General features: G+C 58.0%; 112 protein-coding genes and 5 tRNA genes (1 of these 117 running past the window's edge). 56 read left to right on the top strand and 61 right to left on the bottom strand.

Going from position 1 to position 110,735, the window contains the following annotated elements:
* From ldtD to ACJ8IN_RS17125, 3 genes are all read left to right on the top strand, one after another.
* Nucleotides 1–134, top strand: partial view of a L,D-transpeptidase gene (gene ldtD / locus ACJ8IN_RS17135; RefSeq protein WP_049233767.1) — the end only. 1,675 nt of this gene lie to the left of the window's left edge; only the last 134 of its 1,809 coding nucleotides appear in the window; its start codon lies off the left edge, out of view; its stop codon occupies nt 132–134.
* 180 nt (nt 135–314) lie between these two features.
* The gene (locus tag ACJ8IN_RS17130) at nt 315–863 is read left to right on the top strand and encodes a YcbK family protein (protein ID WP_033637866.1); all 549 of its coding nucleotides are present in this window, start codon (nt 315–317) and stop codon (nt 861–863) included.
* Nucleotides 864–927: 64 nt separating this feature from the next.
* The gene (locus ACJ8IN_RS17125; protein ID WP_308325577.1) at nt 928–1,572 is read left to right on the top strand and encodes an MBL fold metallo-hydrolase; all 645 of its coding nucleotides are present in this window, start codon (nt 928–930) and stop codon (nt 1,570–1,572) included.
* A 79-nt stretch (nt 1,573–1,651) separates the two neighbouring features.
* Here the strand turns inward: ACJ8IN_RS17125 and ACJ8IN_RS17120 are convergent, their stop codons facing one another.
* The 5 genes from ACJ8IN_RS17120 to ACJ8IN_RS17100 all read right to left on the bottom strand — a co-directional run bounded on the left by ACJ8IN_RS17120 (nt 1,652) and on the right by ACJ8IN_RS17100 (nt 9,273).
* Nucleotides 1,652–2,842, bottom strand: coding sequence for an amino acid aminotransferase (locus ACJ8IN_RS17120; RefSeq protein WP_164134103.1), 1,191 nt, complete (start codon nt 2,840–2,842; stop codon nt 1,652–1,654).
* 244 nt (nt 2,843–3,086) lie between these two features.
* Nucleotides 3,087–4,196, bottom strand: a complete 1,110-nt coding sequence (gene ompC, locus ACJ8IN_RS17115; protein WP_047568313.1) for a porin OmpC — start codon at nt 4,194–4,196, stop codon at nt 3,087–3,089.
* A gap of 301 nt (nt 4,197–4,497) precedes the next feature.
* The gene (gene asnS, locus ACJ8IN_RS17110) at nt 4,498–5,898 is read right to left on the bottom strand and encodes an asparagine--tRNA ligase (protein ID WP_033637870.1); all 1,401 of its coding nucleotides are present in this window, start codon (nt 5,896–5,898) and stop codon (nt 4,498–4,500) included.
* 213 nt (nt 5,899–6,111) lie between these two features.
* A complete protein-coding gene (pncB, locus tag ACJ8IN_RS17105; RefSeq protein WP_033646591.1) occupies nt 6,112–7,317 on the bottom strand; it encodes a nicotinate phosphoribosyltransferase in 1,206 nt (401 codons plus the stop codon).
* A 255-nt stretch (nt 7,318–7,572) separates the two neighbouring features.
* Nucleotides 7,573–9,273 (bottom strand): GGDEF domain-containing protein, encoded by a 1,701-nt coding sequence (locus ACJ8IN_RS17100; protein WP_197846665.1) that lies wholly within the window; start codon nt 9,271–9,273, stop codon nt 7,573–7,575.
* 336 nt (nt 9,274–9,609) lie between these two features.
* Between ACJ8IN_RS17100 and pepN the strand changes: the two genes are divergently transcribed.
* The gene (gene pepN / locus ACJ8IN_RS17095) at nt 9,610–12,228 is read left to right on the top strand and encodes an aminopeptidase N (protein ID WP_060421695.1); all 2,619 of its coding nucleotides are present in this window, start codon (nt 9,610–9,612) and stop codon (nt 12,226–12,228) included.
* Between the two features lie 56 nt (nt 12,229–12,284).
* On the opposite strand, the gene ssuB is transcribed toward pepN, so the two are convergent.
* Genes ssuB through ssuE form a run of 5 tightly spaced genes read right to left on the bottom strand, consistent with a single transcriptional unit; the run spans nt 12,285 to nt 16,598 of the window.
* On the bottom strand, nt 12,285–13,058 hold the full coding sequence (gene ssuB, locus ACJ8IN_RS17090; protein ID WP_033637874.1) for an aliphatic sulfonates ABC transporter ATP-binding protein: 774 nt from the start codon (nt 13,056–13,058) through the stop codon (nt 12,285–12,287).
* Complete coding sequence (ssuC, locus tag ACJ8IN_RS17085) at nt 13,055–13,849, bottom strand: aliphatic sulfonate ABC transporter permease SsuC (protein ID WP_033646585.1); 795 nt, start codon at nt 13,847–13,849, stop codon at nt 13,055–13,057. Before ssuC ends, ssuB begins: the two co-directional genes overlap by 4 nt.
* 11 nt (nt 13,850–13,860) lie before the next feature.
* Nucleotides 13,861–15,009: an FMNH2-dependent alkanesulfonate monooxygenase gene (ssuD, locus tag ACJ8IN_RS17080; protein WP_308325578.1), complete on the bottom strand. Its 1,149-nt coding sequence runs from the start codon at nt 15,007–15,009 to the stop codon at nt 13,861–13,863.
* A 20-nt stretch (nt 15,010–15,029) separates the two neighbouring features.
* Nucleotides 15,030–15,995: a sulfonate ABC transporter substrate-binding protein gene (locus tag ACJ8IN_RS17075; RefSeq protein ID WP_308325579.1), complete on the bottom strand. Its 966-nt coding sequence runs from the start codon at nt 15,993–15,995 to the stop codon at nt 15,030–15,032.
* Nucleotides 15,996–16,019: 24 nt separating this feature from the next.
* Nucleotides 16,020–16,598 (bottom strand): NADPH-dependent FMN reductase, encoded by a 579-nt coding sequence (gene ssuE, locus ACJ8IN_RS17070; protein ID WP_033654227.1) that lies wholly within the window; start codon nt 16,596–16,598, stop codon nt 16,020–16,022.
* Nucleotides 16,599–16,856: 258 nt separating this feature from the next.
* On the opposite strand from ssuE, the gene pyrD reads away from it, so the two are divergent.
* Nucleotides 16,857–17,867 (top strand): quinone-dependent dihydroorotate dehydrogenase, encoded by a 1,011-nt coding sequence (pyrD, locus tag ACJ8IN_RS17065; protein ID WP_019454516.1) that lies wholly within the window; start codon nt 16,857–16,859, stop codon nt 17,865–17,867.
* Nucleotides 17,868–18,043: 176 nt separating this feature from the next.
* Nucleotides 18,044–18,592 carry a cell division protein ZapC gene (locus ACJ8IN_RS17060; protein ID WP_033654226.1) on the top strand — a complete coding sequence of 183 codons (549 nt, stop codon included), beginning with the start codon at nt 18,044–18,046 and terminating at the stop codon, nt 18,590–18,592.
* Nucleotides 18,593–18,598: 6 nt separating this feature from the next.
* Here ACJ8IN_RS17060 and ACJ8IN_RS17055 read toward each other — a convergent pair whose 3' ends face one another.
* A complete protein-coding gene (locus tag ACJ8IN_RS17055; RefSeq protein WP_049235523.1) occupies nt 18,599–19,702 on the bottom strand; it encodes a YcbX family protein in 1,104 nt (367 codons plus the stop codon).
* A 103-nt stretch (nt 19,703–19,805) separates the two neighbouring features.
* Between ACJ8IN_RS17055 and rlmKL the strand changes: the two genes are divergently transcribed.
* The 6 genes from rlmKL (at nt 19,806) to rmf (ending at nt 27,862) form a co-directional block, all read left to right on the top strand.
* The gene (rlmKL, locus tag ACJ8IN_RS17050; RefSeq protein ID WP_089185444.1) at nt 19,806–21,932 is read left to right on the top strand and encodes a bifunctional 23S rRNA (guanine(2069)-N(7))-methyltransferase RlmK/23S rRNA (guanine(2445)-N(2))-methyltransferase RlmL; all 2,127 of its coding nucleotides are present in this window, start codon (nt 19,806–19,808) and stop codon (nt 21,930–21,932) included.
* Nucleotides 21,933–21,937: 5 nt separating this feature from the next.
* A complete protein-coding gene (locus ACJ8IN_RS17045; protein WP_103773264.1) occupies nt 21,938–23,842 on the top strand; it encodes an ABC transporter ATP-binding protein in 1,905 nt (634 codons plus the stop codon).
* A gap of 73 nt (nt 23,843–23,915) precedes the next feature.
* On the top strand, nt 23,916–25,232 hold the full coding sequence (gene pqiA / locus ACJ8IN_RS17040) for a membrane integrity-associated transporter subunit PqiA (protein ID WP_071883795.1): 1,317 nt from the start codon (nt 23,916–23,918) through the stop codon (nt 25,230–25,232).
* Nucleotides 25,219–26,865 carry an intermembrane transport protein PqiB gene (gene pqiB, locus ACJ8IN_RS17035; protein ID WP_308325580.1) on the top strand — a complete coding sequence of 549 codons (1,647 nt, stop codon included), beginning with the start codon at nt 25,219–25,221 and terminating at the stop codon, nt 26,863–26,865. The genes pqiA and pqiB overlap by 14 nt, the downstream gene beginning before the upstream one ends.
* Nucleotides 26,862–27,422 carry a membrane integrity-associated transporter subunit PqiC gene (gene pqiC / locus ACJ8IN_RS17030; RefSeq protein WP_039566678.1) on the top strand — a complete coding sequence of 187 codons (561 nt, stop codon included), beginning with the start codon at nt 26,862–26,864 and terminating at the stop codon, nt 27,420–27,422. The genes pqiB and pqiC overlap by 4 nt, the downstream gene beginning before the upstream one ends.
* A gap of 269 nt (nt 27,423–27,691) precedes the next feature.
* Complete coding sequence (rmf, locus tag ACJ8IN_RS17025) at nt 27,692–27,862, top strand: ribosome modulation factor (RefSeq protein ID WP_004928150.1); 171 nt, start codon at nt 27,692–27,694, stop codon at nt 27,860–27,862.
* A 63-nt stretch (nt 27,863–27,925) separates the two neighbouring features.
* Here rmf and fabF read toward each other — a convergent pair whose 3' ends face one another.
* The 4 genes from fabF to ACJ8IN_RS17005 all read right to left on the bottom strand — a co-directional run bounded on the left by fabF (nt 27,926) and on the right by ACJ8IN_RS17005 (nt 32,377).
* Nucleotides 27,926–29,203: a beta-ketoacyl-ACP synthase II gene (gene fabF, locus ACJ8IN_RS17020; RefSeq protein ID WP_308325581.1), complete on the bottom strand. Its 1,278-nt coding sequence runs from the start codon at nt 29,201–29,203 to the stop codon at nt 27,926–27,928.
* Complete coding sequence (locus ACJ8IN_RS17015) at nt 29,200–29,727, bottom strand: winged helix-turn-helix transcriptional regulator (RefSeq protein WP_033637890.1); 528 nt, start codon at nt 29,725–29,727, stop codon at nt 29,200–29,202. The genes fabF and ACJ8IN_RS17015 overlap by 4 nt, the downstream gene beginning before the upstream one ends.
* A 314-nt stretch (nt 29,728–30,041) precedes the next feature.
* The gene (fabA, locus tag ACJ8IN_RS17010; RefSeq protein ID WP_004928144.1) at nt 30,042–30,560 is read right to left on the bottom strand and encodes a bifunctional 3-hydroxydecanoyl-ACP dehydratase/trans-2-decenoyl-ACP isomerase; all 519 of its coding nucleotides are present in this window, start codon (nt 30,558–30,560) and stop codon (nt 30,042–30,044) included.
* 68 nt (nt 30,561–30,628) lie between these two features.
* Complete coding sequence (locus tag ACJ8IN_RS17005; RefSeq protein ID WP_033646573.1) at nt 30,629–32,377, bottom strand: AAA family ATPase; 1,749 nt, start codon at nt 32,375–32,377, stop codon at nt 30,629–30,631.
* 210 nt (nt 32,378–32,587) lie between these two features.
* On the opposite strand from ACJ8IN_RS17005, the gene matP reads away from it, so the two are divergent.
* Nucleotides 32,588–33,046, top strand: coding sequence for a macrodomain Ter protein MatP (gene matP / locus ACJ8IN_RS17000; protein WP_004928138.1), 459 nt, complete (start codon nt 32,588–32,590; stop codon nt 33,044–33,046).
* 87 nt (nt 33,047–33,133) lie between these two features.
* Here matP and ompA read toward each other — a convergent pair whose 3' ends face one another.
* The gene (gene ompA / locus ACJ8IN_RS16995) at nt 33,134–34,213 is read right to left on the bottom strand and encodes a porin OmpA (protein WP_047571655.1); all 1,080 of its coding nucleotides are present in this window, start codon (nt 34,211–34,213) and stop codon (nt 33,134–33,136) included.
* Nucleotides 34,214–34,570: 357 nt separating this feature from the next.
* Nucleotides 34,571–35,077 (bottom strand): SOS-induced cell division inhibitor SulA, encoded by a 507-nt coding sequence (gene sulA / locus ACJ8IN_RS16990; protein WP_033637894.1) that lies wholly within the window; start codon nt 35,075–35,077, stop codon nt 34,571–34,573.
* Between the two features lie 229 nt (nt 35,078–35,306).
* On the opposite strand from sulA, the gene ACJ8IN_RS16985 reads away from it, so the two are divergent.
* A complete protein-coding gene (locus ACJ8IN_RS16985; RefSeq protein ID WP_033646570.1) occupies nt 35,307–35,963 on the top strand; it encodes a TfoX/Sxy family DNA transformation protein in 657 nt (218 codons plus the stop codon).
* A 4-nt stretch (nt 35,964–35,967) separates the two neighbouring features.
* Here the strand turns inward: ACJ8IN_RS16985 and yccS are convergent, their stop codons facing one another.
* On the bottom strand, nt 35,968–38,103 hold the full coding sequence (gene yccS, locus ACJ8IN_RS16980) for a YccS family putative transporter (RefSeq protein ID WP_308364488.1): 2,136 nt from the start codon (nt 38,101–38,103) through the stop codon (nt 35,968–35,970).
* A gap of 26 nt (nt 38,104–38,129) precedes the next feature.
* Nucleotides 38,130–38,582 (bottom strand): YccF domain-containing protein, encoded by a 453-nt coding sequence (locus ACJ8IN_RS16975; RefSeq protein ID WP_033637896.1) that lies wholly within the window; start codon nt 38,580–38,582, stop codon nt 38,130–38,132.
* 166 nt (nt 38,583–38,748) lie between these two features.
* Between ACJ8IN_RS16975 and helD the strand changes: the two genes are divergently transcribed.
* Nucleotides 38,749–40,803, top strand: a complete 2,055-nt coding sequence (gene helD / locus ACJ8IN_RS16970; protein WP_060424908.1) for a DNA helicase IV — start codon at nt 38,749–38,751, stop codon at nt 40,801–40,803.
* 32 nt (nt 40,804–40,835) lie between these two features.
* On the opposite strand, the gene ACJ8IN_RS16965 is transcribed toward helD, so the two are convergent.
* Nucleotides 40,836–41,294 carry a methylglyoxal synthase gene (locus tag ACJ8IN_RS16965; RefSeq protein WP_015377363.1) on the bottom strand — a complete coding sequence of 153 codons (459 nt, stop codon included), beginning with the start codon at nt 41,292–41,294 and terminating at the stop codon, nt 40,836–40,838.
* Between the two features lie 123 nt (nt 41,295–41,417).
* Nucleotides 41,418–42,083 (bottom strand): DUF2057 family protein, encoded by a 666-nt coding sequence (locus tag ACJ8IN_RS16960; RefSeq protein ID WP_033637898.1) that lies wholly within the window; start codon nt 42,081–42,083, stop codon nt 41,418–41,420.
* Between the two features lie 255 nt (nt 42,084–42,338).
* Here ACJ8IN_RS16960 and ACJ8IN_RS16955 point away from each other — a divergent pair, with 255 nt between their 5' ends.
* A complete protein-coding gene (locus tag ACJ8IN_RS16955) occupies nt 42,339–42,752 on the top strand; it encodes a CoA-binding protein (protein WP_060429023.1) in 414 nt (137 codons plus the stop codon).
* A gap of 57 nt (nt 42,753–42,809) precedes the next feature.
* Here ACJ8IN_RS16955 and hspQ read toward each other — a convergent pair whose 3' ends face one another.
* Together hspQ and rlmI are read right to left on the bottom strand one after the other, a co-directional pair.
* Nucleotides 42,810–43,127: a heat shock protein HspQ gene (gene hspQ / locus ACJ8IN_RS16950; protein WP_033637900.1), complete on the bottom strand. Its 318-nt coding sequence runs from the start codon at nt 43,125–43,127 to the stop codon at nt 42,810–42,812.
* Nucleotides 43,128–43,187: 60 nt separating this feature from the next.
* Nucleotides 43,188–44,372 (bottom strand): 23S rRNA (cytosine(1962)-C(5))-methyltransferase RlmI, encoded by a 1,185-nt coding sequence (gene rlmI / locus ACJ8IN_RS16945; RefSeq protein ID WP_060420513.1) that lies wholly within the window; start codon nt 44,370–44,372, stop codon nt 43,188–43,190.
* Nucleotides 44,373–44,746: 374 nt separating this feature from the next.
* Here rlmI and ACJ8IN_RS16940 point away from each other — a divergent pair, with 374 nt between their 5' ends.
* From ACJ8IN_RS16940 to yccX, 3 genes are all read left to right on the top strand, one after another.
* Complete coding sequence (locus ACJ8IN_RS16940) at nt 44,747–45,145, top strand: hypothetical protein (protein ID WP_146224402.1); 399 nt, start codon at nt 44,747–44,749, stop codon at nt 45,143–45,145.
* 372 nt (nt 45,146–45,517) lie between these two features.
* The gene (locus ACJ8IN_RS16935; protein WP_442519510.1) at nt 45,518–46,480 is read left to right on the top strand and encodes an acyltransferase family protein; all 963 of its coding nucleotides are present in this window, start codon (nt 45,518–45,520) and stop codon (nt 46,478–46,480) included.
* A gap of 157 nt (nt 46,481–46,637) precedes the next feature.
* Complete coding sequence (yccX, locus tag ACJ8IN_RS16930) at nt 46,638–46,916, top strand: acylphosphatase (protein ID WP_033646563.1); 279 nt, start codon at nt 46,638–46,640, stop codon at nt 46,914–46,916.
* Between the two features lie 34 nt (nt 46,917–46,950).
* Here yccX and tusE read toward each other — a convergent pair whose 3' ends face one another.
* On the bottom strand, nt 46,951–47,280 hold the full coding sequence (tusE, locus tag ACJ8IN_RS16925) for a sulfurtransferase TusE (protein ID WP_004928095.1): 330 nt from the start codon (nt 47,278–47,280) through the stop codon (nt 46,951–46,953).
* A gap of 111 nt (nt 47,281–47,391) precedes the next feature.
* Entirely contained in the window at nt 47,392–48,051 is a 660-nt protein-coding gene (yccA, locus tag ACJ8IN_RS16920) for an FtsH protease modulator YccA (protein WP_060424906.1), read from the bottom strand.
* 230 nt (nt 48,052–48,281) lie between these two features.
* Here yccA and ACJ8IN_RS16915 point away from each other — a divergent pair.
* Both ACJ8IN_RS16915 and ACJ8IN_RS16910 read left to right on the top strand, forming a co-directional pair.
* A tRNA-Ser gene (locus ACJ8IN_RS16915) sits at nt 48,282–48,369 on the top strand.
* A gap of 227 nt (nt 48,370–48,596) precedes the next feature.
* Nucleotides 48,597–48,812, top strand: a complete 216-nt coding sequence (locus ACJ8IN_RS16910; RefSeq protein ID WP_016928277.1) for a hypothetical protein — start codon at nt 48,597–48,599, stop codon at nt 48,810–48,812.
* 93 nt (nt 48,813–48,905) lie between these two features.
* Here ACJ8IN_RS16910 and ACJ8IN_RS16905 read toward each other — a convergent pair whose 3' ends face one another.
* Both ACJ8IN_RS16905 and ACJ8IN_RS16900 read right to left on the bottom strand, forming a co-directional pair.
* The gene (locus tag ACJ8IN_RS16905) at nt 48,906–49,388 is read right to left on the bottom strand and encodes a hypothetical protein (protein ID WP_033654214.1); all 483 of its coding nucleotides are present in this window, start codon (nt 49,386–49,388) and stop codon (nt 48,906–48,908) included.
* Nucleotides 49,389–50,186: a winged helix-turn-helix domain-containing protein gene (locus ACJ8IN_RS16900; RefSeq protein ID WP_051917629.1), complete on the bottom strand. Its 798-nt coding sequence runs from the start codon at nt 50,184–50,186 to the stop codon at nt 49,389–49,391.
* Nucleotides 50,187–50,589: 403 nt separating this feature from the next.
* On the opposite strand from ACJ8IN_RS16900, the gene ACJ8IN_RS16895 reads away from it, so the two are divergent.
* The 5 genes from ACJ8IN_RS16895 to ACJ8IN_RS16875 all read left to right on the top strand — a co-directional run bounded on the left by ACJ8IN_RS16895 (nt 50,590) and on the right by ACJ8IN_RS16875 (nt 56,315).
* Entirely contained in the window at nt 50,590–51,201 is a 612-nt protein-coding gene (locus ACJ8IN_RS16895) for a response regulator transcription factor (protein ID WP_060424903.1), read from the top strand.
* Nucleotides 51,202–51,382: 181 nt separating this feature from the next.
* Nucleotides 51,383–51,967: a fimbrial protein gene (locus ACJ8IN_RS16890; protein ID WP_033637910.1), complete on the top strand. Its 585-nt coding sequence runs from the start codon at nt 51,383–51,385 to the stop codon at nt 51,965–51,967.
* A gap of 49 nt (nt 51,968–52,016) precedes the next feature.
* The gene (locus ACJ8IN_RS16885; protein ID WP_033637911.1) at nt 52,017–52,712 is read left to right on the top strand and encodes a fimbrial biogenesis chaperone; all 696 of its coding nucleotides are present in this window, start codon (nt 52,017–52,019) and stop codon (nt 52,710–52,712) included.
* Between the two features lie 15 nt (nt 52,713–52,727).
* Complete coding sequence (locus ACJ8IN_RS16880) at nt 52,728–55,220, top strand: fimbria/pilus outer membrane usher protein (protein ID WP_049195825.1); 2,493 nt, start codon at nt 52,728–52,730, stop codon at nt 55,218–55,220.
* 18 nt (nt 55,221–55,238) lie between these two features.
* Nucleotides 55,239–56,315: a fimbrial protein gene (locus ACJ8IN_RS16875; protein ID WP_047568167.1), complete on the top strand. Its 1,077-nt coding sequence runs from the start codon at nt 55,239–55,241 to the stop codon at nt 56,313–56,315.
* Between the two features lie 48 nt (nt 56,316–56,363).
* Here ACJ8IN_RS16875 and ACJ8IN_RS16870 read toward each other — a convergent pair whose 3' ends face one another.
* Nucleotides 56,364–56,624 carry a DUF1471 domain-containing protein gene (locus ACJ8IN_RS16870; protein WP_047568164.1) on the bottom strand — a complete coding sequence of 87 codons (261 nt, stop codon included), beginning with the start codon at nt 56,622–56,624 and terminating at the stop codon, nt 56,364–56,366.
* A 151-nt stretch (nt 56,625–56,775) separates the two neighbouring features.
* On the opposite strand from ACJ8IN_RS16870, the gene ACJ8IN_RS16865 reads away from it, so the two are divergent.
* Nucleotides 56,776–57,705: a LysR substrate-binding domain-containing protein gene (locus ACJ8IN_RS16865; protein WP_033646557.1), complete on the top strand. Its 930-nt coding sequence runs from the start codon at nt 56,776–56,778 to the stop codon at nt 57,703–57,705.
* A 7-nt stretch (nt 57,706–57,712) separates the two neighbouring features.
* Here the strand turns inward: ACJ8IN_RS16865 and soxR are convergent, their stop codons facing one another.
* On the bottom strand, nt 57,713–58,183 hold the full coding sequence (gene soxR / locus ACJ8IN_RS16860) for a redox-sensitive transcriptional activator SoxR (RefSeq protein WP_060429033.1): 471 nt from the start codon (nt 58,181–58,183) through the stop codon (nt 57,713–57,715).
* A 144-nt stretch (nt 58,184–58,327) separates the two neighbouring features.
* Here soxR and ACJ8IN_RS16855 point away from each other — a divergent pair, with 144 nt between their 5' ends.
* Genes ACJ8IN_RS16855 through ACJ8IN_RS16845 form a run of 3 tightly spaced genes read left to right on the top strand, consistent with a single transcriptional unit; the run spans nt 58,328 to nt 62,929 of the window.
* Complete coding sequence (locus ACJ8IN_RS16855) at nt 58,328–58,756, top strand: DoxX family protein (protein WP_308325584.1); 429 nt, start codon at nt 58,328–58,330, stop codon at nt 58,754–58,756.
* Nucleotides 58,753–59,838, top strand: coding sequence for an efflux RND transporter periplasmic adaptor subunit (locus tag ACJ8IN_RS16850; protein ID WP_033646555.1), 1,086 nt, complete (start codon nt 58,753–58,755; stop codon nt 59,836–59,838). The genes ACJ8IN_RS16855 and ACJ8IN_RS16850 overlap by 4 nt, the downstream gene beginning before the upstream one ends.
* Before the next feature lie 10 nt (nt 59,839–59,848).
* Entirely contained in the window at nt 59,849–62,929 is a 3,081-nt protein-coding gene (locus tag ACJ8IN_RS16845) for a MexW/MexI family multidrug efflux RND transporter permease subunit (RefSeq protein ID WP_060429888.1), read from the top strand.
* A 49-nt stretch (nt 62,930–62,978) separates the two neighbouring features.
* Here ACJ8IN_RS16845 and ACJ8IN_RS16840 read toward each other — a convergent pair whose 3' ends face one another.
* From ACJ8IN_RS16840 to ACJ8IN_RS16820, 5 genes are all read right to left on the bottom strand, one after another.
* Nucleotides 62,979–63,779, bottom strand: coding sequence for a DNA/RNA non-specific endonuclease (locus ACJ8IN_RS16840; RefSeq protein WP_015377376.1), 801 nt, complete (start codon nt 63,777–63,779; stop codon nt 62,979–62,981).
* 152 nt (nt 63,780–63,931) lie between these two features.
* The gene (locus ACJ8IN_RS16835) at nt 63,932–65,392 is read right to left on the bottom strand and encodes a TrkH family potassium uptake protein (RefSeq protein WP_060429039.1); all 1,461 of its coding nucleotides are present in this window, start codon (nt 65,390–65,392) and stop codon (nt 63,932–63,934) included.
* Between the two features lie 117 nt (nt 65,393–65,509).
* Nucleotides 65,510–65,824 carry a hypothetical protein gene (locus ACJ8IN_RS16830; protein ID WP_033646551.1) on the bottom strand — a complete coding sequence of 105 codons (315 nt, stop codon included), beginning with the start codon at nt 65,822–65,824 and terminating at the stop codon, nt 65,510–65,512.
* Nucleotides 65,825–66,060: 236 nt separating this feature from the next.
* On the bottom strand, nt 66,061–66,660 hold the full coding sequence (gene wrbA / locus ACJ8IN_RS16825; protein ID WP_033637924.1) for an NAD(P)H:quinone oxidoreductase: 600 nt from the start codon (nt 66,658–66,660) through the stop codon (nt 66,061–66,063).
* A 147-nt stretch (nt 66,661–66,807) separates the two neighbouring features.
* Nucleotides 66,808–67,383 carry a helix-turn-helix domain-containing protein gene (locus tag ACJ8IN_RS16820; RefSeq protein WP_033654204.1) on the bottom strand — a complete coding sequence of 192 codons (576 nt, stop codon included), beginning with the start codon at nt 67,381–67,383 and terminating at the stop codon, nt 66,808–66,810.
* A gap of 67 nt (nt 67,384–67,450) precedes the next feature.
* Between ACJ8IN_RS16820 and ACJ8IN_RS16815 the strand changes: the two genes are divergently transcribed.
* On the top strand, nt 67,451–68,374 hold the full coding sequence (locus ACJ8IN_RS16815; protein WP_033637926.1) for a DMT family transporter: 924 nt from the start codon (nt 67,451–67,453) through the stop codon (nt 68,372–68,374).
* Nucleotides 68,375–68,424: 50 nt separating this feature from the next.
* Here the strand turns inward: ACJ8IN_RS16815 and cycA are convergent, their stop codons facing one another.
* Nucleotides 68,425–69,825, bottom strand: coding sequence for a D-serine/D-alanine/glycine transporter (cycA, locus tag ACJ8IN_RS16810; protein ID WP_033637927.1), 1,401 nt, complete (start codon nt 69,823–69,825; stop codon nt 68,425–68,427).
* A gap of 349 nt (nt 69,826–70,174) precedes the next feature.
* Between cycA and ACJ8IN_RS16805 the strand changes: the two genes are divergently transcribed.
* Nucleotides 70,175–70,250 (top strand) — tRNA-Lys (locus ACJ8IN_RS16805).
* Nucleotides 70,251–70,470: 220 nt separating this feature from the next.
* Here ACJ8IN_RS16805 and ACJ8IN_RS16800 read toward each other — a convergent pair.
* Nucleotides 70,471–70,974, bottom strand: a complete 504-nt coding sequence (locus ACJ8IN_RS16800; protein WP_060424893.1) for a DedA family protein — start codon at nt 70,972–70,974, stop codon at nt 70,471–70,473.
* A 74-nt stretch (nt 70,975–71,048) separates the two neighbouring features.
* Nucleotides 71,049–72,362, bottom strand: a complete 1,314-nt coding sequence (locus tag ACJ8IN_RS16795; protein WP_039566656.1) for an MFS transporter — start codon at nt 72,360–72,362, stop codon at nt 71,049–71,051.
* A gap of 384 nt (nt 72,363–72,746) precedes the next feature.
* On the opposite strand from ACJ8IN_RS16795, the gene ACJ8IN_RS16790 reads away from it, so the two are divergent.
* Nucleotides 72,747–73,049, top strand: coding sequence for a putative quinol monooxygenase (locus tag ACJ8IN_RS16790; protein WP_033637930.1), 303 nt, complete (start codon nt 72,747–72,749; stop codon nt 73,047–73,049).
* Between the two features lie 111 nt (nt 73,050–73,160).
* Here the strand turns inward: ACJ8IN_RS16790 and ACJ8IN_RS16785 are convergent, their stop codons facing one another.
* From ACJ8IN_RS16785 to ACJ8IN_RS16755, 7 genes are all read right to left on the bottom strand, one after another.
* Complete coding sequence (locus ACJ8IN_RS16785; RefSeq protein ID WP_308325585.1) at nt 73,161–73,721, bottom strand: hypothetical protein; 561 nt, start codon at nt 73,719–73,721, stop codon at nt 73,161–73,163.
* A complete protein-coding gene (locus ACJ8IN_RS16780; protein ID WP_060438854.1) occupies nt 73,705–74,271 on the bottom strand; it encodes a GNAT family N-acetyltransferase in 567 nt (188 codons plus the stop codon). The genes ACJ8IN_RS16785 and ACJ8IN_RS16780 overlap by 17 nt, the downstream gene beginning before the upstream one ends.
* Before the next feature lie 123 nt (nt 74,272–74,394).
* Nucleotides 74,395–75,114, bottom strand: coding sequence for an enoyl-CoA hydratase-related protein (locus ACJ8IN_RS16775; RefSeq protein WP_033654198.1), 720 nt, complete (start codon nt 75,112–75,114; stop codon nt 74,395–74,397).
* The gene (locus tag ACJ8IN_RS16770) at nt 75,107–76,279 is read right to left on the bottom strand and encodes an MFS transporter (RefSeq protein WP_308325586.1); all 1,173 of its coding nucleotides are present in this window, start codon (nt 76,277–76,279) and stop codon (nt 75,107–75,109) included. The genes ACJ8IN_RS16775 and ACJ8IN_RS16770 overlap by 8 nt, the downstream gene beginning before the upstream one ends.
* Nucleotides 76,276–77,487 (bottom strand): 5-aminolevulinate synthase, encoded by a 1,212-nt coding sequence (gene hemA / locus ACJ8IN_RS16765; RefSeq protein WP_033637936.1) that lies wholly within the window; start codon nt 77,485–77,487, stop codon nt 76,276–76,278. Before hemA ends, ACJ8IN_RS16770 begins: the two co-directional genes overlap by 4 nt.
* A 15-nt stretch (nt 77,488–77,502) precedes the next feature.
* Complete coding sequence (locus ACJ8IN_RS16760; protein ID WP_308325587.1) at nt 77,503–78,714, bottom strand: acetyl-CoA C-acyltransferase; 1,212 nt, start codon at nt 78,712–78,714, stop codon at nt 77,503–77,505.
* Between the two features lie 9 nt (nt 78,715–78,723).
* Nucleotides 78,724–80,253, bottom strand: coding sequence for a 3-hydroxyacyl-CoA dehydrogenase NAD-binding domain-containing protein (locus ACJ8IN_RS16755; RefSeq protein WP_060424885.1), 1,530 nt, complete (start codon nt 80,251–80,253; stop codon nt 78,724–78,726).
* A gap of 335 nt (nt 80,254–80,588) precedes the next feature.
* On the opposite strand from ACJ8IN_RS16755, the gene ACJ8IN_RS16750 reads away from it, so the two are divergent.
* The 3 genes from ACJ8IN_RS16750 to ACJ8IN_RS16740 all read left to right on the top strand — a co-directional run bounded on the left by ACJ8IN_RS16750 (nt 80,589) and on the right by ACJ8IN_RS16740 (nt 82,773).
* On the top strand, nt 80,589–81,305 hold the full coding sequence (locus ACJ8IN_RS16750) for an autoinducer binding domain-containing protein (protein WP_308325588.1): 717 nt from the start codon (nt 80,589–80,591) through the stop codon (nt 81,303–81,305).
* Between the two features lie 181 nt (nt 81,306–81,486).
* Nucleotides 81,487–81,915, top strand: coding sequence for a universal stress protein (locus tag ACJ8IN_RS16745; RefSeq protein ID WP_033637941.1), 429 nt, complete (start codon nt 81,487–81,489; stop codon nt 81,913–81,915).
* Between the two features lie 177 nt (nt 81,916–82,092).
* Entirely contained in the window at nt 82,093–82,773 is a 681-nt protein-coding gene (locus ACJ8IN_RS16740; RefSeq protein WP_033637942.1) for a hypothetical protein, read from the top strand.
* A gap of 45 nt (nt 82,774–82,818) precedes the next feature.
* Here ACJ8IN_RS16740 and ACJ8IN_RS16735 read toward each other — a convergent pair whose 3' ends face one another.
* The 5 genes from ACJ8IN_RS16735 to ACJ8IN_RS16715 form a co-directional block, all read right to left on the bottom strand.
* Nucleotides 82,819–83,832, bottom strand: coding sequence for an Ldh family oxidoreductase (locus ACJ8IN_RS16735; RefSeq protein ID WP_033654194.1), 1,014 nt, complete (start codon nt 83,830–83,832; stop codon nt 82,819–82,821).
* A gap of 19 nt (nt 83,833–83,851) precedes the next feature.
* On the bottom strand, nt 83,852–85,417 hold the full coding sequence (locus tag ACJ8IN_RS16730) for an APC family permease (RefSeq protein WP_033646537.1): 1,566 nt from the start codon (nt 85,415–85,417) through the stop codon (nt 83,852–83,854).
* A gap of 44 nt (nt 85,418–85,461) precedes the next feature.
* On the bottom strand, nt 85,462–87,078 hold the full coding sequence (locus tag ACJ8IN_RS16725; RefSeq protein WP_060424881.1) for an aldehyde dehydrogenase (NADP(+)): 1,617 nt from the start codon (nt 87,076–87,078) through the stop codon (nt 85,462–85,464).
* Nucleotides 87,079–87,132: 54 nt separating this feature from the next.
* On the bottom strand, nt 87,133–88,053 hold the full coding sequence (locus ACJ8IN_RS16720; RefSeq protein WP_033654192.1) for a dihydrodipicolinate synthase family protein: 921 nt from the start codon (nt 88,051–88,053) through the stop codon (nt 87,133–87,135).
* A gap of 208 nt (nt 88,054–88,261) precedes the next feature.
* On the bottom strand, nt 88,262–89,116 hold the full coding sequence (locus ACJ8IN_RS16715; protein ID WP_033637947.1) for an AraC family transcriptional regulator: 855 nt from the start codon (nt 89,114–89,116) through the stop codon (nt 88,262–88,264).
* A 389-nt stretch (nt 89,117–89,505) separates the two neighbouring features.
* On the opposite strand from ACJ8IN_RS16715, the gene ACJ8IN_RS16710 reads away from it, so the two are divergent.
* The 4 genes from ACJ8IN_RS16710 to ACJ8IN_RS16695 are packed head-to-tail and all read left to right on the top strand — an operon-like array spanning nt 89,506 to nt 93,095.
* Nucleotides 89,506–90,453, top strand: coding sequence for a 4-hydroxyproline epimerase (locus ACJ8IN_RS16710; protein ID WP_033654191.1), 948 nt, complete (start codon nt 89,506–89,508; stop codon nt 90,451–90,453).
* On the top strand, nt 90,453–91,577 hold the full coding sequence (locus ACJ8IN_RS16705; protein WP_039566646.1) for an NAD(P)/FAD-dependent oxidoreductase: 1,125 nt from the start codon (nt 90,453–90,455) through the stop codon (nt 91,575–91,577). The genes ACJ8IN_RS16710 and ACJ8IN_RS16705 overlap by 1 nt, the downstream gene beginning before the upstream one ends.
* Entirely contained in the window at nt 91,574–91,834 is a 261-nt protein-coding gene (locus ACJ8IN_RS16700; protein ID WP_033637952.1) for a (2Fe-2S)-binding protein, read from the top strand. Before ACJ8IN_RS16705 ends, ACJ8IN_RS16700 begins: the two co-directional genes overlap by 4 nt.
* Complete coding sequence (locus tag ACJ8IN_RS16695; RefSeq protein ID WP_308325589.1) at nt 91,827–93,095, top strand: FAD/NAD(P)-binding oxidoreductase; 1,269 nt, start codon at nt 91,827–91,829, stop codon at nt 93,093–93,095. The genes ACJ8IN_RS16700 and ACJ8IN_RS16695 overlap by 8 nt, the downstream gene beginning before the upstream one ends.
* Nucleotides 93,096–93,136: 41 nt before the next feature.
* Here the strand turns inward: ACJ8IN_RS16695 and ACJ8IN_RS16690 are convergent, their stop codons facing one another.
* On the bottom strand, nt 93,137–93,496 hold the full coding sequence (locus tag ACJ8IN_RS16690; RefSeq protein ID WP_033637955.1) for a hypothetical protein: 360 nt from the start codon (nt 93,494–93,496) through the stop codon (nt 93,137–93,139).
* A gap of 544 nt (nt 93,497–94,040) precedes the next feature.
* On the opposite strand from ACJ8IN_RS16690, the gene ACJ8IN_RS16685 reads away from it, so the two are divergent.
* Entirely contained in the window at nt 94,041–94,355 is a 315-nt protein-coding gene (locus ACJ8IN_RS16685; RefSeq protein ID WP_033637956.1) for a hypothetical protein, read from the top strand.
* Between the two features lie 171 nt (nt 94,356–94,526).
* Nucleotides 94,527–94,958, top strand: a complete 432-nt coding sequence (locus ACJ8IN_RS16680; RefSeq protein WP_033654185.1) for a hypothetical protein — start codon at nt 94,527–94,529, stop codon at nt 94,956–94,958.
* 18 nt (nt 94,959–94,976) lie between these two features.
* Here ACJ8IN_RS16680 and ACJ8IN_RS16675 read toward each other — a convergent pair whose 3' ends face one another.
* Together ACJ8IN_RS16675 and ACJ8IN_RS16670 are read right to left on the bottom strand one after the other, a co-directional pair.
* Entirely contained in the window at nt 94,977–95,318 is a 342-nt protein-coding gene (locus tag ACJ8IN_RS16675; RefSeq protein ID WP_033637958.1) for a GlpM family protein, read from the bottom strand.
* A 121-nt stretch (nt 95,319–95,439) separates the two neighbouring features.
* Nucleotides 95,440–95,664: a DUF2594 family protein gene (locus ACJ8IN_RS16670; protein WP_004927950.1), complete on the bottom strand. Its 225-nt coding sequence runs from the start codon at nt 95,662–95,664 to the stop codon at nt 95,440–95,442.
* Nucleotides 95,665–96,367: 703 nt separating this feature from the next.
* Here ACJ8IN_RS16670 and uvrY point away from each other — a divergent pair.
* The 6 genes from uvrY to ACJ8IN_RS16640 all read left to right on the top strand — a co-directional run bounded on the left by uvrY (nt 96,368) and on the right by ACJ8IN_RS16640 (nt 100,520).
* Nucleotides 96,368–97,024, top strand: coding sequence for a UvrY/SirA/GacA family response regulator transcription factor (gene uvrY, locus ACJ8IN_RS16665; RefSeq protein WP_004927947.1), 657 nt, complete (start codon nt 96,368–96,370; stop codon nt 97,022–97,024).
* Nucleotides 97,017–98,849, top strand: coding sequence for an excinuclease ABC subunit UvrC (gene uvrC, locus ACJ8IN_RS16660; protein ID WP_442519509.1), 1,833 nt, complete (start codon nt 97,017–97,019; stop codon nt 98,847–98,849). Before uvrY ends, uvrC begins: the two co-directional genes overlap by 8 nt.
* A gap of 58 nt (nt 98,850–98,907) precedes the next feature.
* The gene (gene pgsA / locus ACJ8IN_RS16655) at nt 98,908–99,456 is read left to right on the top strand and encodes a CDP-diacylglycerol--glycerol-3-phosphate 3-phosphatidyltransferase (RefSeq protein ID WP_033637960.1); all 549 of its coding nucleotides are present in this window, start codon (nt 98,908–98,910) and stop codon (nt 99,454–99,456) included.
* Nucleotides 99,457–99,600: 144 nt separating this feature from the next.
* A tRNA-Gly gene (locus ACJ8IN_RS16650) sits at nt 99,601–99,676 on the top strand.
* Nucleotides 99,677–100,350: 674 nt separating this feature from the next.
* Nucleotides 100,351–100,424, top strand: a tRNA-Cys gene (locus ACJ8IN_RS16645).
* A gap of 10 nt (nt 100,425–100,434) precedes the next feature.
* Nucleotides 100,435–100,520 (top strand) — tRNA-Leu (locus ACJ8IN_RS16640).
* Nucleotides 100,521–100,663: 143 nt separating this feature from the next.
* Here ACJ8IN_RS16640 and ACJ8IN_RS16635 read toward each other — a convergent pair.
* From ACJ8IN_RS16635 to ACJ8IN_RS16600, 8 genes are read right to left on the bottom strand one after another with little or no spacing between them, the layout of a single operon-like run.
* Entirely contained in the window at nt 100,664–101,680 is a 1,017-nt protein-coding gene (locus ACJ8IN_RS16635) for a tyrosine-type recombinase/integrase (protein ID WP_308325590.1), read from the bottom strand.
* Entirely contained in the window at nt 101,681–101,905 is a 225-nt protein-coding gene (locus tag ACJ8IN_RS16630; protein ID WP_060424873.1) for a DUF4224 domain-containing protein, read from the bottom strand.
* On the bottom strand, nt 101,862–102,071 hold the full coding sequence (locus ACJ8IN_RS16625) for a hypothetical protein (protein ID WP_308325591.1): 210 nt from the start codon (nt 102,069–102,071) through the stop codon (nt 101,862–101,864). The genes ACJ8IN_RS16630 and ACJ8IN_RS16625 overlap by 44 nt, the downstream gene beginning before the upstream one ends.
* 50 nt (nt 102,072–102,121) lie before the next feature.
* Nucleotides 102,122–102,298 (bottom strand): hypothetical protein, encoded by a 177-nt coding sequence (locus tag ACJ8IN_RS16620; protein ID WP_019454493.1) that lies wholly within the window; start codon nt 102,296–102,298, stop codon nt 102,122–102,124.
* A gap of 41 nt (nt 102,299–102,339) precedes the next feature.
* Nucleotides 102,340–102,840, bottom strand: coding sequence for a siphovirus Gp157 family protein (locus ACJ8IN_RS16615; RefSeq protein WP_308325592.1), 501 nt, complete (start codon nt 102,838–102,840; stop codon nt 102,340–102,342).
* Nucleotides 102,837–104,999 (bottom strand): hypothetical protein, encoded by a 2,163-nt coding sequence (locus ACJ8IN_RS16610; RefSeq protein ID WP_308325593.1) that lies wholly within the window; start codon nt 104,997–104,999, stop codon nt 102,837–102,839. The genes ACJ8IN_RS16615 and ACJ8IN_RS16610 overlap by 4 nt, the downstream gene beginning before the upstream one ends.
* 50 nt (nt 105,000–105,049) lie before the next feature.
* Entirely contained in the window at nt 105,050–105,316 is a 267-nt protein-coding gene (locus tag ACJ8IN_RS16605) for a hypothetical protein (protein WP_230118403.1), read from the bottom strand.
* Between the two features lie 22 nt (nt 105,317–105,338).
* Nucleotides 105,339–105,653 carry a hypothetical protein gene (locus tag ACJ8IN_RS16600; RefSeq protein ID WP_308325594.1) on the bottom strand — a complete coding sequence of 105 codons (315 nt, stop codon included), beginning with the start codon at nt 105,651–105,653 and terminating at the stop codon, nt 105,339–105,341.
* A 148-nt stretch (nt 105,654–105,801) separates the two neighbouring features.
* Between ACJ8IN_RS16600 and ACJ8IN_RS16595 the strand changes: the two genes are divergently transcribed.
* On the top strand, nt 105,802–106,125 hold the full coding sequence (locus ACJ8IN_RS16595) for a hypothetical protein (RefSeq protein WP_308325595.1): 324 nt from the start codon (nt 105,802–105,804) through the stop codon (nt 106,123–106,125).
* Between the two features lie 16 nt (nt 106,126–106,141).
* On the opposite strand, the gene ACJ8IN_RS16590 is transcribed toward ACJ8IN_RS16595, so the two are convergent.
* A complete protein-coding gene (locus ACJ8IN_RS16590; RefSeq protein WP_079451881.1) occupies nt 106,142–106,543 on the bottom strand; it encodes a helix-turn-helix domain-containing protein in 402 nt (133 codons plus the stop codon).
* 78 nt (nt 106,544–106,621) lie between these two features.
* On the opposite strand from ACJ8IN_RS16590, the gene ACJ8IN_RS16585 reads away from it, so the two are divergent.
* The 7 genes from ACJ8IN_RS16585 to ACJ8IN_RS16555 all read left to right on the top strand — a co-directional run bounded on the left by ACJ8IN_RS16585 (nt 106,622) and on the right by ACJ8IN_RS16555 (nt 110,386).
* Entirely contained in the window at nt 106,622–106,822 is a 201-nt protein-coding gene (locus ACJ8IN_RS16585; protein ID WP_072269387.1) for a Cro/CI family transcriptional regulator, read from the top strand.
* A 61-nt stretch (nt 106,823–106,883) separates the two neighbouring features.
* Nucleotides 106,884–107,336, top strand: coding sequence for a toxin YdaT family protein (locus ACJ8IN_RS16580; protein ID WP_301481161.1), 453 nt, complete (start codon nt 106,884–106,886; stop codon nt 107,334–107,336).
* A 23-nt stretch (nt 107,337–107,359) separates the two neighbouring features.
* On the top strand, nt 107,360–107,578 hold the full coding sequence (locus ACJ8IN_RS16575; RefSeq protein ID WP_047568246.1) for a hypothetical protein: 219 nt from the start codon (nt 107,360–107,362) through the stop codon (nt 107,576–107,578).
* A gap of 2 nt (nt 107,579–107,580) precedes the next feature.
* Nucleotides 107,581–108,300: a helix-turn-helix domain-containing protein gene (locus ACJ8IN_RS16570; RefSeq protein ID WP_072270427.1), complete on the top strand. Its 720-nt coding sequence runs from the start codon at nt 107,581–107,583 to the stop codon at nt 108,298–108,300.
* Nucleotides 108,297–109,670, top strand: coding sequence for a replicative DNA helicase (locus ACJ8IN_RS16565; RefSeq protein WP_308325596.1), 1,374 nt, complete (start codon nt 108,297–108,299; stop codon nt 109,668–109,670). Before ACJ8IN_RS16570 ends, ACJ8IN_RS16565 begins: the two co-directional genes overlap by 4 nt.
* 44 nt (nt 109,671–109,714) lie before the next feature.
* Nucleotides 109,715–110,137: a hypothetical protein gene (locus tag ACJ8IN_RS16560; protein WP_060433367.1), complete on the top strand. Its 423-nt coding sequence runs from the start codon at nt 109,715–109,717 to the stop codon at nt 110,135–110,137.
* A gap of 3 nt (nt 110,138–110,140) precedes the next feature.
* Nucleotides 110,141–110,386, top strand: a complete 246-nt coding sequence (locus ACJ8IN_RS16555) for a hypothetical protein (protein WP_308325597.1) — start codon at nt 110,141–110,143, stop codon at nt 110,384–110,386.
* Nucleotides 110,387–110,735 lie beyond the last annotated feature (349 nt).

Below are 110,735 nucleotides of genomic sequence, written 5' to 3'. Positions count from 1 at the left end.
TAAAACTGTATTATCTGACCGCCTGGGTTTCGGATGACGGCCAACCGCAATTCCGTACAGATATTTACAATTATGATAATACGGTGCGATCGGGCGCACAAATTTTGGCTCAGGCCAAAAAATTAATGCAGTAAATGCAGTAATTATAAATAAATAACGGTCAGAATGTTTGGCTATACCGCAGGCCCTCGTAGCCGGGGGCCTGTAAACCTAGGCGTATCGCGGGTTGACTCAGCATACGCAGGCGGTTATGGTTCGGACAGTGCGCTGCTTTGTGCATTTATTTTGACATTCTTGCCGGGTTTAACAGAGTCATGGACAAAATTGATCATCACCGCCGTAAATGGCTGGCGCTAGGTGGCGCCGCTATGGGCATAGCGCTGCTTCCAGGGCAGGCGTTTGCCAGTATTTCCACCGCTCGACCGCGTATTTTAGTGTTGAATAACCTGAATACCGGTGAATCTATTAAAGCCGAGTTCTTTGACGGCAAAGGTTACAATAAAGAAGAGTTGGTGCGGCTAAATCATCTGTTCCGCGATTATCGCGCCAACAAGGTTAAATCGATCGATCCCCGCTTGTTTGATCACCTCTATCGTCTGCAGGGGCTGCTGGGCACCAGCAAGCCGGTGCAGCTGATCTCCGGATACCGTTCCGTAGACACCAACAACGAACTGCGTGCGCATAGCCGCGGCGTGGCCAAGCACAGCTACCACACCAAAGGCCAGGCGATGGATTTCCACATCGAAGGTATCCAATTGAGCAATATCCGCAAAGCGGCGTTAAAAATGCGCGCCGGTGGTGTAGGATATTACCCACGTAGCAACTTCGTACACATCGATACCGGCCCGGTTCGGACCTGGTAATCGCTGTGCCGTCAGTGAATAACGCCGCCCCTTGCGGAAGCGGCGTTATTGTCGTTGGAGCCTTATGAAATACCATCTTATTCCCGTTACCGCCTTTAGCCAGAACTGCAGTCTGATTTGGTGTGAAAACACGCAGCAGGCGGCGTTGGTCGATCCCGGCGGTGAAGCGGAAAAAATCAAAGCGGAAGTCGCGCGGCAGGGGGTGACGGTCACCCAGATTTTGCTGACGCACGGCCATTTGGATCATGTCGGCGCGGCGGCGGAGCTGGCGGACCATTATCAGGTGCCAATCTATGGCCCGGATAAAGAAGACGCGTTTTGGCTGGACGGTTTGCCGGCGCAGAGCCGGATGTTTGGGCTGGAAGAGTGCGCGCCGCTGACGCCGACCCGCTGGCTGTCGGAAGGCGATGAGATGCAGGTGGGCGAGATGACGCTCAAGGTGTTGCATTGCCCTGGGCACACGCCGGGCCACATCGTCTTTATCAATGAGCAGGCGCGTTTGGCGCTGGTGGGCGACGTGCTGTTTAACGGTGGCGTGGGGCGCAGCGACTTCCCGCGCGGTGACCATCAGGCGCTGATCGCCTCTATTCGCACCAAACTGCTGCCGTTGGGCGACGACATGCGCTTTATTCCCGGCCACGGCCCGATGTCGACCTTCGGCCACGAGCGCCAGACCAATCCGTTCCTGCGCGAAGAGCCGGCGGAGTGATAACGATTATTTCCCGGCAGAAATAATCAAGGGCGCATTGAGCGCCCTTTTTTACGATTTATGACCTGCGTCGATGCCTTTAGAGCACGGCGACGATGGCTTCACACAGCGGCGCCATGTTGTCCGGCGTCATGCCGGCCACGTTCACCCGGCCCGAGTTCACGGCATAGACGCCGAACTCTTCACGCAGACGCAGCACCTGTTCTTTGGTCAGGCCGCTGAACGAGAACATGCCGTTCTGTTGGATGATGAAGTTAAAGTCCTGCTGCGCGCCTTTCTCCTGCAGGGTGTTCACGAACAGCTGACGCATGCGGTGAATACGCTGGCGCATGTCGGTCAGCTCCTGCTCCCACATCGCGCGCAGCGCATCGTTGCCCAGAATGGTGGCGACAACCGCCGCGCCGTGTGACGGCGGGTTGGAGTAGTTGGCGCGAATGGCCGCTTTCACCTGGCTGAAGGCGCGATCGGCGGTTTCGGCATCGGCAGCCACAATGGTGCAAGCGCCGACGCGCTCATTGTACAGGCCGAAGTTTTTCGAGTAGGAGCTGGCAACGATCAGCTCTTGGTGTTTGGCGGCGAAAATACGCAGGCCCTGCGCATCTTCTTCCAGACCGTTGGCGAAGCCCTGGTAGGCGAAATCGAACAGCGGCAGCCAGCCATTGGCGACGGAAAGCTCAGCCAGCTGTGCCCACTGTTCCGCCGTTGGATCGATACCGGTCGGGTTATGGCAGCAGCCGTGGAACAGCACCACATCACCGGCCTGCGCCTGTTTCAGGCTGTTCAGCAGGCCGTCAAAGTCCAACGCGTGGTTGGCGGCGTCGTAGTAGGCGTACTCCAGCACTTCCAGGCCCACGGCGCTAAAGACGTTCTTGTGGTTTGGCCAGCTTGGGTTGCTGATCCAGATGCGCTTGGCGCTGGTCTGGTTGGCGATAAAGTCTGCCGCCACGCGCAGGCCGCCGGTGCCGCCGGGCGTCTGTGCGGTACGCGCGCGCCGCGCGGTAACGATCGGGCTCTCTTTGCCGAACAGCAGCTCTTGCGTGCAGCTGGCGAAAGCCGGGATGCCTTCAATGCCGAGATAGTTTTTGGTGGTCTCGTTTTCCAGCAGATACTGTTCAGCTTTTTTTACGCTGGTCAGCACCGGCGTTTTGCCGGTTTCGTCTTTATAAACGCCAATCCCTAAATTGATTTTATTCGGGCGGGCGTCGGCGCGGAAAATGTCGGTCAGGCCCAGGATCGGGTCGGCGGGTGCGGCGGTGATTTTTTCAAACATGTCAGGTGCTTCCAAATCTCGGAGTTAAGCAGACAGAAGCATCAGGGTAGCGCCAGTTATCGGCTTTGCCAACCGTTTGCGATAAAAACACCGCGATCTTGTGAACGGGAAGGATTCGACAGAAAAAATGATGGGGAAGGGGAAATCTGCAGGATAAAACGTTACCGGGAGACACAAATAAAAACAGGGCCGAAGCCCTGTTTTTTAACTTAGCCGACGGTAAACCGCCGTTAAGCGAGACAACTTAGAACTGGTACACCAGACCAACGGCTACGATATCGTCGGTAGCGGTGCCGGTTGCTTTGGTGAACTCGTTGTCATCCAGCAGGTTGATTTTGTAATCAACGTAGGTGGACATGTTTTTGTTGAAGTAGTAAGTGGTACCAACAGAAACATATTTAACCAGATCGGCATCGCCGCCGGCGAAGCTTGAACCGTGAGCGGTACGGCCAGCCAGGTTTTTGCCTTTAGACTGCAGGTAAGACACTTCTGGACGCAGACCGAAGTCGAATTGGTACTGTGCGGTCACTTCAAAGTTCTGAGTTTTGTTCGCAATGCCGCTATCGAAATCGCCATACGGAGTCATGTTGCGGGTTTCTGCGTACATCGCTGCCAGGTAGACGTTGTTGGCGTCGTATTTCGCGCCCACGGTCCAAGCGTCAGCCTTGTCGCCGCCAGCGGTTGACTGACGGGTCTGGGCATCTGTGCGGTCAGAGGACGCGTATGCAGCACCGAAGCTTACGCCTTCGCCGATGTCATACGTTGAAGACAGGCCCCAACCGTCGCCGTTTTGTTTCTTCAGCGCGCGGCCATCGTTTTCGTTCTTGCCCTGGTACTGAACGGCGAAGTTCAGACCGTCAACCAGACCGAAGAAGTTGTTGTTACGATAGGTCGCAACGCCGTTGGTACGGCCGGTCATGAAGTTGTCGGAGTAGGTGTAGGTATCGCCACCGAACTCTGGCAGCATATCGGTCCAGCCTTCCACGTCGTACAGTACGCCGTAGTTACGGCCGTAGTCGAAGGAGCCGTAGTCAGCGAATTTCAGACCGGCGAAGCCCAGACGGGTTTTGGTGCCTTCGGTGCCCTGAGATTCGGCGTGGTTGGACTGAACGTTGTATTCCCACTGGCCGTAACCGGTCAGTTGGTCAGTAATCTGGGTTTCACCTTTGAAGCCGAAACGAACATAGGTCTGATCGCCGTCATTGCCTTCGTCGTCGGAGAAGTAGTGCAGACCGTCAACTTTGCCGTACAGATCCAGCTTGTTGCCGTCTTTGTTGTAGATTTCAGCTGCGTTTGCTGCACCAGCAGCCAACAGAGCCGGGATAACCACTGCAAGAATGTTGCGCTTCATCATTATTACCCTCATTGGTGTTATTCGGACACCTTTGCCACTGCCGCCAATAATTCTTTGGGAACTATTGTTGATAGATTGGTGTCGTCCTGTGTCTGAACGCAGTGTTCCATTCACAGGCGGGTTAATCTAGGACGAAAATGATACCAATGTCCCAATCAGGTTGCAAAAGGAAAGTATGTGTAACTAAATGTAATTTTTCGGGAACTTTGTGATGTGCGTCAATATTAAAAAATGCGAAAGGCCAGCGAGGCTGGCCTTTGTTTTGTAACGAAATCGTTTAAAAAACGTTTGATCGTATGAATTAGAAGCTTGCGTTACGTGGTGTGCGTGGGAACGGGATCACATCGCGCACGTTTTGCACGCCGGTGACATAGGCGATTAAACGTTCAAAACCCAGGCCGAAACCGGAATGCGGCACGGTGCCGTAGCGGCGCAGATCGCGATACCACCAGTAGTCTTCTTTATTCAGGCCCATCTCTTCCAGACGTTGATCGAGCATGTCGAGGCGTTCTTCACGCTGCGAACCGCCGATGATTTCACCGATGCCCGGCGCCAGCACGTCCATGGCCGCGACGGTTTTACCGTCTTCGTTCATGCGCATATAGAACGCTTTGATGTCTTTCGGGTAGTTCTTCACCACCACCGGCGCCTGGAAGTGTTTCTCCGCCAGATAACGTTCATGTTCGGAAGAGAGATCGATGCCCCAGGAAACCGGGTTTTCGAAGGTTTGGCCAGAGGCCAGCAGGATCTCAATGGCGTCGGTGTAGTCCACCTGGGCGAAATCGGAAGAGACGAAGCGCTCCAGACGAGAGATTGCGTCTTTATCCACGCGCTCGGCGAAGAATTTCAGATCGTCTGCACGTTCATCCAGCACCGCCTGGAACACATACTTCAGCATGCTTTCGGCCAGGCCGGCGACATCGTCCAGCGTAGCGAAGGCCACTTCCGGTTCGATCATCCAGAACTCCGCCAGGTGGCGGCTGGTGTTGGAGTTTTCGGCACGGAAGGTTGGGCCGAAGGTGTATACCTTGGACAGCGCACAGGCGTAAGTTTCGCCGTTCAGCTGGCCGGAAACGGTGAGGAAGGCTTCCTTACCGAAGAAGTCCTGGCTGAAATCGACGGCGCCCTTGTCGGTGCGCGGCAGGTTTTCCAGATCCAGCGTGGACACGCGGAACATTTCGCCGGCGCCTTCGGTGTCGGAGGCGGTGATCAGCGGGGTAGAGACCCAGAAATAACCATTTTCATGGAAGAAGCGGTGGATTGCCTGTGCCAGGGTATGACGCACGCGCGCCACGGCGCCGATCAGATTGGTGCGCGGGCGCAGGTGGGCCACTTCGCGCAGGTATTCGATGCTGTGGCGTTTGGCCGCCATTGGGTAAGTATCCGGATCGTCTACCCAGCCGACCACGTTGATCGCGGTAGCCTGCAGCTCGAAGCTCTGGCCTTCGCCCGGTGAGGCGACGACCTTGCCGGTAACTTCAACTGAGCAACCGGTGGTCAGGTGCAGCACTTCATCCTGATAATTCGGCAGAGAATTATTAACGACGGCCTGTAACGGATCAAAGCAGGAACCGTCATAGACGGCCAGGAAGGAGATACCAGCTTTTGAATCTCTCCGGGTACGTACCCAGCCGCGTACGGTGACTTCACTGTCAACCGCAGCACGACCTTGCAGTACGTCGACTACAGGCACTACGCTCATAGATTTCTCTCTTTAATAATTTGGTTTAGAAATAGCTTACAACCCAAGAATATGGGGGTAATGGCTATGTTACTTGCCGCGGTGCAGAGCACAAGCAGAAATCATCGGATTGGCGCAACATTTATCGTGGCTGGCTGAAAAGAGGGCGGTCGGGATAAAAACAAAAAAGCCGACGCCTGAACCGGGCCGGCTTTCTCTCTATATATAGAAGGCTCAGCTGGCTTTCTTCACCAGCGGCAGATCGAAGGCCTTGCGCAGGGCCCTGACGAACGCCTGATCCTGGCAAATGGTTTTGCCGGGGCTGTCGGAGAGCTTGGCCACCGGCTTGCCTTTGCACTCGACCAGCTTGATCACGATATTCAGCGGTTTGACGCCGGGAATATCGCAGGTCAGGCGCGTGCCGATGCCGAAGCCGAGATTGATGCGCTGGTAGAAATGGCGATAGAGCGCCAGCGCTTTTTCCAGATCCAGGTTGTCCGAGAACACCAGCGTTTTGCTCATCGGATCGATGCCCAGCTTTTGATAATGGGCAATGGCCTTTTCACCCCACTCGACGGGATCGCCCGAATCGTGGCGCAGCCCCTGATAACGTTCGGCGAACTGCGGGCCGAAGTCGCGCAGGAAGGCATCCATGGTGATACAGTCGGTGAGCGCGATGCCAAGCTGATCCGGGTATTCATCCAACCAGGCTTGCAAGGCGGCGCGCTGGCTGTTGGCCAGCACCGGGCTTATTTGCTGATGCGCCTGGAACCACTCATGCGCCTGAGTGCCGACCGGCGCCAGGCCGAGCTGATGCGCCAGATCGTAATTGCTGGTGCCCGACAGGTACGGGAATTCGGTCTGCAAGGTGCTGACGATGGCCTGTTGCACGCCCTGAGAGAAACGGCGACGGGTGCCGAAGTCCATCAGCTTGAAGCGCGAAAGATCCAGATCGCCCGCCAGCGTCTTGAACTGAGCCAGCTTGGTTTGCAGATGCGCCACCGCCTGTTCCGGCGTTGCCAGCGGAGAGCGCCGACGGTGCACCACTTCGCTGATCACCGCCAGCAACGGCACTTCCCACATGATCACTTCACGCCAGGGGCCGGCGATGCGGATTTGCAGCTTGCCGTCGCGGTTGTCTATGGTGACCTGCTGCGGATCGTAGCGGAACGTTCGCAGCCAGCTCAGGTAATCCTGACGGAAGAAGGGCAGGCCCGAAAGATAAGCGAATTCGGCGTCGGTCAGCGCCAGCCGGCTCATCAACGCCACCTGCGCGCGGATCTCGTCGGCATATTCGCCCAGCAGTTCGTCGCCGCGGCAGCGGAATTCCGCCGCCACGCTGATCGCGGGATAGCGATGGAACACTGCTTGCTGCATATGAAGCTTATAAGCATCGGTATCAAGCAGTGATGTCAAAATCGGGGAAGCGTATTGAGTCATAGCGCGTTACAGCATCCTCGTCAGGCGCGTGTCCAAATCCGGATAATCATAAAAGTGGGGGTGGAGTATACCCGGATTATCCTGTTATTGAAGCTGCATCACACCATAAATCACCAAAGCGGGTCGAGGATTAAACGTGCCTTTATGGCGGCCTGATAGCGGCGGGGAGGAAAAAAAGCCAGATATGCCTGTAAGGTGAATGACTTAGCCTAATTAGTCATAAAAATTATAATGTTAATTATTTTAAACAGCGAATCAGATATAGCCGGCCTGGGTATGCACGCTGACCCGATCCTTGCCGTTCTTTTTGCAAAAATAGAGCGCTTCGTCCGCCTGTTTGATCGCCGCCTGTAGCGCGGTGAATGCGTTGACCGGCGCAATGCCGCAGCTGGTGGTGAAACGCACTTGCCGTCCATCGGCCAGATTTAGCGTCAGGCGATGAGTGCGGGCGCGCAATTGCTCCATGATGTCCCGCGCGTTGTCCAACGAACAGTTGCCCAGCAGCACCGCGAACTCTTCGCCGCCGTAGCGGCAGAAGATGTCGCTGGCGCGGAACGCGCGTTGCAGCAGGTGGCCGAATGCCACCAGCGCCCGGTCGCCCACGTCGTGGCCGTAGCTGTCGTTGAGCTGTTTGAAGTTGTCGATGTCGATCAGGCAAAAGGCCTGCGGGTAGCTGCCGTCGCCCAGCAGCTGACATTCAAGGAAGAATTTACGGCGGTTGTAAATATTGGTAAGCGGATCGAGGAAAGAAGAGGCCTCGAGCTCTTTAATCAGCAGTTGTTTCTCGCTTTCCAGCGAGACCTTGTCCAACTGGTATTGCCTGAGCTGCTGAATGGCGTCGCTGATGGCGATCAATTCCTGGCTGTAGAAGGCGTCGTTGCGATCGATATTTATCTCGCCGCGCGACAGCCGCACGATATTGTTGTGGGTCTTGGTCAGCCAGCGGTTGATGCTGGTGCAGAACACCAGCGCCGGCAAAATGAACAGCAACACCACCAGGCCGGCGAGTGCGATCATGCCGTAAATGGTCGTCTGGCTGTCGTAAATCTTGTGGCGCGACGCGAGGGTTTCCAGTTCGAAGCTGCGTTGATACAGCGCCTGCGACAGCCCGCTCACATCGTCGACATAGCGCGAAATAAGCGCGGTGGGGTAGGGCTGATGGGTATCGATAGCGGTGTACAGCCCATGGGTAATCTGCTGGAGGCGCTCAGCGGACACCTGGGTGAGCAATGCATTGACGATGTTGGTGATTTGCACATCGTCGTAGTTGATCTTCATGAAGATCAATCGGGTGCTCAGGGCGTTCAGCACGCCGGTCAGCTGAATGGACTTCAGGTAGGCGTCTTTGCGAACGAGCGGCCTGACGTTGACGTCGATAATCTGATCGCTCAATTCCGTCAGTGACATATTCAGCCGGTTATTGAGGCGGATGGCCTCGAGAAACATAAAAGAGTCGGTATCCACCATCCGGGTATCGTAGGTGTAGCGGTAATAGCTCTTACTGGTTTGCGAGATGTAATAGGCGCTGTTGATGTTGAACAGATTGGCGTTGGTGTTATTGACCTGCGAAAGCTGCAGGTTGTCATTATCCAGCAGCTGTTCCATCAGGCTGATCATCGACAGCGCGGCGATTTTTTGCCGAACCCCGAGCTGTCTGGCTACCTCATCGTCCAGATGTTCGCGGATGCGGGTAATTCTTTCGCGCGCCGCCCGATCGGCGGCCAAACATTGCGCTCGGGTGATTTGCGGATCGATCAGGCTCAAGCGTTTGAGGCGGTGCGCCTGCAAGGCAGCCTGAAAGGCTTCGGAGATTTCTTTGGCGCGATCAATTTTGTACAGATTGAGTTGGTTATCGCGGTAGTCGGTATGGGCTTCGAGCAGCTCATCGACAATGAACAGAGAGAAGGAAGTCATCAGGCACAGGGTAAAAAAATAGATTGCGTATTTAATTTTCATAGTGCGAGTCATCCTGGGCCTGATGCCGCAATTATACCACCATGCCACCTGCGTCGCCTCAACTATGCCGGCGCCCTCCGGTGGCGGTTTTTTAGCATTAAATGCTGATTTTTATTTAGCCATTGGTCACCTGCGCTATCGCCTGGCGGGCGATTTATGATTTGCCTCTGATTTCTCTCTCGTGGTCGCCCGGCGACTCTGGGCTTTTCGGCCAGCTGTGATACAGTTTATTCACAATTCAGGCCCACCGCGCGCCGCAGGGGAACACTCCGGCTGCGGTACGAAGCAGAAGAGCGGCCTGGCACCTATAACTCACCGAGACGTTTAAGGGTTTTTATGACACAACAGCCACAGGCAAAATACCGCCACGATTATCGCGCGCCCGATTACACCACGACCGATATCGATTTGGACTTCAGTCTGGACGCGGAAACCACGCGCGTGACCGCCGTCAGTAAAATCAAACGTCAGGGCGCGGCCGACGCACCGCTGGTGCTGGATGGCGAAGATCTGACGCTGGTGAGCATTCAGGTGGACGGCCAACCGTGGAGCGCCTACCGCCAGCAGGATAACCAGCTGATCATCGAAGCGTTGCCGGCACAATTCACTCTCACCATCGTCAACGACATTCACCCGGCGAAAAACACCGCGCTGGAAGGGCTGTACCTGTCCGGCGATGCGCTGTGCACGCAATGCGAAGCCGAAGGTTTCCACCACATTACCTATTATCAGGATCGCCCGGACGTGCTGGCGCGCTTTACCACCCGCATCGAGGCCGACAAGGCGCGCTATCCGTTCCTGCTGTCGAACGGCAACCGCATCGGCCAGGGCGAATTGGCCGATGGCCGCCACTGGGTGCAATGGCAGGATCCGTTCCCGAAACCTTGCTACCTGTTCGCGCTGGTGGCGGGAGACTTCGACGTGCTGCGCGACAGCTTCACCACCCGTTCCGGCCGTAAGGTCGCGCTGGAGCTGTTCGTCGATCGCGGCAACCTGGATCGCGCCGACTGGGCGATGACGTCGCTGAAGAACTCGATGAAGTGGGACGAGACCCGCTTCGGCCTGGAATACGATCTCGACATTTATATGATTGTGGCGGTCGATTTCTTCAATATGGGCGCGATGGAGAACAAAGGGTTAAACATCTTTAACTCCAAATACGTGCTGGCGAAGGCGGAAACCGCCACCGACAAGGATTACCTGAACATTGAAGCGGTGATCGGCCACGAATACTTCCACAACTGGACCGGTAACCGCGTAACCTGCCGCGACTGGTTCCAGCTCAGCCTGAAAGAGGGGCTGACGGTGTTCCGCGACCAGGAGTTCAGTTCCGATCTGGGATCGCGTTCGGTCAACCGCATCGACAACGTGCGCGTGATGCGCGGCGCGCAGTTCGCCGAAGACGCCAGCCCGATGGCACACGCCATCCGCCCGGACAAAGTGATCGAGATGAACAACTTCTACACCCTGACGGTGTATGAAAAGGGTTCCGAAGTGATCCGCATGATGCACACCTTGCTGGGGGAGGAGAACTTCCAGAAAGGGATGCAGCTCTATTTCGAACGCCACGACGGCAGCGCCGCCACCTGCGACGATTTCGTGCAGGCGATGGAGGACGCGTCCAACGTCGATCTGTCGCGCTTCCGCCGTTGGTATAGCCAGTCCGGCACGCCGCTGTTGACGGTGCGCGACGAGTACGACGCGGAAACCCAGCAGTATCGCCTGCATGTCAGCCAGCAAACCGCGCCGACCGCCGATCAGCCGGAGAAATTGCCGCTGCATATCCCGCTGGATATCGAACTGTACGACAGCGAAGGCAACGTCATTCCACTGCAAAAGGGCGGCCTGCCGGTCAATAACGTGCTGAACGTCACCGAAGCGGAGCAAACCTTCGTGTTCGACGGCGTGGCGCATAAGCCGGTGCCGTCGCTGCTGCGCGAATTCTCCGCGCCGGTGAAGCTGGACTATCCGTACAGCGATCAGCAGCTGACCTTCCTGATGCAGCACGCGCGCAATGAATTTGCGCGTTGGGATGCGGCGCAGAGCCTGCTGGCGACCTATATCAAGCTGAACGTGGCGCGGCACCAGCAGAAGCAGCCGCTGTCGCTGCCGCTGCACGTGGCCGATGCGTTCCGCGCAGTGCTGCTGGACGAAAAACTGGATCCGGCGCTGGCGGCGCAGATCCTGACGTTGCCGTCGGAGAACGAAATCGCCGAGCTGTTCGCCACCATCGATCCGGAAGCGATCGCCGCGGTGCATGAAGCGATCGTTCGCTGCCTGGCGCGGGAGCTGGCCGATGAGTGGCTGGCGGTATATCACGCCAACAAGACCGACGGCTACCGCGTGGAGCACGCCGAGATCGCCAAGCGCGCCTTGCGTAATGTGTGCCTGGGCTATCTGGCGTTCGGCGAAGATGTGGCGCTGGCGGACCAACTGGTAAGCGAACAGTATCGCCAGGCAGACAACATGACCGACTCGCTGGCGGCGCTGTCTGCTGCGGTCGCGGCCCAGCTGCCGTGCCGCGATGCGCTGCTGGCGGCGTTCGACGAGCGCTGGCATCAGGATGGCCTGGTGATGGATAAATGGTTCGTGCTGCAGGGCAGCAGCCCGGCGGCAGACGTGCTGAGCAAGGTGCGCGCGCTGCTGCAACACCGTTCGTTCAGCCTGAGCAACCCGAACCGCACCCGTTCGCTGATCGGCGGCTTCGCTTCCGGCAACCCGGCGGCGTTCCATGCCGCGGACGGCAGCGGCTATCAGTTCCTGGCGGAGATCCTCAGCGATCTCAACCAGCGCAACCCGCAGATCGCCGCGCGCCTGATTGAACCGCTGATTCGCCTGAAGCGTTACGACGCGGGCCGCCAGGCGCTGATGCGCAAGGCGCTGGAACAGCTGAAAGGATTGGAAAACCTGTCCGGCGATCTGTACGAGAAGATCAGCAAGGCGCTCGACGCCTGATCTTTTCGCGCTGGATAGATCAAGGGACGGCCTGCGCCGTCCCTTTTTTCATCCCTTCAATTCGCCGCCCGACGGCCGCTGGCCGCTGTGGCCGGCGGTGATAACACCCGCTCCAGCACTTCGGCCTCCAGTTCCGCCAGCCGGGCGGAACCTTTGCGGCGCGGCCGCGGCAGATCGAGAGTCAGATCCAGCCCGATGCGGCCCTCTTCAATCAGGATCACCCGATCCGCCAGCGCGATGGCTTCGCTGACGTCGTGCGTGACCAGCAGTACGGTAAAACCGTGCTGTTGCCACAGCGTTTCTATCAGCCCCTGCATCTCGATGCGCGTCAGGGCATCCAACGCCCCGAGCGGTTCGTCCAGCAGCAGCAGGCGAGGGCGGTGGATCAGCGCGCGCGCCAGGGCGACCCGCTGCTTTTGCCCGCCGGACAGCGCCGCCGGCCAGTCGCGGGCGCGATCCGCCAAGCCGACCGCGTCCAGCGCCTGCAGCGCCGCATCGCGCCACTGGCCGCGCAGCCCCAGGCCCACGTTGTCGATCACCGTTTTCCACGGCAGCAGGCGCGCATCCTGAAACATCAGCCGGGTATCCTCTTTAGCGGCGGCAAGCGGCGCGTTGCCGCTGAGCAGCGCGCCGCTGCTGGGCTGTTCCAGGCCGGCCAACAGGCGCAGCAGGGTGCTCTTGCCGCAGCCGCTGCGGCCGACCACCGCCACGAACTGCCCGGCGGAAATGCGCAGCTGAATATTGTCCAGCACGGTGCGGTTGCCGTAACCTTTGCCGATGGACTCCAGCGTCACCGGCGTGCCTTGCGCAAGGCGAGCGGGAAGGGTCATAGCGCTTCTCCCTGTTTCAGTTGATAGGCCGGATGCCAGCGCAACCAGACGCGCTCCAGCAGTTGCGCGCCCACGTCCGCCAGCTTGCCGAGCAGGGCGTACAGCACGATCGCCACCACCACCACGTCGGTTTGCAGGAATTCACGCGCGTTCATCGCCAGGTAGCCGATGCCCGAATTGGCCGAAATGGTTTCGGCGACGATCAGCGTCAGCCACATGAAGCCGAGAGCGAAACGCACGCCGACCATAATCGACGGCAGCGCGCCCGGCAGCACCACCTGCGTAAACAGGCGGAAACCGCTCAGGCCGTAGCTGCGGGCCATTTCCAACAGGCCGCGATCGATGTTCTTGATGCCGTGATAGGTATTGAGATAAATCGGGAATAGCGTACCGAGCGCCACCAGAAAGATCTTGGCGGATTCATCGATGCCGAACCACAGGATCACCAGCGGGATCAGCGCCAGGTGCGGCACGTTGCGGATCATTTGCACCGAGCTGTCCAGCAGGCGTTCGCCCCAGCGCGACAGCCCGGTAATAAAGCCGAGGATCAGCCCGATGCTACCGCCGATGGCAAAGCCGATCAGCGCGCGCTGGCTGCTGATGCTCAGGTGCTGCCACAGTTCGCCGCTTTGGCTCAGGCTCCAGAAGGCGGCCAGCACCGCGCTCGGCGCCGGCAAAATGCGGTTGGACAGCCAGCCGGTTTCGACGGCGATCTGCCAGAGGATCACCAGCGCCAGCGGCAGCGCCCAGGGGGCCAGCCGATACAGGATGCGTTGCGCGTTCTTTGCCATCGGGGCGCTCCTCAGCTCTGCGACACTTTTTGCGGAACATAAATGTTGGCCACCACTTCGCCCTGCGGGCGCACCGGCTGAAGGCGCGCGGGCGTTTCCTCCTGCGCCAGATCGAGGTGCGGGAACAGCAGTTCGCCGACGCGGTAGGCCTCTTCCAGATGCGGATAGCCGGAGAGAATAAAGGTGTCGATGCCCAGATCGGCATATTCCTGCATGCGCGCCGCGACCGTCGGGCCATCGCCCACCAGCGCGGTGCCGGCGCCGCCGCGCACCAGGCCGATGCCGGCCCACAGGTTCGGGCTGATCTCCAGGTTGTCCTTCTTGCCGCCGTGCAGCGCCGCCATGCGCCGTTGGCCGACGGAGTCGAAGCGCGCAAAGGCCTGCTGCGCGTCGGCGATGGTTTCCTCATCGAGATGCGCGATCAGCCGATCGGCGGCGCGCCAGGCCTCTTCGGTGGTTTCCCGCACGATGACATGCAGGCGGATACCGAAGCGTACCTGGCGGCCTTTCGCCGCCGCTTTGGCGCGCACCTCTTCGATTTTCTCTTTAACCTGCGGCGGCGGCTCTCCCCAGGTGAGATACATTTCTACCTGTTCGGCGGCCAGATCCTGCGCGGCGGCGGAGGATCCGCCGAAATAGAGCGGCGGGCGCGGCTGCTGCACCGGCGGGAACAGCAGTTTGGCGCCTTTCACCTGAATGTGCTTGCCGTCGAAATCGACGGTTTCGCCTTCCAGCACCCGGCGCCAGATGTGGGTGAACTCGGTTGAGGCTTCGTAGCGCTCTTCATGATTGAGATGCAACCCCTCCGCCGCCAGCTCTTCCGGATCGCCGCCGGTGACCAGATTGAACAGCGCGCGCCCGTTGGACAGGCGATCCAGCGTCGCCGCCTGGCGCGCCGCCAGCGTAGGGGAGATGATGCCCGGCCGCAGCGCGACCAAAAACTTCAGCCGCTGGGTGACCGGGATCAGCGAGGCGGCCACCAGCCAGGAGTCTTCGCACGAGCGGCCGGTGGGGATCAATACGCCGCCGAATCCCAGCCGATCCGCCGCCTGGGCGATCTGCTGCAAGTAACCGTGATCGACGCTGCGCGCCCCCTGTGCGCTGCCGAGATAGTGGCCATCGCCGTGGGTGGGTAAAAACCAGAAAACGTTCAGGCTCATCGTCAATGTTCTCCCATTGTTTATTGCGCGCTTGGGCGCCAGATGCGTTGCGAGATGTCGACCTTCACCGGCACCAGCCGGTTGGCGTAAAACAGGTCGGCGGTTTGCTGCTGCGCGGCGATCGTCTGCGCATCGAGCGGTGTGATGGCGGTCGGCGGGCGGTGATCCAGATAGCTGGCGATCACCGGTTCGGGCAGTCCCATGGCGTTGGCCAGCAGGGTCACGCTTTGCGCCCGGTCGCTGCGGGTGAGCGCATCGGCCTGGGTCAGCTCGGTCAGAACCTGGCTGATAAAGCTGCCGTTGGCTTCGGCGTAGGGGCGCGCCGCCAGATAGAAGGAACCGGTCTGATTCAGATCGGTGCCGTCGCCGAGCACCCGTACGCCGCCCTGCAGCAGCGCGGCGGAATAATAAGGATCCCAGATGGCCCAGGCATCCACGTTGCCCTGCTGGAAGGCGGCGCGCGCATCGGCGGGGGTCAGATAGGCAGGCTGGATATCCGTAAATTTCAGGCCGGCCTTTTGCAGCGATCGCAGCAGCAGGTTGTGCGAGCTGGATCCTTTCTGGAAAGCGACCTTATGGCCTTTCAGATCGGCGACGGTTTTGATCGGGCTGTTTTCCGGCACCAGGATCACCTCCGCCTTCGGTTTGGGCGGCTCGACGCCGACATACAGCAGGTCCGCGCCGGCGGCCTGCGCGAAGATCGGCGGAATATCGCCGGTGCTGCCCAGATCGATGCTGCCGACGTTCAAGGCCTCGAGCATTTGCGGGCCGGCGGGAAACTCGATCCAGCTGATGCGGGTGGCGGGGAAACGTTCCTCCAGCAGCCGGTGGCTCTTCGCCAGCACCAGGCTGACCGATCCTTTTTGGTAGCCGATGCGGAACTGCGCCGGATCCTGCGCGGCGGCGGCAGTGGCCCAAACCAACGACAGCAGGCCGGTGAGGGTAGCGGCGCTCAGCCAGCGCCGTAAAACGATGCGTTTTTTCATTCAGGCTCTCCTTTTCCAGGCGTTTCAGGCGGTCTGACGCGCCGCCAGCGGTGAGGCGACGCGCAGCGCGGGCGGTTTGCGGCGGCCAAGCGCCAGATAGAAACTGGCGAGCGCCTCTTCCAGCCGGGCGGCGACGGCGTCGGTGAGCGTGGCGCCTTCGCCGGCCAGTTGGATCTGGCTATCGTCGGCGAACACGCCATGCAGCACCTCTTGCGCTTTCAGCGCCGCCAGCACCGGTTTCAGCGCGTAGTCCACCGCCAGCATGTGGCCGATCGAACCGCCGGTCGCCAGCGGCAGCACCACCTTATGATCCAGCGCGCGTTCCGGCAGCAGATCCAGCAGGGTTTTCAGCGCGCCGGAGAACGACGCTTTATAAACCGGCGTGGAAATCAGCAGGCCGTCGGCCTGCGCCAGCTGCTCGGCAAACGCCTTGATCGCCGGGCTGTTGAAGTTGGCGTACAGCAGGTCTTCGGCATCGAAGTCGTGCAGGGTATAAGCCGTCACTTCCACCCCTTGCTGCCGCAGCCAGTTCTGACTCAGCGCGAGCAGCGCGGCGGAACGTGATGGGATGCGTGGGCTGCCGGCCAGTGATATAACGCGCATTGCCACTCCTTATAACTAAAAGTTAGGTTTAATTAGAAAATCAAAAATAAGTGTTTTAAACCTACCAGCAACCGGGCGCGTTTTTTAAATCTCATTTTTTGATTTCGATATGCGCAAAAGCGGATTGGCGCCGATTTGGCGGTGAAGCGGGAAAACGATTGCGTAAAAACGGCTTTTTTTGCCTTTAATCAATTCCAATTGGGCGGGGGATACCGGATAATACGCCCCCGGTTTGCAACCGGGAAATCAGGAGAGTCCATGTACTACCCCCTCATCAGGAAAGCGTTGTTCCAGCTCGATCCCGAGCGCGCGCACGAAGTGACCTTTCGTCAGCTCAGCCGTATTACCGGCACCCCATTAGCGTTTCTTGTCCGTCAGTCCGTGCCGACCAAACCGGTCAGCTGCATGGGGCTGTCGTTCAAAAACCCGCTGGGATTGGCCGCCGGTCTGGATAAAAACGGCGAATGCATCGATGCGTTCGGCGCGATGGGCTTCGGCCATGTGGAAGTCGGCACCGTGACGCCACGCCCGCAACCGGGCAACGACAAGCCGCGCTTGTTCCGCGTGGTTGAGGCGGAAGGCCTGATCAACCGCATGGGGTTCAATAACCATGGCGTGGACAATCTGGTTGAAAACGTTAAGAAATCCCATTTCGGCGGTATTCTTGGGATCAATATCGGCAAGAATAAAGACACCCCGGTCGAACAGGGTAAAGACGATTATTTGATCTGCATGGATAAAGTTTATCCGTATGCCGGTTATATCGCGATTAACATCTCTTCACCGAATACCCCGGGGTTACGATCCTTACAGTATGGCGAAGCGCTGGACGATCTTTTGGCTGCGATTAAAAATAAGCAGCAGGAATTACATGCGCGCCATCACAAATATGTGCCGGTGGCGGTAAAGATCGCGCCGGATCTTTCAGAAGAAGAATTGATCCAAATTGCCGATAGCCTGGTGCGGCATAATATCGATGGCGTGATCGCCACCAATACCACCTTGGATCGAAAATTGATCCAGGGGTTAAATTACTGCGAACAAGCGGGCGGGTTAAGTGGGCGTCCGTTGCAATCACGCAGCACGGAAGTTATCCGTCGTCTTTCCACCGAACTTCAAGGGCGCCTGCCGATTATCGGCGTGGGCGGCATCGATTCGCTGACGGCGGCGCGCGAAAAAATGGAGGCCGGCGCGAGCCTGCTGCAAATTTATTCCGGATTTATCTATCACGGCCCGCGTTTGATTAAAGATATCGTTACCCATATCTAATATTTTTCCTCTCATTTTATTCCGGGGGTTTATTTCTGCCCCCGGCTCGTCTATATTTTGTTCGTTAGCATAAATATCGTTCGCGGAATTATCCGATGTTTAAGCTATTTTATCGGTGATAAAATCGCCTTTTAGGGTGAGTGCGGCGTTGGCATAGGCAGCGAGAAGGATACGAAATGAAGATAAAACCTGACGATAATTGGCGTTGGTATTTTGATGCCGAACACGATCGGCTAATGCTGGATTTAGCTAATGGTATGATCTTCCGTTCACGTTTCCCGGCCAAAATGTTAACGCCGGACGCCTTCGCTGAATGCGCTTTTTGCGTGGATGACGCCGCCCTTTATTTCACCTATGAAGAACAGTGCAAGCAGATCAAACTCAGCCATGAGCAGCGCGCCGAGCTGGTGTTGAATGCGCTGGTCGCCTACCGCTTCCTGAAACCGCTGATGCCGAAGAGCTGGCATTTCTCGCAGCAGCATTACCCGCTGCAGCCGAAAAACGGCGAGCTGGCGGCGGTGAAGGTAATGGAAAGCGGCGTGGAAGCGCGCTTGCTGGTGGTAGAGGCCGGGGATAACGCCAGCCTGTGCCTGCTGGCGCAAAATCAACTGACGGTCGCCGGCCGCACCATGGTATTGGGCGACGCCATCAAGGTGATGCACGATCGGCTGAAACCCTGCGCGCAGGATGAAAGCGCCGCCCCGGCTTACGACAGGGCGGTATAAGGCGGATTATGCCAACGTCAAATCACTTTTTGGGATACAGCTGCAGCACAGGATGGTGCCGTTGTCGCCCAGCGCGCTTTTCTTCAGCGGCGCGACCTCACCGCTCAACAACGTAATGCGGCAGCTGCCGCAAATCCCGGCGCGGCAGGAGTAAGGCACGCGAATGCCTTGCTGTTCCAGCTGTTCGAGCAAGATCTGCTGGTTGTTGCCGGTAAACACCTTTCCTTCATATTCGATAGTGACGCTGTGCTCGCTGTCTTGCGGCGCCTGCACGCTCTCCACCACTTTGCCGGCGCCATAAGGGCGCGGCGGCTTGGTCGACAGCACTTCCACCGTATCGCCCACGCGGATGATGCCGCTGCTGCGCGCGATCATGTTCTGGCCGAAATCGATATCGCCGTTGTCGGCGGAGCGGAATTTTTGCAGCGTACTCAGCGGTTCGCCGCTCGGGTGCTTGCGGCCGCGCTCGGTGCTGACGGTGGTGAGCACGCAGCGGCTGCAGGGTTTCACCAGATCGAACATCACATCGCCGACGCGGATCACCTGCCAACCGTCCTCGGCCCAGGCGGCTGCGCCGCTCACCACCAGATTGGGGCGGAACTGCTCCAGCTTGATGCTGCCGGGGCAACGCCGCTGCAGATCGTTGAACGAAGCCTGGTTAATCAGCAGATAAGGATAGCCATCGGCAAAGGTCAGCGGGATTTCAGGGTGTTTTTTCACCCGGCGGGTCAACTCCGGCCCCAGCCAGCGCAGCTGAACGTCGCGCTGGAAATAGCCGCTCAGCCAGCGGTTGATCTCATCCGGCGCGATCAGCGCGGTGAAATGGTTGCCCCACACCTCGGTCGGCTGCGGCGCGGCGGCGAAGTCGCTGAAGCGAATGGCGGCGCTTTCGCCGTCCGGCGCGGTCAGGAATAGCCCGTCCGGCAGCAGCGCCGGCGTGAACAGCACCATCTGCGGGTATTGGCGCGCGGTAATAAAGGTGCCATCCGGCTCGGTGATCATAAAGTTGCGGTCGAAGGCCAGACCGCTGCTGCCGACCTGGGCGTAAGAAAGCTGCAGACCGCGCAGTGATTTAACCGGATGGACGTAGAGTCTGGAAAGCGTGATCACCCTTATCTCCGTGCGATTATTAAATAGAAGGGAGCAACTTTATGACAAGCGGTGCGGATTAGCTATAATGCGCAACAATTTTCTTTTTGGTGATAAGCACGATATGAACTCTCTGTTTGCCAGCACGGCGCGTGGATTGGAAGAACTGTTAAAAAGCGAGCTGGAAGCGCTTGGCGCTCACGACTGCAAAGTGGTGCAGGGTGGGGTACATTTTCAGGGTGACGATCGTCTTCTGTACCAAAGCCTGCTGTGGAGCCGCCTGGCTTCGCGCATTCTGTTGCCGCTGAACGAATTCCGCGTGCACAGCGATCTGGATCTGTACCTCGGGGTGCAGGCGATCGACTGGCCGAGCATTTTTGGCGTGGATAAAACCTTTGCCGTGCATTTCAGCGGCGTGAACGAAGAGATCCGCAACAGCCAGTATGGCGCGCTGAAGGTGAAAGACGCCATCGTCGACAGCTTTACCCGCAAACTCGACCAACGCCCGACGGTCGCCAAGCAGCAGCCGGATATTCGCGTTAACGTCTTCCTGCAACGCGATATGGCCAGCGTGGCCCTCGATCTGAGCGGTGAAGGCCTGCATCAGCGCGGCTACCGCGATCTCACCGGCCAGGCGCCGCTGAAGGAAAACCTGGCGGCCGCCATTGTGCTGCGTTCAGGCTGGCAGCCGGGCACGCCGATGCTCGATCCGATGTGCGGCTCCGGCACGCTGTTGATCGAAGCGGCAATGATCGCCGCCGATCGCGCGCCGGGCCTGCACCGCCAGCACTGGGGCTTCAGCGCCTGGAACGGCCACAACGCCGAACTGTGGCGTGAAGTCACCGCCGAAGCGCAGGTGCGCGCACGCCGCGGCCTGCAGGAAACCGCCTCTCGCTTCTTCGGTTCCGATATCGATCGCCGGGTGATTGAAATGGCGCGCGGCAACGCCCGCCGCGCCGGCGTCGCCGAGCTGATCACCTTCAACGTCGGCGACGTGGCGCGGTTGACCAATCCGCTGCCGGAAGGCCCGCACGGCACCGTGATCAGCAACCCGCCGTACGGTGAGCGTCTGGAAAGCGAACCGGCGCTGATCGCGCTGCACAACATGCTGGGGCGCGTGATGAAAAGCGCCTTCGGTGGTTGGCAACTGTCGCTGTTCAGCGCCTCGCCGGAGCTGTTGAGCTGCCTGCAGCTGCGCGCCGAGCGCCAGTTCAAGGCGAAGAACGGCCCGCTGGAGTGCGTGCAGAAAAACTATCAGCTGGCGGCGAACCCGGCCGGCGCCACTACCGGCGGCGTGCAGGTGGCGGAAGATTTCGCCAACCGTCTGCGCAAAAACTTGAAGAAGCTCGACAAGTGGGCGAAACAGCAGGGCATTGAATGCTACCGCCTGTACGATGCCGATCTGCCAGAATACAACGTCGCGGTGGATCGTTACGGCAGCAAGGTGGTGGTGCAGGAGTATGCGCCGCCGAAAACCGTCGATGCGCAGAAAGCGCGTCAGCGCCTGTTCGATGTGATCAACGCGACGCTGGCGGTGCTGGAATTGCCATCGAATCAGCTGATCCTGAAAACTCGCGAGCGGCAGAAGGGCAAGAATCAGTACGAGAAGCTGGCGCAGAAGGGCGAGTTCCTGCTGGTGGAAGAGTATAACGCCAAGCTGTGGGTTAACCTGACCGACTATCTCGATACCGGCCTGTTCCTCGATCACCGCATCGCGCGCCGCATGCTGGGCGAGATGAGCGGCGGCAAGGACTTCCTCAACCTGTTTGCCTATACCGGCACCGCCAGCGTGCACGCCGGGCTGGGCGGCGCGCGCAGCACCACCACGGTGGACATGTCGCGCACCTACCTGGAATGGGCGGAGAAGAACCTGCGCGCCAACGGCCTGACCGGCCGTCAGCATCGGCTGATCCAGGCCGACTGCCTGTCGTGGCTGAGCAACGCCAACGAACAGTTCGACGTGATCTTCATCGATCCGCCGACGTTCTCCAACTCCAAGCGGATGGAGAACACTTTTGACGTGCAGCGCGATCATCTGGCGCTGATGAAAGATTTGAAACGGTTGCTGCGCCGCAACGGGACCATCATGTTCTCGAACAACAAGCGCGGTTTCCAAATGGATATGGCAGGGCTGAGCGCGCTGGGCCTGGAGGCGAAAGAGATCACCGCCAAGACGCTGTCGCAGGACTTTGCCCGTAACCGTCAGATCCACAACTGCTGGCTGGTGACTCACGCCGGCGAAGGAAAATAATTACTATGTCGTTAATCAGCATGTCCGGCGCCTGGCTCTCTTTCAGCGATGCGCCGCTTTTAGACAACACCGAAATTCATATCGAAGACAACGAGCGCGTGTGTCTGGTCGGGCGCAACGGCGCCGGCAAATCCACGCTGCTGAAGATCCTCGGCAAAGAGATCCCGCTGGACGACGGCCGGGTGATCTACGAGCAGGATCTGATCGTGGCGCGCCTGCAACAGGATCCGCCGCGCAATATCGGCGGCAGCGTGTTCGACTTCGTGGCCGAAGGCGTCGCGGAGCAGGCGGAACACCTGAAGGCGTACCATGCGATTTCCCATCTGGTGGAGAGCGACCCGAGCGAGAAAAATCTGGCGCGCATGGCGCAAATCATGGAGATCCTCGATCACCAGGGGCTGTGGCAGCTCGACAGCCGCATCAGCGAAGTGCTGCTGCAGCTGGGGCTGAACGGCGACGCCGAGCTTTCCTCGCTGTCGGGCGGCTGGCTGCGTAAAGCGGCGCTGGGCCGCGCGCTGGTGAGCTCGCCGCGCGTGCTGTTGCTCGACGAACCGACCAACCACCTGGATATCGAAACCATCGACTGGCTGGAAGGCTTCCTGAAAGAGTTCGACGGCAGCATCGTCTTCATCTCGCACGACCGTTCGTTTATCCGCAACATGGCGACGCGTATCGTCGATCTGGATCGCGGCAAGCTGGTTTCCTGGCCGGGCAACTACGATCTGTATCTGCAGAGCAAAGAAGAAGCGCTGCGGGTGGAAGAGCTGCAAAACGCCGAGTTCGATCGCAAGCTGGCGCAGGAAGAGGTCTGGATCCGTCAGGGCATCAAGGCGCGCCGTACCCGTAACGAAGGCCGCGTGCGTGCGCTGAAGGCGCTGCGCGTCGAGCGTTCAGAGCGCCGCGAAGTGATGGGCACCGCCAAGATGCAGGTGGAAGAGGCGACCCGCTCCGGCAAAATCGTGTTCGAGCTGGAAAACGTCAATTATCAGGTGGGCGAAAAAGTGCTGGTGCGCGATTTTTCCGCCCAGGTACAGCGCGGCGACAAGATTGCGCTGGTGGGGCCGAACGGCTGCGGCAAAACCACGCTGCTGAAACTGATGCTCGGTCAGCTGAAAGCCGACAGCGGCCGCGTGCACTGCGGCACCAAGCTGGAAGTGGCCTACTTCGATCAGCACCGCGCGGATCTCGATCCGGAGCGCACGGTGATGGACAACCTGGCGGAAGGCAAACAGGAAGTGATGGTCAACGGTCGCCCTCGCCACGTATTGGGCTACCTGCAGGACTTCCTGTTCCACCCGAAACGCGCGATGACGCCGGTGAAGGCGCTGTCGGGCGGTGAGCGTAACCGCCTGCTGTTGGCTAAGCTGTTTCTGAAACCGAGCAATCTGCTAATCCTCGATGAACCAACCAACGATCTCGACGTCGAAACGCTGGAGCTGCTGGAAGAGCTGATCGACGGCTATCAGGGCACCGTGCTGCTGGTCAGCCACGATCGTCAGTTCGTCGACAACTCGGTGACCGAGTGTTGGATCTTTGAAGGCAACGGCGTGATCAACGCCTTCGTCGGCGGTTACTACGATGCGCATCATCAGCGCGCCACGGCGAAACCGATTCGTCAGGCGGCACCGAGCGCGAGCAAACCGGCGGCGGAGAAAAAGGCCGAGCAGCCGAAGAAAGCGGCGGCCAAGCTGAGTTACAACCTGCTGCGCGAACTGGAACAGTTGCCGCAGCGGCTCGAACAGCTGGAGGCGGAGATCGAAGCGCTGCAGGCGCAGATGAGCGACGCCGACTTCTTCACGCGGCCGCACAGCGAAACGCAACAAGTGCTGACGGCGCTGGCTAACGCCGAGCAGGCGCTCGAGCAGGCCTTCGCCCGCTGGGAAGAGCTGGAAGCGATGAAAAACGGCTGACCGTTGCGATACCGCCCGCGCGCTGCTGCGGGCGGTATCGACGTGCCGGTGAGCAACGTTATTTAGGAGGAATATGGTGTGTTCCCACAACAATCATCAGCAGCATAGTCATTCCGCACCTTCGGCGGAGCACCAGGATAACCTGATGCTGTGCCCGCAGTGCGACATGCTGGTGGCGCTGCCGCCGCTGGCCTATGGCAGCAAAGCGGTATGCCCGCGCTGCAAAACCACGCTCAGCGCCCGCTGGGACGAGCCGCGCAAGCGGCCGATCGGTTACGCCCTCAGCGCCCTGTTCATGCTGGTGCTGGCCAACATTTTCCCGTTTATCAATATGCGCGTCGCCGGCATCGGCAATGAAATCCGGCTGATTCAAATTCCGGAAGTCATGGTGGCGGAAGACTACGCCAGCATGGCCACGCTGTTTATGGTGTTCGTGCAGCTGATCCCGGCGTTTTGCATGGTGGCGATCATTCTGCTGTGTGCCAAAGTGCGTTTGCCGCTGGGGCTGAAAGAGTGGATGGCCCGGGTGCTGTTCCAGTTCAAGACCTGGTGCATGGTGGAAATTTTCCTCGCCGGGGTGCTGGTCAGCTTCGTCAAGCTGATGGCCTACGGCGATATCGGCATCGGCAGCAGCTTCGTGCCTTATTGCCTGTTCTGCCTGCTGCAGGTGCGCGCCTTCCAGTGCGTGGATCGGCGCTGGCTGTGGCAGGACATCGAACCGGCGCCGCGTCTCGATCGCCCGCTGACGGTGGGGCGCACCGGTATGCGGCAGGGCGTGCGCTCTTGCGCCTGCTGCACGGCGATCCTGCCGGCCAATCAGGTGCGCTGCCCGCGCTGCCACACCAACGGCTACGTGCGTCGCCGCCACAGCCTGCAGTGGACGCTGGCGCTGCTGGTGACCTCCGTCATGCTGTACATTCCGGCCAACCTGATGCCGATCATGGTGACCGAGGCGCTGGGCAACAAAATGAACTCCACCATCATGGCGGGGGTGATCCTGCTGTGGGGCGACGGCTCTTATCCGGTGGCGCTGGTGATTTTCATCGCCAGTATCATGGTGCCGTCGCTGAAAATGCTGGCGATCGGCTGGCTGTGCTGGGATGCGAACGGCAGGAAGAAACCGCGCGCCGACAGCGAGCGCATGCATCTGATTTATGAAGTGGTCGAATTCGTTGGCCGCTGGTCAATGATCGACGTGTTTGTGATCGCCGTATTGTCGGCGCTGGTGCGAATGGGGCAGTTGATGAGCATTTACCCCGCGACGGGCGCCGTGCTGTTCGCGCTGGTGGTGATCCTCACCATGTTCGCCGCCATGACATTTGATCCCCGGCTGACCTGGGATCGCGCAAGTGAAACAATCAACAAGGAGCCGCAAGGTGACGGAAAATAATCATAGCGTCGCGGACGTCGAGAAGATCAAGCGCTGGTCGCCGGTGTGGATCATTCCCATCGTGACCGCGCTGATCGGCGCCTGGATCCTGTTTTACCACTTCAGCCATCAGGGGCCGGTAGTGACGCTGGTTACCACGACGGCGGAAGGGCTGGAAGCGGGTAAAACCAAAATCAAAAGCCGCAGCGTGGACGTCGGCGTGGTGGAAACCGTCACGCTGAGCGAGGATCTGAGTAAGGTGATGGTGCAGGCGCGCCTTAATTCCGGCATGGAGAAATTGCTGCGCCAGGACTCCGCCTTCTGGGTGGTGAAACCGCAGATCGGCCGTGAAGGCGTCTCCGGGCTGGGCACGCTGCTCTCCGGCGCCTATATCGAACTGCAGCCGGGCAACAAGGGCAAAGACGGCAAAGACAACTATCAGCTGCTCGACGCGCCGCCGCTGGCCTCACCGGATGCCAAAGGGCTGCGCATCGTGCTGGACAGCGAAAAATCGGGCCAGCTCAACGCCGGCGATCCGGTGCTGTTCCGCGGCTACCGCGTCGGCTCGGTGGAAACCAGCTATTTCGATCCTAAAACGCGCGCCATGCGCTATCAGCTGTTCATTACCGCGCCTTACGATCAGCTGGTCACCACCAACGTGCGTTTCTGGAAAGACAGCGGCGTGGCGTTCGACATGTCGGCGCAGGGCATGCGGGTGGAGATGGGGTCGCTGACCACCCTGTTCAGCGGCGGCGTCAGTTTTGACGTGCCGGAGGGCTGGGATCGCGGCGAACAGGCGAAAGAGAAGGCGGAGTACCAGCTGTTCGACAACCAGCGCAGCACGCAGGATTCGCTGTATACCGTGCATAAGGACTACCTGCTGTTCTTCTCCGATTCGGTGCGCGGCCTGCAGCCGGGCGCCCCGGTCGAGTTCCGCGGCATTCGTCTGGGCACGGTGGCGCAGGTGCCGTTCTACAAAGAGGGCATGGCGCAGCGCCTGGACAACGATTACCGCATTCCGGTGTTGATCCGCATCGAGCCGGATCGCTTCCAGAAAGAGCTGGGCGGCAATTTCGATATCGAAGGGCATTTGAAAGACGCCGAGTCCCGCGGCATGCGTGCCTCGATGAAGTCCGCCAACCTGCTGACCGGTTCGCTGTACATCGATCTCGACTTCTATCCGCAGGAGAAACCATGGAAAGGGCCGCGCGAGCTGTTCGGTTATCCGCTGATGCCGACCACCAGCGGCGGGCTGGCGCAGATCCAGCAGAAACTGATGCAGACGTTGGATAAGATTAATGCGATGCCGATCAATCCGATGATCAACGAAGCGACCAAGACGCTGGCGGAAAGTCAGAAAACCATGAAGTCGACGCAGCAGACCATGAAGTCGCTGAACGACATCATCGCCAGCAAAGAGATGCAGGCGCTGCCGCAGGACATGCAGAAAACCCTGCTGGAGCTGAACCGCAGCATGAAAGGGTTCCAGCCTGGTTCGCCGGCTTACAACAAGATGGTGGGCGATATGCAGCGCCTCGACCAGGTGTTGCGTGAGCTGCAACCGGTGCTGCGTACCCTGAATGAGAAGAGCAACGCGCTGGTGTTTGAAGCCGCCGGCAGCACTGACCCTCAGCCGAAGAAGGCCACGAAATGATGAAATGGATCCCGGTAGCCCTGGCGCTGTTGCTCAGCGCCTGCAGCAGTTCGCCACAGAAGACCTACTATCAGTTGCCGGCGCTGGGTGCGCCGGCCGCGGCCAGCAGCAGCGGTGCCTCCACGCGCCAGCTGTGGCTGGAGCACGTGAGCGTGGCGGATTATCTGGCGCAGAGCGGCGTGGTGTATCAGACCAACGACGTGCAGTATGTGATAGCGCAGAACAATCTGTGGGCCAGCCCGCTCGACCAGCAGCTGCAGCAAACGCTGGTCACCAACCTGAGCAGCGCGCTGCCGGGCTGGGTGGTCTCTTCGCAGCCGATGAGCAGCGATCAGGATGTGCTCAACGTCACCGTCAGCGGCTTCCACGGCCGCTTTGACGGCAAGGCGATCGTTCGCGGCGAGTGGGTGCTGAACCGCCAGGGGCGCTTGATCAAACGGCCTTTCAGCCTGGAATTGAAACAGGGCGAGGACGGCTATGATGCCCTGGTGCGCACCCTGGCGCAGGGCTGGCAGCAGGAAGCTCAGGCTATCGCAGCACAGATGGGCGGCATTTAGTCATAATTTGGTCTAAAATCGTCTAATCTCTGTCAGCGTGAAAATTCGTTTTTTTCGCTGGCAGGGATTTCTATTTAATTTCAAACGGTTAAGCCCTTCCTCGGCAGATCAGCCACTTAGCACTTTCCTCGGGCGTAGCTCACAAATATGACATTGGCGTGAATTTTGCGCATTGATCTTCTCTTCTTTTAGCGCTATTGATTACTCGTGGCTGCGCAAAAAGCAGCCATTGTTTTCTTTCCACCAGACCAAAATGAGGGAAACGAGGCATGAAGAGACAGAAACGCGATCGTCTGGAAAGGGCGCATTCGAGAGGGTATCAGGCAGGTATTTTAGGGCGTTCCAGGGAACATTGTCCCTACCAATCATCGGTGGACGCCCGGTCTCAATGGCTGGGAGGTTGGCGAGAAGCCATGGAAGACAGGGCTGTGACCGCTTAAGCGGCTCCCTGTCAAATAAAAGGAATAACCTCCGCCTTTGGCGGAGGTTTTTGTTTGTGCCGTTTATTTGTCCTGCCAGCGTTTCAGTAAAATACTCGCATTCACGCCGCCAAAGCCGAAGCCGTTTGATAAGGCGTAGGTCATGTCCATCGATTCAGCCCGTTTCGCGACCAGATGCAAGCCTACCGCCGCCGGATCGGGATTGTCCAGATTCAGCGTTGCAGGAGCTATCTGATCGCGCAGAGCCAGGGCGGTAAAGATGGTTTCCAGCCCGCCGGCGGCGCCGAGCAGGTGCCCGGTCGCTGATTTCGTCGAGGTCACGGCGACAGTCCCGGCAGTGCCAAACAGGTGCTTGATGGCATTGATTTCGCCTAAATCGCCTACGGGTGTCGAAGTCGCGTGCGCGTTTAAATGCTGAACCTCTTCTGGGGCGACATTCGCCTGCTTCAACGCGATTTTCATCGCCCGATAGGCGCCGTTGCCGTCTTCAGCGCCGGAGGTCATGTGGTAGGCGTCGGCGCTGGTGCCATAGCCGACGATTTCCGCGAGCGGCGTAGCGCCGCGCGCCCGCGCATGCTCCAGCGTTTCAATCACCAGCATGCCGGCGCCTTCCCCCATGACAAAACCGTCCCGGGCGCTGTCGAAAGGCCGAGAGGCCTGTCGCGCCAACTCGGCCGGTGCGGTGGACATGGCGCGCGCGGCGGCGAATCCGCCCAGGCTTACGGTGTCGATAGCCGCTTCGGTACCGCCGCACAGGGCGATATCGGCCTCATCATTGCGGATCATACGCACCGCGTCGCCAATGGCCTGCACGCCGGCCGCACAGGCGGTGACCGGTGCGCCAATCGGGCCTTTGAAGTGATGCTTGATGGAAACGTGACCGGCCGCCAGATTGACCAGGAAAGAGGGGATGGTGAATGGCGACAGGCGCTTGGCACCGCGGCTGTCCGTAGTGCGCACCGCCTGGGCAATGGCCGGGAAGCCGCCAATGCCCGAGGCGATGACGGTGGCGGTTCGCTCTTGTTTTTCCTCCGTATCGGCTATCCAGCCGGCCTGACGAACGGCTTCATCCGCCGCCGCCATGGCAAACAGAATAAAGCGATCCATTTTCTTTTGGTCCTTGGGGGCCACGGACGCGTCGGGGTTGAATCCCGCCTCGGCATCTTGCGCCAGTTCGGGGACTTGCCCCCCGACCTTGACCGGCAAATCTGCAACGATCTCGTCAGGCAAAGCCCGAATGCCGGACTCTCCTTTTAATAAACGTTGCCAGATGGTCTCCACGCCGCACCCTAACGGTGAAACGGCGCCCATGCCGGTAATAACGATACGACGATTGCTCATGACTGCTCCTTGGTGAGTTCGGATAAATCGGCGAGGCGCCGCTGCCGCATCAGTTCGGCGCGTTGACGTATGCCGTCATTTGCCGCAGGCCCCGGTGCCAACGTAATAAACTGCGGCGGCACCTGCTGTTGGGTCTCGACGTTGATCAACTGGACCTGGATCGGCCGATCGGTGCGGCCGTCGACTAACAAGGCGCTAATGTCACCGTCGATCAAATGGCGATTGCCCCATTGTGAGAGAGCGGCCAGTACGGGAAGAAAATCGTTGCCGCGTTCGGTGAGCAGATATTGATAGCGAACCGGCCGCGTTTGATAACGTTGCTTATGCAGAATGCCGTGGGCCACTAAATCCTTCAGGCGTCGGGCCAGGAGAGTGGGTGAAATCCCCAGACTTTGTTGGAATTCGTCGAACTTGGACAACCCCTGAAAGGCATCACGCAGGATCAGGATGCTCCACCATTCTCCGACGCGATCTAATGAACGTGCGACGGGGCAAGGTGTATCGCTAAAGCGGGTTTTTTGCATATCGCCTCTTTGTGGGTACATTTATTGTAGTTACATGATGGTTATACTAGGCGATTTTGAGGGGCAAGAAAATGACCGGATGCAAAAAACCGCTATCGCGTCGGTGCGGGCTGCGGGGAGGAGCCTCGCTCAACTGGCCTGCGTTCGGGTAGGAATAGGGTGGAGACAGGGGGGAAAAAACGTTTCGGCAGCGGGCAATTAAAGGAGGTGAGTAGTCTTTAAACGAGAAGAGAAAGAAATGCCATCACGCTGGGCGTGATGGCATGCGAAGAGGATTAGAAAACAAGACGATGGCCGCCTTCTCCTCAGCGTGATCAGAACGCTGTGGTGTCCTTGAACAGGCCCACTTTCAGATCGGTGGCGGTATAGATCACTTCGCCGTCAACCAGCACTTCGCCATCGGCGACGCCCATGATCAGCTTGCGGGTGATGACGCGTTTGAAGTTAATGCGGTAGGTCACTTTCTTCGCGGTTGGCAGCACCTGGCCGGTAAACTTGACTTCACCGACGCCCAGCGCGCGGCCTTTGCCTTCGCCACCCAGCCAACCGAGGTAGAAACCGACCAGCTGCCACATCGCATCCAGGCCCAGGCAGCCTGGCATGACCGGATCGCCGATAAAGTGGCAACCGAAGAACCATAGGTCCGGATTAATATCCAGCTCCGCTTCCACATAACCTTTGTTGTGAGTCCCGCCGTCTTCGGTCATCTTGACCACGCGGTCCATCATCAACATGTTACCTGCCGGCAACGGTGGGCCACCGGCGCCGAACAGCTCGCCACGGCCGGATGCTTCGAGGTCTTCTTTCGTATAGGAATCGCGTTTATCTACCATGTTCTCAGTAAGCCTTATTTTAATGAAGGACGCAGGTTAGCTAACACGTGTACGCTGAACAAGTCCGATCAGCCGTGGTTGAACCAGTTGAGCCAGCGCAGCGGCCACGGACGACGGCGTTCCTGCAGGCTCACCTGCGCAATCCGTTCCTGAATGGCCGCCAACAAGTTCGGCTGTTGTTCGTCAGAGTAGAGGCAACCTGTGAGCAAAGGCAAGGCTTCCGCCGCGCTCTCTACCGCCCACAGATGGAATTGCCCTTCGCGTACCGCGTCGACGACATCCTGGCGCAGGCACAGGTGGCGCACGTTGGTCGCGGGCAATACGACGCCCTGTTTGCCCGTCAGGCCGCGGCGCAAACAAACCTCGAAGAAACCTTCGATCTTTTCGTTAACGCCACCTATCGGCTGTACGTTGCCGAATTGGTCGACGGAGCCGGTGACGGCGATCTGCTGGGTGATCGGTTGCTGTGACAGGGCGCTGATCAACGCGCACAGTTCAGCCAGCGAGGCGCTGTCGCCGTCTACTTCACCGTAAGATTGCTCAAAGACGATGGAAGCGGAGAAGGGTAACTGCTGATCCAGATCCAGCTCGGCGATCAAAAACGCCTGCATGATCATCATGCCTTTAGCGTGCAGGTTGCCGCCCAGTTCGGCTTTGCGCTCGACGTCGGTGAATTCGCCGTCGCCGAGATGCACAACGCAACTGATGCGCGACGGTTCGCCAAAACTGCGTGGATGGCCGGGATAATCCAGGACTGACAGGCCGTTGATTTGCCCGATCACTTCACCCTCGGTCTCAATCAGAATCTGGCCCAGCTCGATTTCATCCTGCATACGTTCGGCCAGATAGCTTTCACGCCATTCGCGGGCATTTAACGCCGCTTCGAACGCTTTGGCCGTAATGCGATCTTCTTCGGCATACAGTGCGGCTTCGGACAGCTGCTGGCCAAGCCAAACCGGCGAGAGTGGCAGGATGCCCTGGTCGCCGCTGTAACGCACGGCCTGAACGATCAGCGGCGCCCAGGCGTCGCTCGCCAGCATCGGCAACTGCTGGTCGGCAATCACGCCGTTGACGTAGCCGCACCACTGCGCCATATCATCAACTTCAGTCAGCTGCAGATCGTCTTCGAATTCACCGTAGACCGCTTGTTCACTCAGTTCCGGCTCGATATCGTGAAAATCGGCCAGGCCGTGGCGATCGCCGACCACAATCAGCCGCAGCTCCAGCGGCATTGGCGGAATGGCTACCGGCAGCGGGCGGGTTTCGTCTGGCGAAACCCAATGGAACTGACGTTGGCCGATCATTTGCTTCAGCCGCAGCCATAGCAACGGCTGAGCCAACAGGGCGCGGGCCGACAGAATCAAAATGCCGCCGTTGGCCTGGTGCACCAGACCCGGCTGCAGGGTGATGTCGCCATTGTGGATCCGTACGCAGCCAAACAGTTGCTCCGGCTCAACCCACTCCTGGAACAGGCAAGCGCCGCCGGCGGCAAAAGGTTCATCGCCACGGCTGGCCGGCTCTACGCTGACTTTGCCATCCTGAATGACATAGTGGCTGCCGCGGCATGCCGTGTTTTTCGGCAGCAGTGGCGTGACGGCGTGAGCGATCAGTTCCAGATACTCTCGTGTTTCTTGCGCTTTCAACAGCATGAAACGCGGTGGCGATTGGGGGTGGCAAAATAGCGTCAGGGCATTTTCCAGCCGAGGCTGAATGGCGGAAAAGGGCACGGGTGCCAACTGAGCGGCGGTATCAAATATCGCCTGATAAGGCGTTACGTCCGGCAATAAAGATTGCCATTCAAGTCGGTTATTGGTCAAAGTGTTAGATGCAATCGTTAAAAAGGGAAAGGGCGATTATACAAGAATAACGGCGGCTTGATACATGCGGAGTGCCAGTTGGCATCAGGGAGTTTGACATCGCGCGGTGACTGTGCAAAAAACAGTCTAAAAGACGGCTTAATTGCCGGGGAAATTTGGCGCAAAGCTGTTATGCTTATTTGAAGTTACGCGGTCACTGAAGAGCTCAAGATGAAATATCAGCAACTGGAAAATCTGGAGAGCGGTTGGAAATGGAAGTACCTGGTGAAGAAGCATCGGGAAGGGGAACTCATTACCCGCTACATTGAAAACAGCGCTGCTCAGGAGGCGGTTAACGAGCTGCTGAAGCTGGAAAATGAGCCGGTAAAGGTACTTGCATGGATTGCCGCTCACATGAATCCGGAACTGGATAACCGGATGAAACAAACGATCCGCGCCCGCCGTAAACGTCATTTTAACGCAGAACATCAGCATACGCGTAAAAAATCTATCGATCTGGAGTTTTTGGTTTGGCAACGATTGGCTGCCCTGGCGCGCCGACGTGGCGTTACGCTGTCGGAAACCGTCGTGCAGCTTATCGAAGACGCTGAACGCAAAGAAAAGTATGCGAACCAGATGTCGTCGTTGAAAGAAGACTTGAAGGCGATTCTTGGCAAAGATCCCAAGTAAGTGCGTGAGCGCGCCTGTGTTGCGCTTGGTTTCAACAATAGGATGAAAAAAACCCCGCTATGCGGGGTTTTTATTAGGCGAGTAAACTTAGCCCTGAGGCTGAGTTACAACGTCTTTGATACCTTTAACTTCGATCTCTACGCGACGATCTGGTGCCAGGCAAGCGATCTGAGCTTTGGTAGCGCGGCCAGATTTGTAGCCACAGGTGTTGCCAGTAACTGCATCTGCTTCACCCATACCACGTGCAGAGATTTTGTCTGACGGGATGCCTTTGGAGACCAGGTAGTCAACAACGCTCTGTGCACGTTGTTCGGACAGTTTCTGGTTGTACTGGTCAGAACCAACGGCGTCGGTGTAACCCAGAACAACTACGGAACCGTCTTTAGGATCCATGGAGCTCAGCTGGCTGTACAGCTGATCCAGAGCCTGTTGGCCTTCTGCTTTCAGAGTAGACTTGTTGAAGTTGAACAGCACGTCAGACTTCAGAGTGAAACGCTTGGTTTCAACAACTGGAGCTGGAGCCGGAGCTGGTGCTGGAGCAACTACGTCATCCTGACCGAAGCGGTAAGAAACGCCCAGGCTCAGCATGGTGTTGTCTGGACGCGCGCCAACGGTACCTGCGTCACCGATGTTGCTTACGAACTGGTAATCCAGGCGAGTAGCCCAGTTTTTGGTCAGTGCGTATTCAACACCAACAGCAGCCAGCGGAGAAACGCCGGTGTCGTGGTCGCTCAGACGCTGACCAGTACGGCCGTAGTTAGCTTTGGAATCTGCACGCCATACCATACCACCCAGACGAGTGTAGATGTCCAGATCGTCAGCAATTGGGTAGCTCAGTTTAGCGGCCAGTTGAACGCCCTGCGCTTTGAAAGCACCGTTGTTCACGCTGCCTTTGTAAGGCATGCGGCCGAGCCAGTCATAGCCCAGTTCGAAGCCCAGGTATTGGTTTGCCTGGTAACCCAGGAACGCGCCGGCACCCAGCTGATCTTTGTGGGTAGGGCCGTTGCCGATACCGTTCTGGTAACCGTTGCCGTAGAAACCAGTGTCATGGTACTGGGACCAGCCCAGTTTAGCACCGGTGTACCAAGTGTTATCTTTTGGAGCGGCTTGCGCTACGGTAGCGAAACCTGCCAGTGCCACTGCTAATGCGATAGCTGTCTTTTTCATTTTGCGCCTCGTTATCATCCAAATAGGCAATGAGCTTTAAAGCTGTTTTAAGCCCTTGGTTAAATTCCTTCGCCAAGGTTTAAGCCCTCGTTTGTTACTCGCCAGTTTTTCTGACGTTATAGAGCAACCTTGGCGATGTAAAGTCTACAACGTGGCGCGAAAGTTACAAGTGTGATGTGATAAGGCTCTAAAAAAAAACGCGGAATCGTACATATTTGCTAACATTCTTAGCCTAAAAAAACGGCGATTCCTTGGGCGTTTTTACTTGCCAAACCGCAGCCGGACTAGCTTTGTGCCTTCCACCGCAAAGGTTCCGCTTATGGGGTGCGAAAATGATGGGAAAAATCCTAAATTTACTTAATGATACAAAGAAGAGTGAATTTTTAGGGTGGAACAGTGTCCGTGAGTCGGGTTAATGTCACGTTGAGGGCGCATGATAAACCCATAGGCATTACCCAATTCTGCCGCACGTCTTAATCTTAGACGATCCTCCTCCGTTAGCTCGGGCAACCAGCCAAGAACCACGCTGTAATTTCCCGTTTGCAGCGCTTTTTCCATCGCCTCGACCGTATTCACCGGGCTGATTTGGCTCAATTGCACCATCTTATCTATAGGCAGGCCGGATTGCTGCAGCCATTGCTTGCTTAATTTTTGCTGCGGTGTCAGCCACAGAAGCCAGCGAGACTGCTTGCCCAGTTGCAGCAGCAGGGGCAACAGCAATTGAGCCACTGCGGGCTGGCGCTCGTTGTAAACAAGTTCACTGATCAAGCCATTCTCTTTGCCGACATCCGTGTTCTTCTCAGCATTGCGCGCTGTAAAAGAGCCTTGGCTGAAATGAGGTTGGTAGAGTGATTGAGTACGCATAAAGTTCCCGCCCATCGTGTTACTGTATGTTTATACAGTATCCCTGATTTGGGATAAGATCAACCCAAATTTTCGTAGCGGCTCGCATAATTGCGATCATTTTTTGTACCGGTGTTTTTTGTGATTGGCATGCGGGTGGATAGTGCGTATTTTCCTAATTAGTTGTTCACGTTACTCTTTTCATTGATAAGAGAAATAATACGACCGGAACCTAAAAAGGAGAAACGCTATGAAAAGGATGTCGATACGAAGGATCGCACAGGCTAAAAATTGCTTCGCGGCGCTGGGCGCCATCACCACGCGGTCACAGTTTGGCGGCTACGGCCTGCTGGCCGAGGGGGTAATGTTTGCAGTGATAGCGGAAGGAGAGTTGTACCTGCGGGCTACGGCGAGCATGGAACCGGCTTTTCGCGCCAGAGGGATGGTCAATATGGTCTATTCCAAGCGTGGAGTGCCCATCACTTTGCGTTATTACTGGGTTGACGAGTCGCTGTGGCGGGAACGCAACGAGCTGGTGGGGCTGGCCTGGCAGGCCGTCAGGGAAGCGCGTCGAGAGCAGCGGCTTAAGGCCGGCGATCACGGTCGATTGAAGGCGTTGCCGAATATCGATGTCAACATGGAGCGCCTGCTATGGCGAGCGGGTATCCGCAACGCCTATGACCTGCGGCTGCAAGGCGCTAAACGCAGCTATCTCCGCCTGCTGCAACAGCAGACCAATCTGGGGCTGCGCGTGCTGCTGTCGCTGGGCGGCGCGATAGCCGGTTATCATCAGGCGGCGTTGCCGGCCGAATTGCGCAACGAACTGGTGCGCTGGTTCGATCATACGATGGCGATGCGCCGCCATGGGCATGAGCCAGTGGTTCAGGGCCCATCGAGCGAGCCCTGAATAATTAGATTGCCTTATTGATTTGGGCGTGGAGTGCGGTGAGCTCCGGCAGCAGTTCGAGCATCAACCCCACCTGTTGCAACACCAACTGCTCTTTGCTTTCAGGTTCCGGAACGGCTCTGCGAATGCGCTCCGCCAGCTGTTCCAGCGCTTGCGCAATGCGCTGGCTGTTCCGTTCTTCCTGATGCAAGGCGCCGTCCACGTAACACACGGCATCATTGAGCAGATCGAGGGTGACAGGGGTATTCAGCCGCTCGCGGTGCGCCCCCAACGCCGAGATATAACTCAGGAGAGTGTGGTTGAGGCAAAGCAGGCGGAAGGCGGCTTCCTGCAATTCCTTGTCGGCCTTGGGATCGGCGGACATGTTGGAGATGACCGAAGCCAGTTCGGCATCGCTGTTGTGGGCATCTCGCCGCGCAATGCGGTAGGCGAGGCCGTTATCTTTACCCTGGTGGTATTGCACCAGAATGGCGTCCAGATAACGGCAGTTGGCATTCAGGGTTTTATCCACCACCGCCGGCAGTTGGCGGAATTTCCAGTCCGGCCAGATAAAGCTGACCGCCGCCCAGGCGATGGCGCAGCCCAACAAGGTGTCGTAAACGCGCGGGGCGGCTACTTCGAATCCTTCACCCAACAGGTTAAAGCATAACAAGACCAGTAGCGTGATGAACATGGTGGCGTGGGCATACTGGACGGTGCGGAAAGCGAAAAATAGAACGCCGGTGATGACGATCAACACCAGCTGTCCTTCCAGTGAAGGCACGAAATAGAGGATCGGCAGGCCGATCAGGATACCGGCCAGGGTGCCGATGATGCGCAGCGCCAGGCGTCGGCGGGTAGCGTTGTAGTTCGGTTGACAGACGAACAGGCTGGTCAACAGGATCCAGTAACCGTGCTGCATGCCGGTGAACTGGATGAAAGCGTAACCCACGCACAGCACCACCGACATGCGGATCGCGTGGCGGAACAGGGCCGATTGCGGCGTCAAATGGCGGCTGATGCGCAGGCGGATGTCGCTCCAGCCGGTTAAGCGATCGTCGGCCAGGCTGTTCTCTTCCGCTTGCCCGCTTGCCAGCGTCTGCTCTGACTCAATATTGGCCAGCTGCGCATCGATCGCATGCAGGTTTTTCAGCAGGTGCGCCAGCGCCTTGGTTTGTTCTGAATTGCCCTGGGTTTCGGCGATGCGCGCCAAGGCCTCCTGAATGCGGCTGAAGGCCGGCTCAAAACGCGGGTTGTGCTGGTATTTTTGCCGCAGCAGGATCGATTGTGCCAGTTGGCGGCAGGCGCGCGCCTGCATGCTCAGCAAACGCTGGAAGCGGAATAAAATATCGCTGTGGCGGAATTGCCGGCTGAGCGCGTGATACTGAACGTGGGAAGAGCTGGCGCGTTCGTGGATATCCTGCGCGACAAAATAGTAGTGCAAGGTACGGCGGGTGCCGCGCTGGCCGCGATCGCCTTTCAGGCGCGTCAGCAGCGAGGCTTTGGTCTGGTTAAGCAACGCGACCAACGCGCTGTTGGCCATCGCAACATCCATCCATGGCAGGTCGGCGTCGCGTTCGGCGTCGGGATCGAACAGGTTGGCTTTGGCATCCAGATAGTTGGCCAGTTGATCGTAGCAGCGCGCCAGGTTCTCTTGCAGTGGCCGGATAGGGAACAGCAGGTGGCCCGCCAGCGTCAGCAGGTTGTACCACAGCGCACCGATCACCAGCAGCAGCGGTTGATGATACCAGGCATCGTACATGGCGGTGCCGAGCATAGTGTAAACCGCGATCAGCAGTGCGCCGAAGGCGATGGTGGCGTAACGTTGCCCCAAGGCGCCCAGAAGGATAAAACCGCAGGTCGACGTGGTTAAGCCAAGGGCGAACAACCAGGGATAGGGGAACAGCAGCTCGATTGAAGCTGAGGCGACAAAGAAGCACACCAGCGTGATCAGCAGGTTGCGTAACCTGCCGGCCAGGCGGTCATCCAAGTCGGTCAGGGCCGCTGCCACCACGCCCAGCGTCAGCGGGATGGTCAGCTTGGGAATGCCCAGCCACCAGGGAACGGCGGTGGTGCCGATCAGCGCAATAAGGATGCGCAGGTGATACAGCAGATTGCTGTTATAGGTGTAACGACGTACTGCGGGTGCAAAAGAGCGCACGAAAAACTCCTCAAACGGAGAAAAAATTAACGCTGATGATAGTGGCGGCGAGCATTCTCAATACGCGCTTGCTGAGCCATTTCTACCGAGACGACGCGGCGCCCCACCGGCCACAGCGCGATGGCGGCAATTTTGAAATTGGCGATGCCGACCGGAATGCCGATGATCGAAACGCACTGCACGATACCGGCGGCGATGTGTGACAGGCACAGCCACCAGCCGAACAGCACTAGCCAGATAACGTTGAGCAGTGAGCCGCCGGCGGAGAGCAGCGCATTGCTTTTTTCCGGGTAGAGCTCATCGACGTGGATTGCCTCATTGCCGAACGGCACCAGCGACAGCTTGGTGATTTCCCAGCAGGAGCGGGTGAGCGGCAGCGTGATGACCAGCAGCACGCTGAACACCGTGGCGATGAGCCAACCCAGCGTGGTGAAGAAACCGCCCAACACAAAATTAAGAATATTCAGTACAGTACGCATAGACGTCATTCTGCTCTAATGTTGGCCAAACCGCGATGCGGGCGTATTCACGATAAAAACGCAAAATCTATTCTACCCTTTTTTTAGCGCTAGAGTGCCACTGCTTATCGCAGGTAAACTGGCAGATATCCGTTATTTAATCTCAACATAGTCATGGCGCGACGATATGGAACTTAAAGCGACATCGCTGGGGAAACACCTGGCTCAGCACCCTTATAACCGCGTGCGGTTGCTGCACGCCGGCGTTGAGGTGAGCGGGGAAAAACATGAATACCTGATCCCCTTCAATCAACTGATTCAGGTCAGGTGCAAGCGCGGCATCGTCTGGGGCGAGCTGGAATTTGAATTGCCGGACGAAAAAGTGGTGCGACTGCACGGCACCGAGTGGCAGGAAACGCAGCGTTTTTATCACTATCTGCAGCAGGCGTGGCAGCAGTGGAGCGCCGAAATGAGTGAGGTCAGTGCCGGCGTGTTGCAACAGCAGGTGGCACAGATTCAGCGCATTGAGCAGCAAGATAAATGGTTCAAAAAGTCTGAGCTGGGCAAGCTGCAGCAGCAAATCCGTGAAGCCTTCTCCGCGCTGCCAATGCCGGTGGCGCGCCTGGAGGAATTCGATAACTGCCGGGCTGATTACCATCTGTGTCTGCAATGGCTGCAGCAGGGGCAACGCAGTGTCGACCAACGCAACCGGCAGTGGACCGATCGCATGCTGGAGCAACATCACGACTTCTTCCAGACCGTCGAGAGTTCACCGCTCAATGACTCTCAGAGCCGTGCGGTGGTTAACGGCGAGGATTCCGTCCTGGTATTGGCGGGGGCCGGCAGCGGCAAGACGTCGGTGCTGGTGGCGCGCGCCGGCTGGCTGCTGCGCCGTCAGGAGGCGGAGCCGGGCCAAATCTTGCTGTTGGCGTTCGGCCGTCAGGCTGCGAGTGAGATGAATGATCGCATCAAAGAACGTTTGGGCGATGTCGGTATTCAGGCCAAAACATTCCATGCATTGGCGCTGCAGATCATTCAACAAGGCAGCCGCAAAGCCCCGGCCATCAGCCGGTTGGAAACCGATGCCAGCGCGCGCAAAGCGTTGCTGATTGCCCATTGGCGCGAGCAATGTGCAGAGAAAAAAACCCAGGCGAAGGGGTGGCGTCAATGGTTGACCGAGGAGCTGGAATGGGACGTGCCGGAAGGCGACTTCTGGCAGGATAAACGCCTGGCGGACCGGCTGGCGGGCCGGTTGGAACGCTGGCTGGGGCTGATGCGCATGCACGGCGGCAGCCAGGCGGAAATGATTGAGCAGGCGGATGAAGAAATCCGCGATCTGTTTTCGAAACGCATTCGGCTGATGGCGCCACTGTTGAAAGCCTGGAAAAGCGCCTTGAAAGAGGAAGGAGCGGTGGACTTCTCCGGCCTTATTCATCAGGCGGTTAACATTCTCGACAAGGGGCGCTTCGTCAGCCCGTGGAAACATATTCTGGTCGATGAGTTTCAGGATATCTCGCCGCAGCGTGCGCTGTTGCTGGCGGCGCTGCGTCGGCAGAACAAGCAGACCTGCCTGTTTGCGGTGGGGGATGACTGGCAGGCGATTTATCGCTTCAGCGGCGCAGAGTTGACGTTAACCACGGCTTTTGCCACCCACTTCGGCGAAGGGGCGCAGTGCGCGCTGGACACCACTTATCGCTTCAACGAACGTATCGGCGAGGTGGCCAACCGGTTCGTGCAGCAGAACCCGCACCAGCTGAAAAAACCGCTCAACAGCCTGAGCAAGGGCAATAAAAAATCGGTGGCGATCCTGCCGCACGAGCAGCTGGAGCCCTTGCTGGATAAATTGAGCGGCTACGCCAAGCCGGATGAGCGCATCCTGGTGCTGGCGCGCTACCATCATCTGAAACCGGAAGCGCTGGCGAAGGCGGCCACCCGCTGGCCCAAGCTGGATCTGGAATTTATGACCATCCACGCCAGCAAGGGGCAGCAGGCGGAATACGTCATCATCGCCGGTTTGCATGATGGGCGTGACGGCTTCCCCGCCGTGGCGCGCGAGTCGGTGTTGGAAGAGGTGCTGCTGCCGCAGCCGGAGGATTTCCCGGATGCCGAAGAGCGCCGTCTGCTGTATGTCGCGTTGACGCGCGCTAAACATCAGGTGTGGCTGTTGCAGGATCGTGAACGTCCTTCGGTGTTCGTTGAACACCTGCAAGATCTTGGCGTACCGGTGCAGAAAAAACCGTAAGCCTGGGCCTGGCGGCTGCCAGGCCGCGAGGACTATTTCAGGCGGTCTTGCAGGTAGCGCTGATAGTCGGGGATGGCGATCTCCACCTCGCTTTTGAACAGCGGAGAGTCGATCAGAAAGTCGGCGGTCGAGCGGTTGGTGGCCACCGGAATATTCCATACGGTCGCCAGCCGCAGCAGCGCCTTCACGTCCGGATCGTGCGGCACCGCGTTCAGCGGATCCCAGAAGAAGATCAGCATGTCTATCTTGCCTTCCGCAATCAGTGCGCCAACCTGCTGATCGCCGCCCATCGGGCCACTCAGCATGCTGGTGACGGGAATGCCGCTGGCGCGCTGGATCAGATTACCGGTAGTGCCGGTGGCGTACAGCTGGTGCTGCGCCAGAATGGTCTTGTGGCTTTCTACCCACTCCAGCAGGGCCTGTTTGCGGTGATCGTGCGCCACCAGCGCAATGTGTTTGCGCGCGGCGATAGTGCGGGTGGTCAATTCCATCTCGGTGTCCTTCGCTAATCGGGGAATGTGCGACAGATTACTGAAACTGTTTTTCACTGCCTAGCGTTTGCGCTTGAAAATGCGAAGAAAAGACGCCTTTACGGGGAAAGGCGCCGGGAGGGATCAGCGAATCGGTTGTTTATTGGCCCAGCGCAGAAAACGCTTCTGTGTTTCCTTGTCGGCCTGTTGAAACCAGTATTGCAGCATTTGTTCCGACACGTTTTCACCTTTCAACGTCACCGTCGGGGCGTTTATCGGCGCGCCGGCCAACGCGAGGGCTGAGGCATTGCCCGCGTTCGCCTGAACAAAGCTCGGAACGGAGGCCGGGCGGTTCTGGCGGTTGTAATCGGTCATCACCTTTTCCAAATCGGTATTGAAGGTGACGCTGTCGGGATGCAGCACATCATGCCGGAACGGCAGGGCGTTGCCGTCTTTATCGACCACCAGATAATTCAACGTTCTGTCAAAGCGTTGCGCATCACGATCGTTCTCGATGCGTGGCAGTTCGATCGCCACCTGGCTGATCTTTTGCGTATTGAAGGTGGCAACCAGCGGCAAGGAAGCATAGGCCTGCGTATGCTGGCCGGAACGTACGGTTTTGGTCACTTTAAACAGCAACTGGTGCTGCCCGCCATCCAGTTCAAGGCTGTCGGCGCCTTTTAACAACGAACCTGTCATTTTCTTGCCGTCGACCACCAGCAGGTCGATGTCCGGGGAGAGTTTCAGGGTCGTAGCCGCGGCAGGCATGCTGATGCTGAGCAACGCCGCAACCACCAGACCAAATTTCATCATTATCTCCTTATAAAGTGGCGTAACGCTAAGTGTTGAACACGGCATAGGTTGTGTCAAAATTTTTCAATCTGGTATTTTGTTTACATTTTTACATATTTTATCGCGATTAGACATGACCATGCGCAGCTGAACCGCGACAGCCTATGACCATAAGATTGCGGTGAAGTTTCCCTTGCGTTGCGTTTAACCGAACGAATGCCGATCGGTTACACTCGAAATGGAAAGTGACGCAGTGATAAACGGGAGTTGAAGATGCAAGATCAAGAGATTGTTGAGCTGTTGCAACAGGTGAAAACTATCGCGCTGGTCGGTGCCAGCGATAACCCATCGCGGCCCAGCTATGGGGTGATGGCGTATCTGTTGGCGCAAGGGTATCAGGTGATCCCGGTCAGCCCAAAACTGGCGGGGCAGACGCTGCTGGGGCAGCAGGTTTACCCTACGCTGGCCGCTATCCCGCAGCCGGTGGATATGGTTGACGTGTTTCGCAATTCAGAAGCGGCTTACGGCGTGGCGCAAGAGACGATAGCGATCGGCGCCAGGGCGCTCTGGCTGCAGATAGGGGTGATTAACGAGCAGGCGGCAGCGCTGGCGCAACAGGCCGGGTTGCGTGTGGTGATGGATCGCTGTCCGAAAATCGAAATCCCGCGCTTAGGGTTGGAGCGCTAAATAAAAAGGGCCAGGCGCGATGCCGGGCCCTCTCGGGTTTCTCAGGTCTTGGCGCGGTCAATTGCGCAAGCGTGGCGCCTGTAGCTGGTGACGGATGGATTCCGCCAGTTCATCCAGCGATGGTTGCTCGGGGTGTGCCTCCTGGGCTTCGCTATCCAGCTGCGCTTCCGCCAGATAGGTGTGTACCGGTTGGCCTTCCTCGTCTTCCATCACCACGTGGTACCAAGGGGCTGAACGCAGTTCATCGTTCGCCGCTATTTCGTCAGCTTTGGGTTGTTCCAAAGAGTATTCCGGGTCGATATCGATCACGACGCCCAAATACCCCAGCAGTTTATGCCTAACCTGTTGTCCGATACCGAATTTGCTGGCAATCATGATGACCTCCTGAGAAACAATGCCTTGCTCATATATGGGGGCAGGGCAGCGCATTTCAAGTTACATCACCCGACAAGCGAATCCTTTCAGATACAGCCCCTCAGGGTATGTGGCGATCACCGGGTGATCGGCAGCCTGTCGGAACTGCTCTATAAATTGTACATCACGTCCGGCATCTACAGCGGCGTCGGCCAAAATTTTCTGGAACAGGTCGGTCGGCATCAGGCCGGAGCAGGAGAAGCTGAGCAGAATGCCGCCCGGATTCAGCAGCTGCAGCGCCAGCATGTTGATGTCTTTGTAGCCGCGGCAGGCGCTGGCCAACTGATTCTTGTTCTCGACGAATTTCGGCGGATCCATGATGATCAGATCGAATTTTTCGCCTTGAGTGCGGTAGTTGCGCAGCAGCTGGAACACGTCATCGCGAACGAACTCCGCTTTGTTCAGATCCAGCTTATTGAGCTCGACGTTCTGTTTGGCGATATCCAGCGCCGCCTGCGAGGTATCCACGCTGATCACCTGCGCGCAACCGCCCATCAAAGCGGAAACGGCGAAGGCGCCGGTGTAGGAGAAGCAGTTCAGCACCCGACGGCCGGCGGAGTAATTGCGCGCCGCCAGGCGGCTGTCGCGCTGGTCGAGGTAGAAACCAGTTTTGTGCCCCTGCTGAATGTCCACCAGCAGCTTCATGCCGTGTTCGGTGATCGGCAGCAGTTCCGGCGGCAGATCGCCAAATACCGGGCCCTGTGCCAGCGGCAGGCCTTCTTTTTTACGTACCGCAACGTCGGAACGATCGTAGATCGAGCATTCCGGGTAGCAATGCTGCAGGGCGGAAAGCAGGGCCGGGCGCTGGTATTCGGCACCGGCGGACAGCAGCTGCAGCACCAGGAAATTCTGGAAGCGATCGATAGTGATGCCCGGCAGGCCGTCGGACTCGCCGGCGATCAGGCGGTATCCGTCCAGACCGTCGCGCTGTGCGACCCAATCGCGCCAGCTTTGCGCTTGCTGCAGGCGGCGAATGAAGAAATCGATGTTAATCTCTTCATCTTGCTGGAAGGTCCAGACGCGTGCGCGGATCTGCGACTCGGGCGAATAGGCGCCGCGTGCCAGCCACTTACCCTGGCTGTCGAGGATATCGATGGTTTCACCGGAGTGGGCTTTGCCCTCAACGCGTTGAACGGCGCCGGAGAACACCCAAGGGTGGCGACGGAGTAAGGACTTTTCACGTCCTTTGGCGAGATATAAGCGCATGGTTAAACTACTTTTTATTCAATGGGTTAATTGGCTGGATTAAGCGTTTGCCAAAATAAGTTCGTCATCATAGCTGAATCTGACAGCGTTCACTACCGCGTTGGCTCGGATTGTATCGCGTTATCTCTGCGGGCGTCGCACCGAAGAGAGAGAAAGTGCAGCCTTCAAACTGAAGAAATGGCAGCTTAAATGGGTGTATGATAGCGAAGCAGAGATGACGGTGCGTTGATTATCGTGTGAAGGTGCTTCGTTGCCTATAGCCATCAGTATTCGGCAGGAGGGGGTAGAGAAAGTAAGGCTGAAGAGTTATATTTTTATTCGCGTTAAAAAAGATTTTGGATGTTTTTACAATATAACGTAAAGGGAATGTACCGGTGAGATTTTTTTTATTTTTCATTTTTTTGATTTCGGCTAACATAGCATTCGCTAACGAGTGGGTTTTTATTGAAGATGAAAATGCTATAAGTGATGGGGTATTAAAGGTTTCTGTCCAGGGTGGACATTATAAGATTTCATTCCCTCCCTCTGCCAACCCTAATTCAGGTTCTGTGTCGATTAATGGTGAGCGATTTTACGGCAACCGCTCTTTTGGATTCGACGGTAATCAAGCGGACAGAATGATTGAAATGCTCTTAAAGGTAAAGAGTGCTCAGGTCGAATACGATGATCGTTTTAAAACGAAAGTCGTTCGCAAGTCGATTGATTTTTCAGATGTTACAACACCCATTGAAAACTTGAAAAATAAAAACCATTATCATCTCTCCCATAAGTGATGATAGGGCAGACGTCTGTAACTTGAAAGCGGAATAGCGCTGTCACGTGGCAGCTCGACGTCAGGTGCGAACAACGATGACAGGGTGACGGCACTTTCTTGTGAGTAAGCAATCTCATCGTTCAAGAACGTGGATTGAAAATCACCATTTTTTAATCGACTGATTGTTAGTGTTTTTTTTGCACGATTGTGAGTGATTGGCTACAGGTTTCCGTTTGTCTCACGAAGGGAAATCTATCTGCTGGTTGATGGAGTTGTAAGTGATTTGTAGGTTTTTTGTGAGTTTTAGGGTTTTTCTCATTGGCAAAAATCTTAACTTAATCTGTTATTGAGCACCTGATGTTTATTATGCAGATATTAGGATTTTTCTTAAATGTCTAAAGAAAGAAGCTTGTCGTTTGATTTTTTGAAAGGGTTGCTTATCTTGCTCGTCATCGTGGGACATTTATTGCCAGGCAGCGCTGATGTCGGTTTGCGTGGGGCAATATATTATTTCCATATGCCGCTTTTTCTAGGGGTGACGGGCTACTTTGTTCGGCGTTATTTTCTTGATGGCGGCGTGATTAGCGTGCTGAAAAAGTATCAGTGGCGCATGATAATTCCTTATATGTTGGCGTTCGTTGTTTACAGCGTTTATTCTCTTTACTCCTCAGAGGAGGTAGGTTTAAAGCAGTTCATCGGTCTATTTCTTTACCCCTACTATCATCTTTGGTATATCCCAGCAGTGATCATATTCGTGTTATATACTATGGTCATTTACAAGAGTAATTTCTTAATTGGTTTCTTTCTGTTCACTTCCGCTGTGTTATCTATTGTCTGGTACTGTTACGCCGACACGCTGGAAAACCAATATGCCTGGCTGAAATTCATTGGTGATAAGCGTTTCTATTATTACTACTCCTTCTTTTTATTAGGTTTCCTGGTCGGGGATAAGAATTTTCACGGTAACCCGCTGGCGTTGTTCGCTATCGCGTTGGTCGTAGGCATATTAGGGTACTATGAACCGAACGGGGCACTGCTGGATGCCGCCTCATGGTTTGCATTTAATGCTGCGCTGTTGCTGTTGATGGTGAGTTTGTGTAAACGCCTGAAGCTGAGAATTGAGGGCGTTGTGGTCAAAATGGGGCAGGTATCTCTACCTATTTATCTTTGGCATGTGTTACCCATTTTGCTTGTCGGAGCAATGGTCGATAAGGATACGTTAGGTTTTTATCTCAGCGTAACGGCCATTATTTTCGCTCTGGTCATCATATTTATCCGCTTGCGTGGCAAAAGCAGATTTATCGACTCTTTCTTTTACGGAGAAAGGGCCAACTGGCTACCCGCCGAAAAATAGCAAGTCTGTCCCGGCCGAGGGAGCTCGGCCGTCTACTTTTTACGTAAGCCTCTATTATAGAAATTGTTGTCCTCTGGCTCCTTGCCTCTTTATCTTTTGATTGAGTTTCTATACTCAATACATACTTATTCTTTAGACAAGATAACAGGGGGCGATTATGACACAAGTTTGCATTGCTGCGTATGTGTATGGCGTGGTGCAGGGGGTTGGGTTTCGCTATTCCACCCAGCGGCAGGCCGAGGCGTTGGGGGTGACAGGCTATGCGCGCAATCTCGATGACGGCAGTGTTCAGGTGGTGGCCTGCGGCACACAGGCGCAGGTGGACAAGCTGTTGGAGTGGTTGAAACAGGGCGGCCCGCGCAGCGCGCGCGTCGAACGTGTGCTGGTGGAGCCGCAGGGCCTGGCTGATTACAGCGGGTTTGGCATTCGTTATTAAACGCTCGCCTGCAGCGGCGCTGCGGGCAGAGCGGTCAAATGCATTTTACCGGTTTCGGCAATCCGGCGATTTTGGTGGCTTGTTTGGCCGGCCCTTTCGGGAACAGGCGATACAGATAGCGGCTGTTGCCTTTTTCTTCGCCGTATTTCTGCGCCATCGCTTTGACCAGCATGCGGATAGCCGGTGAGGTATTAAATTCCTGATAGAAGTCGCGCACGAAGCGCACCACTTCCCAGTGTGCTTCGGTGAGCACGATCTCTTCCTGCGCGGCCAGCAGCGGCGCCAGCCCTTCATGCCAGTCGGCGCTGTTTTTCAGATAACCCTGCGCGTCAGTGTCGATAACCTGACCTTCAAACTCCAACATACTGCCTCGATAACGGATAATTCGGAACGGCCGCCAGTTTAGCAAATTTTTTCAGCCGCAAAAAACAAAGCCCCGCCGGAGCGGGGCCTGGAAAGCTGGTGTAACGTGCGATCAGTTGCTGCGGGCGAAGCCCAGAATGCTCAACAGGCTGATGAACATGTTGTAGAGCGACACGTACAGGTTAACGGTGGCGCGAATGTAGTTGGTCTCGCCGCCGTGAATGATGTTGCTGGTTTCCCACAGGATCGCGCCGGCGGAGAACAGGATGAACAGCGCGCTGATGGCCAGGTGCAGGGCAGGGATCTGCAGGAACAGGTTGGCGATCACCGCCACCAGCAGTACCACAAAACCTGCCATCATCATGCCGGACAGGAATGACATGTCTTTACGGGTGGTCAGCACATACGCCGAGCAGCAGAAGAACACCGCTGCGGTGCCGCCCAGCGCCAGCATGATCAGATCGCCCGCGCCGGCGTTCAGGAACGAGCTGAGAATGGGGCCGAGGGCATACCCCATGAAACCGGTCAGCGCAAACGCCGCCAGAATGCCTGCCGGGCTGTTGGCCAGTTTATGGGTCAGGAACATCAGGCCGTAGAAACCAACCAGCATCAGCAGCAAGCCCGGCGCCGGCAGCCCCAGCATCGTGCTGGCGGTCGCGGTCAGCGCCGAGAAAGCCAGCGTCAGGGATAACAGGAAATAGGTGTTGCGCAGGACTTTATGCGTGCTGAGCAGCGAGTCGCGCGAAGAAGATGAGACGACAATGCGGTCCATAATGCTCTCTCTTATCAAGCCATCACAAAATAATCCCGATGATAGGCAGCGCAAGCGCTTGATTAAAGTTTGTTTACCAATCTTTACCCTTAGTTATCATTGTTGCAACAGCAGGGAGGAGCGGACGCGCGTTTGTTCGCCGTTTGCTGCGTCTTCGCCGATTTTTCGCGCGGTTGAACGCGCCCGGGCTTTACAAGCGAATGAGGTCTGTTTATAGTGCGCGTCGTTGCGGAGGGGTGGCCGAGTGGCTGAAGGCAACGGTCTTGAAAACCGTCGACGGGAAACCGTTCCAGAGTTCGAATCTCTGCTCCTCCGCCATACATTCTGACCCCGTGCTCACTGAGCACGGGGTTTTTGTTTTTGCGTGCGCAGAAACCGAGGCGCTTTTGCAGGAAACGCGATCGGCTATTGATAAGGGCCACGCATCGGTGAGATTATGCGGTCATCAAGGTTGGCTGCTCGGATGCCTGCTGCTGTCAGGCACCGCCGGGGTGATAAACAACGCTGCCTTATCGATTTCGCTTAATGCTCTTATGGAGACAGAGATGAACTGGTATCAAGTCGCCCTATGGACCATGATCTTTCTGAAGTCCGGCGCTTTCCTGGTATTCGTGTGGTGGTGGATGTTCAAACGCGCGACCAAACCTTATGTGCGCCCGCAAGACGTCGTGGTGGACGATACGCCGTATGATGAGAACCTCACCATGGAAGAGGTGATGAAAAACCATGGCATCGTCCGTACGGATATGTCGGTAAAATAGCCCTTCCTCCCCAATCGGTATCTGGGGCGTGTTTGCCATAAGCGCGCCCCGTTGCGATCCTTCGCTGTCTCTCTATGGCATTCTGTTCTCAGGTTAACGGCATAGCGTTACCGGGAAAAGCACGCCATGAACGATGTACGCATCCTGCCGAGCTTTACGCATCGAAAAAACGCCGTTCTTAATGCCGAGAGAGATCATGGGGATTTCCTGGGTCAGCTCATCCGGCGCGTTGTCGTCGGGCGTTTTACTGATTTCTCGGTGGGTGGTCATGTAAAACCCGTGATCTAACCTCTTTATATCAAAGTTTATTTTCCTATCCAGGCTGTAGGTTTTTCCTCTCACGGTGATGTCCCCACGCTGCACGATCATGGCATGATGTTCGTCATAGATGAATAAACTACCCGTCACTTTTAATTCCAGGTCATCGCCTGAAGCTAATCGTTTTTTAGTGATCGTATCGGCCTGGCAATTCATATGCACAGGCGCGGCGGGGGTTAAAATGCGAAACAGCACAATGAAGAGAATCACTGCCAAAAATCCGATAGTCAGCATTTTGGGATTGAGCAATGCGGCCATTTATTTTCCGTTGAGAATTTTGTAGGTAACACACTGGGTATATCGATCTTGTGAGCCGAGATAACACACACCGAGGAAGGTGTTATAAGTCAACGTGTGTTTTACGGAGGAAAAATAGATGTCCGCTTTACTGGCTATACAATCCACACCGCTCTCTTCTAGCGCCTGGTTGACCATGCGCTTTTCCAGTTCGTCATCAATATGCTTGTCTGCATCCAGAGAATACAAGGTGCAGCGGTCTTTTTTCCCTAACGAGATTAAATTTTCTCTGGGTTGATCAGGCGGTTCAACAGGATAGAACGCCGCGACGAACAACAGCGGAATAAATGCGCCGCAGATAGCGGCAATAGCGCGAATATTTACCTGTTTCTGCGGCGGCGTGTTATGTGATTCGGCAACCGACGGGAAAGACGAAAGCGGCACTGAGGCGGAAGAAGGGGGAGTTTCGTTAACGGTTGCCTGCGGTGATGGGTAAATATCAATCATGGCGGTAAAGCAAAAACCGACTTTCGCCAGGGTCTTTATCGGGGAGGTTTCTCTCCCCAGCAGTTTGAACGCTTTCCTTATTTCACTGACGGCCACATTGAGGCTGATCGATGAGCCTGAAAAACCATACTCTTCCCATACCTTTTTTATCAATACCTCACGTTTCAATGGGATATTCGGATGAGTCAGCATTTCAATTAACAGGCGCGAGGCCGGATTGGATATCCGTATCGATGACTCATCGTTATCAATGAGTTGGAGACGACACGCATTTGCGTCATAGATCACGCAGAGGTCGATAATATATTTCATGTATTCAGGTTTTTATAATGGTATGGGCTTCCAGGTCGCGGCTAGTATTTAGTGAAACTTCGGTCAGGTCAAGGTTCTGGGTGGGAAACATAAATAATTCAGGGTGTTTTTTATTTCTTCGACGAACAGAATGCATGGTGCATTGCTCTTTTTATTATGCTTGGCAGAGTTAAATTCTGAAAATATATAATTTATTAGATTATAATAATTAAAATTTACGTTAATAAAAATAATGTTCCTGTTGTTAATGATTTGATGCAGAATTATCTTAGTGTTTTACGGCGCCTGCTTATGTGCCGGGCGCTTATTGATGGCTCCCAAACGGCAATGCGATTTTTCCAAGAAAACGGCAGGTATTTAGTGCAAGGCATCGCCGTTTTCTTTAGCCATGGATGGAGGAAGTATGCTCAGTATCGGTATCGTATCTGAAAACATCTTTTTCAGAGAGGCGATGAAAAGGATATTGGCGCCAAGGATTTTTCATAAGGATCACGTTATTGCTTACTACGACGATCTGCCTTTGGCCATGGGGCGAAATTGCCACGATATTCTAATCGTCGATGATGCGATAAAAAGCCTGTTGCGTTTCAGCATGGCGGCAGCGTTATTGTCTGCTATTCATGGCGTGAAAATTTTTTTGACGACAGAAGAGAAGCGTCGTCTGTTATTTCGTTCTGTCACGCGTGATGTGGTGGTGCTCGATAAAAGAGTGCGAGTTCCCGACATGAATAAGGAATTGTCTTTGCTGCAGGCTAATATTGCGCAGCATTCTGCATTAAATGGAAACGTTGAGGGTGGGGCGGCCCGCAATACGAAAAGTTGCCTGACTGAAAGTGAAGTGGAAACGCTTCATTTGCTTTCTTTCGGCTATACGGTGACCCAGGTATCCCGAATGCTTGATAAAAGCGTAAAAACGGTCAGCACGCAGAAATGCAGTGCATTACGCAAAATGGGATTGAAGAATCGGGTGCACAATTTATTGGACATTTCATCCGGTTTCTCGGCGGTTATCTAGGAGTTCGTTATTTTGTCGCTTTTATTATCGGCTGATGAATAACGCTATGGCTTGATTTTATAAAAACAGGAATGTGTTCACCCTTTTGCCTCTGTATTACGGGGAGGGATTGTTTCATCCCGCCAGCAGCGGCTGCTTTTTATTTATTCTCTCAAACCAAACTGTTATGGAGTTTTATCTCATGATGAAGAAAATGCTTTCTGTTGCAATCATGGCGGCCGCGGTCGCTGCGCCGGTGGCTTTTGCTGAAGACAATTCCGCCGGTGGCGTGATTAACTTTACCGGCGCCATTACCGACACCACCTGTACGATTAACGGCGGCAAGAGCGCGGATTTCACCGTAGCACTGAGCCCGATCTCGGTGACCGATGCGGGTAACACCGTCGGGCCAATCACCAAGAACAAGAAGTCCTTCTCGTTGACCTTCTCCGGCTGTTCGCCGGCGGCCGGTACCGCGGGCACCCCGCTGAAAATCTACTTCTCCTCCGCGGATAACATCTCCACCGACGGCAAATATTTGCTGAACAACTCGGTCAACGAGAACGACGCTTCCGTCGCGAAGAACGTAGGCTTCTCTCTGGCGGAAACCGGTTCTTCCACCCCGATCCAACTGAACGTGCCTTATGTCACCGACATCATGGGCGACAAAGAGGCGCCGGATTCAGAAACCCTGACGCTGGACGCGTACTACTACAAAACCAACGCCGAAGCGGCAAAAGTGGGCGCTCTGAGCTCCAACGTGACTTACACCATTTCTTACCTGTAATCGCGCTGACAGCCAGGCCCTTGATAGGGCCTGGCCACCCGGGGGAACGATGAAAAAATACATGATGATAGCGGCGCTGTTGCTGGGTTCCGTTGGCGCGCAGGCCAATGTGGTGGTTAACGGCACGCGGGTGATCTACCCGGCAAACAACAAGGACGTGATTGTCCAATTGCTGAATAACGGTACCGACCCCTCGCTGGTTCAGGCCTGGATCGACGACGGCGATATCAATTCCACCCCGGAAACCGCCAATGTGCCGTTTTTGCTGTCGCCGCCGGTGGTGAAAGTGAACGGCAACAGCGGGCAGCAGCTGCGTATTCAGAAAGTTGGCGCCGCGTTGGCGGCGGATCGTGAATCGGTGTTCTACCTCAACGTGCTGGATATCCCGCCGACGCCGGAAAACCTGCAGGGCACCAATACGCTGCAGCTGGCGATCAAGTCGCGCATCAAACTGTTCTACCGCCCGCAGGCGTTAACCCGCGGCGTGGAAAATGCGTTGGAAGAACTGACACTGCAAGCCAATGGCAAAGGCTTCAACGTCATCAATAAAAGCCCGTATTTCATTACGGTAGCGAATATAGGCCAGGGTGCGGACAAGCATCTGCTGGTTGATTCGCTGATGGTCGCGCCGTTTTCCACCCAGTTTGCCGCCAGCAAACGAGCGGTCAGCAAAAACGCCCGTTATGACCTGATGTATATCGACGATCTGGGGGCTTACAAGTCTAAAGCCATCACCGCACACTAACCTGAAAGAACAACAATGAAGCTGAATAAAAAAGTCCTCTCGCTGCTGACCGCCTCTTCATTCTTGTTGCCGGATACGGCCTGGGCGGTGACGTTCGATACGTCGCTGTTGGCCGGCGAATCGCGCGATTCCGATCTCTCGCGTTTTTACCTCAATAATGACATGCCTGCCGGCCGGCAGGAGATCGATGTGTATGTCAACCATGACTGGAAAGGGCGCTATGCGCTGCTGTTTGGCACCCAACGCGACGATATCCAAATCGACTACCAGGATGCGCAGCGGCTGGGCATCGATCTGAGTCAATTGCCGACGCCTCAGGCGCCCCAGACGACGCTGTCGATCGCCACGCTGGTGCAGGGCGGCCGGTTCGATATGGACGTCGGCGCGCTGAGCCTGCGGCTGACGGTGCCGCAGGCGCGGGTCAACCGATCGGAGGCGGGATACGTGGATCCAGCCTTCTGGAATCGCGGCATCTCCGCATTGACGCTGGCCTACAACGCGACGTACTACCACGCCGAGGCGCGCGGCGACGGCAATCGCAGCAACAACGACGATTTTTATACCGGGCTGGAATCCGGGATCAATCTGGCCGGTTGGCAATTTCGCGACAGCAGCAGCTTTCGCCACGGCAGCGGGCGGGGGAGCCACTGGCAGAACAACACGCGCTACCTGCAGCGCGGCTTCGCCGACATCAAATCCAACCTGACCGCCGGCGATTTTTATTCGCCGGGGGATCTGTTCGACTCGGTGCGCATCCGCGGGGTGGCGCTGGCGTCGGACATCAGCATGCGCCCCAACTCGCAGCAGGGCTTTTCACCGATCGTGCGGGGCGTGGCGCAAACCAACGCCCTGGTGAAAGTGGTGCAGAACGGCAACGTGATCTACCAGGAAAACGTGCCGCCGGGCGCCTTTACCCTCGACAGCATTCAGCCGACCGGCTCGGCGGGCGATCTGTGGGTAACGGTCAAAGAGGCGGATGGACGTGAACAGTCGTTCAGCGTGCCGTTTTCCGCCGTACCCAACATGTTGAAACAGGGCGTCAGCCAATACAGCGTGCTGGCCGGCAAGGTGAACGAAAGCAATACCGATTACGATCCCGGCTTTGTGCAGGGCACCCTGCAGTACGGTTTCAACAACCTGGTAACCGGCTATGCCGGCAGCATTTTGAGCGACGACTATCAGGCCTGGCTGCTCGGCAGCGGCTGGAACCTGCCGATAGGGGCGGTGTCCATCGACCTGACGCATGCCGATACCCGCCTGAAAAACCGCCGTGAAAGCGGGCAGAGCTTCCGTATCGCCTACAGTAAATTTCTCGATGCCACCGCGACCAACTTCACGCTGGCGGCCTACCGTTACTCCACCCGCGGTTACTACAGCTTTACCGACGCCATTTACTCTAATGACGGTTACCGCCAGCTGGAACGGCAGTTTGACCGCTGGCGCGACGAGGAGGGTTTGTCCGAACTGGATATGAACACCTGGGATGCGCTGCGGTCCGCCCGGCCGAAAAATACCTTTACGCTTAACCTGAACCAGCGTCTTAACGAAGGGTGGGGCACGCTGTTCTTCTCCGGCTCCCAGCGCGATTACTGGACGGCCAACGCGAAAAGCCGCGAATACCAGTTGGGGTACTCCAACAATCTGGGGCGCGTCAGCTACTCCGTTTCCGCCAGCCGGGTGCGCAACAGCCAGCGTGAGGAAGAGACGCGTTATTACCTGTCGTTCAGCCTGCCGCTGTCGGTGTTCGACAACAACGCCTACCTCAGCACCGGCCTGTCGGCGACGGACTCTCACTATCAGCAGAGCACGGTCAGCCTGAGCGGCAACGCGCTGGAGTCCAACCGTCTGAGCTACTCGCTGAACGGCAGCAATCGCAGCGGCGGCGACAACATGGCCGGTGTCAATGCGGCCTACCGCACCCGTGTCTCGACGCTTGGCGTCTCCTACAGCGAAGGCAACGATTATCGCCAGAGCGGCCTCAGCGCGCGCGGCAGCCTGGTGGCGATCCCCTGGCATGTGCTGGCGTCGAACGAAATCGGCAACACCATGACGGTGGTCGAGGCGCCGCAGGCCGAAGGGCTGATGGTCAACGGTGATGAAAGCATCGTGACCAACGCCCAGGGCCTGGCGCTGGTGCCCTATGCCACGCCATACCGGCAAAACTCGGTCACGCTGTCGGATACCGGCCACAGCAGCGGGGCGGAAATCAGCGGCAACGTCGCCAACCACGTGCCTTACTACGGCGCGGTCAGCTACCTGAAATTCGAAACCGATCAACGTCAGCCATTCCAGCTGCGGGCGCAGCGCGCCGATGGTGCACCGCTGCCGTTCGGCGCCGAAGTGCTGGATGAAAACGGCCGGTCGATAGGCTTTGTCGGCCAGGCCAGCGTGCTGTACCTGCGCGTCGAACAGCCGCCAACGGCGTTGACGGTGCAACTGCGCGACGGCCGTTGCCGCATAGCCAAACCGACTCTGGCGCTCGACGCGTCGCCCGGCGTTTGCCGCTAATACAGGATAACCGAACCTATGATCAGGCTGATTTTTTTGCTGCTGCTGTCCGGGCTGTTCAGCGGCTATAGCTATGCTTCCTGCTATGGTCGGGGCATTGAGTACGCCCCTGCGCTATTTGTCGATCTTTCTGACAAACTGAGTGCCGCTAACCCGGTCTGGGAATATCAGGCGTCTACCCAATACAGTGGGACTTTCCGCTGTTCAGGCAGCAAATTCGAATTTTCCTATACGCCGGTGTTGTCACCGAAAGATAAATATGCCACCTATATCGGTTTCAATGACGGAAAGCAGTGGATACGCGCGGAAATCACCAATGACATCAAGAATATTACGTTAAGAGGGGCGGGAAGCCATTTGGCCAGCGAACTGAATACGATGATGACGGTGCGGTTTTCGCTGGTGCAAAAACCCAAAGACGGGCTGTGGGTTAATGGCGATAGCTATCCGTTTGAAGACGTGCTGTTCGTCAGTGATATGAGCGGTATGTCATTGGGAGAGATCCTGGGCTGGCCGTTCAAAATGTTGGGTAAACTTCTGTCGTGGATCGCGAGCGGTTTTCGAAAATGGCCTTATGACGATCGTGATATGTACGGTCAACCGATGACGGTGAGGTACGCGCCGAAAACCACCACCTGCCGTTTCGACAACGCTGGCCTGACGGTCAGATTGCCCAAAATGGGCGTGGCGCAGGTGCTGAATAACAACCAACCCGGCTACACGCCGTTCTCGCTGAACATCAGCTGTCAGAACATGCAGCAGGAAGGCATTGCCGATCGCGCCGTCGAGATGTTCCTGTCCAGTAATAACCTGCTGGCCTCCGACGCCAGCGTGCTGACCAATGCCAACGCGGGCGGCGCGCAAGGGGTGGGGCTGCGCCTGGTCAAACGCGATATGCCGAGCTCGCCGGTGGTGGTGTCGCCCTCCAATGTCGATCGCGGCAGCGCCACCTCACTGTTTCACGTCGCCGGCGGCGGCAGCCTGAACAGTCACTTCATCATCGGCATGGGCGCTTATTATTATCCTTATCAGCGCGATGGCGTGACGCAGGGTGAAATCAACACCTCGGCCACGCTGAACATTATTTATCCCTGATGAATAGGTTGATGCAAAAAAACCGGCAGCTGCCGCTGCCGGGGTTGGTTATTGATAAGTCATTGCGCTGGCGTGCAACTTGTTATTGCCTACGATCGCGATGATTTTGTAGTAACGGGCACCAGTCTTGGCGGTTTTGTCTGCCAACATCTTTTCCGCATCGCTCAGATTCGCGGCACCGCTAACGGTAATCACCTGGCGCGGCGTCAGGGCGTCCGCCTGTTGATTATTGATTTGCGTTGCCGCGACTGTTGCGCCTGAAAAGACAAAAGCGCCTAGCAGCATCGTTTTCAACATGACGTTCTTCATGATGTTCTCCCCAAGCGTAATACGCTTGTTATTTGCTATGGTTGAATGTTTTTGTTTCGTTATGCTAAAGGATAAGCAGCGGGGTGCCGGCGCGGTAGTGCCTGAAAGCGTAATGCATCGTTTCCAAACTGGAAACGATAAGGAGGGGGGCATGCAGGATTTGAACGATCTTCAACTGTTTGCTTTGGTGGTGCGACATGGTGGCTTCGCCGCAGCCGAGCGGGCGAGCGGCGAAGCCAAATCCAAACTCAGCAAACGCGTGGCTCGTCTGGAGGCGAGTTACGGTGCGCGGTTAATCGAACGTTCGACGCGCAGTTTCCGCGTCACGGATATTGGCCGCGATGTGTATCGGCAGTGTGAGGCGATTATCGAGCGGTTGGAGGCGACCGATGCCATTGTCGCCCGTGCGCGCGACGAAGTGAGCGGCTGCCTGCGCATCAGTTCGCCGCCCGGTTTGATGCAGTATTATAATTCCCATCTGCTGTTGGGGTTTATGGCGCGTTACCCGGACGTGCGCGTACAACTGTTGATCCATGAGCGCCATGTGGATCTGATCAACGAAAAGATCGATGTGGCGTTTCGTATTACGAGTCATTTCGACCAGGATCAATCATTGATTAAACGCGATCTTGGCGTACGGCAACGCATTTTGGTCGCCGGCGCGCAGCTGGTGGAGAAAGCCGGCGGCTTGCCGCAGTCGTTCGAACAGCTGGCCAGCTTGCCGACGTTGTCGATGGGGGAGTGGCTGGACCGCGATCGATGGGAGTTCGAGGATAATGCAGGCAATCAACGTACTTTCGTACACGTCCCCCGGCTGTGTTGCGGGGATTACAGCACGTTGCATAGTGCGGCGATTGCCGGGATGGGCGTCGCGTTTTTGCCGATCCATTTGTGTGCCAACGAATTGCGAACGGGTCAACTGCTGCGTCTGCTGCCGCAGTGGCGTGCGCCGAGCAGCATTGTTCATCTGGTGTTCACCAGCGGCAAAGGCCTGTTGCCGCCGGTGCGGGCGTTTATCGATCACAGCGTCGCGGTATTCGCCGAAGCCAATCGCCGCCTCTCAATGATGCCGGTTGCCTAGCCGCTTGTCACGGCCCATCCAGGTGTTCGAAAATATGTGCGCCGGCTCCTTGCCGCCCCAATATATCATTCGGGTTGCGCAGCGGGCAGTCGGCGAGCGACAGGCAGCCGCAGCCGATGCAGCCATCGAGATGGTCGCGCAGCACCGTCAGCCGTTGAATACGCTCATCCAGCGTTTTGCGCCAGGCGGAGGACAGCACTCCCCATTGTTCTGAGGTCAGCTTGCTGCCGATGGGGAAACGGCTCAGCGCGGCGCGGATCTCTTCCAGCGGAATGCCCGCGCGCTGTGCGATCTTGATCACCGCGATATAGCGCAATACCACCGAAGGATAACGCCGCTGATTGCCGGCGTTGCGCGTCGCCTGAATCAGCCCTTTACTCTCGTAGAAGTGCAGCGCGGATATCGCCACGCCGCTGCGTTTCGCCACTTCTCCGACGGTCAATAGCCGATTGGCGTCAATCGGTTCATTTCTTGCCATTTTATCTTCCTCAACTTGACCTCAAGTTAACCTGAGGTTTTATAGTTCAGCCTGCCGGGCTTGGCAACCGGCATCTCTCGAGACCTGCCCCCGTCTTATTGGGGAGAAGGATGGCTTTGGCTGTAAAATCAGGAAGAAACCGTTATGCAACGCTTTATCAACACCGCTCTGGACAGTTATTGGTTTTGGCTGCTCGCACGTCTGTGCTTGATGGTGATTTTCATCTCGTCGGGGCTCGCCAAGCTGTTCGACATCGAAGGGAGCCTGGCGGAGATGCGCGCCGCCGGTTTGCATCCGGCCTGGCTGTTCAACCTGGCGTCGGCGGCGGTGCTGCTGACAGGTTCGGTATTGATCCTGCTGAACCGGTGGGTGTGGCTGGGCGCCGGCATGCTGTCGGTGTTTCTGATCCTGACTATCGCGATCGTCCACACCTTCTGGAATATGTCCGCTCCCAATATGCAGATTTCTCTCTACTTCGCGCTGGAACACATCACGGTGATCGGCGGGCTGTGGGTGACGGCCATCGCCAGCCGTTTGCGTCAACGTCTGGCCAACACGCGTGAGGCTGCATGATGAAACGATATCTCATTATCGCGGCGCTGCTGGCGGTGCTCGTCGTCGCTGCGGTAGCGATGCGTTCCACCGCGCGGCAAAGCGAAGGCGCGCCGGCCTATCCGCCGGTGAAAGTGGCGCTGGCGCCCGCACTGCGTGAACAGGCGGCGCGCAGCTACGCCGGCGTGGGCGAGCTGGAGGCGGCCAGCCAGGTGGAGGTAGCGGCGGAAACCAGCGGCCGCATCACGCGTATCCTGTTCGAATCCGGCCAAACGGTGCGGCAGGGGCAGTTGCTGGTGCAGCTCAACGATGCAGTCGAACAGGCTGAGCTGGTGCGTCTGCAGGCGCAATTGCGCAACGCCGATCTGCTGCTGGGACGCATGCGAAAACTGATGAACCTCAACGCCACTGCGCGGCAACAGTTGGACGATGCGCTGGCCGAGCGGGATATGGCGCTTGGCGCGGTGCGGGAAACGCAGGCCAAAATTGCGCAGAAGGCGATCCGTGCGCCGTTTTCCGGCGTCATCGGCATTCGCCGCGTGCATGAAGGGCAATATCTTAACGCCGCCGAGGCGGTGGCGAACCTGGTGGACGCCGATACGCTGCGCGTCAACTTTTCGCTGGACGAACAAAGCAGCGCCGGGTTGGCGCCAGGCCAGGCGGTGTCGGTGCAGGTTGGGGCGTATCCCGATCGCGCTTTCCCCGCCGTCATTACCGCTATCGACCCGATGATCGGCAAATCTCGCACCGTGCAGGTGCAGGCGACGTTGACCAACCGTGAGGGATTGCTGAAGGCCGGCATGTACGCCGGCATTCGCGTCACGCAGCAGCAGCGCGTGGCGGTGCTGACGGTGCCGGAAACGGCGCTGACCTACACGGCCTACGGCGATACCGTGTTTCTGGCCCAGCAGGGTGAAAAGGGCATGACGGTCAAGCGCGTTTCGGTCACCGTGGGTGAGCGCAACGACGGGCGCGTCGAGATCGTCAATGGCCTGCAGGAAGGCGATCGGGTGGTGACTTCGGGCCAGCTCAAACTGAGCGACGGCATGGCGGCCGAGCCGGTGGCGCAGGATACCCTGAACGCCGCCCAGGCCGGTTCCTGAGGAGAGACCGATGACATTTACCGATCTGTTCGTGCGCCGGCCGGTGCTGGCGCTGGTGGTCAGCACCCTGATCCTGCTGTTCGGCGCGCTGGCGCTCAGCAAGTTGCCGATCCGCCAATACCCGCTGCTGGAAAACTCGACCATCACCATCAGCACCGACTATCCCGGCGCGTCGTCCGAGCTGATGCAGGGCTTTGTCACGCAGCCGATCGCCCAGGCGGTGTCCTCCGTCGAGGGCGTTGACTACCTTTCTTCCTCGTCGGTGCAGGGGCGCAGCGTGGTGACGGTGCGCATGGCGCTGAACCGCGACTCCACCCAGGCGCTGACCGAAGTGATGGCCAAGGTCAATCAGGTGCGCTACAAGCTGCCGGAGCAGGCTTACGATCCGGTGATTGAGCGCTCCGCCGGTGAGGCCACCGCCGTGGCCTATGTCGGCTTTTCCAGTAAAACGCTGTCCACGCCGGCGCTGAGCGAATACCTGACGCGGGTGGTGGAGCCGATGTTCACCACCATCGACGGCGTCGCCAAGGTGGAAGTGTTCGGCGGGCAAAAAATGGCGATGCGCCTGTGGCTGGACAGCGATCGGCTGGCCGGCCGCGGCCTGACCGCCGCCGACGTGGCCGACGCGGTGCGGCGCAACAACTACCAGGCGGCGCCGGGCAAGGTGAAAGGGCAGTATGTGGTTGCCAACGTGCGGGTGAATACCGATCTCACCAGCGTTGAGGAATTTCGCAATCTGGTGGTGCGCAACGACGGCAATGGCCTGGTGCGTTTAAAAGACGTCGGCACCGTGGAGCTGGGCGCCGCGGCCACGGAAACCAGCGCCCTGATGGATGGCGAACCGGCGGTGTTCCTCGGCGTCTTCCCTACGCCGACCGGCAACCCGCTGGTGATTGTCGACGGCATTCGCCACCTGATGCCGGCGATCGACAAGATGCAGCCGCCGGGCGTGAAGATGGCGCTGGCGTTCGAAACCGCGCGCTTTATTCAGGCCTCGATCGATGAAGTGGTGCATACCCTGCTCGAAGCGCTGGTGATCGTGGTGGCGGTGATCTACCTGTGTCTGGGGTCGCTGCGCACCGTGTTGATCCCGGTGGTGACCATTCCGCTGTCGATCCTTGGCGCTGCCGGGCTGATGTTGGCCTTCGGCTTCAGCGTCAATTTGCTGACGCTGCTGGCGATGGTCCTGGCGATCGGCCTGGTGGTGGACGACGCCATCGTGGTGGTGGAGAACGTGCATCGTCATATCGAAGAGGGGAAAACGCCGCTGGCGGCGGCGATGATCGGCGCGCGCGAGGTGGCGGGGCCGGTGATCGCCATGACCCTGACGCTGGCGGCGGTCTATGCGCCGATCGGCCTGATGGGCGGGCTGACCGGCGCGCTGTTTCGCGAGTTTGCGTTGACGCTGGCCGGGGCGGTAGTGGTGTCCGGCGTGGTGGCGCTGACGCTGTCGCCGGTGATGAGCTCGCTCCTGCTGCCGGCCAAACAGAGCGAAGGGCGCGTGGCGCACGCCGCCGAGTGGTTCTTCGGCGGTCTGACGCGGCGCTATGCGCGCGCGCTGGATTTTTCGTTGCGCCACCGTTGGTTGACCGGCGCGCTGGCGTTGCTGGTGATGATCAGCCTGCCGCTATTGTACCTGATGCCGCAGCGCGAGCTGGCGCCGACCGAGGATCAGGCCATCGTACTGACCGCCATCAAGGCGCCGCAGCACGCCAACCTGAACTATGTCGAACGCTTTGCCTACAAGCTGGACGAGGTTTACAACCGCATGCCGGAAACCGAAAGCCGCTGGATCATCAACGGCAGCGACGGCACGGCGTCCGGCATCGGCGGCATCAACCTGACGCTGTGGCAGGCGCGTCAGCGCTCGGCGTCGGCGGTGCAGGCCGATCTGCAGCGGGCGGTGAACGACGTCGAAGGCACCAGCATTTTCGCCTTCCAGCTGCCCGCTTTGCCGGGCTCCACCGGCGGGCTGCCGGTGCAGATGGTGCTGCGCACGCCGCAGGACTACCCGCAGCTGTATCGCACCCTGGAAGAGGTGAAGCAGAACGCCAGAAACAGCGGCCTGTTTATGGTGGTGGACAGCGATCTGGACTACAACAACCCGCTGGCGGAGGTGCATATCGATCGCGCCAAGGCCAACAGTCTGGGGATCCGCATGAGCGACATCGGCGAATCGCTGGCGGTGCTGGTGGGGGAAAACTACCTCAACCGCTTCGGCATGGACGGCCGCGCCTATGACGTGATCCCGCAGAGCCTGCGCGAACAGCGGCTGACGCCGCAGGCGCTGGCACGACAGTACGTCCGCACGCAGGACAATACGCTGGTGCCGCTCTCCACCGTGGTGTCGGTGGCCGTTAAGGTCGAGCCGAACAAGCTGACCCAGTTCAACCAGCAGAACGCCGCCACCCTGCAGGCCATTCCCGCGCCCGGCGTTTCGATGGGCGAAGCGGTGGCCTTCCTCGAACGGCAGGCCAATGCGCTGCCGGCCGAGTTTAGCCACGACTGGCAGGGGGATTCGCGCCAATATACCCAGGAAGGCAGCGCGCTGGCATTCGCGTTCCTGGCGGCGTTGGTGATCATCTATCTGGTGCTGGCGGCGCAGTACGAGAGCCTGAAAGATCCGCTGATCATCCTCATCACCGTGCCGCTGTCGATCTGCGGCGCCTTGCTGCCGCTGGCGCTGGGCTACGCCACGATGAACATCTATACCCAGGTCGGGCTGGTGACCCTGATCGGGCTGATCAGCAAGCACGGCATTTTGATGGTGGAGTTCGCCAACGAGTTGCAGATGCATCAGGGGCTGACGCGGCGCGCCGCGATTTTGCAGGCGGCGCAAATTCGCCTGCGGCCGGTGTTGATGACCACCGGGGCGATGGTGTTCGGCTTGATTCCGCTGCTGTTCGCCAGCGGCGCCGGTGCCGCCAGCCGCTTCGGTCTGGGGCTGGTGATCGTGTCCGGCATGCTGGTGGGCACGCTGTTTACCCTGTTTGTGTTGCCGACGGTGTATACGCTGCTGGCGCGCGATCACGCGGTGGCGTCGCCCCGGCAGCGTGAACTGGCCGCGGCGCAAAAGGCGCTGGCGGAATAAACCGCCGGCGCCCGTATGAAAAATAAACCCGCCGCGGCGGGTTTTTTCGTCAGTTTTTGCAGCCCATCAATTCCGGCAGTACGCCGGGCTTGCTCTTCAGCGAGGCCTGCACGTCGTCCGGCAGACCGGCCCAGATGATCAGACCGGTGCGTTTCTCGATCTCGTCCACCGTCACGCGGAATTGGCAAAAATCGGCGCCCTTCGGCGTATTCTGATCGAACAGGAAAGCGGCATAGTGGTTCACCGCCGGGCTGTTGTTGATGAAAATCACTTTCCAGTAGGCGCTGGGGATGGTGTGCGCTTTCTGGGTGCCCGGCAGTTTGCCCATATCGCGCTCATACAGCGGCCCGGTCACGGTATAGACCGAGGAGATATCGGCGCGATCGATCAGCTTGCGTTCCTGATCTTCCAGCCGCGCCCAGGCGCCCTGGTTCAGATCGGACTTTTGCGGCGTGATGTTGGACAGGTAGTTCAGCGACTCCCAGTCGGAAACGCCCGCCAGCGAGGCCAGCGGCGCCTGATGACCGCGATCGACCTTCAACGCCGCATTGGCACCGGTGTAATCGGCGGGCGCCAAAGTGTCCGCCGGGTTGAGCGCCGGATCGGTTTTCCAGTTGCGCGTCTTGCCGCTGGCCGGCGTGTCTTTGGTGATGTGATAGGCCACCCAGTTGGCGAACTTGGTGGTGCTGTTGTTGTTCAACGTATAAGCGTGACGCACGATCGATACGTTGCTGCTGCCGCCGGTCGGGCAGCCGACCGCGCAGTTGTCGATGGATTCGAGCGTGTCGGCCGACGCCTGCGCGGCGAACAGCAGGGCGGCCAGGGCCAACATCTTGTTGTTAAAACGCATATTCATATCCTCAATAAGTTAAAATATACTGTATATATTTACAGTGAATTAAACTTATCGCAGTGAAACGAATACAACAATGCAACACATTCATGTTATGAATGTGTTGGCGTTGGCAGAGCGGAACGGCGCCCTGTACGCCGCTCGGACTATCAAAAACGCCAAAACGTGCGTGAACAGAGGATCAACATCGGATAGATCTCGAGGCGGCCGAGCAGCATGGCGGCGCACATCAGCCATTTCGCCGCGTCGTTCAGCGTGCCGAAACCGGCGGCGGTTTCTCCGTACCCCAGCCCCATATTGTTGATGCAGGCGGCGACGGTGGCGAAAGCGGTGACCAGATCATAGCCCATCAAGTTCAGCAGCCAGATAAACAGACAGGTGAACAGCACGTAAAGGAAGAAGAAGCTCCAGACGGAGCGCAGCGTCCGATCCTGGATCGGCGCATTGCCGACCTTGATGGTGTACATGGCGTTGGGATGCACCAGCTGGTTGATCTCGAGCCGGCTTTGTTTGTACATGATCAGAAAGCGCAGCGCTTTAATGCCGCCGCAGGTGGAGCCGACGCAGCCGCCGAAGAAACTCGCCGCCAGCAGCAGCATGATGGTGTGGGACGGGATCCGGGTGTAATCGGCGATGGCCAGGCCGTTGTCGGTCATCATCGAACTGGTGAGGAAAAAGCCGTGCACGAAGGCGTCTTTGACGCCGTACATGCCCGAGCGGTACAGCTCGATACACACGATCGCCACGACGATGGCCAGAATCAACAGGAAAAAGCGCAGCTCGGGGCTGCGGTACAGCGGTTTCAGGCTGCGACGGCCGACGGCAATGAAATAGAGCGTGAAGTTCACCGCCGCCAGAATAGAGAAAATGCCGCCGACCATTTCCACCGCCGAACTGTCGTAGTACCCCAGGCTTTCGTTACGGGTGGAAAATCCGCCGAGCGACACGGTGGAAATGCCGTGGCACAGCGCATCGAACCACGGCATGCCCGCCAGACGAAAGGCGACGGTACAGGCCAACCCCAGCCCAAGGTAGATCAACCACAGGTTTTTCGAGGTATCGGCCAGGCGTGGCGTCAGGCGTTCCTCCTTGAACGGGCCGGGCATTTCCGACTGGTAAAGTTTGGCGCCGCCGATGCCCAGCAGCGGCAGCACGGCCACGGCCAACACGATAACCCCGAGGCCGCCGATAAAATTGAGCTGGGAACGGTAATAGAGGAACGATTTGGGCACGTTCGAGACGTCATTCAGCACCGAGGCGCCGGTGGTGGTGATGCCGGAGACCCCCTCAAACATCGCGTCGACCAGCCGGACGTTCAGCGTGTCATCCAGCCACAGCGGCAGGGCGCTGATCGCGGAAAACAGCAGCCAAAACATCACGATGATTAGAAAGCCGTCCTGGGTGCGCAGCTGCACTTTCGACTGCCGGGTGCTGAACCAGCCCAATCCGCCTAGCGTGGCGGCCACCACCAGGGTATAGAAAAATGAGAAGGCGCTTTTTTCTTTATACAACAGCCCCATCAGCAGGGGCGGGATCATTGAAAGGCTGTAAAGAAGGACCAAAAAGCTGCAAAGATGAATAACGACCAGGATCTGTTTGGTTCTGACCATACTGTTGCTCGGAATGCCTGCCGACAATGCGTCAATTTATTGAAGTGTATCAAGCATAAAGCAGGCGATATAAAAATAACGTAAAAATTCATATCGCCTAATAAGTATGGCGGGGCGTTATTCCAGCAGGTTGTTGACCGTACGGCGCACATAGTGCGTCATCTGCGCCAGATCGTCCGGCGACACCGGGCCGCCGCCGGCGCGCACCACCTGCTGTTCGATCTGGGTAATCTCCTGCTCGACCTTGTTGGCGATCTGCACTTTGACTATTTTGTCCACCGAAGACAGCAGCACCTTCAAGACCACTTTCAGCGCGATGTTCTCGCAGAACGAGTCGTAGTGATGAACCGGCGGCGGCGGGGCCGGAGCCGGCTCGGGCGCGCGCGGAGCCAGAGCCTTGAAGCTGTCTACATTTTCAATAATAAGATCCATGTCTCTTATTAGTTCATCAAAATCTTTAGACACTGACTTATTCCCTTCGCTGTGCGCAAAAAACAGAACGCCCGTCCTCGGGCTGAAAGCGGATGAGCGACGGGCAGAACGAATTCGGGCCTGGCCTTCAGACGCTGAATGGCCGGGGGAGGGGCATTCTAACCTTGCGGCGGGTCGGCAACAAGATGGGGCCGTGCGAATGCGCGGCCCTTTGAATCACAGGCGCAGGAGGGGGCTTAACTTTTCAGCTTGGCGGTGATTTTTGCCACGTGCTCGCCCTGATAGCGGGCAATGGTCAGCTCTTCGTTGCTCGGCTGGCGCGAGCCGTCGGCGCCGGCGATGGTGGTGGCGCCATACGGGGTGCCGCCGCGCACCTGCGAAACGTCAAACAGCTCCGGCGTCGCATAGCCGATCGGCACGATGATGAAACCGTGGTGCGCCAGCGTGGTCCAGGTGGAACTGATGGTGTGTTCCTGGCCGCCGCCGGTGCCGGTGGAGGAGAAGACGCTGCCTACCTTGCCGTACAGCGCGCCGGAAGCCCACAGACCGCCGGTCTGATCGAGGAAGGTGCGCATCTGCCCGGCCATATTGCCGAAGCGGGTCGGCGTGCCGAAGATAATGCCGTCATAGTCCGCCAGCTCTTGCGGGGTGGCGACCGGCGCCTGTTGATGTTGTTTGCCCCCGGCTTTGGCGAAGGCCTCCGGCGTCATGGTTTCCGGCACGCGTTTAATCGTCACGTCCACGCCGTTAACCCGATTCGCGCCTTCGGCCACCGCCTGCGCCAGGCTTTCGATATGGCCGTACATTGAGTAATAAAGCACCAACACTTTCGTCATGTTCCTTACTCCCGCTCAGATGATTAACAAAAACCCTTGATAAGCATAGAAGCGAATGACGAACTTGGTTTTGTTGAATGGCGGATTCAGGGCAAGCGCCGTAGCTTGTGCGCCAGCCGCTGTTCCTGCCAGCGTGCCGGCGGGCGGTCAGAAGGCGACGTTGCGGATAAAGCGCAGGGGCAGGTTGCCGTGGTTGGCGTAAGCGTAGCGTTGATCGCTGTTGAAGGTTTGTGCGGCGCCGGCGCTGAGCGTCAGCGTGCCTTGTTCCAGCTCCAGCGTCAGGGTACCGGCAATCACGTAGATCATTTCGCTCCAGCCTTCGGCGTCCGGGGCAGAGTCATAGCGCTCGCCCGGCATCAGCGTCCATTCCCACAGCTCGGCCCGTTGCCGCGCCGGCACGCTGGCGGCGAACAGCGCCTGGCTGCCCGGCTGCGCGCCTTGCCAGGCCAACTCGCCCACCAGATGGCTGCCGCGCGCTTCCGGCGCCTGGATCAGATCGGTGAAAGAAATCGCCAGGGCGGCGGCGATCTTGTCGAGCACCGCCAGGCTGACGTTGCGATCGCCGGCCTCGATGCCCGCCAGCATGCGGCGGCTGACGCCGGAAAGCTCGGCCAGCGCCATCTGGCTCAGGCCCGCCCGTTGGCGGTAGCCGCGCAGATTGCTGCTCAGGTATTGCAGCACCTTGGGGGGATCGGTTTTTGCGTTATGCGCCGTATTGCTCATCGCCGGACTTTATCTCATACTGGCAGGATCTGTGCATTATATTGCACTCAGCAGGAAGGGCAAGTCGGTGTCAGCAGCAAAAAAATCCTTTATTTCCGCCGTGGTTCCGCAAATCAGGTTGCCGGAAGCGGTGTTGATTTTCATCACCATGATCTGGGGCGGCACCTTTTTGGCGGTGCATCACGCGATGCAGGTCAGCGGGCCGTTCTTTTTCGTCGGCCTGCGTTTCGCCACCGCCACGCTGGCGCTGACGCTGTTTTCGCTGCGCGTGCTGCGCGGCCTGACCCGGTATGAACTGAAGGCGGGCGTGCTGATCGGGCTGGCGATCATGTTCGGTTACAGCATGCAAACCGTCGGCCTGCAGACCATCACCAGCAGCCAATCGGCGTTTATCACCGCCATGTACGTGCCGATCGTGCCTCTGTTGCAATGGCTGGTGCTGGGGCGCTTCCCCGGCATCATGTCGTGGATCGGCATTCTGCTGGCCTTCACCGGCCTGATGCTGCTGGCGGCGCCGAGCAGCACCGACATGACGCTGAGCCTCGGTGAAATTCTGACGCTGGCCGGCACCCTGGGCATGGCGGCAGAGATCATTCTGATCGGCGCCTTCGCCGGCAAGGTCAATATCCGCCGAGTGACCATTGTGCAGCTGGCGACCGCCTCGCTGGCCTCCTTTTTGATGATGGCGCCGACCGGCGAGTCGCCGCCGCCGTATTCGGATTACCTGCTGTACAGCGCCATTGGGCTGGGGCTGGCCAGCGCCTTGATTCAGCTGACCATGAACTGGGCGCAGCGCAGCGTTTCGCCGACGCGCGCCACGGTGATTTACGCCGGCGAACCGGTCTGGGCGGGCATCGTCGGGCGGTTGGCCGGCGAGCGTTTACCGGGCGTGGCGTTATTGGGGGGCGCGTTGATTGTAATCGGGGTGGTGGTCAGCGAGCTGCGCGTGCGGCGCAGGGATAAAGCGGCGGTGGCGACGGAAGCGGATTAGCGCAGAGACATAGAAAGCAGGAAGGGGCGGAGATATCCGCCCCTTTTGCATCACGCGGTTTTCTTCTTGCGCAGGAACACGTAAGACAGGCCGAGCACGATGAACCACAGCGGGGTGACGATCAGCGCCTGGCGGGTGTCTTCGCGCAGCGACAGCAGCACCAGCACGAACACGAAGAACGCCATGCACACCCAGCACATCAGCTTGCCGGCCGGCATCTTGTAGATCGATTTCTGGTGCAGCGCCGGGCGCTGTTTACGGTAGACCAGGTACGAGCACAGGATGATGGTCCAGACGAACATGAACAGAATCGCCGATACGGTGGTCACCAGGGTGAAGACCGTCATCACGTTCGGGATCAGGTAAATCAGCACCACGCCGCCCAGCAGGCAGATGCAGGAGAAGGTAAGGCCGTTGGCCGGCACCGCGCGCTTGGACAGGTTGGCGAACGATTTCGGCGCGTCGCCTTCCTGCGCCAGCCCGAACAGCATGCGGCTGGTGGAGAATACGCCGCTGTTGGCGGAAGAGGCGGCTGAGGTCAGCACCACAAAGTTGATCACGCTGGCCGCAGCCGGCAGGCCGATCAGCACGAACAGCTCAACAAACGGGCTCTTGTCCGGCACCACGGAGCTCCACGGCGTCACCGACATGATGACGATCAGGGCGAACACGTAGAACATGATGATGCGGATCGGAATCGAGTTGATGGCGCGCGGCAGCGATTTCTCCGGATCCTTGGTTTCCGCGGCGGTGGTGCCCACCAGCTCAATGCCGACGAAGGCGAATACCGCAATCTGGAAGCCGGCGAAGAAGCCACTGATGCCTTTCGGGAACATGCCGCCGTCATTCCACAAATGGGTGAATGAGGCCACGGTGCCGGTCGGCGATTGGAACTGCATGGCGATCATCACCAGCCCGGCGACGATCAGCCCGACGATGGCGACGATTTTGATCATCGCAAACCAGAACTCCATTTCACCGAACATTTTCACCGTCGCCAGGTTAAGGCCGAGCAGCAACAGCACGCACAGCAGCGAAGCGATCCACTGCGACAGCTCGGGGAACCAGAACTGGGCGTAGGCGGTGATCGCCACGACGTCGGCGATGCCGGTGACCACCCAGCAGAACCAGTAGGTCCAGCCGGTGAAGAAACCGGCCCACGGGCCGAGCAGGTCCGCGGCGAAATCGCTGAACGATTTGTATTCCAGGTTGGACAGCAGCAGCTCGCCCATGGCGCGCATCACGAAGAACAGCATAAAGCCGATGATCATGTACACGAAGATGATCGAAGGGCCGGCCAGACTGATGGTTTTACCGGAGCCCATAAACAGACCGGTGCCGATGGCGCCGCCGATGGCGATCAGTTGAATATGTCGGTTAGTGAGGTTTCGCCGTAGATGATCTTCTGAAGCGGGCGTCGCGTCAGTCGCTATTTTAGAGTGATCTACCATCTGATGATGTCCTGTTTTACCTGTCATTAGTGAAGTCGCGAGCTCTGAAGTGGCTCTTTTTTATACATTTATCCGGTTGGTCCGGCTTTAGTAAGGTAGTGCAATAACGCCACCTTTGTGCAACATGTTTACAACATTTATGCGCGGGATAAAAGTCGATCAATCTTTACACGGAGGAGGCAAATCGGACGTTCAGGGAGCGGAAGATTACTCTTCAAAACGTGGGATTAATAGACCTTATGCGGCTTATCTCGTTGATTAAACAAAGGGTTGTAAAGTTCGCATGAGAAAAAGTAATGGGTGTGAGCGTTCGACAGCGGCGGCGGCGAGGAAGACAGTTTAGCGCGTTGAGTTGTTCGATCAGTCGCTAGAGCCGTTGACTCTTAATCAATGGGGCGCAGGTTTGAACCCTGTACGACCCGCCAACCAAATCAGCGTGTTACGCTCGGACTTTTCTCTGTTTGTTTCCTCATTGCGCCGTTTTAAGCGTGCATTCTGCAAAAAAATTCGCATTTTTCGACTGATGTTCAGAAAGGTGATCTGGCGCAAACTGCGATGTTGCACCGCAGTTTATACGGCAAGAGAGGCTGTGCGCTGGCGCAACGTCGGCGCATGGGCCGAACATTTGCCCAAGAATCTTTCAGGTCAAGGTACGGGGAATACATGCGCAGCCGACATCAAGATCAGCGCCCAGGCGGCAGCCGAGAGCGCGGCGGTGGCATAGACGCGCCCCAGCGGCAGTTTCAGCATGCCGGCCATCAGCGGTACGGTATAGCGCATCACCGCCAGAAAACGCGAGGCGAACAGCAGCGGCAGCCCTCTCTTTTGCAAGGCGCGCTGGGCTTTGCGCAGCGGCGCGTGAAAGCGTGCCGGCAGCCGGCGGCCAAGATCGCGGCGGCATAGCAGCGCGCCGCAGTGGAACGACAAGATCGATCCCAGCGCGGCGCCGAGGGCGATGGCCGCCCAAACGGCGCCGAGGGGCAGCGCGTGCTTGCCGGCAACAATGCCCATCAGCAGCGTGACCGAAGCGGGCGGCAGGATGGAGGAAACGAAGATCACGGATTTACCCAGCGCAAACAGGAAAATCAGCAGCAGCAACATCTCCGGCTCCGGACTGTATTTGGCGATAATGTGCGTCAATTCATCCATTTAACACCTGCGGGCGAGGGGACTGAGTGCCAGTGTCCCATCCGCAGGTTCAATAAGGGTTAAATAACGCGCCGCTATCCGGCAATCTCTGCGTCTTGCTTGCTCACCTCGGCGCGCCGGTTTCTGAGCGCCCACAACAGCGCGGCGCACAGCAGCGAGAAAGCGGCCAGCACCAGCGGCCCGGCATGCGGGCTGTGAAAACGCTGTTCCGCCTCGGTGCGGATTAGCGGGGCTAAAAAGCTGAACGCGGCGCCGAGCGTAGTGCAAAAGCCGATGCCGGCCGCCAGCGCCGGGCCGGTGAGCACCTGAGCGGGAAACGTCCAGAAAATCGGCTGTACCGCCAGGAAACTGACTGCGCAACAGCTCAGGGCGACGATAGCGAGCAAAGGGCCGGCATAGGAAGAGACCACCAATCCCAGCGCCGCCGCGATCATGCAGCCGACGGCGATCGGTAATCTTCTGGCGGTGTTTCTGTCGGCAAAGCGCGGCAGGAAATAGACGCCCAGCGCGGAGAACGCCCAGGGAATGGCGGCCACCAGCGAGGCTTTGAAGCCGAGATGGGTGCCCATCAGCGAGGCGACCTGCGACGGCAGGAAAAACATCAGGCCGTACACGCCGATTTGCAGGGTGCCGTAGATCAACGCCAGATGCCAAACTTTGCCGCTTCTCATCGCCGCTTTGACGCTGCTGGTTTCGGTCTGCTGCTGTTCGGCGGCCAACTGTGCCACCAGCGCCGCACGCTCTTCCTCGGTCAGAAAGCGGGCCTGCTGAGGGCTATCGTCGAGATAGAAAAAGGCGAAGACGCCGAGGGCGACGGCCGGCAGCCCCTCCAGCACGAACATCCAGAACCAGCCGGGTTTGCCCAGCACGCCGTGCATCTCCAGCAAGGCTCCCGACAGCGGCGAGCCGAGCGTCAGGGCCGCCGGCACGCCAAGCACGAAAATGCCGATCACCGAGGCGCGCACCTTATTGGGAAAATAGATCGACGCGAGCAGCAGGATGCCGGGGTAAAAGCCGGCTTCGGCGATCCCCAGCAGAAAGCGCAAGACGATAAACTGCTGTTCGTTGGTCACCAGCCCGGTACAGGCCGACAGCGCCCCCCACAGCGCGGTGGTGGCGCTGAGCCAGCGTTTGGCGCCCCAGCGGTTCATCAGCAGGTTGGCCGGGATGCCGAACAGCGCATAGGCGGCAAAAAATATCCCGGCGCCCAGGGCAAAGGCGGATTGCGACAGCGCGATATCGATGGCCATCGCGTCCTTGGCAAAGCCGACGTTAACCCTGTCGATAAAGGCGACAAAGTACATGGCGAACATCAAGGGCACCAGTCTGCGCCAGGTTTTGCGGATGGCGGCGTTGAGCGCTGGAGCGGCATAGGTGGCGTGATTCACTGGCGATAACCTCTCTTCTGAGAATGACAAACGTCGGTCACAGGACCGTCCTGATGCCGTTGCCCGCAACACGGCGGTAACCACGGATTTTTTCGTGAGCCTTAAAGGTCTAAAGGACTAATGGTCAGGCCTTTAGGGGCGAAAAAAACGCCGCGTATCGAGTCGGCAGGTTGGTGCAGACATCACCACGGTGAATGGTGTGTTGCTTTCTTGTTAATTAAAAGTTCACACAGGGCTATGGCGCGTTCAAGCGCTTTGATCGCGATCTGTGTGCGCTATCACCGAATTGGCAACCCGGTGGTAGACCCGGAGAAAGGCGCTTTCATCTCGTGAGGGGGGGGGATATAAGGTGAAACGCGGCAAAACAAAATACAGGAGCGCTACATGCTGAAGGTCATCGCTGAAGATTTTATCCACCCGGAACACATTGCAACCGTTATGCCATGGTATCGCGAGCTGGTGGAGAAAACCCGGCAGGAACCTTTGTGCATCAGTTATGAGCTGTGTATCGACCAGCAGGATCCCGGGCATTTTATTTTTATCGAAAGCTGGCCGGATCGCGCCGCCCTGGATGCGCATTGCCAGACCGAGCATTTCACCCGGCTGGTGCCCCAGATCAACCAGCATCAGCGCAAGCCTTGCACCTTCCTGTTTATGCAGGTATTTCCTGAAACAGGTGATAAATAGGCGAAAAAATCCCCGCAGGGGGCGGGGTCAATGGCTTCTCACTACTATCTTGTTGTGATTAAAAAATAGGCTGATAATGATTTTCATTCTCTAAGAATGCTCTTAAATAAATCAGCCTGGTGAATGATTCGCCACCGGCTTTTCGCTGACTGTTTTAATGGCGCGCAACATACGGCGGCGTATCAGCCCGCTGACCAGGCGAATCGCATACCAATAGGGGGTAAACCGCCGCCGGCTGGCGTCGTCGGGGCAGAAGATGCGCGTTTCCGTCACCAGGCGGCAGCGGCCGTCCGGCAGAGGGCTCACGACATAACCCAGCGCCAGTTTGGCGACGCCGGGCTTAACGAAGGCCAGAAAGCCCGCCCCGTCAGCGACCTGCTCCAGACCGTATTCAGCCTGCCAAAAGCGGCCGATCAGGCCATAGACCAACGCGCTGTCATCTTGCTCAAGCAGGCAAAAGTTATGCAGGCCAAACGGCGGCGGGCTGGGTTTATTGCGTGGCATCAGCCGCGCGGGCAATTCGCGCAGCGCTATCATGCTGCGGAAAAAACGGTCGTGCTTGGGATCGTAAGCGGCCACGGCCGCCAGGATCCGCGCCTGTGGCGCGGCGATGGCGATCGCATGCCGCTCCGAGAACTGGTATTGCCCAAGGTATTTATTCAGCAGCGTCATGCTTTGCATTCTCCCGCCATTCGCTTTGCAGCAGAGCGAAACCGAATTCGTCGCCCCACGCGCCTTTGAAAAACACGTTTTGCCGCCAATGGGCCTCGCGCCGAAAACCCAGTTTGCCGAACAGCGTGGCGGCGGCAAGATTACGCGCGTCCACCACCGCAGTAATACGGTGCTTCGCCAGCGGCCCGAACAGCAGGGCGATGACGGCGTTCAGCGCCTCGCGCGCCAGCCCTTGACGCTGGTGGCTGGGCGCGAAGGTCACGCCCAGTTCAGCCTGGCGCCCCTCATCGAAGAAATGCACCGCGATATCGCCGAGCAACGCGCCGTCCTCGCGGCGTTCGACCGCCAGTTGAAACCAGCTGTCGTCACGGTTGAATTCGAGCCGCCGTTGCTGTGCGAAAAAGGCCTGCGCATCGGCGGCGCTGTAGTCGCTCCAGCTTTGGTAGCGCGCCACGTCCGGGTGGCTGCGGTAGGCGGTAAAGTCGGGCAGATCGTCGGCGGTGAACGGGCGCAGGCGAAGTCTGGGGGTCAGCAGAGGAAAATGGCGCATTGTTTTTCCTTATCAGCGCATTAGGGCTAACGGCAGTGTAGCCCAGCGCCAAGAGGCGGGCTGCGTAAAATGAGCGGTGGCGGAAAAGCGGGAAATGCCGGTTCAGGCGAACCGGCGGGAGAATTATCGGCGAGCGGCAGCCTGGCGCAGGCGCTCGACCGGGCCTTGTTGAAAAGCGAATGAGGGGGCTTCTTGCCGTGCCAGCCCCTGGCGCACGATGGCCTTCACCGTTTGGCTGGCGGCAAGATCTTTTGCGGCGATCTGTTCGGCGATGCGCAGCGCCTCTTCCCGGGCCGCCCCCTCGCTGATACGGGAAATGGCGCCGTGTGACAGCGCCTCCCGTGCGCTGACGGTTCTGCCGGTCAGCAGCCAGTCGAGTGCGACATAGGGGGAAATGCGCGTCGGCAAGCGCGCGCATCCGCCTTGTGCGGCGACTAACCCGAGCCCGGTTTCGGGGAAACTGAAGCGCGCGTTCTGGCCGGCGACGATCAGATCGCACGCCAGCGCCAGCTCAAAGCCGCCTCCGTACGCGATGCCGTCAACGGCGGCGATGATCACCTTGGCGATCTGCGCATGGATCAGCCCGCCAAACCCCTCCGGCGTGACGATGGGCAGTTCGCCCTGACGGAAGGCGTCGACATCCATGCCGGCGGAAAATACCGCCGGTTGACCGGCCAGAACGATCGCGCGCACCGAGTCATCGTTATCCGCCTGCCGCAGGTAAGTGCGGATCAGCTCGGCCATCTGCAGGTTGATGGCGTTCTTTTTTTCCGGCCGATTGAGGGTGATGACCGCAACCTGCTCGCCATGGCGCTCATAAAGCACCGGGAGGGCTTTACTCATTGCCGGTCTCTCCCCGGAAAAACAGCAGTGTCAGCAGCAGGGCGATGGCGCCGAGCGGCAGTGAAAACAGCGGCAGGTAATGGGCCGGCAGCGCGTAGAGCGTCAGGCCGCCCAGCATGCCGCCCGCCGCGATGCCGGCGTACAGCACCGAGCTGTTGAGCGACACGGTCAGCGCGCCAAAGCGTTTCGACAGCGACAACAGGTGATGCTGGATCGGCACCAGGTACATCCAGCCGGTGATGCCCCAGACCAGAAAGATGGCCAGCACCCACCAGGGGGAAGTGACATAAAAGGCCAGCAGGAACAGGGACAGCGTCTGGATCGCCACGGAAAACAGCAGCACGAACTTGCTGCCGAGGGCATCGGTTAACGCGCCGGAGGCAAAGTTGCCGATCACCGCGCCAATGCCGAACACCAGCAGCGCGAGGGGCAGGATCGCCTGCGGGCCGAACTGGGTGTTTTTCAGCAATACGCTGACGTAGCTATAGACGATGTGTTCCGAGCAAACGGCGAAAAAGGTGATCAGCAGCGTGGTCAGCACCGCCTTTTGCCGCAGCGGGGCGAGCCGCTCTTTCAGCGAATGCTTGCCCGGCGGCGCGATGGCGCGCAGCGCCAGCGACAGGCCCAGCAGCGCAACCGCCCCCAGCAGGGCGATGAACAGGAAGATTTCACGCCAGCCGATCAGTTTGGCGAGAAAGGTACCGAACGGAATGCCGAGCGCAATAGCCAACGTCATGCCGCCATAGACGATGGAAATGGCCAGGCCGCGGCGTTTTTCCGCCACCAGCCCCACCGCGGCGGCGGCGGCCTGCGGCGTGTAACAGGCTGCTCCCAATGCGGCCAGCACTCTGCCGAGCGAGATCTGCAGGTAGCTGGTGGCCCAGGCGCAGGCCAGGTTGCCGGCGATGAACAGCACCAGCGCCAGCTGCAGGATATGCTTGCGGTTGACGTTGCCCAGCAGCCAGGCGGTCAGCGGCGCGAACAGCATATAAGCCAGTGCGAATACCGATATCAACTGCCCCGCTTGCGCAGGGCTGACGGCAAAGGTGTCGGAAATGTCACTGAGCACGCCGGCCACGATAAAGGCGTCGGTGCCGATGGCGAACGTGCCGGTCGCCATCAGACAGAGCGTGACCAGATGGCCGTTATAATCCGCTAGCGTCATCCCGCCCTCCGCAGATCGTTCGCCGCCCAGACCCGCCCCAGCGCGGCCAGGAACGTCTCCACGTCGGCATGGGAGTGCGCCGAGGTCGGCGTCACCCGCAGCCGCTCGCTGCCTGCGGGCACCGTCGGCGCATTGACCGGTTGCACGTAAATATCATGCTCATCGAGCAGCACTTTGCTGATGTGTTTGTTGCGGTGCGGATCGCCGACCCGCAGCGGCAGGATATGGCTGTCGGCCGACACCAGCGGGATGCCGGCAGCGCGCAGACCGGTTTTCAGGTGATCGACGATCGCCAGCAGGTGCTTGCGCTGGGTGTCATGCTCGAGGTTGTATTTAAAACTGGCCAGCGCGGCGGCCACCACCGGCGCCGGCGACGAGGTGCTGAAGACGAATGCCGGAGCCCAGCTGCGCACCGCCTCCACCACCGAGCGGGGCGCGGCGATATAACCGCCCGCCGCACCGTAAGATTTGCCGAACCCACCCTGAATAATGGTGATTTTATCCAGCAGGCCCAGTTGTTCGGCGTAGCCCAGCCCCCGTTCGCCATAGACGCCGGCGGAGTGGATCTCGTCGAGATAGGTCAGCGCCTGATATTGCTCCGCCAGCGCCACGATCTGCGCCAGCGGGGCGAAGTCACCGTCCATGGAATACAGCGACTCGAAGGCGATCAGCTTTGGCCGCGCCGGATCGGCGGCCTGCAGCAGTTCGGCAAGGTGTGCCACGTCGTTGTGGCGGAAGATCTTTTTCTCCGCTTTGCTGTAGCGGATACCGTAAATCATCGAGGCGTGATTCAGCTCGTCGGAGAACACGATCAGATCGGGAATGGCGTCGCACAGGGTGGACAAGGTGGCGTCGTTGGCGCCGAAACCGGTGGTGAACAGCAGCGCCGACTCTTTGCCGTAGGCGCTGGCCAACAGCGTTTCCAGCTCACTGTGGTAGACCGAGGTGCCGGAAATGCTGCGGGCGCCGCAGGTGCCCAGCCCGACCCGGTTAACCGCTTCGGTGGTGGCTAGCAGCACTTTGGGGTGGTGGCTCATCGCCAGATAGTCGTTCGAGCACCAGACGTTGAGGCGGCGCTCACCGTGGTGCCCGTGGCTGGTGGCCCAGGGTTTGTCCTGCACGCCGCGTTCAAGGTTGAGGAACTCGCGAAAACGCCCCTGTTTTTTGGTTTCCGCCAGCTTTTCTTCAAGAATGTTCAGTACGCTCATCGTATGTTCCTTGTGTTAAACGGCTTTAAGGTTTAATGACAGACCCTGACCGACGCCGACGCACATCGTCACCAATGCGTTGCCGGCCTGCCGATCGCGTAGTTCCAGCGCCGCCGACAGCACCAGGCGCGCGCCGGACATCCCCAGCGGGTGACCGAGCGCGATGGCGCCGCCATTCGGGTTGACCCGCGCGTCGTTGGCGTTGATGCGCCAGTGTTTCAGCGCCGCCAGAACCTGTGAGGCGAAGGCTTCGTTAATCTCGATGATGTCGAAGTCGTTCAAGGTGAACCCGCCGCGCTGCAGCAAGCGCTCGGTGGAGGCGATCGGCCCCAGCCCCATCAGCGCCGGTTCAACGCCGGCGGCCGCGCTGTCGCCGATCTCCGCCAGCGGTTGCCACCCCTGGCGTTTCACGTAGCGCCCGGAAGCCAGCAGCAACGCGGCGGCGCCGTCGTTGATGCCGGAAGCGTTGCCCGCCGTGACCGAACCGCCGGCGGAGAACGCCGGTTTCAGCGCCTGCAGCTGCTGCAGCGTGCTGAGGCGCGGGAACTCATCCTGCGCGAATGTACGCGTGGTCTTGCGATCCGCCGGCACGTCCACGGGCGTGATTTCCCGCGCCAGCCGGCCGCTGTCGATCGCCCGGCGGGCCTTTTGCTGCGAGGCCAGCGCGAACAGATCCTGCTCCTCGCGCGAGATGTGCTGCCGTTGGGCCACGTTTTCCGCCGTGATGCCGAGCGGATCGCTGCCGTAGCGCTCCGCCAGCCGCGGGTTAACAAAGCGCCATCCCAGCGTGGTGTCATACAGCTTCACCCCCTTGTCGAACGGCGTGTCGCCCTTGCTCAGCACATAGGGCGCGCGGCTCATGCTTTCCACGCCGCCGGCCAGAATCAGTTCGCTAAGGCCGCTGCGGATTTTCGCCGCGGCGTAGATCACCGCATCCAACCCAGAGGCGCAAAGGCGGTTGAGGGTGATGGCCGGCACCGACGGATCCAGCCCAGAAAGCAGCGCCGCCATGCGGGCGACGTTGCGGTTGTCCTCGCCGGCCTGGTTGGCGCAGCCCAGCACCACTTCGTCCAGCTTCGCTTCCGCCGCCGGATGGCGCTGCAGCAGACTGCGAATGATCGTTGCCGCCATGTCGTCGGGGCGGGTATGCGCCAGGCTGCCGCCATAGGCGCCAATCGCCGTGCGCGTGCCGTCGATCAGATAAACGCCGTCATCGTTAATGCTCATCATGGATCCTTAAGGCGTGGTCGTCAGCGCCGGTTGCGCGGCGTGTAGAAGGGTGTAATGCGGCGCATAGCGTGCCGCGTGCAGCAGCTGCGCCAGGTTGCTCAGCGTCGTCCTGACGTTTTTCTCCCCCAGGTTATCGAGCCAGCCGAAAATGCCGTCGGCGTAGTTAACGCCGGCGACGGCGGCGACATCGATGTCTTCCCGGCTGCAGACGCCGCTTTCCACCATGATCACCGACTCGTTGATCAGGCTGCTGAGGACGCGGGCGACGATCAGCGCCGGGGAGTCCTTGATAAATTCAACCTGCGGGATTGCCGTGTGCAGCAGGCGTAAAAACAGCGCCTTATTGGCCGCAGAGGCGTGGCGGTTGTGCGCTGCCACCAGATACGCCGTGTCGGCGTAGTTCAGGGCGACATCGACCACAAAGGCATCCGCCGCCGTCAGCTCCGCCAACTGGCTCGCCGTGCGGCCATCGGTGACGCTGACGGTGAAAGCCTCATTGATCTGGACGGCCGGCCCCAGGCCCGGTAAGGCCGGCCGTTGCTCCACGCGCAGCCGTGGCCACTGAAGCGCGGCCCGCTGTTGCAACAGGGTAAAAAAAGGGTGTTCGCCGTAAATGCGCAGCGTCTCGACGTCTGCATCGGTGGCGGCCGTTACCGGTAAGGCGTTTTCTTCGGCGGCAAAATAGGAGCGGCCGTTCTTTTTCCCCAACAGACCGGCATCGACCAGCGAACGCTGCAGATGGCCGGGGGTATAGCGCGGATCGTATTGCATGTCCTGCCAGATTTGCCGGCTGACCTGATAGTTGATGTCCTGGCCGATAAAATCGGTCAGCTCGAGCGGCCCCATGCGAAAGTGCCCGCCGGCCTTGAGGGCGCGGTCGATCTGCGGCGCGCGCGCCACGTGTTCTTCCAACAGGCGGAACCCTTCCAGGTAGTAGGGGCGGGCCATGCGGTTGACGATAAACCCCGGCGTGGCCTGGCAGACGACATCGCGTTTCCCCAACGCGGCCACCAACTGACGGCAGCGTTCGGTGGTGGCGCGTGCGGTAAAGTAGGCCGGGATGATTTCAATCAGTTTCATCAGCGGCGCGGGATTGAAAAAGTGCAAACCGATAAACCGCTCGCTGTGCGTCACCGCGGTTGCCAGCTTGTTAAGCGACAGTGAGGAGGTATTGGTGGCGATCAGCGTGTCGGGCTTGACCGCCGCGGCGATGGCCGCCAGCACCTCAAGTTTGGTTTGCTCTTGCTCGGCGATGGTTTCTATCACCAGCTCGCTGTCGGCGATAGTCTCAAACACCGAGGTGAACACCAGATTGGCCAGCACTGCGCCTTTATCCTGCAGCGCGATCTTGCCCTGTTCGACTTTCTTGTTCAGGTCTTGCGCGATATATTCGCGAGCCTGATTGAGGGTATTGCCGTTGCGATTATAAAGCACCGTGCGAATGCCTTTTTGCGCGAAAAGATAAGCGATGCCTCTGCCCATCGTTCCCGCGCCGATAATCGCAGCCGATTGAATTGCCGCATTACTTTCTGCCATAGAAAATCCCCGTCACTGTATGCCATGCGAAATTCGCAAATGCTTATTATCTCTTTGGATTTACGGCGGCACCGGGTGCCTGTCTGGAAAGTAATTGGCGGTGCCTTGGCTGTCTAACGGTAGAAATGACAGGTTTACGCGCCGAGGATATTATGCTATTCGCGTAGTTTTCCTGTGCGGCGCAATAAAAAGGCTTATTTTAAGGGGAATAGCTGTTTTCGTTATAGCGTTGGTATTTTTTATTATATGAAACGGCTACTGACGCCGGACGGCGATATTCTATAGTGAGTCTGACCTATCGATAAATCGGCATCGCTATCTGGAGAACCTGCGTTATGGATACCCGCATTCAACGGCTCATGGCGGAGGTGATTGGCAGCCTGGCCGATCGCGAACGTTTTCTGACGCAGCTGGGGCCCTGCGCTGAGGCGTTGGGGTTTGATTATTTCTCCTACATCGTGTTTTCCTGTTATCCGGCCAGCCGCCCCAAGATGCTGATCGAAGGGAATTTTTCAGCGAACTATCTCGAAGATTATCAGCGGCAGCGGGTGTATTTGCAGGATCCGGTTATTGAGCGCGCTCACCATTCCACGCTGCAGTTTCAGTGGGACGAAAGCTTTTATCACGAGCGGCCGCTGCTTTGGCGGCATATGGCGCAGTTCGGCCTGTGCGCCGGTTGGTCGCAGTCGGTCAAGGATTGCTATGGCCGGCTGGGGATCCTGACGTTTGCCGGCAAAGCGCTACCCGAGCAAACGCCGCAAGCGCGGGCGGCAAATGAAACCTTCTTCCTTTGGCTGGCGCAAACCGCCCATAAAACGCTGCGTGAAGCCTTGATCTCGGTGAACGACGACGCGATAAAATATGTGCTGACGCTGCGCGAAAAAGACATCCTACGCTGGTGCAGCGAAGGGAAAACGGCGGAAGAGATCGCGCTGTTGATGGGGGTGAGCGAGCGCACGATCAATTTCCATATCGGCAACTCGATTAAAAAACTTTCTGTCGCTAATAAGACCGCCGCCACCGCCAAAGCGGTTTATTTGCAGCTGATTTAATCTTGAGTAATAAATAATTAAGTCCCTATCCGTTATCGGCGTGATGTTTATATTTTGTTAAATTAAGAGCTGTCCTTATTCAGTATTTACCCCCCGATCACAAAAGCGTGATAAAGCGATTCACCGCCGCCGTGCGCGGCAGTATTCTGTAGGCACCCGGTTTACATAGAAAGGACGTGATATGTACAAGACTATTTTAGTGCCGATCGATATTGAAGAGGATCTGTTGACTGAGCATGCGCTGAAGCATGTGGAATATTTGGCGAAGCTGTCCGGCGCTAAAGTGCATTTCTTCCATGCGCTGCCGGATGCCTCGGCGTTTGTTACTGCCTATTCGTTCGGTCTTAAGGAGTTTGAGAATCAGGCGGAAGTGAAGGCGGTGGATAAACTGAAGAAAATCATGTCGGAAATCGATCTGCCGTTGGATCGCCTCAATTACACCGTCAGCTTCGGCTCTGCACGCGATCAGGTGTTGGAACTGGCGGAAGAGATCGACGCCGATCTTATCATCATCGGTTCGCGTCGCCCGAGCGTGAAAACCTATCTGCTGGGATCTAACGCCGCCGCTATCGTTCGCCATGCCAATATTTCGGTAATGGTGGTCAGATAATCCGTCTTAAGCCCACCGTTTTCGGGCGCGTTCTGCGGTTGCCGGCCGGCAGCAGAGCGTGCCTTGCGCTTTATTGCCATCTCAGCCTGAGCTGCTACGATTTTAGCTGACGTTTTTATGCCAACCGGGGCACCGGCCTTGCGCATATTCTTCATCTCAGCCAGAAGAGGGGCAGCTATGCCATTAGAAGTCGATGGGATCATCAGAGGCGATCGGGGCAGTGAACCGAGCCGTTGGCAACATGCGTCAACCAAGCCGCTTATCACGCTGACCTGGCATCACACCATTCCCTGGAACTGTTTGCGTAATGTCTGGAATGGTCTAGTCGCGGGGCAACATTGGGACGCGCTGGACGAGTTTATGAACCTGATCGGTGTGCCAAACCGCGCCGAGGTGCTCAAACAGATCAAAAATAAAAATCTGCAGGATCGCGATGGATTACACACTCTGGTGACCTGGCAAGGATGGAATATCGTCGAGGGGCCAGGTAACGAATATCGCGCGCAGGGGGACGATCCCGGTGAAAACTTCGACGGTTGGTCGGGTAAGGGAATGAGCACTAATCAGCAAGCGACGCTGCAGCAGGTCAACGTGTTGTATCAGGTGATGGCGCCGTTGGGAAGCCGGGCGCTGGATGCCGCCAGACAGGCGCCGCCCATTACCGCTGAGGAAGCGGGCGTCTTGCAACGGACGATTAAACAGACCCGCCCAACGTTGCGAGGAAAGGAACCGATCCGGTGGCAAGAAGATATGTGGCATCAGGTGCAGCCGGGTAAAGAGGCGAAACACTTTGCCCGCTGGGACACCAAACCGGTGTGGCGCAAGCGCCTGCACAGCGATCTGGCTCAGGCAGGATAAGCCTTTCCCCGCGCCGGGTTGCCGGCGCGGGGCATTAACCCGGCGCTAATCGCACAGCGCCACGATTTCGTCGTACAACGTCCTGGGGATTTCCACGCCGTATTGCTCGCTCTGGCGCCGCTGCCGATAACGGCGTTCGCCGGGAATGCGTGCGCCTTGCGCCTGCATATCGGCAAACATCGCCTCTGCTCCGGCGAAATATTTCGCCTTATCCGCACCGAGAAAACGCTCGGGATCCAACGCGATGATCAGCTCACCGCCGTAAGGCGACGAACCGGTGCCGTCGTCATAGGCCAGCGATTCCTTGCTGGTCATATCGCCGATCAGCGGCCCGGCCAACAATTCCACCATCGCTGCCAGCGCCGAGCCCTTATGCCCGCCGAAGGTCAGCATTGCACCCTCCAGCACGCTGGCGGCATCGGTGGACGGATTGCCCGCCTTATCAATGCCCCAGCCTTCAGGCAGCGGGGTGCCGGCGCGGCGATGCAGTTCGATTTCGCCGCGCGCCGCCGCGCTGGTGGCCATGTCGAACAAAAACGGCGGCCGATCCGCACGCGGCCAGCCGAAGGCGATGGGGTTGGTGCCGAACAGCGGTCGCGAACCGCCGGCCGGCGTCACCCACGCGTGGCTGGGCGTGCAGGCCAAGGCTACCAACCCCTGTTCGGTCAGCGGTTCGATGTCGGCCCACAGCGCGGAGAAATGCACGCAGCGGTTGATCGCCAGCGCGGCGATGCCATTGGCGCGCACCTTCTCGATAAAGACCGGCAGAGCGGTGCGGTAGGCCAGCAGGGAAAACGCACCGCCGGCGTCGGCGCGCAAGATGGCCGGTGCCTGGTCGAACAACCTGGGCATCGCATCGGCAGAGACCTTGCCTGCCCGCAGCGATCGCACGCAGCCCAACAGCCGGTATAGCCCGTGAGAAGCGCAGCCGTCGCGTTCACCCTGGGTGACATTTTGCGCCACCGCCTCGGCATGCGCCGGATTGAAACCGTTGCTGCGCAGCGTACGCAACGCCAGTTGATAAGCCTGTTCCAGCGACAGCACGTGCATGGATGTCATTTCGATGTCCTCCCCGAGTTCATTCTTCTTCATCGCCGATAAAATTGGCCTGGGGTAAACAGGTATAGGCGCCCCAGTAGTAAATCGCCAGCGCAATCACCGCCATGGTGAGGGTGTCCCACGGGTGGGCAATAGCGCCGATGCCGCCAAAGCTGCTGAGATAGGAAAGCCCGATCACCAGCGCATAGAAGACGATCAGCCACAGCGAGGACCAAATTTGCTGCCGGAGGCTAACGGCATGGGTCGGCACCTGATTCTTGAACAGGATGTAGATGAAGAACATCAGGATCTGCAAGCCGAGCAGCCAGGAGACGGTGTCCCAGCCGGACCAGAAGACGATCAGCGCCGAAATGATAAACGACAGCGGGCCGAGCACGCAGAAACCGCGCACCCGGAACGGACGCGGCATATCGGGCGCATTGCGCCGCAGCCCGGCGGCGGTGACCGGGGCGATGGCGTAGCTCAGCACCAGGGCGGCGGACACCACGCCGATCAGCTTTTCCCACGACGGGAACGGCAGCGTCCAGAATACCGAGAGAGCGAAGGTCAACCACAGCGCCGGGCGGGGGATGCCGGAGTCGCCATCCACCCGGGTGAACAGTTTGAAGAAGGTGCCGGCGCGCGCCCAACCGTAGATCACGCGAGGCGTGGCGTTCATATAGATGTTGCCGGTGCCGCTCGGCGAAACGATCGCGTCGCTGACCACCAGAAACGCCAGCCATCCCATGCCGAGCGTGATGGCGATGTCGCGGAACGGCAGGGAGAACTGTTGGCTGATGCCGGCCCAGCCGCCGCTCAGCATCTCGCTGGGGATACTGCCGAGAAACGCTATCTGCAGCAGCACATAGATGATGGTGGACAGCACCACCGACAGGATCAGCGCGATGGGAATGGTGCGCTGCGGCCGTTGCACCTCGCTGGCGACCGAAATGATCGGCGTCAGGCCGAGGTAGGCAAAGATGATGCCGCCGGCGGAAATGGCGGCCTCAACGCCGGCGGAACCGAAGGGGGCAAAGCCCTGGCTGTGCAGGTTTTCCGGTTTGAAAAAGCTGAACAACACCACGATCACCAGCAGCGGCACCAGAAACTTCAGCACGCTAATCAGGTTATTGGATTTGGCGAAGGTTTTTACGCTGTAATAGTTGAGCGCGAAGAAAAAGCACAGCAGCGCCAACTGCACCAGCCAGCCGACCGGGGTCGGGTCGCCGGAACCCGGCTGGCTGAGGAACGGGAACCAGGCGGCGGCGTACTGCCGTGCGGCGACGACTTCGATGGCGATCAGGCTGGAGAAGGCGATCAGCGTGATAAATCCCAGCAGATAACCCATCAGTTCGCCGTGTGAGAAGACCGGATAGCGAATGATGCCGCCGGCGCGCGGCAGGGCGGCGCCCAGCTCGCAGTAGACGATGCCGAGCAGCAGCACCGCCAGGCCGCCGATCAGCCAGGAATAGATGCCGGCCGGGCCGGCGATGGAGGAGACATGGCTGGCGGCGAACAGCCAACCGGAGCCGAAGATGGCGCCCAGACCGATGAACGTCAGATCGGTGAGCGTAAGCTGCTTCTTGAATTTGCCTTGGGTTGTCATGGTATTACCCTTTTGTTATTGAGTGGCAGACAGATGCGGCCGGGCTAATTTTGGGCAGGTGAAACCAGGGGATCTCGGGTGTAAACGCCGTTCACCAGCCGTAGCAGGTTGAGCGGGTTGGCGTCCTGCAGCGCCGGCGGCAACAGCGCTGCGGGGGTGTTTTGCAAACAGACCGGCCGCAGGAAACGCTCGATGGCCAGCGTGCCTACCGAGGTGCCGCGCGCGTCGCTGGTGGCCGGATAAGGGCCGCCGTGCACCATGGCGTCGCACACTTCCACCCCGGTCGGATACCCGTTGAACAGCACCCGACCGGCTTTGCGCGCCAACAGGGACGTCAGCCCGGCGGCCATCGCGAGATCGTCGTCGTCCGCCAGCAGCGTGGCGGTCAACTGGCCTTGCAATGCCGCCAGCGCCGCATGCAGCTGCGCTTCGTCATCCATCGCCACCAGGATGCTGACCGGGCCGAAGACCTCTTGTTGCAGCAGCGGGTCGGCCTGCAGCAGCAGCGCCCCCTCCGCCTGATAAAGCTGCGCTGCCGCGCGAAGAGCGGGCGTTTCGCTGCGGCCTGCCAGATGCCGCATACCCGGGTGGGCATCGAGGGCCGCCAGCCCGTGACGGTAGTGCTCCAGCGTGCCGGCATTCAGCATCGGCTGCGGCTCGGCGGCGTTGACTAGGGCGCTCATCGTTTCGGCCAGCCGATCGAAGGCGGCGCCGCGCAGCGCGACTATCACGCCGGGCTTGGTGCAGAACTGACCGCAGCCGAGCGTGAAGGAAGAGACCAGTTCCTGCGCGATGCGCTGCTCGCGCCGCGCCAGCGCCTTGGGCAGGATCACTACCGGGTTGATGCTCGACATTTCGGCGAAGACCGGGATAGGTTGAGGGCGTTGCGTCGCCAGATCGAAGAGCGCCCGGCCACCTTGCAGCGAGCCGGTGAATCCCACCGCCTGAATCGCCGGATGTTGTACCAAATCGGCCCCCACGCGGTTGCCGAAGATCATGTTGAAGACGCCGGCGGGCATCCCGGTGCGTTCGCGTGCGCGCTCGATCGCCTGAGCGGTCAGCTCCGCGGTGATCATATGGCCGCTGTGCGCCTTGAACACGATCGGGCAGCCGGCGGCGAGCGCGGCGGCGGTGTCGCCGCCCGCGGTGGAAAACGCCAGCGGGAAGTTGCTGGCGCCGAAGACCGCCACCGGGCCGAGCGCCGTGCGGTATTGACGCAGATCGGGGCGCGGCAGGGGGGAACGCTGCGGCAGCGCGCAGTCGATGCGCACGCCCTCGACGTCGCCGCGCCGCAGCAGCGTGGCGAACAGCCGCATCTGGCCGCTGGTTCTGGCACGTTCGCCGCTCAACCGCGCCTGGGGCAAGGCCGTTTCCTGCATGGCGAAGGCGAAGAAAACATCATCCAACGCGTCTATCTCCTCGGCGATGGCGTTGAGAAAGTTAGCGCGTAGTTCCGCGCTGAGCTGCGAATAGGGCGCAAAAGCCGCGGCGGCGGCTTCGGCGGCGGCGGCGGTTTCTGCCGCCGTGGCCTGGTGGAAGCGGTAGCCGGTCGGCTGAGCGTCGTCGGCGCGCAGGCTGAGCAGCGCCGCTTCCCCTTCGGCGCGGCGCTGGCCGCCGATAAATTGTTGGCCGCTGATGGCGGCATAGCGAGCGTTGGGCATCGGTTCCCCCGGTAGAGAAAGCATGACGCCCGGCATGGCCGGGCGGTGAAGGCGTTACAGGCCGACGTTCGGCAGCGCCGGGCGAGTGGCCAGCGCTTTATCGATCATGGCGTTGATCTCGCTGAGCGTTTCCCCCTGCAGCGCCAGGCGCGGCGGACGAGTGACGGCGCTGCCGCGGCCGACTCGCTGCTCGCAAAGCTTGATGCACTGCACCAGGTCAGGGCGGGCATCGAGGTGCAGCAGCGGCATGAACCAGCGGTACAGCGCCAATGCTTCCTCATAGCGTTTTTCCTTCGCCAGCCGGAACAGGGTTTCCCCTTCGCGCGGGAAGGCATTGGACATGCCGGAGATCCAACCTTGCGCGCCGACGGCGATGCTTTCCAGCACCACATCGTCCAACCCGGCGAACAGCACGAAGCGATCGCCGACTTCGTTGCGCAGATCGATAAAGCGGCGGGTGTCGCCCGACGAGTCTTTGAAGCACACGATGTTCTCGCAGTCGACCAGCGAGGTCAGGATGTCGGGCGTGACGTCATTTTTGTAAATGGGAGGGTTGTTGTAGACCATGATCGGCAGATCGGTCGCGCCGGCGACGCTGCGGAAATGCGCGGCGGTTTCGTGCGGCTTGGCGGAGTAGACCAGCGCCGGCATCACCATAATCCCGTCGACGCCGGCCTTTTGCGCTTCACGCGCCATATTCTGCGCGAAGGCGGTGGTGAACTCGGCGATGCCGGCGATTACCGGCACTTTACCGTCGGCGGCGTCTCTCGCCACTTCGATCACCGCCAGCTTTTCCTGCACCGTCATTGAGGTATTTTCACCGACGGTGCCGCACACCACCAGGCCGGAGACGCCGTCGCGCACCAGGTTTTTGATCACCGTATGGGTGGCGTCGAGATCCAGAGAGAAATCGTTGCGGAACTGGGTCGTCACCGCCGGGAATACGCCGCTCCAGCTTATGGCTTTATGGCTCATCGTGTTTGTCCTGTCGTCCGTAAGTGTTAATGAAAAGTGAATCTTTGGTAAGGCTCACCGACAGATTGACCGGTATTGCGCAGGGAGGCTTGACGCTTTTCGCCGATTGCCGCGACGAAATTGGCACAATGCCGGCGGAACGCGGGCGTGAAAAATCCGGGCGCCGGCGCACCTTGAAAAGAGGGGGGTAACCAGATAAATCAGCGCGTTAAGCGGAAAGCGTCAGGCGGAAATCGCGCGGCGTGGAGCCGGTCATCGCTTTGAACTGACGGCTGAAGGCGCTGTGATCGGTGTAGCCGCACTGCAGCGCGATGTCGGTGATCGGCAGATCGCCGGCCAGCAGTTCCGTGGCCTTTTCCAGCCGCACTTTATGGATCATCTGGCGCGGGGTGAGGTGGAAGATACGTTTGCAGTAGCGTTCGATCTGCGCCACCGACAACCCGGTCAGCGCCGTCAGCTCCTCAAGCGCGATCGGCCGGGCATAGTGGCGGCGGATGTGTACGTCGATCGCCGCCAGCCGTTGGTAGGCCGGGTGATTGGCCCTGGCCTCCTGCAGATCGTGAGAAATACCCGCCATACCGATGATTTTTCCCTGCGCATCATACAGCGCCAGCTTTTGCGTCAGGCACCAGCCGGTTTCTCGGCCGTTGTACAGGTGCATTTCCAGCTGATCCTGGATCAGCACGCCGTGGCGCAATACCCGCAGATCCTGCTCGGTATAGCCGGATCCGAGCTGAGCGGGAAAAACGTCGGCGGAGGTTTTGCCCAGCAGCGGCGTGACGGTTTTGAAACCGCAGCGCCTGGCCAGCGTCAGGTTGGCCAGCAGGTAGCGGGCCTGGGCGTCTTTGATAAAGAACACCACGTTGGGGATCGCGTTCAGCAACGGCGCGATCAGCGCCAGCGTATTCAGCAAATCGCGCAGGTTGTTCGGGCGCTGCTGCGCCAGCCCGTCGCACAGGCGTGACAGATGTTCGACGGCAAAAACGTCCTCCTGCTCCGGCAGCCCCACGAGTGAAGGCGGCGAGAGAGAAACCGGAGGCTGATAGTCTGAAGTGGATCTCATAGCAGTCCCTTTTCGGTCGTTAGCCGGGAAAACAGGCGGGTCAGGTTGATGTCTTCGCATCAATATTAACTTTTCTGTAACGAATCAAGCGCTATTTCCGGCCACCTGCCAAATATGCGGATTGCCGCATACTTTTGCCGGACGGCGCGTGGCGGTTGCTTGAAAACTGCGGCGTTTCTCGTCATGCGGAGATTTAGCATGAAAGTAACGCCATGATAAATAAGTTATTGTTATGGCATTCGTTAATATCATGCCCGCAACGCGTCAGGCCTGACTTTTGTCACTATGCTGATTTCTTCATTCGCCGTGCCGAAACGCATCAAGCCGTTAAGCCCACATTCGTTCAGGCTAACGCTATTGGTAACATCTCATTAACTCAGGAGACGCCGATGGCACTTTCTGCGCATATCACCGCTTTGCGGGCGATCGATTCTCATACCGGCGGAGAGCCGACCCGCCTGATCGTGGAAGGTTTTCCCGATCTCGGCGCGGGCAGCATGGCGGAACGGCGGGCGCGCTTCGCGCAACATTATGATGATTGGCGCTGCGCGGTGATGCTCGAACCGCGCGGCAATGACGTGCTGGTGGGGGCGTTGCTGTGCCGACCCTGCTCGCCACAGGCCACCGCCGGGGTGATCTTCTTTAACAACAGCGGCTATCTGGGCATGTGCGGGCACGGCACTATCGGGCTGATCGCTTCGCTGGCGCACCTGGGGCGCATCCACGCCGGGCGCCATCTGATAGAAACCCCGGTCGGCCCGGTAAACGCCACGCTGCACGAGGACGGCAGCGTCACGGTAGAGAACGTGGCGGCTTATCGTTACCGCCGCCAGGTGCGGCTTGAGGTGGCGGGTTACGGGCCGGTGACCGGTGACATCGCCTGGGGCGGCAACTGGTTCTTCCTGATCGGCGAGTCGCCGTTGTCCATCGATAAACAAAATCTGGAGGCGTTGACCGCGTTCACCTGGGCGGTGCGGCAGACGTTGGAACAGGCGGGCATTCACGGTGAAGACGGCGGAGCGATAGACCATATCGAACTGTTCGGTGACGATCCGCAGGCCGACAGCCGCAGCTTCGTGCTGTGCCCCGGTAAAGCCTATGATCGTTCCCCGTGCGGCACCGGCACCAGCGCCAAACTGGCGTGTCTGGCGGCGGACGGCAAACTGCCGCCGGACACGCAGTGGCGGCAGGCCAGCGTGATCGGCAGCGAATTCCAGGCCTATTATCGTTGGAACGGCGATCGCATTGCCCCCTTTATTCGCGGGCAGGCCTACGTGTGCGCCGATAGCCAGCTGCTGCTCGACGAACGCGATCCCTTCGTCTGGGGAATACGTTGATGGGTGCCGAGCGGGGAGCCGATGTCATCGTGGTCGGCGCCGGCATCATCGGCGCCGCCTGCGCCTGGCGGTTGGCGCGGGAAGGCTATCGCGTCTCGGTGGTGGACGATCGCCGCGCCGGCGCCACCGCCGCCGGCATGGGGCATCTGGTGTGCATGGACGATAATCCGGCCGAGCTGGCGTTGAGCGCTTATTCGCTGCGGTTATGGCGTGAAGTGACGGGGCGCATGCCGCAAGCGTGTGCCTGGCGCGGCTGCGGAACGCTATGGCTGGCGGATAAAGCGGATGAAATGGCCATCGCCGAGCAAAAGCGGGTGCGGCTGGCGGAGCAGGGCGTGGCCGCGGAATTGCTGACGGCGGAACAGATCGCCGCCATGGAGCCGATGCTGCGGCACGGCCTGGCCGGTGGGCTGCGGGTGCCGGGCGACGGCATTCTGTATGCGCCGCTCGCGGCTCGCTGGCTGTTGGCCGACGGTGGTGCGGCAATCGACGTGGTGCACGGCGAAGCGGCAGCGCTGGAAGAGGGAGCCGTGCGGCTGGCGGACGGCAGACGCCTGGCCGCGCCGGTGGTGCTCCTGGCGTGCGGCCTTGGGGCCAATGGCCTATTGCCGCAGACTTTGCTGTACGCCAAAAAGGGCCATCTGGCGATCACCGATCGCTACCCGCTGCGGGTGCGGCATCAACTGGTGGAGTTGGGGTATGGGGCCAGCGCGCATGCCAGCGACGGCACGTCGGTGGCATTCAATGTGCAGGCACGGCCCACCGGGCAATGGCTGATCGGTTCTTCTCGCCAGTTCGGCGCCGTCGATTCGGCGTTGGACATGCCGCTGTTGGCGGCGATGCTTGCGCGTGCGCAGCATTTCTTGCCCGCACTGGCGCAGATGAACATCATTCGCTGCTGGACCGGGCTGCGCGCCGCCTCCGCCGACGGGCTGCCGCTGTTGGGCGCGCATCCACGGTATTCCTGGCTGTGGCTGGCACTGGGGCACGAGGGATTGGGCGTCACGACCGCCCTCGGCAGCGCTGCGCTGATCGCTGCGCAGATCGGCCGGCAAACGCCGGAGATTGACGATTCCCCGTATTTGGCGGCGCGGGCGTTTGCCGCCGAGGAGCTGCCTGTATGAATGAAAGACAAAACACGATCACGTTGAGCATCGATGGCGAGCACCGGCGGGTGCCGGTTGGTCTCAGCGTTGCTGCGGCGCTCAGCCTGTGCGGCGACGATCGTTGTCGGTTGTCTGTTTCACATCAACCGCGCGCTCCCTTTTGCGGCATGGGCGTTTGTCAGGAATGCCGTGTGACCATTAACGGTCTGCGTCGCCTGGCGTGCCAAACGCTGTGCCAAGCCGGCATGCGCATTGAGAGGAGCGATGATGAGTAACTTAGACTGTGAGGTGCTGATCGTCGGTGCCGGGCCGGCCGGCATGGCGGCGGCGCTGGCCGCGGCGGAAAGCGGTGGCCAGGTGCGAATGATTGATGATAATCCGCATCCCGGCGGGCAAATTTGGCGCGATGGGCCACAGGTGGTTTTGCCTGAAACGGCGAACCGCTATCGGCAGGCGGTGGCGACGAAGGAAAATATTGCGCTGCAGCACGGTTGCAAGCTGGTGGCGCAGTGTGGCGCTAACCGATTGGCATATGAAGACGCCGAAGGCTGCGGCGTGATTCGCTATCAAAAGCTGATTCTGTGCAATGGCGCGCGTGAACTTCTGCTGCCGTTCCCCGGCTGGACGCTGCCGGGGGTGACCGGCGCCGGTGGTCTACAGGCGCAAATCAAGCAAGGGCTGGCTATCCGCGGCGAACGAGTGGCGATAGCCGGCAGCGGGCCGCTGCTGTTGGCGGTGGCGAACAGCGTGAAACAGGCCGGAGGCGAGGTGGTGCTGGTGGCTGAGCAGGCGCCGCTTTGGCGGTTGGCGGCGTTCGCCGGCGGCCTGTGGCGTTGGCCAGGCAAGCTGCGTCAGGCGCTTTCTCTGATGCCGCATCGTTACCGTGCCGGTAGCCGGGTGCAGGCGGCGTTGGGGCAAGAACGTTTAACCGCGGTGCGCGTCAATAACGGCGGGCGGGAAAGAACGATCGCCTGCGACAGGTTGGCCTGCGGTTTTGGTCTGGTGGCGAACATTGAGTTGGCGATGCTGCTGGGGTGTCGGATAGAACACGACGCCGTAGCGGTGGATCATTGGCAGCAAACCAGCCAGGTGCAAATTTTTGCTGCCGGGGAATGTACCGGCATCGGCGGCAGTGAATTGGCGCTCACCGAGGGCGCCATTGCCGGTTATGCTGCCACCGGGCAACGGGAAAAGGCGGATCGCCTGGCGGCGCAGCGGCGGCGATGGCAGCGTTTCGCCACGGCGGCGGCCAGTGCCTTCGCTCTCGATGAGCGCTTGGATTCGCTGGCCAAACCACAAACGCTGCTGTGCCGCTGTGAAGACGTCATGCTGGAACAGGTGCGTCATCAGCCGGATTGGCACACGGCCAAGCTGGGCAGCCGCTGTGGCATGGGGGCATGTCAGGGTAAAGTCTGTGCGACGGCGGCGAGGCAGCTTTTTGGCTGGCCTTTGCCGCCGCCGCGTGTGCCTTTAACGCCGGTCAGAGCGGAAACGTTGGTTGCGCTGGGGCTGCTTGGCGATGACGACGACGGCTGAATGGGGTAGCGGGCATTCCGCACCCGGCAAACGCCGCTATATCACCATTGCGGCCAATAGTAGGTTTTCTCTCGCCAGCCTTTGCCGTACATGCAGGCTTCGATGGTGGCGTCTCGTGCGGACTGATTGCGATCGGTTTGCACTGTTTTAATCGACGGTTCCTTGTCATAGCGGTATCCCGATGGACAGTCTTTCTTATTTTTCTCGCAAGGAATGTATTTGTTTTCGTAGCTGAACTCCACGTCCCGCACTACGTCCGGCGGAAAACGTTCGTAGCCGCGACTGCGGCATTCGGCATATTCGGCATTTCGGGTACTCTCAACCGCGCCGGGCCTTTCCCATTGGGTGCAGGCGGTCAACATCAATAACGGCAAGGCAATCAAACAACGGCAATTCTTCATGGTGTCCCTAACTCTTTCTCTATCCTGAGGCTCGCTGACTAGGAATGTTCCTAACCGGTGAGGTAGGGCAGTGTAATAAACTGGCGCAATAATTGGAAATGATAATGGTTATTGTTTAGGTATGATTGAGGAAGTGCCGCGTTGAGAGAGGATGTGGCGCATTGAGTGAAGTCTGTAGGAAGCGGCGACCTCATGGCGAGGGTAGGCCGATGTGGCGCTGGTTTTATTCATTCTCTTTTTGCCGCAAGGATCCGAGCATCATTGCATCGTTATGAGTAGGGAAATAATATGCAGGCTAAGCATGTTCTTAGCTGGTTTGAATATTATCTTTATTTAGGATATTTACCCATGCCAAGGATTTAATTCCCGGTATTAATACCCTATTTTTTTATTTCTGTTTTTTTAATGGGGTTTTATTTTCGGATTTTATCCAGAAGAGAATTTTTAGTTACAGGGAATTCATTTGCATTTTAATTTTGGATTTTTTAAATTCAGTTCAGAGGCAGGATAACCGTTCGCGACAGCTACAAAAAAGGAGTTTATTTTGTCAGGGATAAAGAAAACGCCTGAAAGTCATGACGGTTTACCTGCACCATCAGAGGATTATGATACTTTTAAGCACCTCTCCGATGTTGGCTCCGTGTTGGGATATGGGCGAACTCGCTTTTATCAGTGGTGCCGTAGCCGCGGATTTCTAACTCCGATGAACGTTCCGTCTCATGAAATGATCGCCCTGGGATATATGGTGGCGGTGTTATCAGAGACCGGCCATACCCGGGTTTACGTCACGCAGGATGGTTTCAGTTACGTCAGTGGCGCTTTTGCTGCAGATATCCAACGTGGCATGATCAAGTTTTAAATCTGCAAGAATCGCCTTTATTTCAATGGCTTTAATGCAGAATCTTCTTATCCCTGCAGGTTCGTGGGAGGAGTGGGAAGTTATCCGATTTTTTCGTCTCTGCGATATGAATGCTACTGGAGACAGCTATTCTCTTGTTACGATAAGCATTATTTTCTTCAGGAGCCAAGGATGAAGCATTACGCCGCGTTGTTATTTGCCTCTGCACTGTTGACGGGATGTGCGACCCAAGCCGTGCCGCCGCAACAGGCTGAGTTGCCCCCCCCAAGCCGTCTGATGCTCTATCAGAATATCCCGGATACGCCTTACGCCACGGTGGTGGTGGTGCGCGACAGCGGAATGCTGGCGGGCAGCTGCCGCACCGGCGTCTATGTGAATGGGGAGTTTGCCGCTTCGCTGGAGGCGAAAGAAAAAGCAGAGTTTCGCGTGCCGCCAGGCAATGTTTCGGTCAGTATCGGGCAAGATATGATCGAGAATCACCTGTGTATTTGGCGTGAGACCGGCGGCAGCATACCGATGACGCTGCGTGCCGGTGAAAGCCGCTATCTGCGTATCGCCGGCGATCGGCAGCGTGGCTTCATTTTGCAGGCGGGGCGACCGTAATCTGCCCTGGCAAGGGCGTTAACGCCCTTGCCACCATCCCCACAGCGTAATGAGTAGCCACGCTGCCGCAATCCAGCACAGTACCGCCGCCCCCAGAGCCAACGACAGCCGCAGACTGTTGATCAGGAAATACAGCGAGATCAAATACACCAGGTAGGGTAGCACCGCCCACATGCCAAAAATCAGCGTGGTTTTCAGCGCCGCAATGGAACGCTCGTTGCCGACAATGTAATGCGCAATCAGGGCGAAAGTGGGAAAGAGCGGGACTAAACCGGCGATATAATAGTTGCGCGTTTTGGCCAACAGGCCGATCAGAACCACGACCAGCGCGCCGATCAGCGCTTTGACAAGGATGGCCATAACGGTCTCGGGTGTGGGGGAAAGTCAACACACTGCCCGAAAGCACGTGCAAGATCAATGGGGTGTGGCGTAGCGTGGTGAAAAGCAGACCCACAAGAAGTGCGGGTCTGGGGCGCAACGCTTACTGACGGTAAGCGTGCTTGATTTGCTGAATGCTGTTCTTGAAGATTTCTGCCTGGGTCGGATCTTCAATCTGGGCGATGAAACGTTCCATGTTGATGATGACTTTCCCGGCGTCGGCCTGGCCGATCGACTTCAAGATCAGCGTCAGCGTAGCTTTGAGGCACGCAACCTCGGTCGCCAAGATTTCCGGGTTTGCAGACGTAGTGAAATCAACGTTGCTCATTTTCTCTCCTGATTTTTTGAGGCCGTAGCCTGATACAAGCTGCTTTGGCACGCCGCGCGCGGGCTAAACGTTGCCCCGCGCGCAGCGGCGAATTTAACTGGGCGCGGAGTATAGCATAGCATGCGTCCGTCATCTGCACCGGGCTTGCTCCGGTCATGCGGGTGGGCAACGTTCGCTCATTGCCATGCTGAATCATCCGCTGTCGGCCAGTTATTTCGAGGTGGTTAACAAGTATTTGTCCGGCACGTTATTGTTGAACAATGGGGGGGATTATAATTATTTGGGCGGGGAACACCGATTTTACCGGCGTTTGCCGGGAATAATAGTTTCGAACGCGGGTTGCCAAACCCACGTTGGCGGCGGATTTTGTTACGCCTTTAAATATCAAATGATTACAAACAGCCAATGGCCGTGTTAATATTATGCATGTCGCGATTGCTTACACAGATTTCTCACGCGCAACATGATTGTCGCGCTATCCTGTGTTTGGTGCAGCGCCGCGCAATTATTTTCGTCGTCCGATCTTTTCCAACGTGACGATTTATCGGCGGCATAGACGGCTAAAATTGAAAAATCAGCTCTGCTCCGCAAAGTTATTCGAAAGTATGTATTAATCTGTGTTCATTCTTGTCTGAAAAACAAGTAATATCTCTGGCGAAAACAGAGGCCGATTGCGTTACTCCCTTTTTTTGGAGATTTTTCCTTGATTAGCGTTCTTCTTGTTGATGACCACGAACTGGTGCGCGCAGGGATACGACGCATTCTTGAAGATATCAAAGGTATAAAAGTTGTCGGTGAGGCTCAGTGCGGTGAAGACGCCGTAAAATGGTGCCGTGGCAACGCTGTCGATATCGTGCTGATGGACATGAATATGCCGGGCATTGGCGGGCTGGAAGCCACGCGCAAGATTGTGCGTTATGCACCCGACGTCAAAGTCATCATGTTGACCATCCATACTGAAAATCCTTTGCCCGCGAAGGTGATGCAGGCGGGTGCCGCCGGTTACCTGAGCAAGGGCGCCGCGCCGCAGGAAGTGATTAACGCCTTGCGTTCCGTGCATGCGGGGCAGCGCTATATCGCGTCTGATATCGCCCAGCAGATGGCCCTGAGTCAGCTGGAGCCGCAGGCTGAAACGCCGTTCAGCTGCCTGTCTGAACGCGAGTTACAGATCATGTTGATGATCACCAAAGGCAAAAAGGTGAATGAGATCTCGGAGCAACTGAGTCTCAGCCCGAAAACGGTGAACAGCTACCGTTACCGCATGTTCAGCAAACTGAATATCAGCGGCGACGTCGAATTGACTCACCTGGCCATCCGACATGGATTGTTCAATGCGGAGACGTTGTTAAGCAGTGAATGACCGTTTTGATGCCAAAGCCTTCCTGAGTACCGTCACCAGCCAGCCCGGCGTCTACCGTATGTACGACGCCACGGGTACGGTGATCTACGTCGGTAAAGCCAAAGACCTGAAAAAGCGTCTCGCCAGCTATTTTCGGCAGCAGGTCAGCAGCCGTAAAACCGAGACGCTGGTTAAAAATATCGCGCAAATAGACATAACGGTTACCCATACCGAAACAGAAGCGCTGCTGTTGGAACATAACTACATTAAATTGTACCAACCGCGATATAATGTTCTTTTGCGAGACGATAAATCTTACCCGCTGATTTTTCTCAGTGCGGATACCCATCCCCGTTTGGCGGTGCACCGCGGCGCCAAACACGCCAAGGGCGAATATTTCGGGCCTTTTCCCAACTCTTACGCCGTACGCGAAACGCTGGCGCTGCTGCAGAAGCTGTTCCCGATCCGCCAGTGCGAAAACAGCGTATATCGCAACCGGTCGCGCCCGTGCCTGCAGTATCAGATCGGCCGCTGTCTGGGGCCTTGTGTTGCCGGCCTGGTGAGCGAAGAAGAATACCGGCAGCAGGTGGACTATGTACGGCTGTTTCTTTCGGGCAAAGATCAGCAGGTATTGCACCAGCTGATTGCGCGTATGGAAGAAGCCAGCAAACTGCTTAATTTCGAAGAGGCGGCGCGCATTCGCGATCAAATTCAGGCCGTGCGCCGCGTCACCGAGCGGCAGTTCGTGTCGGGCGACAGCGACGATCTGGACGTGATCGGCGTGGCGTTCGATGCCGGTATGGCGTGCCTGCACGTGCTGTTCATCCGTCAGGGCAAGGTGCTGGGCAGCCGCAGCTATTTCCCTAAAGTGCCGGGCGGCACGGATATGGGCGAAGTGGTGCAGACCTTTGTCGGTCAGTTCTATCTGCAGGGCAGCCAGGCGCGCACGCTGCCCGGTGAGATCCTGCTGGATTTCAGCCTGCCGGAAAAAGACCTGCTCGCGGAGTCGCTCTCCGAGTTGGCGGGGCGCAAGATCCAAATTCAAAGCAAACCGCGCGGCGACCGCGCCCGTTATCTGAAGCTGGCGCGTACAAACGCGGCAACGGCGTTGACCACCAAGCTTTCGCAACAGTCGACTATTCATCAGCGGCTGGCGGAATTGGCCAAGGTGCTGAACCTGACGGAAATCAACCGCATGGAGTGCTTCGATATCAGCCACACTATGGGCGAACAGACCGTGGCTTCGTGCGTGGTGTTCGACGGTAACGGCCCGGTGCGAGCGGAGTATCGGCGCTACAATATCAGCGGCATCACTCCCGGCGATGACTACGCGGCGATGACGCAGGTGCTGAAGCGCCGTTACGGCAAGGCGCTGGAAGAGAAAAAGATCCCGGATGTCATCTTTATCGACGGCGGTAAAGGGCAGCTCGGCATGGCGATCGAGGTCTTCAAATCGCTGAACGTCACCTGGGACAAGAATAAGCCGCTGCTGATTGGCATCGCCAAAGGCGCCGATCGCAAGGCCGGATTGGAAACGTTGTTCTTCGTGCCGGAAGGCGAGGGGATTTCGCTGCCGCCGGATTCGCCGGCGCTGCATGTGATCCAACACATCCGCGACGATTCGCACAATCATGCGATTACCGGCCACCGGCAGAGAAGGGCGAAAGTCAGAAATACCAGCGCATTGGAGCTGATTGAAGGCGTAGGGCCGAAACGGCGCCAGGTGCTGTTGAAGTATATGGGCGGACTGCAACCTTTGTTGAACGCCAGCGTGGAGGAAATTGCAAAAGTGCCGGGTATTTCACAAGCATTGGCAGAAAAGATCTACAATGCATTGAAACACTGAGGGCAATGTAGCAACATACTCTTAATTTCCACTCTAGCCAGATAGTTACCGTAGCATTATGCAATTGAATATACCGACTTGGCTTACCCTGTTTCGCGTAGTTCTGATCCCATTCTTTGTGCTGGCGTTTTATCTGCCGTTCAACTGGGCTCCGATGGTTTGCGCCGTTATCTTTGTGTTCGCCGCCGTCACCGACTGGTTTGACGGCTTTCTGGCACGCCGCTGGAAACAAACGACGCGCTTCGGGGCGTTTTTGGATCCGGTCGCGGACAAAGTGATGGTGGCGGTGGCACTGGTGCTGGTGGCGGAGCACTACCACAGCTGGTGGATCACGCTGCCGGCAGCCACCATGATCGCCCGTGAAATCATCATTTCGTCGCTGCGCGAGTGGATGGCGGAAATTGGCAAGCGCAGCAGCGTGGCGGTATCCTGGATCGGCAAAGTGAAAACCATGGCGCAGATGATGTCGCTGGTGGGTTTGCTGTGGCGGCCGGATCGCTCCGTAGAGTATGTGGCGATTGGCTTGCTGTATATCGCGGCGGTGCTGACTTTCTGGTCGATGTTCCAATATTTGAAAGCGGCGCGCAACGATCTGCTGGAACCGTGATCGATACGCTGCAAAAATCGGCAAACGATCGTGATGAGCCAACAATTTTATTGACTCATCACGTCAGGCAAGTAGAATGCATCGCATCAGACGACAACGATGAATTGCCGAAAGATAGCAAATAAATCAGTCAGTTCTGGTAATGCGGGAATAGCTCAGTTGGTAGAGCGCAACCTTGCCAAGGTTGAGGTCGCGAGTTCGAGCCTCGTTTCCCGCTCCAAACATTAGCCTGTTGAATCCCCGTGATTCGGCAGGTAAGCGAAAAGGGGCTTCGGCCCCTTTTTCGTTTTCTATTCCTTTGCCGTCCGGTGAAACCCTTCTTCATCCTGCTACCTCGATTATTGCCACTATATCTGCTGTCGTTTTCATACCCCAGGATGCATCCGTTGCATGGTGCAATCAGGCACATTTGATTGGGCGCCGTACGGTGTACAATCTGACGTCAGTCTCCAGCCTTGCAGTTGTGTTGGCCGTTCGGGGCAGCGGCACCGGAGATTCATGATAATGTTATGCCTGATATCCCATCACCATAAGCAAGTGAAAAGCCGCAGAGGGCGCGGGTAAGCGATTCCTGCCGAGAAAAAAGATCCGATTTGCCCGTGAATCCCTGCACCGATGCATATAAAATCAACATTCCGCTTGCCTTTCCGTTGGCATTGTGAACAGTGCGCCCACAAAATAAGCAGTTGAAAGCGTTAGAGAACTTTTTGCTATTTCGGGGGGTTGCCAAGGTGGGGGGTTTAGTCCATAATGCAGTCCATCGATTCGGCGGTAACGAAATAAATTACTTAAGAATCAGATGATTAAGATAAGCGATTTCAACATCGCCGATCAAAAGAACAAAACGAAGTGGGTGAATTACCGGCTTTGGCCTGAAAAGGCAAACAGAATAAAGGCGCGTTAACAAAGCGGTTATGTAGCGGATTGCAAATCCGTCCAGTCCGGTTCGACTCCGGAACGCGCCTCCAACTTTCCCGAGCCCGGGTGGTGAAATCGGTAGACACAAGGGATTTAAAATCCCTCGGCTTATGGCTGTGCGGGTTCAAGTCCCGCCCCGGGTACCAGGGAACAAAAATACCGAATAATCAAAGCAATAAGTAGTAATGTCGTAACCGCCGAGAGGCGGTTTTTTTGTGCTTTAAATCACCTTTCAGAACATCTTCAGAATATGCTTTCAGAAGATAAACCCCGAAAGCAGCATACTTATTCATCCTTTCTGATTGCCCACCACTGGCACGATCTTCACTTTTCGATCGTAAATTGCCGTCTGGCTCGCGTTTTTGTGGCCTGATATCGCCTGCTTATCCGTCAGTGAACCGTCCAGATCAGAAATACCTTTCGCTTTCAGGTCGTGGTACGTGAAGTCGAAATCCATATCGGGATTTGCGGCAATTGCCGCCAGCTTTGCATTGCGCCACTGGGTATTAAATCCATCGCGCGTGTAGCGGTTGCCGTTACGCTGGTGGATCACGTACACGCTGGAAATTCCGTCTTTGATCGGCAACGTGTCGGCCAACGTTACCGCGGCACGTAGTCGGTCTGACCAGGCCTTGATCTGCTTGGCGCCGGTCTTGCCCTGGCGGATAAAGATCCCAGGCTCTAGGATCTGCGAACGACTTAACGCAAGTACGTCAGCCTGCCGGGCGCAGCACAGATAGGCGATCTCCATTGCAACCTTCACAGTATCAGGGGCGACCGCATAAACTGCATCGTACTCAGCATCGGTGATATAGCGCTCGCGAGACTTCTCCTTAAATTGCCTCACCCCTTTACAGGGATTTCCTTTCACATATCCGCGCTCGTAGCTCCAACCGAATACCCTCGACATGAAGGTTTTTTCGCGGTTAGCCTGAGTTTTACTTTTAAGCCCTCGCTTATCCATGTACTTTCTTATGTGCTCCGGCTTTATGTTGATCGGATCCATCTTCCCAAATACAGGCATTACCTTTTTTGCATATTTCTGATAATCCTTCTGGGAGTCGAAGGCTAAATCGGTAAATTCAGCAGAGCTTAGGAACCTATCAGCCAAAGTTTTGAACGTTACCTTATCCTCTTTTTGACTGGTAAATTTTTCGTATGCCACCCAGACGGCGGACTGCTTCGCATCAAGAGGGCAGAGCCTTATAGTTCTGCCGTCCGGGTGCTTGAACTCATAGGCGGATCGGCCGCGCGATACTCTAGACGGCATCCAATTGTCCGCGGGGTTTTTGCGCTTGCCGGCCATTTACATCGCCTCGAAATCTGGTTCTTCCGCCACAGGTTTTGGCGGTTCGTTACGATATTTTACGGGGTTAAGGAAATGCCCCCATGTTGTTTTTGGGTGACCGTCAGGGCGTTCAATAAAAAATATCCCGGCCCGGCGGAGAGCGTCACATTGTTTCGACTTGTAATGGTGACCGGTCAACTCAATCATCTCTTCTTTCGTAATTATGTCGTGGTCGTTTCGCATGGTCTTTCCTCGGTTTCAGCAATTGGGCGATTGCGTCGTCGGTCACACGACACGCCCGGGTGATATCGTCATCGCTCAGCGTCGCTTTTCTGACGCTGGCAGACAGCCGGCCGATCTTGATGTCGAAATCAGAGAGTAGGCGGGCGCCTGGTTGCCATGGTTGCATTGCTGTTCCCCGTTATGTGGTTTCCAACAATGCAAACATGGAGGTGGTGGTTATTTCTGATTTGGCGTAATCGGTTTTTTAAACGCCTGTTTCTCGCGCTTCAGACGTTCGGTGTTCGGGAAGTCAAAAACCAGCTCACTACGGCTTTCGGCCCAGATGGTGCCGATTGTGCCGTCGGAGAGCTGCACGCGCACGGCGTCGCCTTTGGCCAGGTACATTCTCAGCATGGTGAATCCTCAGTATTGGCCCCGTTGCCGGGGCCGGGTGATTACCGCACCTGCAGCGATGGCTCGCCGATTTCGATATGCGCGCCTTTGACTTCCACGCCGTTCTCGATTGCCTCTTTGATGGCTTTCTTGTCCGGCGCTACCACCGTTTGCACCGTCACAAGTTCATCCGGCAGCAGGTCGGCATTGTCGACCACCACGCTGGCGGAGCCTTTGCGCGCCGTGAAGGTGTTCGCCGTGGTTTTAATGGAGTCCTGGCCGCTGGCCAGCAGGCACGCCAGCACATACTTGCGGATCGACTTTGCGCGGTTCTCGAATGACTTTTTACGGTCGGTCAGGCGTTTGATTTCCGCCGCCAGAGTGTCGGCTTGCCCCTCAATATTGCGAACGTGGATAAAGGCGGCGTCCAGCTTGTCACCCAGCGCTCCCTCGATTCCTTCCAGTGTGTCGGCGATCATCTCCGGCGTCAGATCGTCGGAGGCTTCGATCAGTTCGTGAAACTTGGCGTAATCAGCGGCCAGTGCAATGGCGGTAGTGCTCATGATGCTTTCTCCTCGGACAATGCGGCGATACGTTCATCTTTCAGTGCGGTGAGGCGGCGCAGGCGGCCGGCCAGGTATTGGGCAAACTCTTTATCGCCTTTTCCGTCGGCGGCCTTGCGATGGGCTTCAATCTCACGGGCGACAGAACCGTGAACCTTGGTTGCTTCATTCGCCGTAACCGCGCCTTTGAGGGTCTCGGCCACTTTCGCCAGATGCTCGTCCAGCCCTTCACGCATACGGGTTACGCCTTCGGCTTTCTCGCTGGCGTTCTTGAGCGCGAATTCTGCATCGTTCTCTTGGCGGTAGGTCAGATCGTCGTACAGGCCGAGGAACACGTCGGCGGAGAAGCCGAGTTGTGACAGAGCTTTTTTGGTGGCGTCGGTGAGAGACTTTTTCGGCGCTTCACCGTCGCTGAGTGGCCCGTTTTTGCTCTTGTAAACGTATGGCGTGCAGCCATAAGCGATCACCTCGCCAGTCTTACCGCTGTGCTTGTACCACAGGCGGATTTTCACGGTGTGGTTTACCTCACACAGATAACCGCCGGCGCCGTTCGGGATGATCTCTTGAATAAAGCTCCCGTTCTGCTGCTTTACCGATCGCATGATTGGAGCGCCGTTATCGAAACGCTCTTCGATGATTTCTACACCCCAGTTAATGCCCTGCGGCCCGAATACTTTGGTGGCCTGCATCACCATGTAGGTGCCGTTGATCGATGTTCCGCCGCCGTTATTGCTGAATGCCTTGGTAAACTTGGCATCGGTCTTATAAACGCGGTTCCAAATGCCGAGGTTGTCGCCATCTTCTGCTGATTGTTCAGAGATTACCTGCTCAACCTGCTCAACCTGCGCGGCGCGCTGCTGGAAATCGTCTGCTTTCAGTTGCTGCGCCAGAGCTTCGGCTCGGTCGGCGTTTTCTTCCGCCTGCTGCAGTTGCGGGGATTTCTCCGCTGGCGCGTTGGCGTAAACGCTATAGCCCATCTGATCCAGTTGCTGCTTGGCCTGCGCCGCTGCTGCGTCGGTAATCTGCTGCTGCGCTACTTCCGTTTTTTCACCCTGATTTGAGGCGGCAGATTGCGCCGTGTCTGGATCCGCATGCTGCTGCTCACTGCTGCCGATCAGACCTTCGATAGAGAAGCGGCCGCCGCCGAGATTTTCCACTGATACCGGTGGTGGGTTCTTGCCGTAGGAGTCCAGCTCTGGGCATGCAGTGTGACCAGCGAGGCACGATTTCACGAAGTGCAGGCGTTCGGCGTCGTCGCTGATCAGCTTGAGATTTTTCAGGCCATCGGAAATGATGCTGTGGCGCACGTCGGTTTCGACGTTGAGAATGCCGACGATCACCCGCAGCGTTTTGTCCCACGCGCGCCAGGCGTTATCGCGGTTTGCGATAATCTCTTTGGCGTTCTTCACGTCGGCCGCCTTCGCTTCTGCAGGATTAACGCCCATGACCGATAACGCCGTGTGCATGCTCAGCGTGTTGTAGTCGGCCGCGCCGCCGGTATTGTCGGTGCCGGTGCCGGTGCCGGTGCCGGTGCTGTTCTGCGTGAGGTTTTCGCGATCGTCTGGCTTGTCGACCCAGGCCTGTGCGAATGCGGTGGTGGCTTCTTCGGTCGGCATGGCAGTAGTGTTTTGGAACAGCGCTGAAACCAACTTATAGACGGATGCGGGGTACATGGCACCGACAGCGGGAACGGATACAAGCCCGTCGATCACCGCGCGCATGCCGGTATCATCTGGCGTTTCCTCGTCATTGAGCAAATCCACAACCAGCGATAACTGGCTATCATCGATCTCGGCATCACCGTACATCACAACGGCGGCGATCCGAACGTTGGCAGGCTGCGCCATCAGGTCGATAGGGCCGGCCGGCACTTCCGGCTCTGGCTCTTTTGGCGTCCACGCGTTGCCGTCAAACACGTTCTCAGCGGCAAACTTTTCATCGAACTGACCGACGGCCGGGCGAGGGTGGCCGGTCTGATCTTCGACGGTTTTCGGGTTGAAGAAGTTGTCGCCGCCCTCCGGGTAGGCTTCGTACAGTTTTCCGGTGGCGATGCTTTCGGCCGCGTGCTTGTTTGGCGCTTCCAACGCGATCACCAGCGGCACGGCGCCGTTAACCTGGGCCTTTTTCTTAGGCTCAAAAAGTGAAATGTAGATAGGCATTTTTGGTCTTTCCTCTGCTAAAAACGGCGCTGGTCAGGCGCCGGGGTGGGTTAAAACTTCTCGCGCGCTACGGCTTTCACGTTGTCGCAATACCAGCTGTAAAGCTCACGCTGGCGCTGCTGCAGGGTGTCAGGCGTCGCCATCATTACGGCCATCAGCAGGCGGTCGCGGGTGTCGGCGGCGTTGCCGTCGATGTAGGTGAAAACCTCGATCGCCTCGTCGGAATAGCCGTGCGTCGCCGCGGCTTCGAACTGATCGCGCTGGCTTGCTGGATCGACTCCATACCACAGCACCAGCTCGGATTTCAGGTTATCCATTTCGATATCCATGGCCACGCCCTCAGTACGGGAGTTCGTCGGCGTCGACAGGGCAGTGCTCAATGCAAAGCAGCTGCTGCACCTGATCGTCGATCTCGGCTATGCGTTTGTAAGTGGCGTCGGCCAGACGGGCTTTTTCCAGCTGCAACGCCTCAACCTGTTTCCCGATGATGTCGATTGGCTCAGGCTGGTTAACGTCGATGTGGATTTGGCGGGTTTCCAGCAGAACATAACCACGGAATGACGTCATATCAGCGGTGGCAACCGCGAATCCTTCGATCAGTGGGAAGGTTGTTGCATGGATAAACAGCGTGACGGGTATCTGTAGTGCTTTCATAGCGACTCCTGATATAATCGGAGCTGATCAGTAGCTCCATGGGTTATTGGTCTTTCCTCGATACAGGGTTGGTCCCCTGTATCATTCCCGGTTGCTTTGGTCGGCGCCGGGGTAAAAGAACCCGCTTCGGCGGGTTTTTTTACGTCTGGTGGTTGCCGGTCTTTCCCGGCTGTCAGGCTGGTCAGGCCGCTGGTCTTTCCTCAATTTGCTGGGTGAAAAAATTGCCCCGGCGCGCGGGGCGAAAGACTACACACAGCAATGTCTTTCGGGTTGTGGTGGCCGAGAACAACGCCCCGAAGTTACGACCACCACGTTTAAATCCTTTGCCGCGTATCGCCCGGCTGGCGGAACATTTCTGAACAACCGCTGCAGGGTTAGTGCGCTGTTGATGGAAATTAGCTTAACTAAAGGTAAGTTATTGGTCAATGAAAATTACTTGCAAAAAGTTAAGTTTCTGCATCACGTGGAGTAACTGACTGATATTTAGATTATTTTTTCTTTGAGTTTTTTCTTGCAGTCAAAAGCTCTTCAAAAAGAGCATTGAAGTCGTTGACCTTGGCCTCTAGATCAGCCAGGTGACGATCTTTCTCTGATTCAGGAAGAGAATCAAATAGTTCGATGAGCTTTGTTTGTCGCTCGTCAAGCTCTACAGGCAGCTGATCGGCAGGGAGTGGGGTTTGATCTTCATCACCGTAAAGCAACCAGGTAGGAGTACAGCGTAGAGCCTTAGACAACAGAAAAAGGTTTTTGCCTTTCGGTTCAGTGTCTCCGTTCTCCCATTTAAAAACTGTGACGTGAGAAACCTTCACAGCGTCAGCTAGTCGCTGCTGTGAAATGTCCAGTTCTGTCCTGCGCATCTTCATGCGGTCGCTTAATGAGGTCATTTTCATCCAGTTACTATAAATTAATTTGACTTAGCTTTTGTTAAGTTGTAATTTTCAAACAAATGTTAATCATGGGAGGCAAGAATGCTTACTGAAGACGCAGTTAAATTCTTCGGAAATAAAACCAAACTCGCTGAAGCCGCGGGCGTTTCGCAGGCTTCAGTATCGCGCTGGGGGAAGCAAATTCCCGAACGACGCGCCGCTCGTTTAGATCGCTTAACTGATGGTGAGCTGTCTTACGACCCCGCGGCATACCAGCACCCGAAATCAACGGATGCAGCTTAACAACCAACCCCACCGAAATCCGATTAAGCAAAATTGGTTTTCGAGCGACAGGAGACGCGAAGTGGAAAACATCGAGAAACTGAAAAACGAGATCGTGAACTGGGCGGCGGAGCAGGGGCAGGAACACGTTGCCATCGAGATCACCCGCGCATGGTTCCAGCTCGGCGCCGACGGCGGTCGGGTTCGGCTGTATCCGATCGAGGATAAAACCGGCGCCGCCGACTGGCGGGCGATCAACACCAACCGGCAGGCGATATTTCGCCACATGCGCAGCGAGTCGAAAGCCGCGCGTGAGAAGGTGCTGGAACTGGCCGACGCCATGCTAGCCGCACTGCCGGCGGAACGGCGCGCCCGGCTGGCAGGCCCGACTCAGCAGTATTTGCTTTCGGTGGCCATCCGTGAATTTGCCGCCGCGATTATCGCAATTCTGCTCGGCGCCTGCGACACGCCGCAGCGCATTGCCGGCGCACTTGTCGCCCTGCAGGAAACCCAGCGCCTGACCAGCGCCGCGTAAAACTTTGTACCGAGGAAAGACCAATGCAAGCCAACCACATCACATACCGGAACGGCTGGCGCCTGAATGGCATGCCCGCCGACGCCGCAGAAATCAGACCGATCTTTGAAGATCGCCAGGCTGCCGCGCATGCCGTCTGGGAACAATACGAGCAGGGCAAGGCCGCGCTGCGTGAAGAAAACTTATCGCCGGAGCAGTACCAGGACGCGTGCCGCCAGCTTGCAGACTCGCTGGGGATCTGATCATGAGCATGGAAATGATGGTGCAGGCCATGAAAATCAAAGTCGGCAACCCGCTGCGTAAACTTGTGCTGCTGAAACTGGCCGACAATGCCAATGATCAGGGGGAGTGCTGGCCAGCGGTTCAGTACATCGCCGAGCAGTGCGAAATCTCCAAGCGCTCCGCCCAAAATCACATTCAGCAGCTGGTCAAAGATGGCCTGGTGCGCATCGAAGAGCGCAAAGCAGAGAACGGCCTGAATCGCTCAAATATCTACCACTTAGTGCTGAATAAATATGGTGCAGATGCTGCACCCTATGGTGCAAATCCTGCACCCATGGGTGCATCTGCTGCAGGGGGGAGGGTGCAGGAGCTGCACCCAGAATCAGTCAGTTTAGAACCAGTCATTGAACCAATACCCCCTAACCCCCAGGAGGGGGACGACGCTGGCGCGCCAGATAAGTCAAAAATTAAATATCAGGACGTGGCTGATGCCTACAACGAAATCCTGGGTGATCGTCTGCCGAAGGTGCAGGAGCTGAACGACAAGCGCAAACGCCAAATCAAGCGCCTGCTGGGCGAACTGCATGAGCCAACTCTGGACGCGGTTAAAGCCTACCTCGAGACGTTTGCTGACACTGCTGGGCCGTTTTACTTCGGCGATAACAACCGCGGCTGGCGCGCCGGATTCGATTACCTGCTCCGCTCCGAAGTGCTGGTTAAAACCCGCGAGGGTTCGCTATGACTCCGCAGGAGATGGAAGCGACCGTGCTGAGCGGCCTGCTGGTTGGCGGCGCCACACCTGATGCACTGGACGTAATTGCCACCATGCCCGAGGACGCTTTCAGCATCCGGTTTTACCGCGAGGCATACCGGGAAATTAAAAAACAGGCGCTGACGCACGGGGTGATCGACGTGGTGCTGATCAGCGAATCACTCGGCGGCGATAGCCTGGCGTCGCTGGTGCAAATCAGCCGCATGCCCGGCACGCTGGCCAACCTGAAAGGCTTCGCATCGCTGGCAACCAAGGGGTGGCGCAGCCGCCAGATGGCCACGCTGCTGCAGGACGGCGCCGACAGCATCCGCAGCGCCAGAAACCAAGAACAGCGCGACGCCGCGATCCAGTCGTCAGTAACCAAGCTGATCGAAATGTCTGCCGATACCGGCGGCGTGGTGCCGGTGCACCTGGGCGAACTGCTGGGCGGTTACATGGACTTGATGGATCGCCGAATGAAGGGCGACGCCGAAATGCGCAACCTGTACAGCGGCATTGCCGAGCTGGACGCGATTACCGGCGGCTGGAACCCGCAGGATCTGATCGTGGTCGCCGGCCGCCCGGGCATGGGTAAAACCGAATTCGCGTTGAAGGTGATCGAGGGCGCTACGCGCGACGGTGGCGGGGCGCTGATTTTCAGCATGGAAATGGCGGCGCTGCAGATGGTAGAGCGCTCAGTCGCCGGGGCCGGAAACCTATCCGTGTCGAAGCTGCGCAAGCCGGAATCGCTGTGCGACGAGGATTGGGGCCGGATACACACGGCGCTTGAGGTGCTCAATAACCGCGATATCTGGATCGTCGATGCGACCGACCTGAACGTTGACCAGATCCGCGCAATCACCGAAACCCACAAACGCCGCTACCCGCACCTGGCTGTCGCCATGGTCGATTATCTGGGCCTGATCGCCAAGCCCAAAGCAGAGCGTAATGATCTGGCCATGGGCCATATTTCCCGCAGCCTGAAAACCATGGCCATGCGGAGCAAAACGCCGGTGCTGGCGCTGAGCCAGTTATCGCGGAAAGTTGATGATCGCCCGGTCACCGCCCGTCGGCCGACAATGTCCGACCTCAGCGAATCCGGCAAGGTTGAGCAGGACGCCGACAGCATCGTGTTGCTGTACCGCGACGGGGTTTATAACCCGGACGGCTCGGCGGCGCGCTATGCAGAAATCATCGTTGGTAAAAACCGATTCGGCCCCGGCGGTACGGTTTACCAGGAGTTTAAAAACGGCCACTTCGTCGATTGCGACCAGGTAGTGGCGCAGGAAGCAACTCGCATCCAGAAGGAGGCGCAGCAACCCAAACCGAAAGAACGACGTTACGCGACAAAGCCATTTTAACCGGCGCCTGACCAGCGCTTGAACGACCAAGACGAGGAAAGACCATGAGCACTATCAACGAAATGATCCGCGATAAGCGGTTTGTGATGGATGACGGCTGTGATCACCTGCCGGCCATCATGGACAGAATCAACCAGGCGGCTCGCGCCCGTTCCCGCGCGCCGTACTGCCCACCTCCGAAACCCCAGCGCGTCGCCCGGCCGGCAGCCGAGTCTGGCCCGATCGTCAAAATAGGTGACCGTATCAGCTACGGCCGCCGGGTGATGACCGGTATCTACGAACTGCAGCGCTTGGGACGCTCTCCCGAAAGCATCGCGCTGATGCTCCGCATGCCACTCGATCGAGTGCTGCACATCCTGAAGCCTATAACGGCCGTACGCCGCGAAATACAGAAAAGCGTGGCAAGTGGGTTACCCCCACGTGAAAAAGACGTCATGCGTCGTCTGGCGGCCGAATCGAGGGCATAAACCATGGCCGGGCAATCGGACTATCTACCGCCCGGTCTGCCATTCAATCGAGGCGCATGGACGCAGGAACAACGCGATTTAGAGCAGTTTGACCTGCGCTCCTGTGGCTTGGTCCGCGATTTATTCGCGAGGAAGATCACCCGCACCACGGTGCTGGTGGCGATTGAAGAGGCGCCGGAGCAATACCGGGAACATTTCAGAGCGCGCCTGAATTACTGGCGTGATCGCAGAGAGGGGAAGGGGCAGTGATACATTTGAAAGATGCTCTAGATCGTAATTTTTAACAAACACGAAAGCGATGGTTTTTTCATCTTAGTTATTGATGCAGTAGGGGGGCGATGTGGGTGGTAGCTCACACAGATACAATCATCTAATCCTGTGGACAAACAAGTTTTTTGATGTAAAACTCAAGCTAGTTAAACAAAAAAATGTCTAAATGGAGTGTGTATGATTAAGTGGTATAGGTTTAAAAACTTCTACTCCTTCAAAGACGAGACTGTTGTAGATCTGACTTTAAAATCAAACTCTTCAGAGTCAAGTTTTGATGTAGATGTTAATAATTCGAGGGTAAGCAAAATCTTAGCTGTTCTGGGTTCTA

The sequence above is a fragment of the Serratia sp. CY31944 genome, from assembly GCF_052169175.1.
GTDB lineage: Bacteria > Pseudomonadota > Gammaproteobacteria > Enterobacterales > Enterobacteriaceae > Serratia > Serratia sarumanii.
This window is presented reverse-complemented; position numbering and strand designations above follow the sequence as displayed.

Excerpts from the sequence above, each read along its gene's own strand:
- ACJ8IN_RS16605 (WP_230118403.1), bottom strand. The coding sequence starts at position 105,316 with ATGGATAACCTGAAATCCGAGCTGGTGCTGTGGTATGGAGTCGATCCA.
- ACJ8IN_RS16725 (WP_060424881.1), bottom strand. The coding sequence starts at position 87,078 with ATGCCCAACGCTCGCTATGCCGCCATCAGCGGCCAACAATTTATCGGC.
- ACJ8IN_RS16635 (WP_308325590.1), bottom strand. The coding sequence starts at position 101,680 with ATGGCCGGCAAGCGCAAAAACCCCGCGGACAATTGGATGCCGTCTAGA.
- ACJ8IN_RS16895 (WP_060424903.1), top strand. The coding sequence starts at position 50,590 with ATGCTCAGTATCGGTATCGTATCTGAAAACATCTTTTTCAGAGAGGCG.
- asnS (WP_033637870.1), bottom strand. The coding sequence starts at position 5,898 with ATGAGCGTAGTGCCTGTAGTCGACGTACTGCAAGGTCGTGCTGCGGTT.
- ACJ8IN_RS17075 (WP_308325579.1), bottom strand. The coding sequence starts at position 15,995 with ATGAAAAAACGCATCGTTTTACGGCGCTGGCTGAGCGCCGCTACCCTC.
- ACJ8IN_RS16820 (WP_033654204.1), bottom strand. The coding sequence starts at position 67,383 with ATGAGCAATACGGCGCATAACGCAAAAACCGATCCCCCCAAGGTGCTG.
- hemA (WP_033637936.1), bottom strand. The coding sequence starts at position 77,487 with ATGAGCGTACTGAACATTCTTGAAGAAAAGCTGGCGGAAACCAAAAAA.
- ACJ8IN_RS16620 (WP_019454493.1), bottom strand. The coding sequence starts at position 102,298 with ATGCTGAGAATGTACCTGGCCAAAGGCGACGCCGTGCGCGTGCAGCTC.
- pqiA (WP_071883795.1), top strand. The coding sequence starts at position 23,916 with ATGGTGTGTTCCCACAACAATCATCAGCAGCATAGTCATTCCGCACCT.
- ACJ8IN_RS16735 (WP_033654194.1), bottom strand. The coding sequence starts at position 83,832 with ATGACATCCATGCACGTGCTGTCGCTGGAACAGGCTTATCAACTGGCG.
- pepN (WP_060421695.1), top strand. The coding sequence starts at position 9,610 with ATGACACAACAGCCACAGGCAAAATACCGCCACGATTATCGCGCGCCC.
- ACJ8IN_RS17045 (WP_103773264.1), top strand. The coding sequence starts at position 21,938 with ATGTCGTTAATCAGCATGTCCGGCGCCTGGCTCTCTTTCAGCGATGCG.
- fabA (WP_004928144.1), bottom strand. The coding sequence starts at position 30,560 with ATGGTAGATAAACGCGATTCCTATACGAAAGAAGACCTCGAAGCATCC.
- ACJ8IN_RS16835 (WP_060429039.1), bottom strand. The coding sequence starts at position 65,392 with ATGGTCAGAACCAAACAGATCCTGGTCGTTATTCATCTTTGCAGCTTT.
- ACJ8IN_RS17120 (WP_164134103.1), bottom strand. The coding sequence starts at position 2,842 with ATGTTTGAAAAAATCACCGCCGCACCCGCCGACCCGATCCTGGGCCTG.
- ACJ8IN_RS16935 (WP_442519510.1), top strand. The coding sequence starts at position 45,518 with ATGTCTAAAGAAAGAAGCTTGTCGTTTGATTTTTTGAAAGGGTTGCTT.
- ACJ8IN_RS16755 (WP_060424885.1), bottom strand. The coding sequence starts at position 80,253 with ATGGCAGAAAGTAATGCGGCAATTCAATCGGCTGCGATTATCGGCGCG.
- ACJ8IN_RS16770 (WP_308325586.1), bottom strand. The coding sequence starts at position 76,279 with ATGACGCTAGCGGATTATAACGGCCATCTGGTCACGCTCTGTCTGATG.
- ACJ8IN_RS16965 (WP_015377363.1), bottom strand. The coding sequence starts at position 41,294 with ATGGAATTGACCACCCGCACTATCGCCGCGCGCAAACACATTGCGCTG.
- ACJ8IN_RS17015 (WP_033637890.1), bottom strand. The coding sequence starts at position 29,727 with ATGCAAAAAACCCGCTTTAGCGATACACCTTGCCCCGTCGCACGTTCA.
- ACJ8IN_RS16705 (WP_039566646.1), top strand. The coding sequence starts at position 90,453 with ATGGGTGCCGAGCGGGGAGCCGATGTCATCGTGGTCGGCGCCGGCATC.
- pqiC (WP_039566678.1), top strand. The coding sequence starts at position 26,862 with ATGATGAAATGGATCCCGGTAGCCCTGGCGCTGTTGCTCAGCGCCTGC.
- ACJ8IN_RS16565 (WP_308325596.1), top strand. The coding sequence starts at position 108,297 with ATGACTCCGCAGGAGATGGAAGCGACCGTGCTGAGCGGCCTGCTGGTT.
- ACJ8IN_RS16675 (WP_033637958.1), bottom strand. The coding sequence starts at position 95,318 with ATGGCCATCCTTGTCAAAGCGCTGATCGGCGCGCTGGTCGTGGTTCTG.
- rlmKL (WP_089185444.1), top strand. The coding sequence starts at position 19,806 with ATGAACTCTCTGTTTGCCAGCACGGCGCGTGGATTGGAAGAACTGTTA.
- rlmI (WP_060420513.1), bottom strand. The coding sequence starts at position 44,372 with ATGCGCTTATATCTCGCCAAAGGACGTGAAAAGTCCTTACTCCGTCGC.
- ACJ8IN_RS16585 (WP_072269387.1), top strand. The coding sequence starts at position 106,622 with ATGCTTACTGAAGACGCAGTTAAATTCTTCGGAAATAAAACCAAACTC.
- ACJ8IN_RS16905 (WP_033654214.1), bottom strand. The coding sequence starts at position 49,388 with ATGGCCGCATTGCTCAATCCCAAAATGCTGACTATCGGATTTTTGGCA.
- ACJ8IN_RS16750 (WP_308325588.1), top strand. The coding sequence starts at position 80,589 with ATGGATACCCGCATTCAACGGCTCATGGCGGAGGTGATTGGCAGCCTG.
- ACJ8IN_RS16560 (WP_060433367.1), top strand. The coding sequence starts at position 109,715 with ATGAGCACTATCAACGAAATGATCCGCGATAAGCGGTTTGTGATGGAT.
- yccX (WP_033646563.1), top strand. The coding sequence starts at position 46,638 with ATGACACAAGTTTGCATTGCTGCGTATGTGTATGGCGTGGTGCAGGGG.
- ACJ8IN_RS16955 (WP_060429023.1), top strand. The coding sequence starts at position 42,339 with ATGCAAGATCAAGAGATTGTTGAGCTGTTGCAACAGGTGAAAACTATC.
- ACJ8IN_RS16865 (WP_033646557.1), top strand. The coding sequence starts at position 56,776 with ATGCAGGATTTGAACGATCTTCAACTGTTTGCTTTGGTGGTGCGACAT.
- ACJ8IN_RS16610 (WP_308325593.1), bottom strand. The coding sequence starts at position 104,999 with ATGCCTATCTACATTTCACTTTTTGAGCCTAAGAAAAAGGCCCAGGTT.
- ompC (WP_047568313.1), bottom strand. The coding sequence starts at position 4,196 with ATGATGAAGCGCAACATTCTTGCAGTGGTTATCCCGGCTCTGTTGGCT.
- ACJ8IN_RS16850 (WP_033646555.1), top strand. The coding sequence starts at position 58,753 with ATGATGAAACGATATCTCATTATCGCGGCGCTGCTGGCGGTGCTCGTC.
- ACJ8IN_RS16880 (WP_049195825.1), top strand. The coding sequence starts at position 52,728 with ATGAAGCTGAATAAAAAAGTCCTCTCGCTGCTGACCGCCTCTTCATTC.
- ACJ8IN_RS16785 (WP_308325585.1), bottom strand. The coding sequence starts at position 73,721 with ATGACGCTGCTGAATAAATACCTTGGGCAATACCAGTTCTCGGAGCGG.
- ACJ8IN_RS16790 (WP_033637930.1), top strand. The coding sequence starts at position 72,747 with ATGCTGAAGGTCATCGCTGAAGATTTTATCCACCCGGAACACATTGCA.
- ACJ8IN_RS16600 (WP_308325594.1), bottom strand. The coding sequence starts at position 105,653 with ATGAAAGCACTACAGATACCCGTCACGCTGTTTATCCATGCAACAACC.
- ssuB (WP_033637874.1), bottom strand. The coding sequence starts at position 13,058 with ATGACCCTTCCCGCTCGCCTTGCGCAAGGCACGCCGGTGACGCTGGAG.
- ACJ8IN_RS16855 (WP_308325584.1), top strand. The coding sequence starts at position 58,328 with ATGCAACGCTTTATCAACACCGCTCTGGACAGTTATTGGTTTTGGCTG.
- ACJ8IN_RS17100 (WP_197846665.1), bottom strand. The coding sequence starts at position 9,273 with ATGAAAATTAAATACGCAATCTATTTTTTTACCCTGTGCCTGATGACT.
- ssuE (WP_033654227.1), bottom strand. The coding sequence starts at position 16,598 with ATGCGCGTTATATCACTGGCCGGCAGCCCACGCATCCCATCACGTTCC.
- soxR (WP_060429033.1), bottom strand. The coding sequence starts at position 58,183 with ATGGCAAGAAATGAACCGATTGACGCCAATCGGCTATTGACCGTCGGA.
- helD (WP_060424908.1), top strand. The coding sequence starts at position 38,749 with ATGGAACTTAAAGCGACATCGCTGGGGAAACACCTGGCTCAGCACCCT.
- ACJ8IN_RS16830 (WP_033646551.1), bottom strand. The coding sequence starts at position 65,824 with ATGGATCTTATTATTGAAAATGTAGACAGCTTCAAGGCTCTGGCTCCG.
- ACJ8IN_RS16690 (WP_033637955.1), bottom strand. The coding sequence starts at position 93,496 with ATGAAGAATTGCCGTTGTTTGATTGCCTTGCCGTTATTGATGTTGACC.
- ACJ8IN_RS16730 (WP_033646537.1), bottom strand. The coding sequence starts at position 85,417 with ATGACAACCCAAGGCAAATTCAAGAAGCAGCTTACGCTCACCGATCTG.
- ACJ8IN_RS17125 (WP_308325577.1), top strand. The coding sequence starts at position 928 with ATGAAATACCATCTTATTCCCGTTACCGCCTTTAGCCAGAACTGCAGT.
- ACJ8IN_RS16845 (WP_060429888.1), top strand. The coding sequence starts at position 59,849 with ATGACATTTACCGATCTGTTCGTGCGCCGGCCGGTGCTGGCGCTGGTG.
- ssuD (WP_308325578.1), bottom strand. The coding sequence starts at position 15,009 with ATGAGCCTGAACGTTTTCTGGTTTTTACCCACCCACGGCGATGGCCAC.
- ACJ8IN_RS16695 (WP_308325589.1), top strand. The coding sequence starts at position 91,827 with ATGAGTAACTTAGACTGTGAGGTGCTGATCGTCGGTGCCGGGCCGGCC.
- pncB (WP_033646591.1), bottom strand. The coding sequence starts at position 7,317 with ATGACTCAATACGCTTCCCCGATTTTGACATCACTGCTTGATACCGAT.
- ACJ8IN_RS16555 (WP_308325597.1), top strand. The coding sequence starts at position 110,141 with ATGGCCGGGCAATCGGACTATCTACCGCCCGGTCTGCCATTCAATCGA.
- ACJ8IN_RS16700 (WP_033637952.1), top strand. The coding sequence starts at position 91,574 with ATGAATGAAAGACAAAACACGATCACGTTGAGCATCGATGGCGAGCAC.
- ACJ8IN_RS16720 (WP_033654192.1), bottom strand. The coding sequence starts at position 88,053 with ATGAGCCATAAAGCCATAAGCTGGAGCGGCGTATTCCCGGCGGTGACG.
- fabF (WP_308325581.1), bottom strand. The coding sequence starts at position 29,203 with ATGAGCAATCGTCGTATCGTTATTACCGGCATGGGCGCCGTTTCACCG.
- ACJ8IN_RS16780 (WP_060438854.1), bottom strand. The coding sequence starts at position 74,271 with ATGCGCCATTTTCCTCTGCTGACCCCCAGACTTCGCCTGCGCCCGTTC.
- ACJ8IN_RS16975 (WP_033637896.1), bottom strand. The coding sequence starts at position 38,582 with ATGCGTACTGTACTGAATATTCTTAATTTTGTGTTGGGCGGTTTCTTC.
- matP (WP_004928138.1), top strand. The coding sequence starts at position 32,588 with ATGAAATATCAGCAACTGGAAAATCTGGAGAGCGGTTGGAAATGGAAG.
- ompA (WP_047571655.1), bottom strand. The coding sequence starts at position 34,213 with ATGAAAAAGACAGCTATCGCATTAGCAGTGGCACTGGCAGGTTTCGCT.
- ACJ8IN_RS16985 (WP_033646570.1), top strand. The coding sequence starts at position 35,307 with ATGAAAAGGATGTCGATACGAAGGATCGCACAGGCTAAAAATTGCTTC.
- sulA (WP_033637894.1), bottom strand. The coding sequence starts at position 35,077 with ATGCGTACTCAATCACTCTACCAACCTCATTTCAGCCAAGGCTCTTTT.
- ACJ8IN_RS16870 (WP_047568164.1), bottom strand. The coding sequence starts at position 56,624 with ATGAAGAACGTCATGTTGAAAACGATGCTGCTAGGCGCTTTTGTCTTT.
- ACJ8IN_RS16590 (WP_079451881.1), bottom strand. The coding sequence starts at position 106,543 with ATGAAAATGACCTCATTAAGCGACCGCATGAAGATGCGCAGGACAGAA.
- ACJ8IN_RS16775 (WP_033654198.1), bottom strand. The coding sequence starts at position 75,114 with ATGAGTAAAGCCCTCCCGGTGCTTTATGAGCGCCATGGCGAGCAGGTT.
- ACJ8IN_RS16740 (WP_033637942.1), top strand. The coding sequence starts at position 82,093 with ATGCCATTAGAAGTCGATGGGATCATCAGAGGCGATCGGGGCAGTGAA.
- yccA (WP_060424906.1), bottom strand. The coding sequence starts at position 48,051 with ATGGACCGCATTGTCGTCTCATCTTCTTCGCGCGACTCGCTGCTCAGC.
- wrbA (WP_033637924.1), bottom strand. The coding sequence starts at position 66,660 with ATGACGAAAGTGTTGGTGCTTTATTACTCAATGTACGGCCATATCGAA.
- tusE (WP_004928095.1), bottom strand. The coding sequence starts at position 47,280 with ATGTTGGAGTTTGAAGGTCAGGTTATCGACACTGACGCGCAGGGTTAT.
- ACJ8IN_RS16745 (WP_033637941.1), top strand. The coding sequence starts at position 81,487 with ATGTACAAGACTATTTTAGTGCCGATCGATATTGAAGAGGATCTGTTG.
- ACJ8IN_RS16885 (WP_033637911.1), top strand. The coding sequence starts at position 52,017 with ATGAAAAAATACATGATGATAGCGGCGCTGTTGCTGGGTTCCGTTGGC.
- ACJ8IN_RS16570 (WP_072270427.1), top strand. The coding sequence starts at position 107,581 with ATGAGCATGGAAATGATGGTGCAGGCCATGAAAATCAAAGTCGGCAAC.
- ACJ8IN_RS16800 (WP_060424893.1), bottom strand. The coding sequence starts at position 70,974 with ATGGATGAATTGACGCACATTATCGCCAAATACAGTCCGGAGCCGGAG.
- ACJ8IN_RS17130 (WP_033637866.1), top strand. The coding sequence starts at position 315 with ATGGACAAAATTGATCATCACCGCCGTAAATGGCTGGCGCTAGGTGGC.
- ACJ8IN_RS16680 (WP_033654185.1), top strand. The coding sequence starts at position 94,527 with ATGAAGCATTACGCCGCGTTGTTATTTGCCTCTGCACTGTTGACGGGA.
- cycA (WP_033637927.1), bottom strand. The coding sequence starts at position 69,825 with ATGGTAGATCACTCTAAAATAGCGACTGACGCGACGCCCGCTTCAGAA.
- hspQ (WP_033637900.1), bottom strand. The coding sequence starts at position 43,127 with ATGATTGCCAGCAAATTCGGTATCGGACAACAGGTTAGGCATAAACTG.
- ACJ8IN_RS16840 (WP_015377376.1), bottom strand. The coding sequence starts at position 63,779 with ATGCGTTTTAACAACAAGATGTTGGCCCTGGCCGCCCTGCTGTTCGCC.
- ACJ8IN_RS16960 (WP_033637898.1), bottom strand. The coding sequence starts at position 42,083 with ATGAAATTTGGTCTGGTGGTTGCGGCGTTGCTCAGCATCAGCATGCCT.
- ACJ8IN_RS16910 (WP_016928277.1), top strand. The coding sequence starts at position 48,597 with ATGAACTGGTATCAAGTCGCCCTATGGACCATGATCTTTCTGAAGTCC.
- ACJ8IN_RS16615 (WP_308325592.1), bottom strand. The coding sequence starts at position 102,840 with ATGAGCACTACCGCCATTGCACTGGCCGCTGATTACGCCAAGTTTCAC.
- ACJ8IN_RS16875 (WP_047568167.1), top strand. The coding sequence starts at position 55,239 with ATGATCAGGCTGATTTTTTTGCTGCTGCTGTCCGGGCTGTTCAGCGGC.
- ACJ8IN_RS16900 (WP_051917629.1), bottom strand. The coding sequence starts at position 50,186 with ATGAAATATATTATCGACCTCTGCGTGATCTATGACGCAAATGCGTGT.
- ACJ8IN_RS16890 (WP_033637910.1), top strand. The coding sequence starts at position 51,383 with ATGATGAAGAAAATGCTTTCTGTTGCAATCATGGCGGCCGCGGTCGCT.
- ACJ8IN_RS16630 (WP_060424873.1), bottom strand. The coding sequence starts at position 101,905 with ATGCGAAACGACCACGACATAATTACGAAAGAAGAGATGATTGAGTTG.
- ACJ8IN_RS16715 (WP_033637947.1), bottom strand. The coding sequence starts at position 89,116 with ATGAGATCCACTTCAGACTATCAGCCTCCGGTTTCTCTCTCGCCGCCT.
- ACJ8IN_RS16710 (WP_033654191.1), top strand. The coding sequence starts at position 89,506 with ATGGCACTTTCTGCGCATATCACCGCTTTGCGGGCGATCGATTCTCAT.
- ACJ8IN_RS17060 (WP_033654226.1), top strand. The coding sequence starts at position 18,044 with ATGAAGATAAAACCTGACGATAATTGGCGTTGGTATTTTGATGCCGAA.
- ACJ8IN_RS16760 (WP_308325587.1), bottom strand. The coding sequence starts at position 78,714 with ATGAGCATTAACGATGACGGCGTTTATCTGATCGACGGCACGCGCACG.
- rmf (WP_004928150.1), top strand. The coding sequence starts at position 27,692 with ATGAAGAGACAGAAACGCGATCGTCTGGAAAGGGCGCATTCGAGAGGG.
- pgsA (WP_033637960.1), top strand. The coding sequence starts at position 98,908 with ATGCAATTGAATATACCGACTTGGCTTACCCTGTTTCGCGTAGTTCTG.
- ACJ8IN_RS16625 (WP_308325591.1), bottom strand. The coding sequence starts at position 102,071 with ATGCAACCATGGCAACCAGGCGCCCGCCTACTCTCTGATTTCGACATC.
- pyrD (WP_019454516.1), top strand. The coding sequence starts at position 16,857 with ATGTACTACCCCCTCATCAGGAAAGCGTTGTTCCAGCTCGATCCCGAG.
- ssuC (WP_033646585.1), bottom strand. The coding sequence starts at position 13,849 with ATGGCAAAGAACGCGCAACGCATCCTGTATCGGCTGGCCCCCTGGGCG.
- ACJ8IN_RS16575 (WP_047568246.1), top strand. The coding sequence starts at position 107,360 with ATGCAAGCCAACCACATCACATACCGGAACGGCTGGCGCCTGAATGGC.
- ACJ8IN_RS16670 (WP_004927950.1), bottom strand. The coding sequence starts at position 95,664 with ATGAGCAACGTTGATTTCACTACGTCTGCAAACCCGGAAATCTTGGCG.